Below are 114627 nucleotides of genomic sequence, written 5' to 3' on the forward strand. Positions count from 1 at the left end.
TGCTGATTTTGTCTAAAGGGATAGATTCCCGTTGATTCTTCGCGCGCGCGCGTATTGTTCAGAAAACTCCTACTCTTCGCGTTTGGCGGCCAGTTTGTTGAGATACTCTTCAATCTCACTGGAAAGCCAGCCGGTAATATTGTCTGAAAGTTTGATAGGCTTAGGAAAATCAGGGCGGTGATGGCGGCTCTTAGGGTTTACCCAATTCCAAACAGTCGCTCGTGAAACGCCCATAACGCGGGCGGTATCGTTTACTCGTAATACAGTGTTATTCATTGGTTGCCTTTCTTATAACGGGTTAGATGACAAGCAAAAGAATAGCCGCCTCTGTGGGCGGCTTGTCCTATATAGGATTGCATAAAACCTAATTAGGTTATTGTGAAAGACGGTCGATACCTTGCTTAATATATTTTGCTAATGTGTCTCCAGTGGGGGGCTTGCCTAGTTTATCGGCTTGTCTTTCCCACTCTTGGATAATAGTTTCTGCTGCCTCGTATGGTTTACTGCAATCGGTTTTTGTATAGATAGCGGAAAGTGCCACAATAATTTCAGCTTGTTTATTTTCAGTGCGTTTGCTGATAGATTTTTGTATCTTCATTTTTTCGCTCAATACTTCTTTTAGCTCATTAAAACTCTTACTTGTAAGGCGTAAGGTATCAGTAGTAACCGTTATACTCCATTTATTACTCTCTAAAAAATCTCTATCTGGGTATCTAGGTCGAAACCGATAGTCTTCTACTCTAGTAAAATCGGCTAATGCCTCATTTGGAATGTATTGAAAAAACCAGCCCTCAGTTTTCAAGTCTGTAATGTATGGTAACCCTGCTATTTGTCCGTAATTTTCATTTTCTACATCAATTACTTCCTGTGGTGTTTTACATTCTATCAGTTTTGTTCCAGAAGCTAGTTTGGGGATTCTTACAGTATAGTTTTCAAAAGCCGGATTAATGCCAAGATGCTGTAAACCCTCTGGGGCTGCCTCAATATGCTCCCCATTAATGTCTAATAGATATGGGCATACGCTAACTTTAGCTGATTTTTTAATTTCAATTTCTTGCATTGTGGTGCTGTGAATTGGTGCGAAATAACCTTTAAATAAATAACATTCAATAATTAAGGGATTATCAATATTTGGGAAATAACGTTCTGCCAAGCTCCTTTTAAAAAATCTCATTGTAGATGCTTGTATGCAAAATTCAGTTAATCCGATAGCCCCATAATGGATAATATCATTAACTTCAAAGCTATCATTAAGCTGTTTACTTAATTCATTAGCTGCATCTTTTAAGGTGTAATATGCTCGCCATGCCATTTTTACGGTCTCCTGCATAAATACAAATATTGGTAACCAGTGGTAACCAGTTGGTAACCAGTAAATTTACGTTAACTGGTTACCGCTTTTTCTTTGTATTTATATTTATATTCATATAGTTATATTTGTAAAGTTTTGTGGTAACCAGAGTAACCAGTATATTTACTCACGCGCATAGGGAATTTTTAACCCGTCTTGTCTTTTTGAATCATCTGTAATGCCTGGTTGTATCGCTCCCGTAAATAGTCGCTATACCATTGCATAAACTCGATACGCTGGGGCATATAATCGGCTTGGTAGGCGTATGAATCCTTTATCTTGTTTTCTTCAACGTGGGCAAGCTGTGTTTCAATCGCGCCGCCGTTGAAGTTGTTTTCATAAAGCAAACTACTTGCTACTGCTCTGAAGCCGTGTGGCGTGGCCTTGCCTTTATAGCCTAGTTTCTCGTTAATGATTTTTCCTAGTGTGTTCTCACTGATATGGCGGTTTACGTTGGTTCTACTTGGAAACATAAACCGGCTATGCCCTGTCAGCGTGTGTAACTCTTGAAGTAGCTCTATTGCCCAATCAGAAAGAGGCACACATAAAGCGGGCTTTGGCTTCATCTTTTCGTGCTTCATTCTTTCGGCGGGAATAATCCAACGCTTGTTTTTAAAGTCCACTTCTTCCCACTGGCCGCCGCGTAATTCGTTATTTCTCACAAACACCAGCATGATCAGCATGATGGCAATTTTGTTTTGCCGCTCTATATTGTTTGCCAGTATCAGGCGGCGGTAAAACTCCGGCAATTCTTCACGGGGCAGGGCGGGTTTGTGTTTGGTGGGTAAGTTGGGAATGTGATTTTTCAACAGGCGGGCGGGGTTGTTTTCTGATATTTCCAGCATGGCGGAATAGTCAAAAACTGCTCCTATCCAGCCCCTGATTTTGTCGGCGGTATCAGTAACGCCCCTTGCCATAATGTCATCAAGCAAGTTTTTGATATGGGTTACCTTGATTTCATTAACGGGGATTTCTCCAATGACTGGGAAAACGTCATTTTTCAAATAACGCATGATCCGCTCGGCGTGATGTTCTTTCCAGCGGGGCAAATTGTCCTCGTACCATTGCTTGGCTAAATGCTCAAAAGTATTTAGCAAGGCGGCTTGTCGGGCTGCTTTGGCTTCTTGCTTGGCTTTGTTGGGGTCTTGCCCTTGTGCAATCATGCGGCGGGCGTTTTCGGCGGCTTGGCGGGCTTCTACCAGTGAAACGGTAGGATATTTCCCGATAGTTAAATCTTTCTCTTTGCCATCTATACGGTATCTCATGCGGAATATTTTTCCGCCCGCTGGTGTAACTTCAAGATACAGGCTATTTCCGTCAAATAACTTGATTTTCTTTCCAGTGTCAGCCGGTTTGGCGGCTTTGATTTGGCGGTCGTTTAGTGGCATTTGTGGGTATGCTTTACAGTGGTTTTGGCTGTCCCCTGAATCATACCCACATTTTGTGCTTTACTCAATTAAATGGTATTGGGGGTATTTAGACACTTGGCAAGGGGTATATTGGCCTGAAAGCCTTGCCAGTATTGAATCTTGATTACTATGTTAGATTTGATTAGACGAAAAAAAAGCCCCTAAAAGGGGTTGGGTGGTGCGGACGGAGAGACTCGAACTCTCACACCTCGCGGCGCCAGAACCTAAATCTGGTGCGTCTACCAATTTCGCCACGTCCGCACTAATTTGAACCGTGGATTATACACAAGATTAATGGGGGCGCAAAGTCTTGTTTGCTTGAATTTTTCGGTTTATCCCTTATATAATGATTTATTCCGGCCGTCTGAAAGCAGGGTTTGTTTTCAGACGGCCTCAACTTTACTATTGGTGAGGAAGGGCAGATGCCTGCTTTATTGATTAAAGATTTTTTGCAGACGCAAGGTTTGAAGTTGCCTGCGGATGAGATACATGTTGCTTATTTGACTGCCCAGGCTGTGATTAAAATGGGCAATGCTTCTGTTGAGCGTTCGATTTTGTGGCCGTCTGAAGACGGTTGGCAGTTGGCAGATTATGTTGATGCCGAACATGAATTGTTGCTGAAACAGATTTTTATGGCTTTGGATTCGGTTGCCGAGCGCACCGAGCATTTGAAAAGTGCAGCGGTTTATACAGCGTTTCCGAAAGATGGCGCGTTGTCGCTGGTTCGACTGAGCCGTTGGGGCGTACCGTTGGAAAATGTGATTCCAATCGACGAGCAGGCCGGACAGGCTTTTTTGGCTGTGCGTACGGCGCAAAGCGGTTGGATGAATGTTTGTCAGAATGTGGAGTATTGGCAGGAAATTGGTGAATTGTCGGCCGAACGCAATCATCCCGGCTTGAGCCAGATTTCAGTTCCTGTCTGTATGCCCAGCGGTGCGGTTTTGGGTGTAGTGCATGCCGAGTTTGATGTCAAAGACGGTGCGCCTGATGAAGTATTGGTGTCTTGGATTGCCCTTGCATTAGCCTTGGCGGAACCTTTGAAAAACCTCTTGGGCGTGGCTGAAAACGAGGAAGCGGAAAATGAGTAACGCGTTGAAGTTTGTCGCGTCATGCCGTTTGCCTACGGAATGGGGCGAATTTACCATGCACGGTTTTGAAGAAGAGAGTGGTCAGGAGCATGTCGCATTGACGATGGGCAATGTTTCAGACGGCCTGCCTGTGTTGTCGCGTATTCATTCCGAGTGCTTAACCGGCGATGCTTTATTTTCGGTAAAATGTGATTGCGGTCCTCAGCTTCAAGCAGCGATGCAAGCCATTCAGAAAGAAGGGCGTGGCGTTATCGTATATTTGCGCCAAGAAGGCAGGGGCATTGGTTTGATAAACAAAATCCGTGCTTATCGTCTGCAAGATCAGGGCTTGGATACGGTTGAAGCCAATGTAGCGCTCGGCCTTCCTGTTGATGCGCGCGACTTCACTTTAGCCAAGCAGATTTATGATTATCTGCATATTCGTGAGGTCAGATTGTTGACCAATAATCCTGAAAAAATCCAAACGTTGAAAGATTCCGGTATTAATGTGGTCGAACGGATTGCATTGCATGTCGGCGAAAATGTGGAAAATGAGCGTTATCTGCATACTAAAGCGGATAAATTGGGACATTTGATTTTCGATTGATGGATAGGCATAACGGTAATTTTTGCGGTTAAATAAAATATTCTATATTCTTTCAATGGGATATATTTTTATTTAAATAAAAACCTTGCGCATGGCCTAATTTTTTGATTTAATGACGGCTTATCGGGTGATTAGCTCAGTTGGTAGAGCGTCTGCCTTACAAGCAGAATGTCGGCGGTTCGACTCCGTCATCACCCACCAAGTTTCTTTTTCATTGTCTTTGACAGTGGATGCGCGGTGGTAGCTCAGTTGGTTAGAGTACCGGCCTGTCACGCCGGGGGTCGCGGGTTCGAGCCCCGTCCGCCGCGCCATTATTTAAAAAGCGCTGATTATATCAGTGCTTTTTTATTTGTCTTAAAGACACAATTAAGTTGTGAAAATAGAAACAGGTAAGTAACAGGATATTGAAATACTGTTTAATCTTAATTTCTGATGATTTTAAAAAAGGCCGTTTGAAATTTTTAAAGTTTCAGACGGCCTTTAGTCTATTGAAACAATAGATTAGATATCCAATTCTGCCGTATCGCCCTCTTTTTCCATCCATGCGCGGCGGGCGGCGGCTTCGCCTTTGCCCATCAGTTTGACGAAGATGTCGCGTGTTTCGTCATCCGCGCCTTCGGGGATTTGTACCTGCAACAGGCGGCGGGTGTCGGGGTGCATGGTGGTGTCTTTGAGCTGGTCGGGGTTCATCTCGCCCAAGCCTTTGAAACGGCTGATGGAATAAGCAGTTTCTTTAACACCTTCTTTTTGTAATCGCTCCAAAATGCTGTCGAGTTCGTTTTGGTCGAGGGCGTAGAATTTGCGGGCAGGTTTGCTTTTGCCTTGTGCGTTGACATCGACGCGGAACAGCGGCGGCTGGGCGACGTAGATGTGTCCGTCGTCGACCAGTTTCGGGAAGTGGCGGTAGAACAGGGTCAGCAGCAAAACTTGAATATGAGAGCCGTCCACGTCGGCATCGGACAAGATGGCGATTTTGCCGTAGCGCAGGCCGCTTAAATCGGGATTGTCGTTGATGCCGTGCGGATCGACGCCGATGGCGACGGAAATGTCGTGGATTTCGGCGTTGCCGAAAAGCTGGTCGGGGTGGACTTCGAAGCTGTTGAGCACTTTGCCACGCAGGGGCAGGATGGCCTGCGTGGCTTTGTCGCGGGCGAGTTTGGCGGAGCCGCCGGCGGAATCGCCTTCAACGAGGAAGAGTTCGTTTTCGCGGATGTCTTCGCTTTCGCAGTCGGTCAGTTTGCCGGGCAGGACGGCGACGCCGCTGCCTTTTTTCTTTTCGATTTTCTTAACCGAACGCATCCGCGCCTGTGCCTGACGGATGGCGAGTTCGGCGATTTTTTTGCCGAAGTCCACGTTTTGGTTCAGCCACAATTCCAAAGGGTCGCCCGATACGGCGGCAACGAGTTTCAACGCGTCGCGGTTGGTCAGTTTGTCTTTGGTCTGACCTTGGAACTGCGGGTCGAGGACACGGGCGGAGAGGACGAAGGCGGTTTTGCCGAACACGTCGTCGCTTTGTATTTTTACGCCGCGCGGTAGGAGGTTGTGCAGATTGATGAAATTGTTGACGGCGTTGAACACGGCTTGTTTCAAGCCTGCTTCGTGCGTGCCGCCTAGCGGGGTGGGAATGAGGTTGACATAGCTTTCGTTGGCACACGAGCCTTCTTCCAGCCAAGTCAGGGCAAACGCAGCACCTTCGCCGATACTGAAATCGCCGTTGTGGCCGTCTGAAATGTAGTTTTCGCAAGAGAAGATAGGCACAGCTTCTTGCGCATCGGCAATCAGGTCGGTCAGATAGCTTTTCAGGCCGTCCGGGTAGTGCCAAGTTTGGGTGTATGCTTCGTCTTCGCCTTTAACCGGACGGGTTAGGGAAACGCGTACACCTGGCAATAAGACGGCTTTGGCGCGCAGCAGGCGTTCGAGTTCGGGAATGCTGTAATTCGGACTTTCAAAATATTTGCCGTCCGGCCATACGCGCACTTCGGTGCCGCTGTCTTTGACGGCGCATTTGCCCACTTCAGTCAATGGCTCAATGACGTCGCCACCGGAAAAGACGATGCGGTGGACTTTGCCTTCGCGTTTGACCGTTACTTCAAGGCGGGTGGAAAGGGCGTTAGTAACAGATACGCCGACACCGTGCAGACCACCTGAAAAGGCATAGGCGCTGCCGCCGTCTTTTTTGTTGAACTTGCCGCCTGCGTGCAGACGGGTAAACACGAGTTCGACTACGGGTACGCCTTCTTCGGGGTGCAGGCCGACGGGAATGCCGCGGCCGTTATCACGGACGGAAAGCGAACCGTCTTCATGAATTTGTACGTCAATTTCAGTAGCGAAACCACCCAACGCCTCGTCCGCCGCGTTATCAATCACTTCCTGACAGATATGGGTCGGGCTGTCGGTACGGGTGTACATGCCGGGACGTTCTTTGACCGGCTCCAAGCCTTTGAGGACGGTAATGCTGGATTCGCTGTATTGATTGTTTTTAGCCATAGGAATAATGTAAAGGCCGTCTGAAAGGATGAAAAACAACGCTTTCAGACGGCCTGAAAGCGTTTGGGTTATAGGTTTTCTATTGGATTGCGCCGGATAAAGTCTTCATAGCTTTCTATGCCGCGCAAGAAACGGGAGAGTTCGGTCAATGCATCCAAATACACGCCGCGCTTGAAATCGATGACTTCGTCAACCGGAGCCCAGTATTGGTGCCAGCGCCAGCCGTCAAATTCAGGATGATGGCAGGCGCGGAGGTTGACGTCGCTGTCGCGGCCGACCAAACGCAAAAGATACCAAATCTGTTTTTGTCCGCGATACGAACCGCGCCATTCGCGGCGCACCCAGTGGCTGGGAACGTCATAACGCAACCAGTCGCGCGTACGGCCAACGATTTTGATGTGTTGCGGCAACAGGCCGACTTCTTCGTACAATTCGCGGTACATGGCGGTCTCAGGGCTTTCGCCCGGCTTGATGCCGCCTTGCGGAAACTGCCATGAATGTTCGCGTACGCGTTTGCCCCAAAAGACTTCGTTACGCTCGTTAATCAGGATAATACCGACATTGGGGCGATAGCCTTCTCTGTCTAACACGGTGTCGCCCTTCATTAAATTCAATCGTGCAATTTTCCCACAAATTGGGCGGTTTTGACAAATCTTGAGGCCGTCTGAATAAGCCCACAGTTTTTTCCAGACGGCATGAAACCGTTTCTGAAAAAATGTTGTTTATGAATAAAACCATAGCTTCAGGCCGTCTGAAAAGGGAGAATTTTTTCTGCTTTAAGGTCTTGCATTCAAAAGCTTTTTGCCGTTTAATGCAAACCTTGCTGAATCAAGGGCAAAGGACACATGCCGGCCGCCCCCACAGTTTCCCTTTTGTAAGTGGCATCTGCCACCGCTGCAATATTTTTACCCCCCGAACAAAAGGTCTGAAACCATGAAAAAATCTTTGATGGCGGCGGCAATCTTGAGCCTCGTCTTGACTGCGTGTAGCGGCGGACAAGGAACCGCCGCAGAATCTTCCGCATCTCAAACTTCCTCTTCCCAAACCGATAAACTCAATATCTACAACTGGTCGGATTATGTCGATCCTGCCACGTTGTCTGCGTTTGAAAAAAATACGAATATCAACGTCCGCTACGATTACTACGATAGCAACGAAGCGCTGGAAGCCAAGCTGCTGACCGGCAAGTCGGGTTATGACCTGGTTGCGCCTTCTATTGCCAATGTCGGTCGTCAGATTAAAGCCGGCGCGTATCAAAAAATCGACAAATCGCAAATTCCCAATTACGCCAATATCGATCCCGATTTGTTGAAAATGATGGAAACCGTCGATCCGGGCAACGAATATGCCGTCCCTTATTTCTGGGGCATCAATACGCTGGCGATCAACAAACAGCAGGTTCAAAAGGCTTTGGGTACGGATAAGCTGCCTGAAAACGAATGGGATTTGGTGTTTAACCCTGAATACACCCAAAAATTGAAATCCTGCGGCATCAGCTATTTCGACAGCGCCATCGAGCAGATTCCTTTGGCTTTGCATTATTTGGGCAAAGATCCGAACAGCGAAAACCCTGACGACATCAAAGCCGCCGTCGATATGATGAAAAAAGTGCGTCCCGACATCAAACGCTTTACCTCGTCGGGCTATATCGACGATATGGCTGCCGGTAATCTTTGTGTATCGGTAGGCTACGGCGGCGACCTCAATATTGCCAAAACCCGTGCCAAAGAAGCCGGAAACGGCGTCGAAGTCGAAGTATTGGCGCCGAAAAGCGGCGTCGGTATTTGGGTGGATTCGCTGATGATTCCGCGTGATGCGCAAAATGTGGCCAATGCACACAAATACATCAATCACACGCTCAATCCGGAAACAGCGGCCAAAAACGGCAACTATGTGACTTATGCTCCGGCCAGCCGTCCGGCGCGTGATTTGATGGATGAAAAATATACCTCTGACGAATCGATTTTCCCAAGTAAAGAATTGATGGAAAAAAGTTTCATTGTCTCTCCCAAATCAACCGATGCGAGCAAACTCAGCGTTCGCCTGTGGCAGGCTTTAAAAGCAGGGCGATAATTAAAATTGAAATTTGAATACTCAGGCCGTCTGAAACAGTTTTTCAGACGGCCTGAGTGTTATAATTGTCAACACTTTTCAAATATCCTATGAGGAGAAACAGCGTTATGAACAATTCAGTCATCACCGTCATCGGTAAAGACCGTGTGGGCATTGTGTACGACGTTTCCAAAATTTTAGCGGAAAACCAAATCAATATTCTCAACATCAGCCAACAGCTGATGGATGATTTTTTTACCATGATTATTTTGGTGGATACTTCAAAATGCACCAAATCGCGTCAAGAGGTTTTGGATTTGTTTGCGGAAGAGAGCAAAAAACTTGCGCTTGATATCCGTATGCAAAACGAAGAAATTTTCCAAGCCATGCACCGTATTTAAGTCGGAGGAAGAGCCATGAGTATTCAATCCGGCGAGATTTTAGAAACCGTCAAAATGGTGGCCGACCAGAATTTTGACGTGCGCACCATTACCATCGGCATTGATTTGCACGACTGCATCAGCAGCGATATCAATGTATTGAACCAAAACATTTACAACAAAATTACCACAGTCGGCAAAGACTTGGTGGCAACGGCAAAATATCTGTCTGCCAAATACGGTGTACCGATTGTGAATCAGCGCATTTCCGTTACGCCGATTGCCCAAATCGCCGCGGCCACCCATGCTGATTCTTACGTCAGCGTGGCGCAAACTTTGGATAAGGCTGCCAAAGCGATAGGCGTGTCTTTTATTGGCGGCTTTTCCGCGTTGGTGCAAAAAGGTATGTCGCCTTCGGATGAGGTGTTGATTCGTTCCATTCCCGAAGCGATGAAGACTACCGATATCGTGTGCAGCTCCATCAATATCGGCAGCACGCGTGCCGGTATCAATATGGATGCAGTTAAGCTGGCAGGCGAAACCATCAAACGCACGGCTGAAATCACGCCCGAAGGTTTCGGCTGCGCCAAAATCGTCGTGTTCTGCAATGCAGTGGAAGACAACCCATTTATGGCGGGCGCGTTTCACGGTTCGGGCGAAGCGGATGCCGTTATCAATGTCGGCGTTTCCGGCCCGGGTGTCGTAAAAGCCGCGTTGGAAAATTCAGATGCAACGACGTTGACCGAAGTTGCGGAAGTAGTGAAGAAAACTGCTTTCAAAATTACCCGCGTGGGCGAACTTATCGGCCGCGAAGCCTCAAAAATGCTGAATATCCCGTTTGGTATTCTCGATTTATCGTTGGCACCAACCCCCGCCGTCGGCGACTCGGTGGCACGCATTCTTGAAGAGATGGGTTTGAGCGTCTGCGGTACGCACGGTACGACAGCGGCATTGGCCTTGCTGAATGATGCCGTGAAAAAAGGCGGCATGATGGCTTCCAGTGCGGTCGGCGGTTTGAGCGGTGCGTTTATCCCTGTTTCGGAAGACGAGGGCATGATTGCGGCTGCTGAAGCCGGTGTGCTGACACTGGACAAACTCGAAGCCATGACCGCTGTCTGCTCCGTTGGTTTGGACATGATTGCCGTTCCCGGCGATACGCCTGCTCATACCATTTCCGGCATCATTGCTGACGAAGCCGCCATCGGCATGATCAACAGCAAAACCACTGCCGTGCGCATTATTCCGGTAACCGGCAAAACCGTCGGCGACAGCGTCGAGTTCGGCGGCTTGTTGGGCTACGCGCCTGTTATGCCGGTCAAAGAAGGTTCGTGCGAAGTGTTCGTCAACCGAGGCGGCAGAATCCCGGCTCCGGTTCAATCGATGAAAAACTGATTGGATTGATGAATAAAAAGGCCGTCTGAAATTGATTTTCAGACGGCCTTTTATTTATAGCTATTTGGTAAAACGTTTTTAGAAAATAATATCTTGATTATTTCCCTTTTTTCAAAATACCGGATTCTGCAATTTTTTTGGCAATGTCTTTAGCTGATCTTTTCAGAACATCTTTGCTATTTCCTCCAAATACTCCCATTGCCAACATACCGTCAGTTTGAATATTACCGACAATTTTTCCGCTTTCTTTATCAACCAGTGTTGTAACGATTTTTGACGTTGCTTTGCCTGCGCCAAAGCCCACCCAATAACGCAGAGCACGGTTTCCTTCATTAAAGTTTTCGATATTGATATTAATATCTAAGTCGTCACCTACGGTATAACCGAGAGCGGTTAATTCATTGTTCAAGTATTGGATAAAAAGTGCGCGTGTTTCGGATGGGATATGATCTTGAGAAAGATCACGAATAGTGTAGCTATGGTAGCTTTTTTCTTTTTGTCCGAAATCAACAGTGCTGGTTGTTGAACAAGCAGATAAAGCAAAGGCTAATGCCGTTAGTGTGAGTAGTTTTTTCATGGTAAAAAGTTCTCTTTTTTAATTGATAAAATGCTTAAGTTTAAGCAAATCGAATTATCAATCATTTTTACTTTTCTTTCAATTTATTATGCTTATATATTAAGGTAATTCAAAGTTTAGCTTTATATAAACAACAAAAGGCCGTCTGAAATTTCAGACGGCCTTTTATGTTTGCAGGCTGATTATTTAAACATATTTTTAATAATGCCCATTACGCTGCGAGAAATGGCGTTGGTAACTTGGCGGTTGATTTGGCTGCCGATGGCGTCGGCAACGTTGTAGCCCAAACCTTGGCCGGATTTTTTACGTCCGCCGCTCAAGCCGCCGATCAGTCCGCCGAGAATGCCGGGATCGGCATTGGCAGCTTCTTTTTCTGCGGTTTTTTGTGCTTTTTCCTGCTCTTTTGCCGCAGCAGCTGCTTCTTTCTCAGCGGCTGCTTGGCTGTCTGCTTCTGTCAGTGCTTCAAAAGCGGAGTAGTTGTCCACCATGTCTTTGTAGGTTGGATACAAATCGTCTTTTTGGAACAGGCGGTTGCGCTCTTCTGCGGCAAGCGGGGTCAAGGAAGATTGCGGCGGCAGGATGAGGGCGCGTTCTACCGGCTCGGGCATACCTTTTTCATCAAGGAAGGAAACGAGGGCTTCGCCGACGCCGAGTTCGGCAATCGCTTCGGCAACTTTGATGTTGGGGTTGCTACGGAAGGTTTCGGCAGCGGCTTTGACTGCTTTTTGGTCGCGCGGTGTAAAGGCACGCAGGGCGTGTTGTACGCGGTTACCCAGTTGGCCGAGAATGGTATCGGGCAAGTCGAGCGGGTTTTGGGTAACAAAATATACGCCCACGCCTTTGGAACGGATCAGGCGCACGACTTGTTCGATTTGTTCGACCAACGCATTGGCGGCATTGTCGAACATTAAATGTGCTTCGTCGAAGAACATCACGAATTTTGGTTTGTCCAAGTCGCCGACTTCGGGCAGGGTTTCAAACAACTCTGCCAGCATCCACAGCAAAAACGCGCTGTACATACGCGGCGAGCGCATCAGTTTTTCGGAATTAAGGATGTTGATGATGCCTTTGCCGTTGTCGGTTTGCATCCAGTCTTGCAGATTGAGGGAAGGTTCGCCGAAGAATTTTTCTGCACCTTCGTTTTCCAAAGTCAGCAGTTGGCGTTGAATCGCGCCGATACTGGCGGCAGAAACGTTGCCGTATTGCGTGCGGTATTCCGAAGCATGGTCGGAAACGTGTTTCAACATGCTGCGCAGGTCTTTCAAGTCCAGAATGTGCCAGCCTCTGTCATCAGCAACTTTGAACACGAGGTTGAGCAGACCTTCTTGCGTGTCGTTCAGATTCATCAGGCGCGCCAAAAGCATAGGGCCCATTTCTGAAACGGTTACGCGTACGGGAATACCGGTTTCGCCGTAAACATCCCAAAAGCGCACGGGGAAATTTTGCAGCCATTGTTCGCCCAAACCAAACTCGGCGATGCGTTCGCCCACTTTGCCGCTGTTTGCACCGGCCTGCGCGATGCCCGACAAATCGCCTTTGACATCGACCAAGAATACAGGGACGCCTTCGCTGCTGAAGGCTTCCGCCATGCGGCGCAGGGTAACGGTTTTACCCGTACCGGTCGCGCCGGCGATCAAGCCGTGGCGGTTGGCCATTTTGCCTTGGATTTCGAGCGTTTTCCCGTCGGCACGCGCAATTTGAAATGTAGTCATGATTATTCCTTAGAATCCGTGATGTGAAACAATTTGTTGTCTTAAAAAACAAGCATTTTAACGTTTGCGGCGAGGGGATTCAACCAAGCAAAGTTTCAGACGGCCTTAAGTTTTGCAAAGGTTTTTTTGCAGTGATTGGACAAGGTTGAAATCTGCTATAATTCCATCCAATCCGCAACCGTCTGACAAGGCGGTTGTTTTCTTTGTTTTTTGAATATTCTTTACGAAAGCGAAAGTCGGAATGACTGCACAACAAGCCCCTTTGGGCGAAAAAACCATGGCCGTGCTGATGGCGATGTTGGTCGCGCTGATGCCGTTTTCTGTCGATGCCTATCTGCCTGCGATTCCCGAAATGGCGAAGTCGCTGGGTTCGGACATTCACCGCATCGAGCAAAGCCTGAGCTTTTTTATGTTTGGTGTGGCGTTTGGTCAGGTGGTCGGCGGTTCGATTTCGGATATTAAAGGCCGCAAACCTGTCGCCTTGGTGGGCTTGAGCATTTACTTCGCCGCCGTTATCGGTTTGACGATGGTGAATAATGTCGAGCAGCTGCTGAACTTGCGTGCCGTGCAGGCGTTTGGCGCGGGGATGACCGTGGTGATTTCCGGCGCGATGGTGCGTGATTATTATTCCGGACGCAAAGCCGCGCAGATGTTTGCCTTAATCGGCATCATTCTGATGATTGTGCCGCTGATGGCACCGATGATTGGTGCAGGCTTGCAGAATTTGGGCGGCTGGCGCATGATTTTCGGCTTTCTGGCCTGCTATTCGCTGCTGCTTTGGGGTTTGATGTGGTATTTCCTGCCCAAGCCGCATCAAAAAGGCAAAATCAGCATGGACGTGTTCGGTGTGGTGGCAGGCAGGTTTAAACGCGTTTTGAGAACGCGTGCCGCGATGGGCTATTTGTTTTTTCAAGCTTTCAGTTTTGGTTCGATGTTTGCCTTTTTGACCGAATCGTCGTTTGTGTACCAACACCTGTATCATGTTTCACCAAACCAATATGCTTGGATATTTGCGCTCAATATCATTACCATGATGTCGTTTAACCGCGTTACCGCATGGCGTTTGAAAACCGGTACGCATCCGCAAAACATCCTCAAATGGGGCATTATCGTCCAATTTGCCGCCAATCTGCTGATGACGGTTTTGATATTGTCGCTGTCTCTGCCGCCTTTGTGGGCTTTGGTGCTGTGCGTGATGTTTTCAGTCGGTACGCAAGGTTTGGTCGGAGCGAACACTCAGGCCTGTTTTATGAGCTATTTCAGTGCAGAGGGCGGCAGTGCAAATGCCGTTTTAGGCGTGTTCCAATCCCTTATCGGCGCATCGGTCGGCATGGCAACGACTTGGCTGCACAATGGTTCCGCCTTGGTGATGGCCGGTATGATGTTGAGCTCGACCGTGTGCGGTATCGTGCTGTTGTGGATTTGCTCGCATCAGGCTTGGATGGAAAACGATAAAAAAGAATATGTTTAACCTTCAGGCCGTCTGAAAACGGTTTCAGACGGCCTCAACACTATATTGAAGAAATTAACCATGAGTACCAGCAAACAACGCCCCATCGGCGTATTCGATTCCGGCGTCGGCGGCTTGACCAACGTCCGCGCCCTGATGGAACGCCTGCCGATGGAAAACATCATCTATTTCGGCGATACCGCACGCGTTCCCTACGGCACCAAATCCCGCGCTACCATCGAAACTTTCGCCATGCAGATTGTCGATTTCCTGCTGGAAAACGATGTCAAAGCACTCGTCATCGCGTGCAACACCATCGCCGCCGTTGCCGGACAAAAAATCCGCCAAAAAGCAGGCAATATGCCCGTATTGGACGTTATCTCAGCCGGTGCGGAAGCCGCTTTGCAAACCACCAAAAACAACCGAATCGGCATTATCGCGACCAATACCACCGTCAACAGCAATGCCTACGCGCGCGCTATCCATTCGAAAAACAACGACACGCTGGTGCGCACACAAGCCGCGCCCCTGCTTGTGCCATTGGTAGAAGAGGGCTGGCTCGATCACGAAGTCACCCGCCTGACCGTGCGTGAATACCTGAAGCCGCTCTTGGCCGACGACATCGACACGCTGGTGTTGGGTTGTACCCATTTCCCACTGCTCAAACCGCTTATCGGCCGCGAAGCGCAAAACGTCACCTTGGTCGATTCCGCCATCACCACCGCCGAAGCCACCGCCAAAGCCTTAGCGCAAGCAGGTTTGCTGAATACAGAAAACGACAACCCGGATTACCGCTTCTACGTCAGCGACATCCCACTGCGTTTCCGCACCATAGGCGAACGCTTTTTGGGTAGAAGTATGGAACAGATTGAGATGGTAACATTGGGTTGATGGGTGATATTAAAGGCCGTCTGAAAACCTGATTCAGGTTTTCAGACGGCCTTTTTACTTCCTTAGAATTTTATCTGCCCGACTGTTCCCACACGTTTTGCAAGTAGGCGTAGGTCAGCTCGGCGGTGCCGGAGACCAGCTCGATGTCGCTGCCCAAGTCTTCGGCTTTGCCCACGCCGATGGGCAAGGCACCGGCGGCTTTGATGGCGGCGATGCCGGCGGCGGCGTCTTCGATACCGATGCAGTGGCGGATGTCCGTGCCCACGCCCTCGGCTGCGGCGAGGAAGATGTCGGGGGCGGGTTTGGAATGCGCGACGGCGGCAGGGTCGGCAATGGCGTCGAAGAAGTGGGTCAGTCCCATGCGTTCTAGCAGGAAGGGGCCGTTTTTACTGGCGGACGCGAGGGCGATTTTTTTGCCGTTTACTTTCAATGCTTCCAGCAGGGGCAAAATGCCGGGATACACGTCTTCGGGTTTGACTGCCTGAATCATCTCGACGTAGTTGTTGTTTTTACGGCGGGTCAGTTCGGCGAACTCGGCTTCGCTGACGGTTTTGCCGCCGTGTGCGAGGATGCGTTTGAGCGAATCGTCGCGCGACACGCCTTTGAGCTGCTCGTTAAACTTGCGGTCAATACTGATGCCCAGTTCTTCGGCGAGCTTTTTCCATGCGCGGTAGTGGTATTCGGCGGTGTCGGTGATGACGCCGTCGAGGTCAAAGAGCACTGCGGTAAAAGTCATTTTGCGCCCTCCTTATTTTTCCAATGCAACGGTGTGGCTGCCGTTGAGCGTGATGTCTTTGCCGTACACCTGCAAATCGAGCGGTTCGCCTTTGAGTAGGGTGAAGACGACGTTTTCTTTACCGACGGCGACTTTAATCAGACGGCCGCGGTAGTTGATGTGGAAGGCGTAGCCTGTCCACGCATTCGGCAGGAACGGTGCGAAGCTGAGTTTGCCGCCCCAAGTTTTCATTTGGGCGAAACCTTGGACGATGGCGAGCCACGAGCCGGTCATGGAGGTGATGTGCAGGCCATCTTCGGTGTCGTTGTTGTAGTTGTCCAAGTCCAGACGGGCGGTGCGCTGGTACATTTCCACGGCTTTTTCTTCTTTGCCCAGTTCGGCGGCGAGAATAGCGTGGATACAAGGCGACAACGAGCTTTCATGCACGGTCATCGGTTCGTAGAAGTCGAAGTTGCGGCGTTTTTCGTCCATGTTGAAACGGTCGCCGAAGAAGTAGATGCCTTGCAAGACGTCCGCCTGTTTGATGAAGGGCGAACGCAGGATTTTGTCCCACGACCATTTCTGGTTGAGCGGCAAATCGTCGGGTGAAAGCGCGGACACGGGGCGGATGTCTTTGTCGAGGAAGCCGTCGTGCTGCACGAATACGCCGAGTTCTCCGTCATGCGGACGGTACATATTCGCGCTGATGTCCGCCCATTTTTCCAACTCGGCGGCGCTCACGTTCAAATCCGGACGCGGGTATTTCGCCAGGGCTTCACGGGTGTAATCCAATACCCATGCGGCGAGGGTATTGGTGTACCAGTTGTTGTTGATGTTGTTTTCGTATTCGTTCGGGCCGGTTACGCCGTGAATCATGTATTTGCCGTTGCGTTTGGAGAAGTGGACACGGTCCGCCCAGAAGCGGGACACTTCGACCAAGACTTCCAAGCCTTCTTTGGCAAGATAGCTTTCATCGCCGGTGTAGTTGGTGTAGTTGTAGATGGCGTAAGGAATTGCGCCGTTGCGGTGGATTTCCTCGAAGGTGATTTCCCATTCGTTGTGGCACTCGATGCCCGTAAACGTTACCATCGGATAGAGCGCGCCCGCCAAGCCCTGTTCGCGCGCGTTGTGCTGCGCATGCGGCAGTTGGTTGCGGCGGTATTGCAGCAGGTTGCGGGTAACTTCGGGTTCCGCTAGTGCGAGGTAGAGCGGCACGGCGTAGGCTTCGGTGTCCCAATAGGTCGCGCCGCCGTATTTTTCGCCGGTAAAGCCTTTCGGACCGATGTTCAGGCGCGCGTCTTCGCCGTAGTAGGTGGAGAACAGTTGGAACAGGTTGAAACGGATGCCTTGCTGCGCTTCGTCGCTGCCTTCAATGACCACGTCGGCGATTTCCCAACGGTGCAGCCAGCCTACTTTGTGCGCGTCCAGCAAGGTTTCAAACGCAACGCCTGCGATTTTTTCCGACAAGGCGTGGCCGGCGGCTTTCACTGCTTCCAAGCCCTGATAATCGCGGCTGGTGGTAATAATCACACGTTTTTCAAAGGTTTCGGGCGTACCGCCGACTTCGGCTTCGAAAGAATTGGAGACCTGCCAGTCGGTTTGGCTGCCGCCGAGGGCTTTGAAGCTGCCGGCGAAGATTTGCTCGGCGTTGACGATGAATTGTTCCACGCCGAAGGGATTGGCAACGGTTTGGGTGGCAATGTAGGAGTGGTCGTCTGAAACGCCTTTGTCTAATACCTGCCAGAATTTTTCTTCGTAGTTGGAGTCTTCGTTTTTCACGTCGGCATCGATGATGGAATCGATGCGGACTTGGTGGGTTTTGCCGTCAACGGATACGGCTTCCCAGCGGATGAGCGCCAGCTCTTTTTGCGCGACGGACAGGAATTTGCACACATTGAAACGCACGCCGAATACGGTGAACGAGCGGCGCAATACGCCGTGCTGCATATCGAGTTCGACGGAGAAGCCGGCAACGTCGTTTTTCGCCAAGTCCACCTCTTGTCCATCAACAAAGATTTTGACTTTGCTGAAATTGAGCGCGTTGATGGCTTTGCCGAAATATTTTGGGTAACCGTTTTTCCACCAGCCGACGCGGGTTTTGTCGGGGAACCACACGCCGGCGATGTAGGTACCCAAGTGGCTGTCGGAGGAGTAGGTTTCTTCAAAGTTGCCGCGCATACCCATATAGCCGTTGCCCAAGCTGGTCAGGCTCTCTTGCAGCCGTTTGTGTTCTTTTTCCAGTTTTGCCGAACGCAGCGTCCAAGGGCTGATTTCCATGATTCTTGTGTACATCGTAAAGCTCCTGTTATTAAAATTGTAAGTTCGGCAAAGGTTTCAGACGGCCTTTGCCGATGGTATGGATGGATTATTCGCCGTGGGTCTCTTTAATCAGACATACTGAGAAGGCTCCCAGCAGCAAGACTGCGCCTGCAACCAAGAACATGGTTGCCTGATGGCTGCCCAGCATAGGGAAGAGGATAAAGCTCAGCAGCGAAGCGACGATTTGAGGCATACAGATAGAGCCGTTAAACAGGCCTAAATAAGTACCCATGTGTTTGCCTGAGAGGGCATTGGTCACAATCGTCAAAGGATAGGTAATGATACCGGCCCACGCAATACCGATTAAGGTATAAGACAACACTAGCGCGTATTGATTGCTGATGAAGAAAACGGAGAAGAAACCAAGTGCACCCAAAGCCAAGCAACCGAAATAACCGGCTTTATGGTATTTATTCGGTACTTTTGCCAGAATAAACGAGCAGATAACGGCAGCAATGGATTGTACCGCCGCCAAAACGCCGTACCAGTTGCCTGCTTCTTGGTAGCCCACGGAGGAGGCATCGGTTGTCTGCCAAACGTTTTCTGCAATCGCGCCTGCCGAGTAAGTCCACATATATTGGAAAGCGAACCAGCAGAAGAATTGCACTAAAGTGACCGTCCAAAACGCTTTAGGTGCAGTTTTTAAGAGTTCGAACCAGTTGGCTTTTTCCTGATTCGCGGCGACATCGATGCCGTGGTAGCGGGCGTAGGTTTCCGGATCATACTCTTTGACTTTGAAGATGGTGAACGCACTGGTAATAATCAGTAAGGCTGCGCCCACATAGAATGCTACGACCACGGTCTGCGGCACGACGCCTTTTTCGGCCGTGTTCGCCAAACCGATATACGCAAACACAAACGGCAGAATCGCCGCCACAACCGCGCCCGTATTCGCTAAGAAACTTTGAATCCCGTAGGCGTAGCTTTTCTGCTCCTCGTTGACCATGTCGCCGACCATCATTTTAAACGGCTGCATTGCCATATTGGAGGATACGTCCAACAGCGCAATCATCAGCGCGCCAAACGACAAAGCCGCCAAAGAAGCGTAGCCAAAACCGAAGCTGCCCGAGTTCGGCATCAGAATCATCACGATGACCGCAATCAGTGTGCCGTAAAGCAGATAGGGCAGACGACGACCGCCCAGGCGCGGCATCCAAGTGCGGTCTGAGTAGTAGCCCACAATCGGCTGAACCAACATACCGGCTAGCGGCGGCAGAATGAAAAACCAGCCCAAATTATGCGGGTCGGCGCCTAAAGTTTGAAAAATTCGGCTCATTTGTGAGCTTTGCAGGGTAAAGGCCGTCTGAACGCCGAGATAGCCGAAGCTCAGCATCCAAATCGTACTTTTTGCCAGTGACGGCAAACCTTGTTTTGCTGTTTTTTGCGTATTTTCCGACATGAGGTAAATCCTTTTTTTAAAAAGTATTTTTATTGAGAAATCTGAAAGGTTCCTTGGTGTGGTGTTCTCTGTCGTTATTGTTTGTGTGCGTACTTTCAAGGATATAGGTGCATTTTATGAAGCGCGCCGGATATTGGCAATGCCAGTTCAAGGATAAACTGGCTTAAATCAAATTTTTTGCGGTTTGGCATTGATACCGTCGGGCAATGAGGGTATTGGTTCGGCTCGGTGTATATTTTGATGCTTATTTCTATTTTCAGACGGCATTTGAACAAGCAAGTATTGGGGCAATAGGTTAAAATGGGCCGTCTGAAATTTGTTTGACGGAAACGAGAAAACTATGTCCCAACAATACGTCTATTCTATGCTGCGCGTGAGCAAGGTTGTGCCGCCGCAAAAAACCATCATTAAAGATATTTCCCTTTCCTTCTTCCCCGGCGCGAAAATCGGTTTGCTCGGTTTGAACGGTGCGGGTAAATCTACTGTACTGCGGATTATGGCGGGCGTGGATAAGGAATTTGAGGGCGAAGCCGTGCCAATGGGCGGCATCAAAATCGGCTATCTGCCGCAAGAGCCTGAGCTTGATCCTGAGAAAACCGTGCGTGAGGAAGTGGAAAGCGGTTTGGGCGAAGTGGCTGCCGCACAAAAACGTTTGGAAGAAGTGTATGCCGAGTACGCCAATCCCGATGCGGATTTTGACGCGCTGGCAGAAGAGCAGGGCCGCTTGGAAGCGATTATTGCGGCGGGTTCGTCTACCGGCGGCGGTGCAGAGCATGAATTGGAAATCGCTGCCGACGCGCTGCGCCTGCCTGATTGGGATGCAAAAATCGGCAATTTGTCCGGCGGTGAAAAACGCCGTGTGGCTTTGTGCAAACTCTTGTTGAGCAAGCCCGATATGCTTTTGCTTGACGAGCCGACCAACCACTTGGACGCGGAATCTGTCGAATGGCTGGAGCAATTCTTGGTCCGCTTCCCCGGTACAGTCGTTGCCGTAACACACGACCGCTACTTCTTGGACAACGCCGCCGAATGGATTTTGGAACTTGACCGCGGACACGGCATTCCGTGGAAAGGCAATTACTCGTCTTGGCTGGAGCAGAAAGAAAAACGCTTGGAAAACGAGGCGAAATCCGAAGCTGCGCGCGTGAAAGCGATGAAGCAGGAGTTGGAATGGGTGCGCCAAAATGCCAAAGGCCGCCAAGCCAAGTCTAAAGCGCGTTTGGCGCGTTTTGAAGAAATGAGCAACTACGAATACCAAAAACGCAATGAAACGCAGGAAATCTTTATCCCTGTTGCCGAGCGTTTGGGTAATGAAGTGATTGAATTTGTGAACGTTTCCAAATCGTTCGGCGATAAAGTGCTGATTGACGATTTGAGCTTCAAAGTGCCTGCGGGCGCGATTGTCGGCATCATTGGTCCGAACGGCGCGGGTAAATCTACGCTGTTTAAAATGATTTCAGGCAAAGAGCAGCCCGATTCCGGCGAAGTGAAAATCGGGCAAACCGTGAAAATGAGCCTGATTGACCAAAGCCGCGAAGGTTTGCAAAACGACAAAACTGTGTTTGACAACATTGCCGAAGGTCGCGACATTTTGCAGGTCGGACAGTTTGAAATCCCCGCCCGCCAATATTTGGGTCGCTTCAACTTCAAAGGCAGCGACCAAAGCAAAATTGCGGGGCAGCTTTCCGGCGGCGAACGCGGACGTTTACACTTGGCAAAAACCTTGTTGAGCGGCGGCAATGTGTTGCTGCTGGACGAACCGTCCAACGACCTCGACGTAGAAACCCTGCGCGCGCTGGAAGACGCATTGCTGGAATTTGCCGGCAGCGTGATGGTGATTTCGCACGACCGCTGGTTCCTCGACCGCATCGCCACGCATATCTTGGCTTGCGAAGGCGATTCGAAATGGGTGTTCTTCGACGGCAACTATCAGGAATACGAAGCCGATAAGAAACGCCGTTTGGGTGAAGAGGGTGCGAAACCGAAACGGATTAAATATAAACCGGTAACGCGTTGATAGGAAAATGATAGGAAAATAAGAAGAAAACGTCGTCTGAAAACTTGAAAAATGGGTTTCAGACGACGTTTTTGTTAAGCAGGGATTGTTCGGACGTTGCTTGTCTATCGGGTTGATTCATAATATATAACGCCTGTTGAAACAAGGAATGGGTCGTCTGAAAACGTGTGGTGCTTGTTTTCAGACGACCTTTTGTGTACGGTCCGTTATTTTTGCTTACGCAGTTGCGGGTGGTTTTTCAGATTGTCCAAGAGGATGTCAATCATGCGCGGTGCGGTTTGGGCAAGATCGAAACTTTTGTCGGACGAGAGCCAACGCCAAATCAGACCGTCCAGCATCGATTTGATGAAGATAACCGCCATGTCGGTATCCAAATCTTCGGATAAGGCATGTTGGGCAATGGATTTGGTCAGGACTTCGGTAATTTTCTCGCGCCAAATCGCTTGATGTTTATCCGCAATGTCGATGACGGCAGCGTTCTGCTCGGTGTGTTCGCATTTTAAAAACAGAATGCTGTGGAATTTATAGTGGATGTCGTTGGTTTGCAGGCGCGTGAAAAAGTGCATCAAGGTGCGGCGGAAAAGCGACCATTCTTGTTCATCGCTATCGGCCGCGTCCTGATGCATACAGTTTTCGATGTCGTCGCAAATGCGCTGGAAGAGGGCGTCGAACAAGTCTTCTTTGTTTTTGAAATGCCAGTACAACGCGCCGCGCGTCACGCCGGCGGCCTGGGCGATTTCGTTGAGCGAAGTGCGCGCGATGCCTTTTTGGTAGAAGGTTTCCAGCGCGGCGAGCATGAGATGTTCTTTGGTTTTAAGGGCTTCGGTTTTGGTTTTCCGCATGATGCCTGTTTCAAGTTAAGTGGAATGTTGGGGATTATAAAAAATACTTTGTATCCATGCAATCATGTATGTATAATGGCACTCGTAATTGAGATTGGCTCTCAAGTATAAAATAAATTTTCAGACGACCTGCTCCGGATATTGAGGCAGGTTATTGTTGTTTCGGAACCAAAAATCGGCTCTGATGACAAAGTATAGGGTAAAACCTCATAACAATTATATAGATAGGAAAAGTAATGGCTTCTTATGCTTCTAAGGTGATGCGCATGGCGGCAATCGCTGCCGCTACTGCGTTGGCTCTTTCAGCGTGTAACAAAGGCACCGATGCGACGCAAGGTGCAAAAGATGGAAAAGGGCAGCAGGCAGCTGCACAAAAAGAAGCTCCGCCCCCTGTGGTCGGTGTCGTTACCGTCCATCCTGAAACCGTCGCGCTGACGACCGAGCTGCCGGGCCGTTTGGAGTCGCTGCGTACGGCGGATGTCCGCGCCCAAGTAGGCGGCATCATCCAAAAACGCCTGTTCCAAGAGGGCAGCTATGTCCGCGCCGGGCAGCCGCTTTACCAAATCGACAGCTCCACCTATGAAGCAAATCTGGAAAGCTCGCGCGCCCAGTTGGCAAGTGCGCAGGCGACCCTTGCCAAAGCCAATGCCGACTTGGCGCGTTACAAGCCGCTGGTTGCCGCCGATGCCATCAGTAAGCAGGATTACGATGCGGCGGTAACGGCGAAACGCTCTGCCGAAGCAAGCGTCAAAGCGGCTCAGGCGGCAATTAAATCTGCCGGTATCAATCTGAACAGGGCGCGTATTACCGCGCCGATTTCAGGTTTTATCGGTCAGTCTAAAGTATCCGAAGGTACGCTGTTGAACGCGGGTGATACGACCGTTCTGGCAACCATCCGCCAAACCAATCCTATGTATGTGAACATCACTCAATCTGCGACCGAAGTAATGAAGCTGCGCCAACAGGTTGCCGAGGGCAAATTGTCGGGCGTGGACGGCGCGATTGAAGTGGGCATCAAGTTCGACAACGGCGAAGTTTATCCGCATAAAGGCCGTTTGCTGTTCTCCGATCCGTCTGTTAACGAAACGACCGGTCAAATTACTTTGCGCGCTGCCATTCCTAATGACAGAAATATCTTGATGCCGGGCTTGTATGTGCGCGTATTGATGGAACAAGTTGCTGTGGATAATGCATTTGTAGTGCCGCAACAAGCAGTTACCCGCGGTTCGCAAGATACGGTGATGGTGGTGAATGACAAGAGCGAAATGGAAGCGCGTGTCGTGACCGTTGCCCAACAGCAAGGTAGCAATTGGGTGATTACAGACGGCCTGAAAGACGGCGACAAAGTGATTGTTGAAGGCATCAGCATTGCCGGTATGTCGGGTGCTAAAAAGGTAACGCCGAAAGAATGGACACCGCCTGCAAGCGCTGCGGCAGCAACACCGGCAGTTTCAGACGGCCAAGCTGCATCCGATGCCAAGCCTGAAGCTAAAGCTGCATCTGAAGCCAAATAAGGAACGCATGAATGTCTAAGTTTTTTATTGACCGCCCCATTTTTGCATGGGTTATTGCGATTTTTATCATCGCAGCGGGTATTTTCGGCATTCAAAAACTGCCGATTTCCCAATATCCGTCCGTTGGAGCGCCGACCATTACTTTGCGCGCTACTTATCCAGGCGCTTCTGCCCAAGTAATGGAAGACAGCGTACTAGCCGTTATCGAACGTAATATGTACGGTGTGGAAGGTTTGGACTATATGACGACTTCTGCCGACTCCAGCGGCAGCGGCAGCGTCAGTCTGACGTTTACACCGGAAACCAATGAAGATTTGGCACAAGTAGACGTACAGAACAAACTGTCTGAAGTATTGTCCACATTGCCCTCTACCGTACAGCAATATGGTGTAACCGTATCTAAAGCGCGTTCCAACTTCTTGCAAGTGGTCATGCTTTCTTCTGAAAAGCAATCCATTGAGGAAATGAACGATTACGCCCAGCGCAATATCATTCCTGAACTGCAGCGTATCGACGGGGTAGGGCAGGTACAATTGTTTGGTGCGCAACGCGCCATGCGTATTTGGGTTGATCCGAAAAAACTGCAAAACTACAACCTGTCTTTTGCAACGGTAACCAACGCACTGGCTACTCAAAATATCCAAATTTCTGCAGGCTCTATCGGTTCTTTGCCGGCGGCTGCAGGTCAGACCATTTCGGCGACCGTTACTGCGGAAGGGCAATTAAGAACGGCTGAAGAGTTCGGCAACATCATTTTGGTATCAAATACCGACGGCTCTAATGTCTATCTGAAAGATGTGGCAAAAGTCGGCTTGGGTATGGAAGACTATTCCTCTTCCACCCGTTTGAACGGCGTCAACACTACCGGTATGGCAGTGATGCTGTCCAACAGCGGTAACGCTTTGGCAACGGCGACTGCCGTAAAAGAAAAAATGGCGGTTTTGCAGAAGTATTTCCCAGACGGTATGAGCTGGAAAGTTCCTTACGATACTTCCAAATTTGTGGAAATTTCGATTGAGAAAGTGATCCATACGCTTTTGGAAGCCATTGTTTTGGTATTCTTGGTGATGTATCTCTTCCTGCAAAACATCCGCTATACGCTGATTCCGACCATTGTTGTACCGATTTCCCTGTTGGGCGGTTTTGCCTTTATCTCATACATGGGTATGTCGATTAACGTATTGACCATGTTTGCGATGGTGCTGGTGATCGGTATTGTGGTCGATGACGCAATTGTGGTCGTTGAAAACGTTGAGCGTATTATGGCGAGCGAAGGTTTGTCGCCTAAGGCTGCCACCAAAAAAGCGATGGGTCAGATTTCCGGCGCGGTTATCGGTATTACTGCCGTGTTGATGTCCGTATTTGTTCCGCTGGCAATGTTTAGCGGTGCAACCGGTAACATTTACAAACAGTTTGCCTTGACCATGGCGGCATCGATTGCATTCTCCGCATTCCTTGCCTTGACGCTGACTCCGGCATTGTGTGCCACCATGCTCAAACCGATTCAGAAGGGTCATCACGAAGAGAAAAAAGGTTTCTTCGGTTGGTTTAACAAAAAATTCGACAGCTGGACGCACGGCTACGAAGGTTGGGTTGCCAAAGTCTTGCGTAAGACTTTGCGCATGATGGTTGTCTATATTGGTCTGACTGTTGTGGGCGTATTCTTGTTTATGCGTCTGCCGACTTCCTTCTTGCCGTCTGAAGACCAAGGTAACTTGATGTTGAGCGTACAGCTGCCTGCCGGCGCGACCAAAGAGCGTACCGATGCAACTTTGGCTCAAATCACTCAACTGGCGAAATCTGTACCTGAGATCGAGAACATTATTACCGTTTCCGGCTTTAGTTTTAGCGGTTCCGGCCAAAACATGGCTTTGGGCTTTGTCATTCTGAAAGACTGGAGCGAACGTACTGCTCCGGGCAGCGATGCGACTTCTATTTCCGGTAAGTTGACCGGCATGATGATGGCTACGCTGAAAGACGGTTTTGGTTTGGCGATTGTGCCTCCTGCCATTATGGAATTGGGTACAGGCTCCGGCTTGACGATTTACCTGCAAGACCGTAACAACAGCGGCCATGCCGCATTATTGGCCAAGCGCAATGAGTTGATTGACAAAATGCGCAAAAGCGGTTTGTTTAACCCAAGTACCGTCCGTGCGAGCGGTTTGGAAGATGCGCCGCAGTTGAAAATCGACATCAATCGTTCCGCCGCAGCCGCACAAGGTATTTCGTTCTCTGATATCCGTACTGCTTTGGCTTCTTCTTTGGGTTCGTCTTATGTCAACGACTTTCCGAATCAAGGCCGTCTGCAACGTGTAATGGTACAAGCTGATGCGAGTGCCCGTATGCAGCCTGCCGATATTCTGAACCTGACTGTACCGAACAAATCCGGCGTTGCCGTACCGCTTTCTACCATTGCTACTGTTTCTTGGGAAAACGGTATGGAACAAAGCGTCCGCTTCAATGGTTATCCGGCAATGGAGCTTTCCGGCTCGCCTGTTAATGGCGTATCTTCCGGTCAGGCCATGGCTGCGGTGCAGCAAATGGTTGATGAAATGGGCGGCGGTTACAGTCTGGAATGGGGCGGTCAGTCTCGTGAAGAGGCTAAAGGCGGCTCGCAAACTGTCGTATTGTACGCATTGGCCGCTGCTGCTGTATTCTTGGTATTGGCTGCTTTGTACGAAAGCTGGTCTATCCCGTTGGCGGTTATCCTCGTGATTCCGTTGGGCTTGATTGGTGCTGCATTGGGCGTAACCGGCCGCAACATGTTTGAAGCACTGCTGGGCAGTATTCCGGCATACGCCAACGATATCTACTTCCAAGTCGGTTTCGTTACGGTGATGGGTTTGAGTGCGAAAAACGCGATTTTGATTATCGAGTTTGCCAAAGACCTGCAAGCGCAAGGTAAGAGCGCGCTTGAAGCTGCGCTTGCCGCCGCACACCTGCGTTTCCGTCCGATTATCATGACTTCGTTCGCCTTCATCTTGGGCGTGGTACCGCTCTATGTTGCCAGCGGTGCCAGCTCCGCCAGCCAACGTGCGATTGGTACGACCGTGTTCTGGGGTATGTTGATCGGTACGATTCTGTCTGTGTTCCTTGTGCCTTTGTTCTATGTGGTTGTGCGCAAATTCTTTAAAGAAACTGCACACGAGCATGAGATGGCCGCCAAACACGCCGCTGAAGCCGGCATGATTGAAGACGGTAAACACGATTCAGACAAGCACTAAAGCAAAGGCCGTCTGAAAAATTTTCAGACGGCCTCAAAATGCTAAAGGATTCTAAAATGAAGAAGATTACATTCAAACCTGTACTGACCGCTGTTGCCGCAGCTGTGGCTTTGTCGGCCTGTACCATGATGCCGAAATATGAGCAGCCTCAAGTTGCCGTTGCCGATACGTTTAAATACGACACTGTTGACGACGGTATCCGTGCCGCTGAATTGGGTTGGCAAGATTACTTTGCCGATCCGCGCCTTCACCGCCTGATCGACATCGCATTGGAACGCAATACCGATTTGCGTACGGCCGCGCTGAATGCGGAAATCTACCGCAAGCAATATATGATTGCGCGTAATAATTTGTTGCCAACCGTCAATGCCAGCGGTACAGGTTCGCGTCAAGGCAGCTTGAGCGGCGGAAGCGTCAGCAGCCAATACAGCGTGGGTTTGGGCGCGGCCTCTTATGAACTCGACCTTTTCGGTCGTGTCCGCAGCACCAGCGAAGCCGCGTTGCAAGGTTATTTCAATGTGGCCGCCAACCGCGATGCAGCGCATCTGACCTTGATTTCTACCGTTGCCAAAGCCTACTTTAACGAACGCTACGCCGAAGAAACCATGGCATTGGCACAACGCGTATTGCAAACCCGTGAAGCGACTTACAAGCTTTCGCAATTACGCCATAAGGCCGGTGTGATTTCCGCCGTTGATTTGCGCCAACAGGAAGCCCTGATTGAATCAGCCAAAGCCGATTACGCATCCGCGGTGAAAAACCGCGAGCAAGCGCGCAATTCTTTGGCCATGCTGATTAATCAACCTTTGCCTGAAGATTTGCCTGCCGGTCTACCTTTGAGCAAGCAGTTCAAATTGACCAAACTGCCTGCCGGTTTGAGTTCGGACGTGTTGCTCAACCGTCCGGATATCCGTGCGGCCGAACACGCGCTCAAACAAGCCAATGCCAATATCGGTGCGGCACGTGCGGCGTTTTTCCCACGCATCAGCCTGACCGGTTCGGTCGGTACCGCTTCCGGCGAGTTGAGCGGCCTGTTTAAGAGCGGCACGGGTATTTGGGCTTTTGCACCGTCAATCACTCTTCCTATCTTTGACTGGGGCACAAACAAAGCCAATCTTGACGTAGCCAAACTGCGCCAACAGGCACAAATCGTTGCTTATGAAGCCGCCGTTCAATCTGCATTCAAAGACGTTTCTAATGCTTTGGTTGCCCGCGAACAGCTGGATAAAAGCTATGCCGCTTTGAGCAAACAAAGCCGTGCCTACAACGACAGCCTGCGCCTCATCAGCCTGCGCTACAAACATGGCGTATCCAGTGCATTGGATTTGCTGGACGCCGAGCGCAGCAGTTACGGCGCAGAAACTGCTCTTTTGGCTAATCAGCTGACCCGTTTGGAAAACCTTGCCGACTTGTATAAAGCACTTGGCGGCGGTTTGAAACGCGAAACCAAAGCTTCTGAATAAATATTTGCCTGCTAAGCTTAAAAGGCCGTCTGAAACATTTGGGTTTCAGACGGCCTTTTTGTTATGCGGCAATTCTAAGCTTTTAATTTCTCGCTTAAAGTGGCGACATAGGCTGCGCGTTCGTTACGGCTGGCTTCGGGCTGGTGTGTATTGAGCGAAGACCATTTGCGGTTGCTGCGCGCTTTGTTGAGTTCGCTTGGCAGTTTGGCTGCATTCCATGGCGCTTTGCGTTCTTTTAGCTCGATATGAGATTGAGCCGCATGGCCGCGCGTTTGCAAGACGTGCAACAAATCCAGTGCGCGTGCGGCGAGCAGGGTAAGGGTTTCCGGATCGGTATGCAGGGTTTGTCGGCCGTTGATTTTGTCGGTGATGTCTTGGGCATTGGGCAAAATGCCGCCCAACAGTCCGCCGATGGCGGTACCCAAACCAAGCGAGCCGCCAAGCGTGGCAATGTCTAAGCCTAAGCCGATGAGCGCGCCTGCGGTTGCGCCGGTACCGGTACGGATGCCGTAATGTTTGAGCAACTCGCTGTCAAACGGATCTTGTTTGAAGGCTTTGGGCATCCATGTGCTGTCGCTGCCGACTTCGTCGTGATAGAAGCGGTAAAGTGTGAACAGGCGTTGTTGCATTTGCCGCTCAAGTTGGCGGATTTCCGATTGCATGACTTCCAAAGTCGGGGCAGGGTCGTCGTTTTCGGCAATTTCTTGGGTGAATGCGGCGGCATCCAGCAGAAAATCAGCAATTTCACGGCGCGCTTCCGTATCCAGCCGTTGCCACTCGCGACGGCGCATATTGATGAGGCGGTCGAGGATGTCGCGCTTAGGTAACATGGTGGCAAGGTTGTCCCACAATCGGATTTCGCCTTCAAAGTCGAAGGCAACGGTATCGAAACCGGCGTAAACATGCAGGTTTCTGCGGGCGAGCATATTGGTCCAAGCGGTCAGGTCTTGATTTTGGGTGAAGTTGAACACGGGCATGATGGGCTTGGCGCACCAAGACAAAATAGTCAGCTCGTCTTTGTATTTGTCGAGGACGGGTTCCCGCGCATCGATGACGTACATGGCCATATCGCTTTGCATGACTTGGCGCAGCACTTTGGCCTCTTGGTTGAATTCGTGATGCGCTTCATGATTGCTGAGGAATTGCTGAATGCGCTCAATACCGTCATCGCGTGCGGATGTGTGGGTTTCCAGCCAGTCCAACACGCCGCCGGCATCTTCAAGGCCGGGGGTGTCGTAGAGATAAACCAAGCTGTCGTCGCCGTCGTTGATGAGGGCTTCTTCGACATGGCGTGTGGTAGAGGGCGCGTTTTTTACTTCACCGAAGGTGCTGTCGCGCAAAAGCGTACGTAAGAGCGAGGTTTTGCCTGTGTTGGTATGGCCGACGACGGCAAGGGAAAGTGGGGTGGTCATGGTCTTTGGGTTGGGTTGATATGGACTATGAATGTGTGAGTATGGAGCCGTTTATCTTTAGTGGCAATATATGTTTCAGACGGCCCTAAATTCTTTTTATATATGGGCGAAAATAGCAAGAAAAATAGGGGGATAGCGACTTTGTTGTTTTTTAGCAAAATACTTGAAAATAGATGGGGAAACAGTTGACAGGAGGGTAGAAGACAAGGATAATTCGCGCCGTTGAGTTGCTTGATGCAGCTTGATTTTTCTCCTCTATTTCTCCTTTGTAGACTTGGCGCATATCGAAACGGTATGCGCATTTTTTTATCTGCATTGAAACATGATTACATTTAAAATCTGTTAATTGAATAATTAAGAAACTTTACAAGAAAAATACTTGCGCGGTTGAATATCTTGTTGCATAATTCGTTTCGTTAGCTGGTTCGAGTAGTCAGTTAATAGTTTCTCCTCTATTTCTCCTTTGTAGACTTGGCACACATTCTGTCGGATGTGTGCATTTTTTTGCTCATTTAAAATAAAGGCCGTCTGAATGTTGTAATCTTTCAGACGGCCTTTGTGTGTTGAATAGAATTAGATGTCTAATACTACTTCTTCTTTGACTTCTTCCATGACAACATAGCTGCGGCTTTCGGACGCAGCCGGCAGTTGCAGCAGGATATTGCCGAGCATATCGCGATAGGCGGACATATTGGGCAGGCGGACTTTGATAAGGTAGTCGTATTCGCCGGAGACTAAGTGGCATTCCAGAATTTGCGGAATCTTCAGCACTTCGCGTTTGAAGTCTTCAAAAATATTGCCGGATTTGGAACGCAGTTTTAGCTCGACAAAGACCAGGAGGCTTTGGCCTAAAGCATGAGGATTCAGATGGGCGTGATAGCCGGTAATAAGGTTGTCGCGTTCCAAGCGGCGGACGCGTTCGGTTACCGGCGTGGTGGAGAGGCCGACTTTTTCAGCCAATTCGGTCATGGGGATACGTGCGTTTTGTTGTAGGAGCTTGAGAATTTTTAAGTCGGTTTTGTCGAGTTCTTTCATGGCCTTGATGTCTGTCGTTTTCATTTGGATTGAATCATAACCTTAAAACAGGCTGAGAAGAAGCATAAATGCCTAAAGGCGCGCATGATTTCTAGATTATGAATAGATTAATCTTGTGTATTTCATGGAATCCTGTGTAGTTTTTGACCTATAATATTTACTTCAAAGTAATAGGGCAGGCCGTCTGAAACGGAATGCCAATAAGAGGAATACATTATGCGTCCGCTCAATGCGCAAATCCGTTTGGATAATTTACGTCAAAATTATCGTTTTCTCAAAGAGTTGCATGGCAATAAATTACTGGCTGTGATTAAGGCCGATGCTTACGGGCATGGTGCGGTCAGATGTGCACACGCGTTGGCGGATATTGCCGACGGCTTTGCGGTGGCAACGGTAGATGAAGGCGTGGAATTGCGTCAAAACGGCATTAAAAATCCGATTGTTTTGTTGGAAGGCGTGTTTGAGGCTGCGGAATATGCGGATGTTGACCGTTATGATTTGTGGCCGGCAATCGGTAGCCAATGGCAGTTGGAGACATTTGTGCATCATGAGTGGCAACGTCCGACAACCGTATGGCTGAAAATGGACTCAGGTATGCACCGTGCCGGTTTCTTTCCTCACAATTATGCCGCCGCCTATACTGCATTGAAACAATCCGAATCGGTTGAAAACATTGTGAAATTCAGCCATTTTGCCTGCGCGGACGAGCCGGAAAACGGTATGACCGAAATGCAGCTTGAAGCGTTTGATTTGGCGTGTGAGGGTTTGGAAGGCGAAGAGAGCTTGGCCAATTCCGCCGCGATTTTGAACGTGCCTGAAGCGCGCCGCGATTGGGGTCGTGCCGGTCTGGCCTTATATGGTATTTCGCCTTTCGGCGGTGTGGATGAGCGTTTGAAACCTGTTATGCGTCTGACTTCCCGCGTTTTCGGCGAGCGTGTGTTGCAACCGCATTCTCCGATTGGTTACGGCGCAACGTTCTACACCAGCAAATCTACCCGTGTCGGTTTGATTGCCTGCGGCTATGCCGACGGCTATCCGCGTCGCGCTTCCACTAATTCCCCTGTGGCGGTGGATGGCAAACGCAGCCGTATTATCGGCAGGGTATCTATGGATATGATTACGGTTGAGCTGGAAGCCTCGAAAGAGGGCTTGGGCGCGGAAGTCGAGCTTTGGGGCGATGTGATTAATATCAATGAAGTTTCCGAAGTTGCCGGTATGATTCCGTACGAAATCCTTTGCAATATCAAACGTGCGAAGTTCACTTATATCGAGTAAGCAGTCAAAGATCAGGCCGTCTGAAATGTGTTTTCAGACGGCCTTTTTGTTATCTGCAATTAAAACGATTCGTCAGCGCGTAAATAACGCCATTTGCCCGGCGGCAGTCTACCGAGTTTGACTTTGCCCATGCGGATGCGTTTCAAACCGACGACGCGCAGGCCGACCAGTTCGCACATGCGGCGGATTTGGCGTTTTTTGCCTTGTCGCAAAATAAAGCGTAACTGGTCTTCGTTTTGCCATTCGACTTTGGCGGGGCGCAATTTTTCTCCGTCCAAACTCAAGCCGTGGTTGAGCAGGGCAAGGCCTTTGTCGTCCAGTTTGCCACGGACGCGGACGAGGTATTCTTTTTCGCTGCTGCTGTTTTCGCCAATCAGCTGTTTGGCAATGCGGCCGTCCTGGGTGAGCACCAACAATCCGACGGAGTCAATGTCCAAGCGGCCGGCAGGGGCTAAGCCGAATTTGTGCTTTTCGCTGAAAGGGATACGACTGTCGTCGCCTTCCCAGTGGTTTTCGGCGGTAATGAGTTCGGCGGCGGATTTATAGCCTTTTTCTGCCTGCGCGCTGACGTAGCCGACGGGTTTGTTCAGAAGGATGGTTACGCGCGCGGCTTGTTTTTCATGGGCTTGTTTGTTGAGGTCGATACGGTCGCGATCGGTGACTTTTTGACCGAGTACGGCGGTTTGGCCGTTGACTTTGACCCAGCCTTGCTCGATATAGCTGTCTGCCTCGCGGCGCGAGCATAAGCCTAATTGCGCCATGCGTTTGGAGAGGCGCATGGTTTCGGAATCGTTGTTTTGCATGGTACGGCAATATAGAGAAATAGGAATGTCGGATTATAGCATTGACCGTTTGTCAGGCCGTCTGAAAACTGAATATTTGGTTTTTCAGACGGCCTTTCGTTTGTTATATGTTAAGGAATATTTAGTTTTGAAGTAAAAAATGAAGGGTATATTGTCTGTTTGTGTTAACCTTACGGACGAACTAATCATTTTGTTTTCAGTCGAATTGGGGTTGAAATGACATTTCACTCATGAAATCATGAAGACTATAATGACTGGTCTTTCTGAAGCGCATTAAGGCAGTTTGTCGCTAAAGCAAGCCTTGGTGCATCACGTTTTAAGGATAAATCAATGAAATCGCTCAAATCATTTTTGATCTGGGGCATTGTGGTTTTGGTAGGCTTGGCCTCCTTTACTACTTTAGCTCTCAGCCGTGGCGAGCAAGTCAGTGCGATTTGGATGGTTACGGCCGCCATTTCGGTATACTGCATTGCCTACCGTTTCTACAGTCTTTACATTGCCAACCGTGTGATGCAGCTTGATCCTAACCGTCTGACTCCGGCAGAACGCCACAATGACGGCTTGGACTATGTTCCCACACATAAAGGCGTACTGTTCGGCCACCACTTTGCCGCTATTGCCGGCGCAGGCCCTCTGGTTGGTCCTGTATTGGCAGCGCAAATGGGTTATCTGCCCGGTACTTTGTGGATTATCTTCGGCGTGGTATTTGCCGGTGCCGTACAGGATATGATGGTACTGTTTGTTTCTATGCGCCGTGACGGTAAGTCTTTGGGCGATATCGTGAAACAAGAACTCGGTACCGTCCCCGGCGTGATTGCATCCATCGGTATTTTGATGATTATGGTCATCATTATGGCGGTGTTGGCGTTGATTGTTGTGAAAGCATTGGTTCACAGCCCTTGGGGTACGTTCACCATTGCAGCGACTATGCCGATTGCCCTGTTTATGGGTATCTACACTCGTTATATCCGTCCGGGCAAAATTGGCGAGATTTCCATCGTCGGCTTCATTTTGCTGATGTTGGCCGTGATTTACGGTGAAGATGTTGCTCACAGCTCCTTTGGTCACTGGTTCGACCTTGACGGCATTCAGCTGACTTGGGCGATTATGATTTACGGTTTCGTGGCTTCCGTATTGCCGGTTTGGCTCTTGCTGACTCCGCGCGACTATCTGTCTACCTTCCTGAAAATCGGTACGATTGCAGCTTTGGCTTTGGGTATTGTTATTGTTAACCCGACTCTGCAAATGCCTGCAGTTACCCACTTTATCGATGGTTCAGGCCCGGTATTCTCCGGTGCATTGTTCCCATTCTTGTTTATTACCATTGCTTGTGGTGCGGTTTCAGGCTTCCATGCGCTGATTTCTTCCGGTACCACCCCAAAAATGGTGGAAAACGAAACTCACGTCCGCATGATCGGTTACGGCGGCATGATTATGGAAAGCTTTGTGGCCATTATGGCGCTGGCTGCCGCCGCTTCGCTTGAGCCAGGCGTGTACTTCGCGATGAACAGCCCGGCTGCGCTGATTGGTACAGATGCCAACACTGCTGCCGAAGTCATTACCACTAAACTGAACTTCTCTATCGATGCCGCAACCTTGTTGCACACTGCTAAAGAAGTGGGCGAAAACACCATTCTGTCTCGTGCAGGCGGTGCGCCAACTCTTGCAGTCGGTATGGCACATATCATGAGCCGTCTGATTCCGGGCGAAGCCATGATGGCGTTCTGGTATCACTTTGCCTTGCTGTTTGAAGCCTTGTTTATTTTGACCGCGGTTGACGCCGGTACACGCGTTGCCCGTTTCATGATTCAAGACTTGGGCAGTATCTTCTACAAACCATTCGGTAACACCGACTCTATCCCTGCCAACTTGGTTGCAACATTCTTTGCCGTGGCATTGTGGGGTTACTTCCTCTATACCGGCGTAACCGACCCTCTGGGCGGTATTAACTCGCTCTGGCCGTTGTTTGGTATCGCCAACCAAATGCTTGCAGGCGTAGCGTTGATTATGTGTACTGTTGTATTGGTGAAAATGAAACGCGACCGCTATGTTTGGGTAACTTTGGTTCCTGCTGTCGGCGTCTTGTTTGTGACCTGCTATGCCGGTTTGCAAAAACTGTTCCACAGCGATCCGCGCGTCAGCTTCTTGGCGCACGCAGGCAAATACCGCGATGCCTTGGCTTCAGGCGAAGTCCTTGCTCCTGCTAAAGACATTGGCGAAATGTCACAAATCATCTTCAACGACCAAATCAATGCCGGTCTGACCGCTTTGTTCTTGGCAGTTGTCGTGATTGTCGCCGTGTACGGTTTCCGTACCGCCATGAAAGCCCGTAAAGTTGGCTGGCCAACTGCTAAAGAAATTCCAGCAGTGTACCGCGACGGTAAACAGCCGGAGGCTCAAAGTGAAGCATAAGCTTGCCTCTTGGTGGAAAACCATCAAGTTGACAGCGAACTTGATGGCCGGTGTCCCGGATTATGAAAACTACGTTGCCCGTCAGCGCAAACATAATCCTAACGCGCCGGTCATGACCGAGCTGCAATTCCAAGATTACTGCCGCAAACGCCGTTGCGGCGGCAACGGCGGGCGCTGTTGTTAATGAAGGCATAAAAAGGCCGTCTGAAAATATTTTCAGACGGCCTTTCATTATGGAATATCAATAAAAATCAAAAACTTTGTCTTGTCATCAATATTTAATCGAACAACTTGCCAATATTTACTCTTCTTCGAGCAGTACCAGCGGACGCTGTATTTTTCTGAGCTCTTCCACCTCGTCCAACAGCCGCATAATCAGCCCCAATGCAGGAATGCCGGCCTCAAAATCACGGCTTAAGCGTTGTGCGCGACGGATGCGGGCAAGATGAAAACCACTGAAGGTGCTTTTTTCGGGCACTCCATCTATGCTGATGATGTCTTCTGCTATAAGTTCCAACAGCCAATCACGACGGCAGCGGCTGGCGGCAACGATTTCTTCAAAAGTAAGGGTAACATCGGAGGACTGAATCATAATTTATCCTTTCTCTTATGCTTGTTTCGCGGCAAAGTGTTCGGCCAATTTTTCCCATGCGGCACGGTCGGCTTCGCTCTCTACTGGCGGAACATTAATGCGGATATTGAGATAAAGGTCTCCGGCTTCTTTTGCAGGAATACCTTTGCCTTTGAGGCGGATGCTTTTACCGCTTTGGCTGTTGGCAGGCAGATTGACCTGCAAGCGGCCTGATGCGGTAGGGACGATGATTTTGCCGCCCAATACGGCTTCCCAAGGTTTGACATCTATTGTTTGATATACGTCTTTCCTATTTTTGACGTATAAATCAGGTTGGTCGTGGAACTTGATTTTTAAGTACAAGTCACCGTTTTCACCGCCGTTATATCCCGGCAAACCTTGGCCGGCTAAACGGATTTGTTGGCCTTCTGCAATGCCTTTGGGGATTTTGACGTTGAGGGTTTTATTTTGATAAACCGCACGTCCGTATTCGTCTAGGGTCGGCACATTCAAAGTCATGCTACGTTCTGCGCCAACATACGCTGCGTAAATATCAATACTCAATTCAGCATGTTGATCCTCGCCTTTTATTGGGCCGCGGGGTTGCTCGGAACGAGTGTGGGATTGGCGGAATGATGAAAACAGATCTTCAAAATTGAAATCTCCCGCTCCGAACGGCTCGCCTTCATGACGTTCATAGCGGAAGCCGCCGCCGTTAAATCCATTGCCAAACGGATTGCCGCCTTGACCGAACGGATTGCCTCCGGCGCTGCGTCCGTAAGGATTAGCCAACATTTCATCGTATTCGGCCCGCTTTTCTTTGTCGGAAAGCGTTTCGTAGGCACGGTTGATTTCTACCGTACGTTCGGCTGCGTCAGGTTCTTTGCTGACATCGGGGTGGTATTTGCGCACCAGTTTTCGGTAGGCTTTTTTGATTTCGGCCTCATCCGCATCTTTGGCAACGCCCAGTATTTCATAATAGTTTTTTTCTGCCATGTTATTCCTTTGACTGCTCATATACAAAATTCTTATGGTTTTAATAATTGAGGGTGGATATTCTAAAATCAAGGGCGTTGGAAATAAAATTCTCTATTTCTGACAATGATTAATGGATAATTTATTTCTTTGTTTCTAGAGAAATAGAAAATATAAAGGCCGTCTGAAATACTGCTATTTCAGACGGCCTTTATCAAATTGGGGTTTTATTTGTCTTGAGCATTTTTTTGTTCGCGGACCACCCATTGGGCAATATCTGAACCCAATACTTTAGAAGTGCGGTTCAAGACGGCGCAAGAGCTTTTATAAGCGCCAAACATGCCGCCGGAAGAGTTGCGGGTAAAGGTTTTTTTGCCGACTTGTTTACCGTCAACATACAAAGTAGCAGAAACAGCCATCCCTTTGGCATGGCCGATAAAGGCATTGCCTGCACTCATGGCGGAAGTAATGGCGATATCTGCGTATGTACCTTGTTTTTTACCGTCACGGACAACCGTTACATCGCTTTTGGCTGCGGTTTCTTGCAAAGATTTGGACATGATGCTGCCCACTTCTAAACACTCGGAAACAATACGGGTATCGATTTCTTCTTTATCGCGGTAAGGAATGCTTTCATCAATATGGACATCCGCGCTGGCAAATGCAGATGCAAACAAGAATGCGGTTGCAAGGATACGGTTAGGAGACATAGTAGAACACCTGAAATGGAATGTTAAAAAGAGTTGTTATTGTATAACGGCGTTTACACTCAATCAACATAAGTTAAATAGGAAAAGATTTTGTTGAAATAGCTGTTATAGCAAGATAATCAAAAGGCCGTCTGAAATAACAGTATTTCAGACGGCCTTTTGATTGGGACATTAATTTGTTCTGGTCAAATAAGGCAGGGGATCGACTGCTTTGCCGTTTAGACGAACTTCAAAATGCAGCTTGACGCTGTCTGTATCGCTGCTGCCCATGGTGGCGATAACTTGGCCGGCTTGGACTTTTTGATCTTTTTGTACTAAAAGCGTGTCGTTGTGGGCATAGGCGGTAATGGTGTAGTCGTTGTGGCTGATTAAAATTAGCTTGCCGTAGCCGCGGACTTCTTCGCCAACGTAGATAACGGTACCGGCTCCGGCGGAACGGATTTGTTGGCCTTGTGTGCCTGCAATATCTATGCCTTTGCTGGTTGTGCCGTTGTATCGTTGGATAATGGAAGATGAGGCGTTATCGGTCGGCCATTGCAAACTTAACCGATTGATCGGGGTAACGGCGGTTGCTTGGCGTTGCTGCGTAGCAGTATTGCGGGAGGCAACATGACGGCGGACGCGCAATACTTGGCCGACTTCGATTTGTGAGGCGTTGGGAAGGTTGTTCCATGCAACCAATGTATTGACGTTTTGTCCGTACCGTTTGGCGATTTGGGTCAGGGTATCGCCGGGACGGACTTTGTAGTAGCCGTCGGGTACGGCGCGGTTGGAAGAAGTGTTGTTGCCGGCGCAGGCTGCTAAGACGGCAATGGTGCTGATGAGTGCCAGACGTTTTAAGGCCGTCTGAAAGGTGGAAATAAAATTTGTATTCATGAGTTGTTTCTAAAGGTATCGTTATACTGTATATGATAGATAGGAAGAGTGAAAAAAGGTTCACTCAAAAGGCATGGGATAAAATGCGGAAAGGCAATATAGTACCATTGAGAATTTGTAGATAAGGCTGAATATTTCTATATCTTTTTGATGCAAGGGGACTTTTTTGAAAAGGTAAAAGAACGTGAAAGTTCTTTCAGACGGCATTGAATAAGGCAATAAAAATCCCCTGCCGAGATAGATGGGCAGGGGATTTTGGTCTCATCGAACTTATTTGTTCAATTCGTTAGCCAAATACAGCCAAGTTTCAATCACGGTATCAGGGTTGAGCGATACGCTTTCGATACCTTCTTGAACCAGCCATTTGGCAAAGTCCGGATGGTCTGACGGGCCTTGACCGCAAATGCCGACGTATTTGTTTTGTTTGCGGCAGGCAGAGATTGCCAAGTGCAACATCACTTTAACGGCAGGATTGCGTTCGTCGAAGGATTCGGATACCAAACCGCTGTCACGGTCGAGGCCGAGGGTCAGCTGGGTCATGTCGTTAGAGCCGATGGAGAAGCCGTCGAAGTATTGCAGGAATTGTTCTGCCAATACAGCGTTGCTTGGCAACTCGCACATCATGATCAGGCGCAGGCCGTTTTTGCCGCGTTCCAAACCGTTTTCTTTCAGGGCTTTGACAACAGCTTCGGCTTCACCCAAAGTGCGGACGAATGGAATCATGATTTCGACGTTGGTCAAACCCATTTCGTCACGGACACGTTTCAAGGCTTTGCACTCGAGTGCGAAGCAGTCTTTGAAGCTGTCAGCAACATAACGCGCTGCACCACGGAAGCCCAACATTGGGTTTTCTTCGTGCGGTTCGTAGATGCTGCCACCTACCAAGTTAGCGTACTCGTTGGATTTGAAGTCAGACATACGGACGATGGTTTTGCGTGGATAAACCGAAGCAGCCAAAGTTGCCACACCTTCTGCGATTTTATCGACATAGAAGTCGACAGGAGAAGCGTAGCCAGCGATGCGGCGGGTAATTTCCGCTTTCAATTCGTCGTCTTGTTTGTCAAATTCCAACAAGGCTTTAGGATGGATACCGATTTGACGGTTGATGATGAATTCCATACGTGCCAAGCCGATGCCTTCGCTAGGCAGGTTGGCGAAGCTGAATGCCAATTCAGGGTTACCAACGTTCATCATCACTTTGACAGGGGCTTTAGGCATGTTGTCCAAAGCAACATCGGTAACTTGTACGTCCAGCAGGCCGGAGTAGATGAAGCCGGTATCGCCTTCGGCACAAGATACGGTAACTTCTTGGCCGTCTGAAAGCAGGTCGGTAGCATCGCCACAACCTACAACAGCCGGAATACCCAATTCACGCGCGATAATCGCTGCGTGGCAGGTACGGCCACCACGGTTGGTAACAATGGCAGAAGCACGTTTCATTACCGGTTCCCAATCCGGGTCGGTCATGTCGGTAACGAGTACGTCGCCTGCTTCAACGGAATCCATCTCTGAAGCATCTTTCACCAAGCGAACTTTACCTTGGCCAACTTTTTGACCGATAGCTCGGCCTTCGCACAAGACAACTTTTTCGCCGTTGATAGAGAAGCGGCGCAGGTTGCGGCTGCCGTCTTCTTGAGATTTTACAGTTTCAGGGCGTGCTTGCAGGATGTAGAGTTTGCCATCCAAACCATCGCGCCCCCATTCGATGTCCATTGGGCGGCCGTAGTGTTTTTCGATGGTCAGCGCGTAATGAGCCAACTCGGTTACTTCGGCGTCGGTAATGGAGAAGCGTTGACGGTCTTCTGCAGGTACATCAACGTTGGTTACAGATTTACCGGCTTCGGCTTTGTCGGTAAAAATCATTTTGATTTGTTTCGAACCCATGGTTTTGCGCAGGATAGCCGGTTTGCCTGCTTTCAAAGTAGGTTTGAATACATAGAATTCGTCAGGGTTTACCGCGCCTTGTACGACGTTTTCGCCCAGGCCGTAAGAAGAGGTAACGAAAACGACTTGGTCGTAACCGGATTCGGTATCGATGGTGAACATCACACCGGAGGCACCGCTGTCAGAGCGCACCATGCGTTGTACGCCGGCAGAAAGGGCAACGATGTCGTGTTCGAAGCCTTTGTGGACACGGTAAGAAATGGCACGGTCGTTGTACAGGGAAGCGAATACATGGTGCATCGCTTCTTTAACGTTATCCAAGCCATTGATATTCAGGAAGGTTTCTTGTTGGCCGGCGAAAGAAGCGTCCGGCAAGTCTTCTGCTGTTGCAGAAGAACGTACGGCAACGGAGATGTCCGCACCGCCGGCATCGGCAACCATTTTGTTCCAAGCTGTTTCGATTTCAGCATCCAGTTGCTCAGGGAACGGGGTATCCAAAATCCATTGACGGATTTCTTTACCCACGCGTGCCAATTCAGCAACGTCTTCAACATCCAGTTGTTTCAGGGCTTCGGAAATACGCTCGCTCAGACCATTGTGAGCCAGGAAAGCACGATAAGCTTCGGCTGTGGTTGCAAAACCGCCGGGAACGCGCACGCCTTTTTCAGTCAGTTGGCTGATCATTTCGCCCAAAGAGGCATTTTTACCGCCCACTCGCTCAACGTCAGTCATACGCAGGTTTTCAAACCAAATAACGTAGTTTTCGGCCATTTGTGTGTCCAATCCAATCCAAAAAATGTTAAAAAAGAAACAAATCCGCCTGCTTATTGTAGCCATTCGTTTGATGGCTGTCATGTGTTTTATCTTTTTAAAAATCACAAATTCGTCTGTGATATTGTGCTTTTCAGGCGTGTAGCCTTCTGAAATATGAATATTAGATTCATGTTTTTACGTGTTATCTTCTTGTTAAATATGGAAAACAAAATAAGTTAATAAATTTGATAAATAAGATTTATTTTGCAATTTTAGAATAAAATTCTACAAAATAGCAAAAAATAAAATTTTGTGCCAATTTTAAAATTGTTCAAATTTGTTGTAATCCTGTGTAATCTGACGGGAGTCGCTTTATTGCAAAGGCTGTAACTGCTATGATTGCCGTCTGAAACGTTACCCTCAAGAGGATTCATTATGACTGATCCACGCCAAGTCTTCTATATTTCCGACCGAACCGGCCTGACTGCTGAAAATATTGGTGAAGCCTTGCTGAACCAATTTGGCAATGTTGAGTTCAAACGCCATACCTATCCGTTTATCGATACGCCTGAAAAAGCGCGTGCTGTTGTAGACAAAGTCAACCAGTCAGCTGAAAAATTCGGCGTGCGCCCGATTGCTTTTGTCAGTGTGGTCAATGACGAAATCCGTGAAATCATCAAGAAAGCCAATGCGTTCCATATTAATTTCTTTGAAACCTTTCTTGGTCTTTTGGAAAAGGAACTCAATACGGAGGCGGTTGCCGCCCGGCAGGGGCACCACAGTATCGGCAATACCCAACGCTATGATGCGCGTATGGAGGCGGTCAATTTTTCACTGAATCATGATGACGGCGTCAGCGATAAAAACCTGCAGGAAGCGGATGTGATTTTGATGGGCGTGTCCCGTTCGGGCAAAACGCCGACCTGTCTCTATCTGGCCCTGCAATACGGTATCCGCGCTGCAAACTATCCATTGATTCCCGATGATTTGGAATCGACCGATTTGCCGCGTATGGTCAAACCTTATAAAGACAAGCTGTTTGGTTTGACCATTCAGCCTGAACGCTTGCAGGCAATCCGTCAGGAGCGCCGTCCTAATTCGACTTATGCCAAAATCGATACTTGCCGCAGCGAGATTGCCGATGCGCAAAATATGTTCAAACGCCACGGTGTGCCGTTTACCAATACAACCGATAAATCTGTGGAAGAACTCGCCGTTCATATCTTGCAGGCTTGTAAGTTGAAACGCCGTTTCTAAATAAAATAACAAAAGGCCGTCTGAAACTTCAGACGGCCTTTTGTTATTTTGTATATTAGGTCTTGGGCAGGGTAACACCTGTTTGTCCCATGTATTTGCCGTTGCGATCTTTGTATGAAGTTTCGCAGACTTCATCGCTTTCAAAGAACAAGACTTGGGCCACGCCTTCGCCGGCATAGATTTTGGCAGGCAGGGGGGTGGTGTTGGAAAACTCAAGCGTAACGTAGCCTTCCCATTCAGGCTCGAACGGGGTAACGTTGACGATAATGCCGCAGCGAGCATAGGTGGATTTGCCCAAGCAGACGGTTAGGACGTTGCGCGGGATGCGGAAATATTCGACTGTGCGCGCCAGTGCAAAGGAGTTGGGCGGAATGATGCAACAGTCGTCTTCGACTGTAACGAAGTTTTTTGGGTCGAAGTTTTTTGGATCAACGATGGTGCTGTTGATATTGGTGAAGATTTTAAATTCATTAGCACAACGGATGTCGTAGCCGTAGCTGGATGTGCCGTAGGAAATGATGCGTTGGCCGTTGTCCTCTTTGATTTGGTTGGGCTCGAACGGCTCAATCATGCCGTGTTCTTCGGCCATGCGGCGTATCCATTTGTCGGATTTAATGCTCATGGTGGTTGTCCTGGGGTAAGGGTTGTTTGGAAATTCTTTAAAATCAACACAACAGCCTTTAGGCGGGCTTGTTCATTGATGTTTCAGACGGCCTAAAAGCTGGATAAGGCCGTCTGAAAGGCTGTTTATTTGGTTTTGGAAGCAGATTTCTTAGGCAGTTTGACTTCTTTAATCATACCGTCTTCGCATTTCATGATGAAGACTGGTGTGCCGTTTTGGGAGGCGGTAAAGTTTCCGTGCGCCCTGCCTTTTTTGAACATGCCCTCCAGCGTCATATTGCGTAATTTGGCGCTGTTGGAGGAGAAAGGTTCGATAAAGGTCTCGCTGTTGCTGGAAACGGTATATACGCCTTTGCCGTCAAATTTTCCGTCTTTAAAGGCTCCGACATAGCTGCGGCCGTCTTGGCATTTCCATGTACCTTTGCCGGATGGTTTACCATCTTTGCCGACATCGCCATCATAAGCGCAACCTTTTTCCTGATAAGGATTGATGGTTTCAGCAATGGCAGGCGTACCCAGCATGAAGGCGATAGGGACTAGGGCGAGGTATTTCATCATTCATTCCTTTTTGCAGGCAGTTTCAGACGGCCTGATATTGGGATTCAAAAGTCAGCAGGGTTTCAGCAATACGGCGTGGCAATATGGCTAAAGCGTGTTCGCGCATAGATGTAGGGATACCATAGCAGGCTTCGGCAATACTGCCGGTAATGGCCGCCAAGGTATCACTGTCTCCGCCCAAGGAAACTGCCAGTCGGATGGCGTGTTCAAAATCATCGCTTTCAAGAAAGGCGGTAACCGCTTGAGGTACGGTTTCCTGACAGCTTTCGTTGAAATGATAATGCGGGCGGATTTGGTCGCAACTTTGGCTCAAGTCGTAGCCGAATTGTCGTGTAATGTTTTCTTTGATTTGCGCTTTGCCTATACCGATACGCGCCCAAAAAATGGCGGCAGCTACGGCTTGCGCGCCTTTAATACCTTCCGGGTGGTTGTGCGTTACGGCGGCGGATTGTTCGGCAAAATGCAGGGTTTCTTCCAATGTGGCAAATGCCCAACCAACGGCAGAAACACGCATGGCCGAGCCGTTGCCCCAGCTATTATAAGGTGCAGGATCTTTCCATTCTATCCATTGTGAGAAGCGGCCGCCATATGCGCCTTTGGGGCAGGGATATGCCCTACACCAGCCTTGTAAAATAGAGGCCAAATGATCGTTGCAGCCTTGTAAAACCCAATCGGCAATGGCAACAGTGCAAATCGTGTCATCGGTAAAGTCGCTGTCGGGGCTGAAAATATCGAAATCGATGTGACGGTAGTTGTCAAACTCAAATCTTGATCCGGCAATATCGCCAATGACTGCGCCCAACATCATGACATCCTTTCTGATACTTCTATTTATATTTCAGACGGCCTTTGATATTCCCAATCGAAAGGCCGTCTGAAAAATTACTCTTGCCAGCCGCCTAAATAAGAAACCAGTTCTTCCAACATGGTGCTGATGGCTTCGGTCATCAGGATTTGTGAGGCAAAGGCGAGGCTGGCTGCATCGTCGCCGTTGCTTTCGGCTTCTTCTTGCAAAACGTCCAGATACTGGATGCGTTTGAGCGTAAAGTCTTGGGTGAGGATGAACGCGATTTGTTCGCGCCATACCAAGCCCAGCTGGGTAACGGTTTTGCCATTTTTGACGTGTTGTACCACTTCATCGGCGGTCAGGTCTTGTTTGGAAACTTTGACGACCGGAACAACATCGCCTACGCCTTTGAGTTCGCAGTCGCTGTCTAATTCAAAACCGCCTTCGCAATGGCCTTGCAGCAGCCAGCTGGTCATCAGGGAGGAGGGCGATTTTTTGGTGTTGGGCAGGGCTGCTTCCAAACCGCCCAAGGCTTCGCGCAGTTTGGTCAGGATGTTTTCCGCTTTGGCAGATGCGGCATTGTTGACCAAAAGGTACCCGTGGCGCGTATCGAAAATCGCCTGTGTGCGGCTGCTGCGCGTAAAAGCACGGGGCAGCAGGTCGTCGGTAATCTGCTCTTTCAGCTCTTGTTTTTCCTTACGGCCGACATTGCGCGCTTCGTTGTTTTGGATTTCCAAAACCTTTTCATCCAAAATATCGCGGATCACGCCGGCAGGCAGGACTTTTTCTTCTTTTTTCAGGGCAACGCGCCAAGTGTAATCGGCAGGGAAAACCAGCTCGGGCGAAAAGGAAACCGGCGTGGCAAAGCCTTCGCTAAACCAGTCCAAACCCTGACAATGGGCAAATTCGGATTGCGCCAATTTGTCGGCAAGGACTTCCAATTCGGGCAATTTGTCTTTGTTTAGCGGATAAAAACTGATTTGCTTAAACCACATGGCGAGTTTTCCTTTTTATTAAAACCGGCATTATACAGGGAAAATAACATACGGAAATCGGCAGCATCTTTAAAAAAGCAGTAAAAGCGTTGACAGAAGAAAAGGCTTTCTGTATAGTTCGCGCTTCGGTTACGCGCCCATCGTCTAGAGGCCTAGGACACTGCCCTTTCACGGCGGCAACCGGGGTTCGAATCCCCGTGGGCGTGCCAGAATTCTTAAAAACGCTCCTGCTTTTGCAGGGGCGTTTTTTGTTCTCAGACGGCCTATCGCTGTGAAAATATCTTTAAATTGGTTTACAATAATGCCATTCTGAATCTTAACGAGAGAAAACAATGTTAGACATCCAATTGCTCCGCAGCAATACCGCCGCAGTTGCCGAACGTTTGGCTGCACGCGGTTACGAGTTTGATACCGCGCGTTTCAACGCTTTGGAAGAGCAACGCAAAGCCGTTCAAGTGAAAACAGAAGAGTTGCAGGCTTCGCGCAACAGTATTTCCAAGCAGATCGGCGCGTTGAAAGGCCAAGGCAAACATGAAGAGGCTCAAGCTGCGATGGATCAGGTTGCTCAAATCAAGGCGGATTTGGAGCAGGCTGCCGCCGATTTGGATGCCGTTCAGAAGGAATTGGATGCTTGGCTGCTGAGCATTCCGAACCTGCCGCACGAAAGCGTGCCCGTCGGTAAAGACGAAACTGAAAACGTTGAAGTCCGCAAAGTCGGCACGCCGCGCGAATTTGACTTTGAAATCAAAGACCATGTTGATTTGGGCGAGCCTTTGGGCTTGGATTTCGAAGGCGGTGCGAAACTGTCCGGCGCGCGCTTTACCGTGATGAAAGGTCAAATCGCCCGTCTGCACCGCGCACTGGCGCAATTCATGCTGGACACGCACACGCTGCAACACGGCTATACCGAGCATTACACGCCTTACATTGTGGATGACCTGACCCTGCAAGGTACGGGTCAACTGCCTAAATTTGCAGAAGATTTGTTCCACGTTACCCGCGGCGGCGACGAGAGCAAAAAAACGCAATATCTGATTCCGACCGCCGAAGTAACGCTGACGAATACTGTTGCCGACAGCATCGTGGCCGGCAGTGATTTGCCGTTGAAATTAACTGCGCATTCCCCATGTTTCCGCTCCGAAGCGGGCGCATACGGTAAAGACGTGCGCGGTTTGATTCGCCAGCACCAATTCGACAAAGTGGAAATGGTGCAAATCGTTCACCCGGAAAAATCATACGAAGCGCTGGAAGAAATGGTCGGCCACGCTGAAAATATTTTGAAAGCGTTGGAACTGCCATACCGCGTGATCACTTTGTGTACCGGCGACATGGGTTTCGGCGCAACTAAAACCTACGACTTGGAAGTTTGGGTTCCGGCGCAAAATACTTATCGTGAGATTTCCAGCTGCTCCAACTGCGAAGATTTCCAAGCTCGCCGCATGAAAGCGCGTTTCAAAGATGAAAACGGTAAAAACCGTTTGGTACATACTTTGAACGGCTCAGGCTTGGCTGTCGGCCGTACTTTGGTGGCGGTATTGGAAAACCATCAAAATGCCGACGGCAGCATTAATGTTCCTGCTGCGTTGCAACCGTATATGGGTGGCGTGACCAAATTGGAAGTAAAATAATCGCTGTTTAAAAGAAAAGGCCGTCTGAAACTTGGGTTCAGACGGCCTTTTCTATGATTGAGTAATTATTTGTTGTGTTGACGGAAATATTCCCATTCTTCAACGACTTTACCATCAGGCAAGTGGCACACGCCGTATTCGTTGCCGTCTTTGTCTCTTTTGATTTCGGATTTGCCGCCTTGTTTGACGCAGAATTCGGAAGCCGGATTGGCTGCGCCGAGGTTAGGAGATTCTTGTTTTTCAGAAGCGGAGCAGGCGGCCAAAGCGGTTGCGGCAGCGAGGCTGAGGATGATGGGTTTGATCATGGTGTGTCTTTCATTTGAAAGATAAAAACAAGCGGATTATAGGGGACGCTTGCGTTTAATGGCGTTAACCAGATTAAAGGCCGTCTGAAAAGTTTTCAGACGGCCTTTAGTTTAAGAAGTCAAACCGGATTATTTGGCTGCTTCGGTTTTTTCGCCTTCTTTAGCAAAGTATTTGGCGTAAATTTTATCGTATTCGCCGCTTTCGCGTACTTTTTTCAGCGCATCGTTCAACATTTTGATGGTTGCTTCGTCGCCTTTGCGTGCAGCGATACCGTAGTTTTCGATGGTGAAGTCAGGCAGGGAGATGAAATCCAAGCCTTTAGTCGGGTTGTTTTTCACATAGTTGGCAATAACCGCGCTGTCGCTGACGACGGAATCCAAACCGCCGTTTTCCAATTCTTTGATAATCAGGGGAACGCTTTCAAAGCGGGCGATTTTCGGATTGTCGTTGCCCAAGAGTTTGGAAACGGAGAAGTCGCCGGTGTAGCCGGTTACCACGCCGACTTTGGCCATGTTTTTCAGGTCTTCGGAAGAAGCCACTTTTTTGCCTTTTGGAACGAGGACAACTTGAGTGATTTCAAAGTATGGATCGCTGAAGAGCATGCTTTGTTTGCGGTCGTCAGTGATGGTTACGCCGGACATAACGATGTCCACGTCGCCGTTGTTCAGAGAAGGGAAGAGGCTTTCCCATGGCTGGTGTTTGAATTCGACTTTGAAGTTGCCGGCTTTGGCCATGGCATTCATCAAATCTACGTCAAAACCTTCCACTTTGCCGGCAGAATCCAAAGATTCAAATGGGGCAAACTCGGCGTTGGAGCCGACACGGTACACTTTATCGGCAGGAGCAGAGGCATTGTTGCTTTGACCGCCGCAGGCAGTCAGGGCAAGGGCGGAACAAGCGAGGGCAGTGGCCAGCCATTTTTTCATGTTCATGATATGTGCTTTCTTAATAAAATGTTAACGGATAAAATCTTAGTTTAGCATAATTTTGTGAACAAACTAGCCGAAATCAGTGGTCTTTTTCTCGGAAAAATGCGTAGGTTACGTCATGGAAGAGGTCGGTGTGCGGACTGTCTTCATAGCTCAATTCCGCCAACGCGTCTTCAAAGGCAAGCTGGATGGATTCTACGGCATCGTTGGCCATGTCGGAGGGCAGGGAGCGGATAAGGCCTTTCAGCGCGGTAGCGAGGACGTGGTTTTGCATACGCAAAGCGTCGTTGGCCTCTTCCAGATATTCGAGGCGTTGTTCGATGCTGCTCATGATGTATCCTTGAGTATTAAATAAAATAGTGATTATATAGCGAATTAATATTAAAATGTGACGCTTGCGCCGGCTTGCCGGATATGTCCAACCATTGGCCGTATTTCAAGTAATTTTAGGTTTGAAATACGGTTCACAATAAAAATGAAAAAACGAGATTATGGAAAACAACCGTCTTGACCCCACAGCCCTCGAGGAAGAAGACCTGAATTGGGAAAAACGCCTGGAAAGATTGCGTCAGGCACGACAATTTAATACCGCGCCGACTCATGCGCCATTGGTTAAAAAATCGGACGACGCTGTAGAAGCTGCTCCTAAAACCGCGCCTAAAAAAGAATATAAACTGGATGCTGACAATCGTGAAAAAGTATTGGAAGAGTATTTGTATCGTTGGCAGCTGGAACACAATACTGCTTTGGCTGACGATGGCGAAGCAGTGGAAACCGATGCAATGGTGGTTTTGCAGGATAACTGGTTGAGCGCGCAATCGGCATTGCAGGCCGCGGCTTCAGAGCGTCATATCGAATCGACCCGCACCGTCAGACTGAATCCGAAATCAGGTGCCGTAGATTTTGATGTGCCTGAAGTGGAAGAAACTGAAAAACCGGAAAATGATGATACGGAAGCGGCTGAAGAGGCGGTTTCAGACGGACTTGAAAAAGAACCGGCCATTAATGTCCATATCAATGTATTGAACCCGCAGGCGATTGGCCGTCGGGAAGTATTCTGCGTTTCTGAAAAAGATTTGACCGAGCGTCTGATTAAGCGTTTGCGCCCCCATGTGGCCGATGCAGTCAACGGCATGATTCGGATTGCCGTGCAAAAACAAATGGCCTTGTTCACTTACCAGTTGCAGCAAATGCTGAACGAGCAGGCGCCGGGCTTGGTGGAGGATGTATTGGAACACAACGTCAAACGTATTTTGGACGATATGAAGACTGAAATGAAATACCGCCGTTGAGTATCTGGGCCGTCTGAAAAGTTTCAGACGGCCTTTGGCATAAATTTCCCTTAAAATTTTGCGAAGCGTGTATAATGGCGGCTCACGTTTTCGTGATAAATATCCTTTCTAAATAGTTGATATGCCCGATGCAGAATCGGGCATTTTTTTTGAGATTGTTATGAATAAAAATAAAATCATTGTATTGCTGATTGCTTTGGTTGCCGTATTTGCCTATAACAAAATGCAAAACAAGCAGCCGGTACAATCGCAGAATCAGCAGAAAATAGAAGCTGTTCAAAAACAAAATAATGCGGGTAAAAAGAATGCCGATACGGCTCAGCAGCAAATCGGTTCAGGCAAAGAATCAGCCGAAGCGGTTTTGAAACAGGCGTTTGAAAACGAGCAAAGCGATATTCAGGTTGAGGGCGAGGGTACGGTATGGAAAACCCTCCCGGATGACAACAAAGGCACGCGCCATCAACGCTTTATCTTGAAGCTTTCCAGCGGTCAAACGCTTTTGGTGGCGCATAATATCGATTTGGCCGATAAAATCAAAGGCTTGAAAAAAGGTGATAAAGTAGCGTTTTACGGTGAATATGAATGGTCGGAGCAGGGCGGCGTTATCCATTGGACGCATCATGATCCGGCAGGCCGGCATACTGACGGCTGGTTGAAACACGATGGCCGCCTTTATCAGTAAAAACGGTTTTCCTGTTTTTTCAGACGGCCCGAAACACGGCCTTCGGCTTGAAAGATGGTAGAAATCGGCGCAAAATGTTAACAAGTTAAACAGACGGAAAATATTGTTTCGTCCATTGGAATACACAGTAGATTGGAGAATAAATGAACAAAAAACTTCATCCGCAAACGCTGGCCATCCGGGGCGGCAAAGAGCAGACCGAATATCGCGAACACAATCAGGCGCTGTTTTTGACCAGCAGCTTCATGTGGGAAAGCGCGCAACATGCGGCAGATTTGTTTTCCAAAAAAATTAAAGGTTTTACCTATACCCGTACAGCCAATCCGACTACTGCCGCTTTTGAAAAACGCATTGCCGCATTGGAAGGCGCAGAGCGTGCGGTAGCCACTTCGACCGGTATGTCCGCGATTCAGGCAGCGTTTTTTACCTTCTTGCAAGCCGGTGATCATGTTATTTCCAGCCGCAGCCTGTTTGGTACAACTGTCGGTTTCATCAATAACATCGTTACCAAGTTCGGCATCGAAGTCAGCCATGTATCGCCGGTTGATGTAGATGAATGGAAAGCTGCCATCAAGCCCAATACCAAACTGTTTTTCTTGGAAACTCCGTCCAATCCATTGGGCGAAGTTGCCGATTTGGAAGTGCTGGCTGAACTGGCGCACAGCATCGGCGCGCTTTTGGTGGTGGACAATAGCCTCTTATCGCCCGTCGGTTCTCAGCCTTTGAAACACGGTGCGGATATTTCCGTTTCTTCCGCAACCAAAGCCATCGACGGCCACGGCCGCGTGATGGGTGGCGTGTTGGCCGGTTCGGAAGAATTGATGACGCAAGTTGCCATGTATTGCAACTCTTGCGGTTTGGCAATGTCTCCGTTTAACGCATGGCAGTTGTTGAGCGGTGTAGAAACCTTATCGCTGCGTATGGAAAAACAGTTCGACAATGCATTAAAAATCGCCCAATGGCTGCAACAACAGCCGCAAGTCCAAGCCGTATATTACACCGGTTTGCCCGACCATCCGCAGGCAGAGCTTATCCGCAAGCAACAAAACGGTGGCGGCATCGTCATCGGCTTTGAAGTCGCCGACCAAGAATCCGCATGGAAAGTCGTGGACGGCGTGGAGCTTTTCTCCCGTACTGCCAACCTCGGCGATGTGCGTTCAACCATCACCCATCCGTGGACAACCACGCACGGCCGGATGCAGCCTGAAGAAAAACTCGCCGCCAATATCCGCCCGGGCTTGATCCGTCTCTCTGTCGGTTTGGAACACATCGACGATTTGATTGATGATTTGCAACAAGCATTGAACAAATAATCTAAAAACAAATTTCAGACGGCCTTAAATTTTAATAGGCCGTCTGAAAGCAATTAAACACACATCTTAAGAATAAAAGGAAAAAAATAATGTCTGAAGCAGAATTCGCCTCATGGGCAATGAAAATCCTCCTCACCGGCCTGATTATCTTTTTGGGCTTTATCGTTTGGAACTTGGGTAAAGAATCCAAAGCCGGCAAATTCGGCATTGCCATGCTCTTCTTGGTTTTGGGCTTGGGTGTGTTTGGATTCGTATTTAAAGAATTGCTGATTAGCTTTTTGGTATTGCCGAAGTAAGCATTACCTTGCTGGAAAACGTACAAGGCCGTCTGAAAATGTTCAGACGGCCTTTTGATTTGATGGTTTAAATGACGCCCAATTCTTGCAAGCCGCGCAGTACGCCGTCTTCATCGATACTTGGGCAGACGAATTGTGCGGCAGCTTTGGCTGCTTCTTCGCCATTGCCCATGGCAACGCCAAAGCCGACGGTTGACAGCATTTCCAAGTCGTTGAAGCTGTCGCCGAATGCCATTACTTTGCTCATATCAATGCCCAGTTTTTCCACTGCGTGGGCGATGCCCCGTGCTTTTGAACCTTCTTTGCGCAGCAGGTCCACAGCATATTCATGCCAGCGGACGGATTTGAAGCCGTGTTGTTGGGTCAGGGGTTGCAGGATTTTTTCTTCTTCCTTATCCACAAAGACCAACATTTGATAAACAGGCTGTTTGCGGAAATATTCTTTGTCCGTCAGGAAGTTGGGCAGGATATGCGATAAGCCTTCGACAACGCGCGGCGAATGGGAGGAAACGGCAATTTCTTGGTTGTTGACGAATGCGTAGTCTATTTTGTGTTGTTCAAGCAGGTTGATGGCGGTTTCTATGTCGGCAATGTCCAATGGGTAGCTTTGCAGGGGTTTGCCGCGAAAGGAAATATATTGGCCGTTGATGGTAACGAGCATGTCGATACCGCATTCTTGAATCAAGGCTTTGACTTTGGCGGGAATGGCGGCTTCCGGACGGCCGGTGGCAATGGCAGTTAAAATGCCTTTGGCTTTTAATGCGCGCATGGCTTGGGCAACCGAAGGACGTAAGGTATCCGTGTATTTTCGGTAGAGGGTGTCGTCGATGTCAAAGAAGATGATTTCAGGGTTGTTCATGGTTTACTCGTTGGGCTGGGTATACACAGCTTTCATTGAAAATTGTGTGAACAGCTTGTGTATAAATTGGTTTAGTATTTGATTGCTATTATAAAAATAAGTTCTGATTAAATTTTAGGCAGATTTTTATTTTGAGAATAAAGTGGAAAGTTATTCACAATAGGCCGTCTGAAGATTTGGTTTTCAGACGGCCTTGTTTTAAGCAATCAAACGGATATTTTCCTTGTCTTGCCTGAATTTGTTTTTAATCACAAGAGGCAGACTGCTGTCGAAATACCAGCTTCCATCAGGCAATGCCAACGCGCCGCCGGCGCAGAGCAGAGTAATGCTGTTTCCGGTCAGGGGATCGGTTTCGGTAATTTCAATTTCGTGCGCTTTGCCCCAATCGGTTACGGGGAGTAGGGCGGCCAGCTCGGTAATGCGTTGATTTTGATGTTTGATGCCGTTTGACTGGCGGCAGTTACCATTGCATTTTCCGACGGCCTCGACAGGGCAGGGTTCGCCTTTTGCGTAGCTGGTCGGCAAAATATTGAGCGAATCCGGGCAGAGTCTGTGTTCTTGCGACCATTGCGTCAAAGCGCGTTTGGCTGCTTTTTTGTGGGCAAACAAACCGTAAGGGCGCCAATTTCTGGTGCCGCTGTTTAACAAGACAATGCGTGCTTGAAGGCTGCCGTGTTCGTCAGCGATAAAGCGGACGGTAGAAAACGATGTGGACTTTTCAGACGGCATCAGTTGGTATTCCTGCATGGTCTGGGCTTTGAGCCATAATGTATGGAGCTGTCCGACTGCAGGAATAAAACGGATGGAGGTTGCGGCTTTGATGTGCGGCGGCAGTTTTTTGCTGTGCAGCAGGGTAGCGGTTTCACTGTATGCGCGTTCATGTGCTTCAATGGCTTGGGCTTTGCCGAAATGGTCAAACCAAACCAATACGCCGTAACTGTCGGGCAGGGCATAGAGCTGTTGGGCAAGCGAATCAGGCAGCCAAGTGGGCAACATTTTCGGATTCATCAATACACGGACGTGTTCGTCCCATTGTTGATGATTTTTTTCTGCCAGACTTAATTCGAGATAATCACACAATGCGGTAACATCGGTCATGGCGCGGTGGCGGTTGGCCGTCTGAATGCCGGTGCGTTCGATAATGCTGTCGAGGCTGTGTTTGTAAAACTCAGGATACAGGCGGCGCGACAGTTGAACTGTACAGAGCGAGGGTGCGGCAAAGTCAGTATGGATACGGGCAAACTCGTGGCGCAGGAAGGTGTAGTCAAAGCGGCTGTTGTGTGCAACAACCACTGCACCTTGCAACAGCGGCAACAAATCGGCTGCAATATCGGCAAAGACAGGCGCGTTTTTCACCGTTTCATCATGAATTCCGGTCAGTCTGGCAACAAATTCGGGAATGCTGCGGCAAGGATTGACCAATTGCTCGTAATGTGTGGCGCGTCCTTGCTCAAAACGAACAAGGGCGACTTCCGTTATCCTGTCTTGATAGAAATTTCCACCGGTCGTCTCCAAATCCACCACGACCACAGGTCGTCCCAAACGGGAAAATGCTTCGGATAAGAGCGGCCAGCGTGCGAAATCTGACATTTTATTCTCTGTAAATTCAATAGCAAATGCGCATTTTACACGCTGTCTGCAAGTTTTCCAAATTAAACGCTTGACAGTAAACAGCCCTCTCTTTATAATTCAAATCTTTCTTGATGCACCCGTAGCTCAGTTGGATAGAGTATCTGGCTACGAACCAGAGGGTCGGGCGTTCGAATCGCTCCGGGTGCGCCACAGAGAATCTCCGCGCCCATCGTCTAGCGGTTAGGACATCGCCCTTTCACGGCGGTAACCGGGGTTCGATTCCCCGTGGGCGTGCCAGTTTATAAAAAAGCGCAATCTGTTTCGGATTGCGCTTTTTTGCGTCTATCAGTTTTGAAATGATTTGAACCTCTCTTTTTATCAGTTAACGCTGGTTGGTATTTGTCATAATATACTAAAAGCATTTATTATTACATATCTAATAATCATAATTTAAGGGAAAACGTTCATGGCGTGGTGGTTTGTGTTGCCTGCTTGGGTGGTTGGGGTAGTGCTTTCGTTTGCGTTGCCGTTTGTGCCGCCATGGTGGGTTTGGTTGGCTGTAATTATTGGCGCGCTTGCGTTGTGTCGAAGATTTGCTGTGGCTTGGTTGGTGCTGGCTGTTTGCGTGGGCATGGCGTTTGGTGTGTGGCGGACTGGGCTGGTTTTGGCTGGTCAATGGCCTGTGGGGGAGGCTGCGGCTAAAGTTTTGATGGTTGAAGTGGCGGATATGCCGCGTGATGATGGTCGGCGCGTGCAGTTTGCGGCAAGGGCTTGGGATGAGCGTGGGCAGGTTTTTGATTTGATGTTGTCGGATTATCAGCGGCGCGATTGGGTGGTGGGCAGCAGGTGGTCTGTATCGGCTCGGGTAAGGCCGGTAATCGGTGAAGTGAATGTGCGCGGTTTGAACCGTGAAACATGGGCTTTGGCCAATGGTATCGATGGCATGGGTACTTTGGGGCGCGACAGGAAACTCGTGCGGCAAGGTGGTGGTTTTGGTTTGGCTGATATGCGTGATGCGGTAAGCCGGAGTTGGCAGAGAACGGCGGACAAATATCCTGAGTTTTCAGACGGCATAGGGCTGATGCGTGCTTTGAGTATTGGCGAGCAATCGGCGTTGCGGCCGCCTTTGTGGCAGGCATTCCGTCCTTTGGGGTTGACGCACTTGGTCAGCATTTCGGGCTTGCATGTGACGATGGTGGCGGTATTGTTTGCCTGGCTGATTAAGCGAATTTTCCGTTATTTGCTGTGGATTCCGGCAAAACCGCGTGTGTGGATATTGGCTGGCGGTTTTGCTGGTGCTTTGTTTTATGCGCTTTTGGCCGGTTTTTCTGTACCGACGCAACGCAGTGTGTTGATGTTGGCTGCGTTTGCGTGGGCATGGTGGCGCGGCAGTGGCGGCTCGGGCTGGACGGCGTGGTGGCAGGCCTTGGCCGTTGTTTTGCTGTTGGACCCGTTGGCAGTATTGGGCGTGGGAACTTGGTTGTCTTTCGGCTTGGTTGCTGCTTTGATTTGGGCTTCATCAGGTCGTCTGAAAGAGTCGGGCTGGCGTTTGGCTGTACGGGGGCAATGGGCGGCAACGGTGTTGTCGGTGGTATTGCTGGGCTATTTGTTTGCTTCGTTACCTTTGCTCAGTCCGTTGGTTAATGCGCTGGCTATTCCTTGGTTTTCTTGGGTGTTGACGCCGTTGGCTTTGCTGGGTTCGGTTTTTCCGTTTGAACTTGTTCAGTTGGTAGCGGCATTTTTGGCGGAATATACTTTACGCGGTTTGGTATGGCTGGCTACGGTATCGCCTGAATTTGCCGTCGCAGCGGCGCCTGTGCCTTCGCTGGTGTTGGCGATGATGGCGGCTTTGCTGTTATTGCTGCCCAAAGGAATGGGCTTGAAACCTTGGGCATGTCTGGTTTTATTGGGTTTTGTGTTTTACCGTCCTGCCAAGCTGGAGGAAGGGATGGCAAGAGTTACGGTGATGGATGCAGGACAAGGTTTGTCGGTGTTGGTGCAAACGCGCAACCGCAATCTTTTGTTTGATACAGGAACGGAGCAAGTGGCGCAAACAGGTATTGTGCCGAGTTTGAATGCTATGGGTGTGCGCCGTTTGGACAGCCTGATTTTGTCGCACCATGATATTGATCATGACGGTGGTTTTCAAAGTGTAGCGGCTGTCGGTACCGATAAATTGCTTGCCGGACAACCTGAGTTTTATCCGAATGCAGAGTTTTGCCAAGAAGACAAATGGCAATGGGACGGCGTAGATTTTGAGTTGCTCAGGCCGTCTGAAAATACGGGCAAGGAAGATAACGACCAAAGCTGCGTATTGCGTGTCGTGGCAAACGGCAAAGCCTTGTTGATAACCGGCGATTTAGGCGTGAAGGGCGAGGCCGGTTTGATTGAGAAATACGGCAATGCGCTGTATAGCCAAGTGTTGGTATTGGGCCATCACGGCAGCAGCACGGCTTCGTCGGGCAGCTTTCTGCATACGGTTTCGCCGCAATATGCCGTGGCATCCAGCGGCTATGCCAATGCCTACAAACATCCGACCGTTGCCGTACAAAATCGTGTCCGCGCGCACGGCATTACTTTGTTGAGAACGGATTTGTCAGGCGCGTTGGTGTTTGCTTTGGGACAGGGCGATATATTTCAAGGCCGTTTGAAAAAGGATAAGTTTTATTGGCAGAAGAAACCGTTTGAGTAAAAAGGATAAAAGGCCGTCTGAAAGACTTTTCAGACGGCCTTAATATTTTTTATTGACGGGCGTTATCCAAATTTTGTGTGAATCCAATTGTGGATAGGTTGGTTTGATATTTGATAATAAAGAATAAATTAATCGTGATGAAAAAATAGGCAGTTTAGAAATAGGGGAATAATCACAAAGTTATTAGTAATATCGGCTGATGGTTGTTTTAAAGTTTAAGGCCGTCTGAACCTGATATTTCATGTTCAGACGGCCTTAAACTTTGTGTTTGTTAACTATATAATATCCGACCCATCTGTTTAAAAAGGCAATCCCCATGAACACCATACGCACCAAAATTTGCGGTATTACCCGACCTGAAGACGCGCTGGCCGCGGCCGAATTGGGCGCGGATGCCATCGGGCTGGTGTTTTACGCCAAGAGCAAACGGGCAGTGAATATTGAGCAGGCGCAGGCGGTTGTGAAAAACCTGCCGCCGTTTGTATCGGTGGTGGCCTTGTTTGTGAATGAAAACGAGCAAACCATCCGTAAGATTTTGTGTCAGGTGCCGATAGATGTGATTCAGTTTCACGGCGATGAAGACGATGATTTTTGCCGTCGGTTTGACCGCCCGTATTTGAAGGCCGTGCGTGTACAGTCAGCTGCCGATATTCAGACGGCCTGTGCCAAATTTCCGAATGCCCGCGCCTTGCTGTTTGATGCTTATCATCCGACCGAATACGGCGGTACGGGACAAAGTTTCGATTGGACCATGTTGCACGGCAATATCGGCAAACCGTGGATACTTGCCGGAGGATTGACTGCGGAAAACGTTGCCGAAGCGGTAAAAATCAGTGGCGCTGCGGCGGTAGATGTGTCCGGCGGCGTAGAAATCTCCGGTGGGGTTAAGAGCAGGGATAAAATGGCGGCGTTTATTCAGGCAGTAAAGGCCGTCTGAAATTTTGTTTGAATGAAAAACAACCGGAATACAGATATGCAAGAGCCAATCGTCGAGTCCCACCCCTTTGCAGCCTTGTTGCCACCGCAGGCAACAGTCATGATGATGGGGACGTTTCCGCCTAAAGAAGAAAAACACGCGATGCAGTTTCATTATCCGAATTTTCAAAACGATATGTGGCGTGTGTATGGGTTGGTGTTTTTTGGTGATGCGACGCATTTTCAAAAGCAGGGCGAAAAGGCGTTTGATGCCGATAAAATCAAAGCGTTTTTGAGTGAGAAGGGGATTGCATCCTGTCCGACCGTGTTGAAGGCAATACGCGAACATGGTAATGCTTCGGATAAGTTTTTAAAAGTGATAGAAACCGTCGATTTAGCGGCAGTATTGGCACAAATGCCCGAGTGCCGCCATCTTTGCACCACTGGCGGCAAGGCAACCGAAGTTTTGTTGGAGATTCAAGGCAGCGGCATGAAAATGCCGAAGACCGGTGAAACAGTACTGTTCCCCTATGCTGGACGTGAGTTAACCCTGACGCGCCTGCCCTCGACTTCGCGTGCCTATCCTTTGAGTTTGGCGAAAAAAGCGGCGGCGTATCGGGCTTTTTTTGAAACGGCTGGATTGACTGTTTTTCAGGAGTAAGGCGATGGACCGTTATGAAATTTCTTTAATGACGTTTATGGCTTTGTGGTGGCTTTTTAATGTCGTCTCAGTGTGGCTGAAGGCCAAACAATGGCATATCAAGGTATTGTTGGGCGGAACGCTTTTGTATGTGATACAAATATCTGCAGTCATTATGTCTGTTAACGGCCTTAATTGGATATTTTTGAACGTAAGCACTATAAATACCAATGAGTTGATTATTGCTTTGCTTGTGCTTAACTTTTTGGGTTGTTGGTTGCTGGCGCTGTGGCTGGGGATGTTGGTATTAAAACTATGCATGAGAAACAAAAACAAAGAAAAATATATTGCGCCGCCGTTGGGTACGGCATTGATTGCAACATCGAGCTGTACGCTGTTGTTCCTATTTTGTCTGCTGATATTATTATTCAATTAGTTGCCGACAAGATGAATGGAAAACAGCTATAATTGCTGACAATTTTTACTTTCAGACGGCCTTTTACTGAATCAGGCCGTCTGAAACCATAAAACGAACAAGGAAAAATCCCATGAAAAATTATCACGCTCCCGACGAGAACGGCTTTTTCGGCGAACACGGCGGCCTGTACGTTTCCGAAACCCTGATTCCTGCTTTGCAAGAATTGGCAGAAGCCTATAAAGCAGCGAAAGAAGATCCTTCATTTTGGGAAGAGTTCCGCCATGATTTGAAACACTATGTCGGCCGACCCAGCCCTGTTTACCATGCCGCGCGATTGTCCGAGCATTTGGGCGGCGCGCAAATCTGGCTGAAGCGTGAAGATTTGAACCACACCGGCGCACACAAAGTGAACAACACCATCGGTCAGGCATTGCTCGCCCGCCGCATGGGTAAAAAACGCGTGATTGCCGAAACCGGCGCGGGTCAGCACGGCGTGGCTTCTGCCACCGTCGCCGCACGCTTCGGCATGACTTGCGATGTGTACATGGGCGCGGACGATATCCAACGTCAAATGCCCAATGTGTTCCGTATGAAGCTGCTTGGTGCGAACGTGGTCAGTGTTGACAGCGGCAGCCGTACATTGAAAGACGCGATGAACGAAGCCATGCGCGAATGGGTGGCGCGTGTGGATGATACGTTCTACATCATCGGCACTGCCGCAGGCCCTGCGCCGTATCCTGAAATGGTACGCGATTTCCAATGCGTGATCGGCAATGAAGCCAAAGAGCAAATGTTGGAAGCCATCGGCCGCCAACCTGATGTTGCCGTTGCCTGCGTAGGCGGCGGCTCGAACGCCATCGGTTTGTTCCATCCCTATATCGAAGAAGAAAACGTACGTTTGGTCGGCGTAGAAGCAGGCGGTTTGGGTGTGGATACGCCCGATCACGCCGCACCGATTACCAGCAAAGCCCCTATCGGCGTATTGCACGGTTTCCGCAGCTATTTGATGCAGGACGAAAACGGCCAAGTTTTGGGTACGCACTCTGTTTCCGCAGGATTGGACTACCCAGGCATCGGCCCGGAACACAGCCATTTGAACGACATCAACCGTGTGGAATACACCGTTGCCAAAGACGACGAAGCACTTGAAGCCTTTGATTTGCTCTGCCGTTTTGAGGGCATTATTCCTGCGCTGGAGTCCAGCCATGCCGTTGCTTGGGCGGTGAAAAACGCGCCTAAAATGAGCAAAGACCAAGTGATTTTGGTCAACCTCTCTGGTCGTGGCGATAAAGACATTAATACCGTGGCGAAACTCAAAGGCATTGAGTTGTAAGCCTTATTGATTGAGCAGCAAAGGCCGTCTGAAAAAGCTGGATTTCAGTCTTTCAGACGGCCTTTGTTTCCGTAATGATTAGCGTAGTATTTTATCCGCGCAAACTCTATTAAGTATCGGCGGCTAAGGAAATTTATCCTTCCAAACCGAGCTTGTACGCTTTCTAAACCGATTATTCAAGTTATCCATCACCATGAAACATTTAGCAATCCATCTAAAACTATTGGGCATGGCGGCGTTTTGGGGCGCATCTTGGCCGATGGGGCGGATGCTGGGACAGGCGTTGCCGCCTTTAACGGGCGGTATGCTGCGCTTTTTGACGGCGGCAATCTTGCTTTTGGGCTGGCTGTTTGCACGGTATCGATTGCGTACTTTGGCAGTTTTGTCGCGCAAACAATGGCTTGGATTGGCACTGGCGGCGGCATTCGGCGTATTTGGTTTTACTGTGTTGTCTATGCTGGGTTTGCAGCGGATTCCTGCTTCAAGGGCGACGGTGTTGGTCACGTTCAATCCTGTGTTGACGATGTTTTTTGCGGCTTTGCTGTTTGGCGAGAAGCTCAACGGCAAGATTGTGTCGGGCATGTTGTTGGCAGTGGCAGGTTCGATATGGGCGGTCACGCATGGCGAGATTGCGGCATTTTTGTCGGGCGGCGGCATAGGGTGGGGCGAAGTGCTGGTGTTTTTCAGCCTTTGCTGCTTGGTTACTTATACGATGATAGGTAGGGCGGTGTTGCAGGGGATTGATGCGCTGACGGTCACCGTGGCTACCGCTTGGCTGGGTGCAATGATGTTGCTGCCGCCTGCGCTGATTTCAGACGGCCTGCCGTTTGGTATGCTTGCCGAAATGGACGGCAGGGGCTGGTTTGCTTTGATTGGGTTGTCTGTCGGGGCAACGGTCTTGAGCTATGCGTGGTATTTTGAAGGCGTGAAGACTTTGGGTGCCGGCAGCGCGGCGGCGTACATCACTTTGGTGCCGGTATTCGGCATTTTGTGTTCCGCTTGGTTTTTGGGCGAGGCATTGCATGTTTCCTTGGTTGTCGGCTGTTTGGCGGCGGTGAGCGGATTGGCGTTGATGCAGTACGGAAGACGTGCCGTCTGAAAAGGTAAATATGTTATATAATAATGAAACTGATCAAACCATTGTTTTCAACATGTCTGAACATTCCTCCCTGCTCGATTTCGACCGTACCCATCTGCTCCATCCCTATACTTCCATGACCGACCCATTGCCTGTTTATCCGGTGCGCCGAGCGGAAGGTGTACACATCGAATTGGCGGACGGCACGCGGCTGATTGACGGGATGTCGTCTTGGTGGTGTGCGATACACGGCTACAATCATCCCGTTTTGAATCAGGCGGTTGAGGCGCAGATTAAGCAGATGTCGCATGTGATGTTCGGCGGTTTGACGCATGAGCCTGCGGTGGAGCTAGGCAAATTGTTGGTCGGGATTTTGCCGCAGGGGCTGGACCGTATTTTTTATGCGGATTCGGGTTCGGTTTCGGTGGAAGTCGCGTTGAAGATGGCAGTGCAATACCAGCAGGCGCGGGGTTTGACCGCGAAGCAGAATATTACGACGGTACGGCGCGGGTATCACGGCGATACTTGGAACGCGATGTCGGTCTGCGATCCGGAAACGGGGATGCACCATATTTTCGGCAGCGCTCTGCCGCAGCGTTATTTTGTCGATAATCCGAAAAGCCGTTTCGACGATGAATGGGACGGGGCGGATTTGCAGCCTGTCCGCGCCTTGTTTGAAGCACATCATGCGGATATTGCCGCCTTTATTTTGGAACCGGTCGTGCAGGGCGCGGGCGGCATGTATTTTTATCATCCGCAATATCTTCGCGGATTGCGCGATTTATGCGACGAATTTGATATCGTGTTGATTTTTGACGAAATTGCCACCGGATTCGGGCGCACGGGCAAGATGTTTGCCTGCGAACACGCGGAGGTCGTGCCGGATATTATGTGTATCGGCAAGGGCTTGAGCGGCGGCTATATGACGCTGGCGGCGGCAATCACTTCGCAAAAAGTTACCGAAACAATTTCGCGCGGCGAAGCGGGTGTGTTCATGCACGGCCCGACATTTATGGCAAACCCGCTGGCGTGTGCCGTTGCCTGCGCTTCGGTCAAACTGCTTTTGTCCCAAGATTGGCAGGCAAATATCCGCCGCATCGAAAGCATCTTAAAAGGCCGTTTGAAAGCTGCATGGGACATTCGCGGCGTGAAAGACGTGCGCGTTTTGGGTGCTATCGGGGTGATCGAGCTGGAAAAAGGTGTGGATATGGCGCGTTTTCAAGCGGATTGCGTGATGCAGGGCATTTGGGTGCGTCCATTCGGCAGGCTGGTGTACCTCATGCCGCCTTACATTATTTCAGACGGCCTCTTAACCGAACTTGCCGACAAAACCGTGCACATTTTGAAGGAACACAACAAATGAAAGGCGTTTACTTCGTCAGCGGCATTGATACGGACATTGGCAAAACCGTCGCCACCGGCATGTTGGCAAAACAATTATTGCAGCAAGGCAAAAGCGTAATCACGCAAAAGCCTGTGCAAACTGGTTGCCAAGACATCGCTGAAGACATCGCCGTCCACCGTAAAATCATGGGCATACCCATGCAGGAAGCCGACAAGCAAGGGCTGACCATGCCCGAAATCTTCAGCTATCCCGCCTCGCCCCATCTCGCCGCCCGTCTTGGCGGCAGGGCTTTGGATTTGGACAAAATCCGTACCACCACTCAAGAGTTGGCGACGCAATACGAAATCGTCTTGGTCGAAGGCGCGGGTGGATTGATGGTTCCGCTGACGGAAAATCTATTAACCATTGATTATATTCAGCAACAAGATTATCCCGTCATCCTCGTTACCAGCGGACGGCTCGGCAGTATCAACCACACCCTGCTCAGCTTCACCGCGCTCAAACAATACGGCATCAGCCTGTACAGCCTGATTTTCAACCATATTCACGACAGCAAAGATGAAACCGTTGCCGGCGATACTTTGGAATATCTTAAAGGCCGTCTGAAAGATGAGTTTCCCGAAGCCAAATGGCAGGAGTTGGCCAAGACAGGGGTGTCAGATGGAGCTTGATATACCGCGTGGCACGCTTTGTTCACATGCCGAAGCTTCAAGTCTTTTGCCGTCTAAGGCCGAACATCTACTGACTGTTTCTTCGCTAACCGCCGCTCTGCGCGCATCAGGCAAGGATTTTTCAGTCGAGCCCGTGTATTTGGGTTTGACGAAGGGAGCAGAAAACGGAGACGAAATCTTTGTGCGCGATGTTTTGCTGAAACTGGACGGCGAAACAGTGATACAAGCTAGAAGCGCGTGCAGACCGGATAGCCGTCTATGGACAGAATTATTGGATTGCGGAACGCAGCCTTTGGGCGAGCGCCTGTTTGACGGTACATTGCCGTTGAAACGTTCGGATTTTGAGTTTCTTCGTTTTGAAGATTCCGACCATCCATCTTTCAGACGGCCTGTTACCGCGCGCCGCTCGTATTTCGATTGGAACGGCGAAACATTGGAATTAACAGAATATTTCTTATTGAAATTAATGGATTTATACCGATAAGGCTGTCTGAAAATAAAACCGATTACCGATGTTTGTCATAATTCTGTTATAATACAATAAATTAAATTGTTAAGATTTGTTTGATTTTAGACGGCAATAAATTATAATAAGAGCTAAGGCTCTAAAATGCCTTTCATTCAGCATCAATACATATACAACGACACATTACACCAATGAACATACGGCGCTTTTTCCTACAATTTTTACCGCGTTACGCTGTCGGACGGATGGTGATATACGCCAAACTGATGCGCATCGACAAACCCATCGGCACCCTGCTTTTGCTGTGGCCGACTTATTGGGCATTGTGGATTGCGTCTAAAGGTGTTCCCGACGCGGATATTTTTATTGCCTTTACCGCAGGTACATTTCTGATGCGCAGCGCAGGTTGCGTCGTGAATGACTTTGCCGACCGCAATTTTGACGGTGCAGTAGAGCGCACCAAAAACCGCCCGTTTGCCAAAGGCTTGGTTTCCAAAACTGAAGCGCTGCTTTTGACTGTCATGCTGTGTCTGATGGCCGCTTTATGCTTGGTACCGCTCAACCGTTTTACTTGGCTGATGAGCCTTCCGGCCTTGTTCCTGGCCGTTACATATCCTTTTACCAAACGCTTTTTCCCATTGCCGCAGTTTTATTTGGGGCTGGCATTTTCGTTCGGCATTCCCATGGCCTTTGCCGCCGTGCAAGGCCGAGTGCCTCCCGAAGCATGGCTGATGTTTACCGCCAATGCCTTATGGACGCTGGCTTACGACACGATTTATGCCATGGCGGACAAAGAAGATGATTTGAAAATCGGCATTAAAACTTCGGCAATCACATTTGGCGAACACGACATTAGCGCAACCATGCTTTGCCATTTTTGGTTTACGGTATTGATGGTAGTGTTGGGTATCAAAATCGGCGCAACTTGGCCGTATTGGCTGGTATTGCCGATAACCGCGTATTGGCAGTGCCAACAATATGCGGCCATCCGTACGCGCGACCGTCAGTTGTGCTTCCAAACGTTTTTGGCCAACAACCGCATCGGCTTGGCGTGGTTTTGCGGATTGGTCTGCCATTATTTCTGGTTGTTTTTGGTTTCCAAATTGTTTTAAAAAACTAGGTTGAGGCCGTCTGAAAAGGAAGGGAAAAGGGGTATGCCGGACATACCCCTTTTTATTTGAATCATAGTTTGTCTAATGATAGAATTTTTACTTTAAATTCAATATAAGCAAACAGTTGGATTATTTTTAGCTCGTTAAAAAATATCAAAAACAACATGGAAAATGTTAGCAGGGCGAGTGTAAATTACGCCTTCAGGATTGAGATTTGCACCGACAATCGGTACAATCCCATTGTTTTGCGACATTTAAAAGAGATACACATGAGCCTGATCGGCGAAATTTTACCTTTGTCCCATATCGTTTTGGATTTGGAAGTCAGCAGCAAAAAGCGTCTGTTTGAAGAGGCTGCACAGCTGCTGGAGAATGAAGCAGAATTACCGAATACCAATGTGTTCGACTGCCTGTTTGCCCGTGAAAAACTTGGTTCGACCGGTTTGGGGCAGGGGGTGGCGATTCCTCACGGTCGTCACGCATGCGTGAAAAAAGCCACCGGTGCGTTTATCCGCACCAAAGAGCCGGTTGCCTTTGATGCGCCTGACGGTAAACCCGTTTCCCTGATTTTCATTCTGCTTGTGCCTGAAAACGCTACCGGCGAACATTTGGAAGTCTTGTCCAAACTGGCCGGCAGATTCTCTCAAAAAGCCATCCGTGAAGCGTTGATGGCCGCGACTTCTGCCGAAGAAGTACGCACACTCCTGAGCGAAGAGTAATTCATGCCCAGCATATCCGTCCGCCGCCTGTTTTCCGACAATCAGCACAAACTCGAACTCGCTTGGGCTGCCGGCAATTCCGGCGCGGACAACCGTATCGGTGTCGAAGCCGATAAACCCGTCTTGGCCTTGGTCGGCCACTTAAACTTTATCCATCCCAACCAAATTCAAGTTGTCGGCGTAGCCGAAGCCGAATATTTACGCCGTCTGGAATCGGGCGAACTTAACTATGATTTCGGTGAGCTTTTCGACATCCCCATGTCTTTGGTCATCGTCGCCAACGGTTTGCCGGTTTCGCCCAAATTACGCGATTATTGCCATACCAACAGTATCCCTCTGCTGACTTCCAAACAGGAAAGCCCGCACTTGATGGACGTTTTGCGGATTTATCTGCAACGCACATTGGCGACTTCCACCATCAAGCACGGCGTATTTTTGGATGTATTTGAAGTGGGCGTACTCATTACCGGGCAATCCGGCTTGGGTAAGAGTGAATTGGCATTGGAGCTGATTTCGCGCGGCCACAGCCTGATTGCCGATGATGCAGTCGAACTTTTCCGTACCGGTCCAGAAATGCTGGAAGGTCGTTGCCCGCCGATGCTGCGTGATTTCCTCGAAGTACGTGGCTTGGGCATACTCAATATCCGCCATATTTTTGGCGAAACCTCCATCCGTCCGAAAAAAATCCTCCAGCTGATTATCAATTTGGTTCCGGCCGACGACGGATACATGAAACAACTCGATCGATTGAGCATCCGTACCGAAACTGAATCTATCCTCAACGTCAGCATCCGTTCCGTTACCCTGCCTGTTGCAATCGGTCGAAACTTAGCAGTATTGGTTGAAGCTGCAGTGCGCAATTACATCCTTCAATTGCGCGGTAAGGACAGCACCAAAGAATTCCTCGAACGCCATCAAACACAACTCAAAGAAAACGAACAAAACCATGAAAATCGTCCTGATTAGCGGCTTATCCGGCTCAGGAAAATCCGTAGCCCTCAAGCAGCTTGAAGATTTGGGCTATTACTGTGTCGATAACCTTCCTTTGGAAATGCTTCCGTCGTTGGTCTCGCTCCATATCGAACGTGCCGATGAAACCAAACTCGGTGTCAGCGTTGACATCCGTTCCGGTATCAATATTCAGGAAGCGCAAGAGCAAATCCAATATTTGCGTAATGAAGGGCATCAAGTCGAAGTCCTCTTTATTGAAGCAGAAGAGGGCGTGTTGGTTCGCCGCTTCTCAGAAACCCGCCGCGGCCATCCTTTGTCCGGCCATAATCTGACCTTGTTGGAAAGCCTGCAAAAAGAACGCGAATGGCTCTTTCCGCTTAGAGACATCGCATATTGCATCGATACGTCCAAAATGAACGCACAGCAGCTGCGTTATGCCGTGCAACAATGGCTCAATATTGAACGTGTCGGTTTGCTGGTCATTCTTGAATCCTTTGGTTTCAAATACGGCGTTCCCAACAATGCCGACTTTATGTTTGATATGCGCAGCTTGCCCAATCCGTATTACGATCCGGAATTGCGCCCCTTTACCGGCATGGATAAGCCTATTCAAGATTATTTGGGCCAGCAGCCGTTGGCTCAAGAAATGGTTGATGACATCGACCATTTTATTAGCCGCTGGTTGCCGCGCCTGCAACAAGAGAGCCGCAGTTATGTAACGATTGCCATCGGTTGTACCGGCGGTCAGCACCGCTCCGTTTATGTTGTGGAAAAACTGGCCGAACGCCTCAAAGGCCGTTACGAACTCCTTGTCCGCCATCGTCAGGCACAAAGCTTGGCAGGACGCTAACTTGCCGTTTCAGACGGCCTCAAAGGAAGAAACCATGAAAAAAATCAGTCTGACCGCATTATCTCTGCTTATCTTGACCGCCTGTGCAACAGAGCCTGTTACTGCTTACCGTTGGCACCGTACCGGTGCGAGCGAAGCTGAAGTTTCCCGCCAAATCAATACCTGCAAATCACAAGTTCAAAATGGAACCAAACGTGGCAATACATCCAAAACGTTTGAGCAATGTATGGATGAAGCAGGTTATTACAGCTATGAACATGGCAACCTCTAAATCCTGATTGACCGATTATCCCAATACCGAGGCCGTCTGAAAAACAATGATTTTTCAGACGGCCTCAGATACGAATAGAAAGAATAAAAAGACATGGCTATCCAATGGTTTCCCGGCCACATGAACAAGGCAAAAAAAGCCATCGCCGAACGCATTAAAAGCGTTGATATGGTGATTGAGATGCTGGACGCGCGTATGCCTGCTTCCAGCGAAAACCCTTTGCTTGCCCAGTTGTCCAAAGGCAAGCCCAAACTGAAAATTTTAAACAAGCAAGATCTTGCCGATCCCGAGCGTACCAAAGTTTGGCTCGAACACTACAACAGCCGCCAAGATACCCGTGCCATTGCGCTTGATTCTTCCGAAACCGGCGCACATGGCAAAATTACCCAAGCCTGCCGTGCCATGATTCCGCATCGCCAAGGTATCGAGAAGCCGCTGCGTGTCCTGATTTGCGGTATCCCCAACGTTGGCAAATCCACCTTGATTAACGGCATGATCGGCAAAAAATCTGCCAAAACCGGCAACGAACCCGGTATTACCAAAGCCGAACAGCGCCTTTTCCTTGCCGACGATTTCTGGCTGTACGATACCCCCGGTATGTTGTGGCCGAAAATTATCGTTGAAGAAGGCGGTTACAACCTTGCAGCTGGCGGTGCAGTTGGACGCAACGCGCTGGATGAAGAAGAAGTGGCACTTGAGCTTTTGGATTACCTCCGCCGCCATTATCTGGCCCTGTTGCAAGAGCGCTATCAGGCCGACAAAGATCCAAGCAGCCATTGGGACGATACTTCTTGGCTTGAGTGGATTGCCAAAAAACGCGGTGCGGTTTTGAGCGGCGGACGGGTCAACTACCAAAAGGCCGCTGAAAATATCCTGACTGATTTCCGCGAAGGCAAAATCGGCAGAATCACGCTGGAAACGCCAAATCAATGGGAAACTTGGCTGAAAAAAGCCAGACAGAAAGAGGCCGAACTTAAAGCCATTCGCGAAGCCAGAAAGGCGGAAAGAAAAGGGCAGTAGCCTTCAGCCGATTAATATAAAAGGCCGTCTGAAATCTATTTTCAGACGGCCTTTTGTTGGAATAGACAATTTAGAGGGCGGTACGGCTGAAGCTGTCCAGAGCTTTATCGGTTTGGATTTGGTTGAACTGCATGATGGTTTTGTCGCCTTGTTTTTCGTCCAATTCGATTTTTCGTACTAGCGTATCGCCGTTGATTTCGATACGGTTGAAGATTTGGCGGGTAATGGCGGTTTTCGGGGTCAGGGTCAACGTCCATTTTTTCTCGTTGCCGTTTAATTTCAAATCAAATTGTTTTTCCAAACCTTGGGTATTGCCGCCCAAAAGGTCGAGGAAGAGTTTGATTTGGCGGCTTTGGCCGTTGAGCTTGCTGGCATTTGGGTTGACCCATTGGCTGCCGTTCCATTGCATGATGCCGTCTGAACGAACGCGCAGGGTAGTTTCAAATGGTTTTTGCATTTTCCAGAGCAGGCCTTTTTGTGGCACAAGGGTAAAGCTGCCGCTGGTGGTCATGGGTTTGCTGAGGGATTTGAGCTGGCGTTGTTGGACAAAATTGCCTTGCACGTTTTGCGGTTTTTGCAGGGTTTGTGCCAATTCGGCAGGGGAAAATGCCCATAAAGCCGGAGCGCTGATGAGGAGAGTAAGAGAAAGAATGGTTTTTTTCATTGTGTTTCCATAAGGTTTGAGGCCGTCTGAAAGTTCAGACGGCCTTTAATTGCTTTAATTATAAGGCTGACAAGGCCTGATTAAAGGTTGCGCTCGGACGCATTGCTTGTGCAGCTTTTTCAGGATTGGCTGCGTAGTAGCCGCCGATGTCGACCGCTTTGCCTTGTACGGCAGAGAGTTCTTCAACGATTTTGGCTTCGTCGGCAGTCAAAGCGGCTGCCAATGGCGCAAATGCGGCTTTCAGTTCGGCATCTTTGTCTTGCGCTGCCAATTCTTGCGCCCAGTAGAGGGTAAGGTAGAAATGGCTGCCGCGGTTGTCGAGTTCGCCTGCTTTGCGTTTAGGCGATTTGTCGTTCAACAGCAGTTTTTCGGTGGCTGCATCCAAAGTGTCGGCGAGGACTTGGGCTTTGGTATTGCCGGTTTTTTGCGCCAGATGTTCAAACGATACGGCGAGTGCGAGGAATTCGCCCAAAGAGTCCCAACGTAAGTGGTTTTCTTCGAGGAATTGTTGAACATGTTTCGGTGCAGAACCACCCGCGCCGGTTTCAAACATACCGCCGCCATTCATCAATGGAACGATAGACAGCATTTTCGCACTGGTACCCAGTTCCAAAATTGGGAACAAGTCGGTCAGGTAGTCACGCAGGACGTTACCGGTTACGGAGATGGTGTCTTCGCCGTTTTTCAGACGGCCTAAGCTGAATTTAGCGGCTTCTTCAGGAGCGAGGACGCGGATGTCGAGGCCGTTTGTATCCAGTTCGGCAAGGTAAGCTTTAACCTTGGCGAGCAGGCTCTTGTCGTGTGGACGGTTTTCATCGAGCCAGAACACGGCTGGTGTATTGCTCAGACGGGCGCGGTTGACGGCGAGTTGTACCCAGTCTTTAACTGGAGCGTCTTTGGTTTGGCACATACGCCAGATGTCGCCGGCTTCAACGTCGTGTTGCATCAGGACATTACCTGCTGCATCAATGACTTGAACTTGGCCGTCAGCTTCGATTTCGAAAGTTTTGTTGTGCGAACCGTATTCTTCGGCTGCTTGCGCCATCAGGCCGACGTTAGGAACGGTACCCATGGTTGTCGGGTCAAACGCGCCGTGTTCGCGGCAGAAGTCGATGGTTGCTTGGTAAACACCAGCATAGCTGCTGTCAGGAATGACGGCTTTGGTGTCTTGCGCTTTGCCGTCTTTATCCCACATACGACCGGAATTACGAATCATCGCAGGCATAGAAGCATCGACGATGACATCGCTAGGAACGTGCAGGTTGGTGATGCCTTTGTCGGAATCAACCATCGCCAAATCAGGGTTGGCTGCGTAAACGGCGGCGATTTCAGCTTCAACGGCTGCGCGGGTGTCCGCATCCAGTTTGTCCAGATTGGCAAGCAGGTTGCCGAAGCCGTTGTTGACGTTGACGCCGGCGGCAGCCAGTTTGTCGCCGAATTTTTCAAATACAGGCGCAAAGAATACTTTGACGGCGTGTCCGAAGATAATCGGGTCGGACACTTTCATCATGGTGGCTTTCATGTGCAGCGAGAACAATACGCCTTTAGCTTTTGCGTCTTTCACTTGTTCGGCAAGGAAGGCGAGCAGGGCTTTTTTGCTCATCACGGTCGCGTCGATGATTTCGCCGGCTTTCAGGACAACAGGCTCGCGCAGCTCTTTTTTGTTGCCTTGTTTGTCGGTGAACACGATGGATACGGAAGTTGCTTCAGGTATGGTAACGGATTGTTCGTTATGGAAAAAGTCGCCGCTTTGCATGGTGGCAACGTGGGTTTTGGAGTCTTTGGTCCATGCGCCCATGCTGTGCGGATGTTTTTTCGCAAAGTTTTTCACTGCTTTAGGCGCGCGACGATCGGAGTTGCCTTCACGCAGGACAGGGTTTACTGCGCTGCCTTTGATGCGGTCGTAGCGTTCGCGTACGGCTTTTTCTTCATTGGTTTGAGGGTCGGCAGGATAGTCGGGAACGGCAAAGCCTTTAGACTGCAATTCTTTAATCGCGGCAGTCAGTTGAGGTACGGATGCGCTGATGTTCGGCAGTTTGATTACGTTTGCATCGGGTTGTTTCACCAGTTCGCCCAATTCGGCAAGCGCATCAGGTACGCGTTGCGCTTCGGTCAGGTATTCTGGAAACGCCGCCAAAATACGGCCGGAGAGAGAGATGTCGCTGGTTTTGACATCAATATCGGCGTGGCGGGTAAACGCCTGCACGATTGGCAACAGGGATTGAGTGGCCAATGCAGGAGCTTCGTCGGTGTAGGTATAGATAATGGTGGATTTAGTCATGGGATTATTCTCTATGTAGGTTAAGTTTTTCTTTTCGGGCACATCGCGAGAAGAAATGTGCTAAGCCTATTATGGCATATTTCGGCGGATTTGGTTGTTGTTTTGATGTTATTGTTTTTTAAGTTGCGGAAAAGAAAAAGGCCGTCTGAAAAGACAGCCTAAATATAAGGACTTATCCGATAATCAAAACGGCATTGCTGCCGCCGAAAGCGAATGATGAGCTGGCGGCAATGCGTTTTTCAGACGACCAGCGGCTGTTTTCGTCGGTCAAAGCAATGTTGGGCAGCTCGGAATCGGGTATGTTGTCCCATTGTTGCGGCGGCAGTTTGCCTTCCGGATTGTATTGGTGGTTGGCCATCAACCAAGCAAACGCGGCTTCAATCGCACCGGCTGCGCCTAAGGTATGACCGGTGGACGGCTTGGTTGAAGTGCAAAGGGTATGGCAACCAAACACTTCGGCAACGGCTCGGCTTTCCATGCTGTCGTTGTGTTGAGTGCCGGTGCCGTGCAGATTGATCCAGCCGATGTCTTCTGCTTTCAAACCGGCTTTATCCAAAGCAGCCTGAAAGGATTGGGCTGCACCCAAACCGTCGGGGCGGGGCGAAGACATATGGTAGGCATCACTGCTTGCACCATAGCCCAACAATTGCATTTCACCGTCAAAATCTGCATCGCGCGTCATCACGAAAAATGCGGCCGCTTCGCCGATATTGATGCCGTTGCGGTTGGCGGAAAAAGGCTTGGCGATGCCGTCTGAAAGTACTTCCAAAGAGGCAAAACCATTAATCGTCAGCGGAGAAAGTGTATCCGCGCCGCCGCAAATTACGACATCACACAATCCCGCACGAAGCAGCCGGGCTGCGCTGATGAGGGCGCGTGCGCCGGAAGTGCAGGCGGTGGAGACGGTATAGCGCAAGCCGTCCAAACCGTACACTTGGGCGATAAATTCGGAGGGCGAAGCCATGGTGTGTTGCAGCTGCTTGAATGGAACATCTGTCCATTCACCGCCTTCGACAACGTGTTGGAACACAGGGATATTTTCATCTGCGCCACTAGTTGACGTACCGGTAACGACAGCAATCCTTTCTTTGCCGTAACGGGCAATGGCCGTCTGAATCAGTCCGTCTATTTGCGAAAGCGCGTGCAGGATAAGCTGGTTGTTGCGGCTGCGATGCGCTTCGGGAATGCTGTCGGGCAGAGGCATCAGGGTTTCTTTGACTGCACCGAAAGCATGCGTTTTGCCTTTTACCCATTGGTCTGAAAAAGTCAGGGGCGTGTTTTCAGACGGCGTGAGTAAGGAATCGGCATGAACTTGCAAGCCGCTGCCCAATGCGCTGGTCAGTGCCGGGCGGCTGAGATAAACAGGAGTATTCATGAATTAGTCTTCTGCAATCGGGCTGACCGTCCAGAAAGTTTGGTCGGGGAAGCCGATGAGGAATTGTTCGGAATGGTGGGCGACACACCACAAATCACGCTCGCGGTAGCTGAACACCGCGCCTTTGCCGTCAGGGCAGAAGCCTTGATGGGTGGCGTTTTGTTGGCGGGCTTCAGGGTAAAGTGTAGTGGCTTGTTCGGCGGCCAAAAGCGGCAACAAGGCGGCAAACAATCGGCGCGAACTGGCATTGGGCATCACAAAACCATCATTTTTCCAGCCTTTGGTGTTGACCGATTGACGCGATACTGGCGCACCCAGTGCATCGGTTTGGACAAAGCGGATGCCGTCTGAATGAGGCTCGACTGCCAAGAGATTGGTTTGAACGGTTTGCCCTGCCGCATTAGTCTGCTCGAGTTTGAACCATTGGCCTTCTTTAGAAAGCGGCAGCAGCGTTTGCGGATGGGGGAGCGAAGTTGCGCATGCGGAAAGCAGCAGTGCGGCAAGCAAAGGGATAAATCGCATAAGGTTTTATCTATCGGTCAAAATATTTAATGGTGTGGATGAAGTTTCAGACGGCCTGTTCTGTTCTCAGGCTTGGCCGTCTGAAAGGCATTCGTCATTATTCTACCTTCAAATCGCCCACCAATGCGGCAAGTGTGGACAAGCGTTGCTCGGATTTTTCCACGAATGGATTGTTCGTGTCCCAAGCGTAGCCTGCCAGAATAGATGAAATCATGCGGCTGATTTCAGGGCTGCGGTTGGGCGCATAGATGGCGTTTTGGAAGCGGAAATCGTACCAGCCGTTTACATAAGTGCGGAATGCGTTCACGCCGATCATCAGTTGGTCGGCAAATTCGGTTTGCCAATCGACGGCTTCGCCTTTGAGCTGTTTGCCCAACAAATCGGCAGCCAGTTTGGCAGAGTGCAGGGCAATGGTTACACCGGAGGAGAAGACTGGGTCGAGGAATTCGGCGGCGTTGCCCAAAAGGGCGAAATGTTTGCCGTATAAGGTTTTTACGTTGGCGGAGTAGCCTTGGATAGAGCGGAATGGGAAGTCGTTTTCCCAAACGGCTTTATCCAAAATTTCCGCCAGCATCGGGCATTCGTACACAAATTTTTTCAACACGGCTTCTGATTCGCCGGCCAGTTTGTCGGGCGTGCCGACAACGCCGATGGAGCAGCGGTTGTCGCCGAAAGGAATCAGCCAAATCCAGACATCGCGATGTTCAGGATGCGTGTTGATCAGGATTTTGTTGCGGTCGAATTTCGGGCTGGTGATGTTGTCGTCGATATGCGTGAAGTGGGCTTGGCGCGGAGGCAGATCGGACGGGCTTTCCAAGCCCAAAAGGCGAGGCAGGACGCGGCCGTAACCGCTGGCATCCAAAACAAATTTGGCGGTCAGTTCATAGTTTTCGCCTGTATCGGTCGCAATGCTCAAACGTGCCACATCGCCGCTGTTGTCAAACGCGGTTACGCCATGTCCGAAGCGGACATCGACGCCTTGTTTTGCTGCTTCATCAATCAGGATTTTGTCGAAGATGCCACGGCGCACTTGATAAATGGTGCCGGGGCCGTCTGAAAATTTTTCAGTAAAGTTGAAATCTGTGTAACGGCTGCCCCATGAAAACGCAGCACCGTCTTTAAATTGAAAGCTGGGTTCGGCATGCACTGCATCGGCAAAACCGGCTTCTTCCAACATTTCCATGCAATGCGGCAACAGGCTTTCGCCGATGACAAAGCGCGGGAAATGTTGTTTTTCCAATACGCAAACTTTAAAGCCTTGTTTGTTCAGCAAAGCGGAAGCAACCGAACCTGAAGGGCCTGCGCCGATAACGGCAACGTCAAATTCTACAGACATTTGAAAATACCTTTGATTTTAATGATAAAAAAATGTTTAAACTAGCGTCTGAAGTTTTTCAGACGGCCTCTTACAACGTGACGATAGAAGTCGAAACAAAATATCGCTTCAATTTCAATCGTCTTCATCTTGTGTCTAATTTTTCAACAATGTGCCTGCCAGCCAAATATTGAATGCCACACCGATGGTAACCGTCATGCCGAACGCGGCAACAGCGGGCGTGCTGCTGATGGCGAGCAGGGCAAAGGAAATGGCTGTTGTCGCAGCGGCAAGCAGCATACCGCCTAATTTTGCCGGCGCGCTGTGATGTGCGGTGGCGGCATAGACGGCATAGTCCACGCCGATGGCGGACACTAGAAGCAGGCCGAACATGGCAAACAGGCTGACGGGAATGCCGGCCAAACCGAGTACGGCAACGGTACAGATGGCGGCGGCCAGCGGCACGGCAAGAATTTTGCTGCCGCGTTTGAAACCAAACATTTTCCACAAAAGCAGCCATGCCAACGCATAGGAAGCCAGTTTCAACCATGCGGTCTGATTGCGCGTGTGGTGGAAAAGCTCGTTTAAGTGGGCGCGCTTGTCTGCCCAATGTACGCCGGAGACGTGTTGCGCCACGGCACGTACGGCGGCTTCATCGGTCATGCCGTTCAAACGCACGACGGCAGCAAAACGGCCTGGTTCTACTTCGCCCAAATACAAGGAACGCCAAGCCTCTGCCAAATCGGTATTCAGGCCGTCTGAAAGCGACAATGATTGCGTATCGGCAGCTTGCAGCAGGGCATCGCGCACGGTTTTGCGCGGAATACCGATTTCTGTGAGCGGTTTCCAGCTATCAGGCAACTTGGTCAATTCGCGCAGGCGGTTTTGGAGTTTTTGCTGTTCCGTTGTCGGCAGGATGAATTGGTCGGGCGATTGGATGCCGGACAGTTTGCCTTGCGCAATTAAGGGTTGCAGGGCGCGGCCGAGTTCGGCAGTTTTCTTCAACAGGGCATCTTCGCTTTGTGCTTCGGCCACCAAATATTTGCCGCCAAAATCCGTGCCGCTCAACTGGCCGATTTGTTGTACCTCGGTCAACATCGCGGTCGGCATATTGACCCATTGACGGATGTCGTCACGCCAGTCGCTGCGCCACAGTCCGACTGCCAGCAAAACTCCGCCCACGATTAACCAGCCGCGTTTGTGCAGGCGATTTTTCAGACGGCCTGACAAGGAATAGAGCTTTTCGGTTAATGCGGCAAAAGGCACGGTTTTGGCACGGTAGTGGCGAAACAGCGGCGGCAGCCATAAAACGGTGGCACCAAACGCGCCAAATAAGGCAAAGCCTGAAAATACCGCGGTTTGGCGCAGTACAGGCAAAGGGGTAAACCACAGCAGCGCGTAGCCCAAGACGGTAATCGTCAGGCTGACGGCAAAACTCGGCAAGACATGTTTCATTGCTGAATCAGCCTGCCAAACGGTCTTTTCAGACGGTCCGAATACCGACGGAGCAAGCCAGTGCAACGGGAAATCCACCAACATACCCACCAGGCTGGTGCCGATGACGATGGTCAGGATATGCACTTCGCCGAACACCAATAAAGCAACTGCCAATCCGGTCAACATACCGGCTGCCAGCGGCAATGACAGCAAAAATACCCGGCCGCTGCGGAAGACCCACAACAGCAGCGCAAAGGTCAGCCCAAGTCCGACTATGCTCATCAGCCGACTTTCTTTTTCTGCGGCTGCTTTGGATACGGCGGCGAACAATGCGCCACCTGCGCTTAAGGTTTCCGCGCCGTTTTCCGAAGCGATTTGACGGCTTTGCGCCATCAGCGGTAAGAGGGCGTCGTTGCCGGAAAATTGATCGCCGCCGGCAAGCCGTCCGCGCAAGAATACCCAAGTTTTGCCTTTGTCTTCGGCAAACAGCATGCCGTTGTCCATGTCCCACTGTAAACGGCTTTGCGGATTGGCCTTGTCGGCAACAAAGCGTCCGAAGCCCAGCCAGTCTTGTTCTAAAGACAAAGGCGAGGGGGCTGCAAACGGATTGGCCGCGGCTTCTGCACGCGCTTGAAAATAGGCTTGCGGCTGCTCAAACAACAGGCGTATTTCGTCTTGGGGCAAAACTGCCAAACTCAGTTTTTGCATATCCACACGTACTTTGTCCAAATTCGGCGTCATGCTGCTATCGACTTGTTCAAATACGCCACTTTTGCGCCATGCATCGGCAATTTGTGAGGCCGTCTGAAAAGCAGTTTCGGCATCGGTACTGCCGGCAAGCAAAATGACTTGCGAATTGAGCTGCGCTTCTGCGGCTTTATCCGCGACCGTCAGTAAGGCATCGTGTTGCTGCTCGCTTGGCAACAATGCGGTCAAGTCGGTTTGGATGCGCGCTTGTGAAGCAAAGGCATAAACCAAAAACAGGGTCAGAAACAGGATAAGGGCAGTATAGAGGCGGTTTAGGAGGCGAAGATTCATCGTTCAGACGGCCTTTTGCAAATGCTGCTGTTGGTGTGTGGAATAAGTAAAAGTGCAGTAAATTAAATCAGATTATTATTATTTTGTCAGTTGTTAGATAGTTTGCCGGTCGGTTAAATCATTGGGTTTGAGCGAACCGAAAAACTGCCATTGCAGAGTGACGGCTTTTTCCTTCCAAACGCAGGAAAGTGCCATCGTATCCGCCAAAATTGCGCTTGTGCCGTGCCAATCGGTTTGCTTTCCAGTGCGTAAACCGACGGGTTGTCCTGAATCGAAAACATAGCCGACCGATTTCATGTCTGACGGGAAATCCAAATTCGCCGCTTTAATCAATGCTTCTTTGAAACACCATAATCGGTAAAACGTTTCAGACGGCCAGTTTACCGTTTCCAAGTAGTCTTGTTCTTCCTGTGTGTAGACCAAAGCCGATAGCGCTTTGAAATCACGCGGGCGGATAAATTCGATATCGACTCCGGCTGTTAAGGGCTGAGGCGCACACAATAAAGCGGCAAAGCCTTGGCTGTGGCTCAGCGATACAGCCGGTAAATCGGTTTTCTGTTTTAATGCGCGGCTGACTTGCCAGTCTTGACGCTGCGCCAGTTGCGGCGTGGCAGCCAAACGTTGTGAATCGGCTGTGTTTAGAGACGCATGGTCGTAGCAGACGGCAAAAGACGGATCGGCCAGTAGGCAGTGAAGGGGTGTTGTATCCATAAAATAGAAAAATGCCAAACTTCATATTGAAGTCCGGCATTTTTGACATTGCTTAGTGGAAGCTGCCTTTCAAAACCACACGGCTGTTGAATGTAGCGATGTGGCATTCGTACTCGTTACCGCCTTTGGTTACTTTGTCAAAGTAGCTAACCAGGTGAACGGATTTGGCTTTTTTACGAAGTGCAGTGCTTTGGAAGCGTTTAACCGCGCTCAGGAATGCGCGTTGGCAGGTTTCATCAGGGGTTTTGCCGACTGAGTTGGAGATTTGACGGGAAGTCAAAGTCGCTCCGGATGTGCTGCCGTAGTGAACACGGATGCTAGGATCTAAAGCGGATTTGGCTTCGGCAGAGTTCAAAGCTACATCGACTTTACACATATAAATGTCGTTTTGACCTTTGCCATTGACTTTATGGCCTTCACCCATGCTGCGGCAGGCAGAGCCGGCGGCAGTTGTTTTTTGAGTAGAAGTTTGAGAGGAGGAAGTAGATGGTTGGGAATCGCCGGATTGTGAGCAAGCGGCAAGCATCAGGGCGGATACGGCAACCAAAGCAGAAAAACGTAACATACGAACTCCTTTGTAATAAGGGGTGTGAAAAAAGGTTTACAGAAAACAGAATCATTTTAACATATATGAAAGAAGTATAAAAATAGGATGATGTAAAAAATATTATATTTTTATTTAAATGATTTCATGGCGTTAAGAAAGTTTGGGGCGGTAATGCTTGACGAGGGAAGGGAGAAAGCGTATATTGCGGTCTTCCTTAGGAGTAATGGCTGAGAGGCTGAAGGCACTTCCCTGCTAAGGAAGCATGTGGGGTCAACCTGCATCGAGGGTTCGAATCCCTCTTACTCCGCCAAATATGAAAGACACCGTTTATACGGTGTCTTTTTTATTATCCGAGATTGCTTGGAATCTAAGGCCGTCTGAAAGTGTGAAATGAACGATTTGATTATCCTAAACAAGCCTTATGGCGTGATTTGCCAGTTTTCTGCACATGAAAAACATCAGTGCCTTAAGGATTTTGTCGAAAAACCGGGATTTTATCCGGCCGGACGTTTGGATACGGACAGCGAGGGTTTGCTGTTGCTGACCAATAATGGCCGTTTGCAGGCGCAGATTGCCGACCCGAAATTCAAGCAGGTCAAAACTTATTGGGCGCAGGTGGAGGGTTCTCCTGATGAAGCCAAATTGGATTTGTTGCGCCGTGGCGTAGATTTGGGCGATTTTGTCACCCGTCCGGCCGAGGTCAGGGTATTGGAAGAAGGCGAAGCGGATGTTTTATGGCAGCGCGTGCCGCCGATTCGTGTGCGTAAGTCTGTACCTGATTTTTGGGTGGAGATCAAAATTTCGGAAGGGAAAAACCGCCAAGTGCGAAGGATGACGGCGAAAGCAGGTTTTCCGTGTTTACGCTTGGTTCGCGTGGCAATAGGCCGTCTGAATCTGTTTGATTTGAATTTGGAATTGGGACAATGGCAGTTTGCGCCGCATCGTCCTTAAATAGGATGAATAAAGGCCGTCTGAAATATTCAGACGGCCTTTCGTTATGGAAAAATCAATGATGTGAATGACCGATTTGGAAAGTCAAAGTAGTGTAGTTCGCCTGTTTTTGGCACACGCTTTGATCGGGGAAATCGGATTTGTGTTCTACGCTGGCTTTCCAGAAACCTTGGCGCAATGGAATGATGCTGACTTCGCCTTTATCATCGGTGGTATCGGAGAAGGCTTGGGCTTCGGTTTTATGGGTTTTGCTGCGGTCGCTGGTGTCGAAGCCGTCAAATGTAGCGGTAACGGTGGCGTTAGGCAGCGGCTCACCATTGAAGAGGACACGGACTTTGAATCGTTCGCCGACGTGGACGTTGGCAGGGTTGTCCAAAGGTACGATTTCTAAATGTTGGCCGACTTGCTTGGTGATGATGGCAGTATCTGCGCTTTCGTGGCCGACATTGACGATGTTTTTGCCGAACATACGGGTTTGTTCGCAATAGCTTGCATCAGGCATTTCTTTGATGCTTGCCTGCTTCCAACCCGCGCTGTTTTTTGACCAGAAAGTCGGTTGGTATTCGGCGGTTACCAAGTAGCTGCCGTCTTTGACCGGCAGTTTGCTACGGTATTGGTAATTGTATGTGCCTTTTTGAATCATGTTTTCTTTGCCTTTTTCAGTTACCAGTTGCATGGGTTTGCTGAAAATGTGCAGGCGGTCTTTAGCGATGGGCTCAAGCTCTGGGAATTCACCATAGCCCAATTCGGCTTCAAGGTATTCGCCACCATGCGTGTGGGCGGTTTCAACCCAAACGCGATGGGCGTGTGCGGCAGTGCTGAACAGGAAGGCGGATGCGATAAGCAAAGCGGTTTTTTTCATGATTTCTCTCCGATTTTCGATGTGTAGAAAAGATAGAATAAAGTCGTTCGTTATAGTATAACAAAATTATTTAAATTTAAAGAGAGGCCGTCTGAAAGTTTTCAGACGGCCTTTTAGCTGATTGTTTTTTGAGTCGGATTATCGAAACGGTTTAATCCCCGTCACGACAAACGTCAATCGCTTCCTGCAAACTGCTGACGCCGTAGATTTTCAGGTTTGGAAACTCTTTGGCATTGCGCGGCATATTGGCTTTGGGAACGATGGCGCGTTTGAAGCCGAGTTTTTCCGCTTCTTTGAGCCGCTCTTGTCCGCGTGCAACAGGGCGGACTTCGCCACTTAAGCCGATTTCGCCGAAAACCACGGTTTTTTCGGGCATGGGGCGGTTGCGGAAGCTGGAGAGCATGGCGAGGATGACAGCAAGGTCGGCGGCGGGTTCGCCGATTTTGACGCCACCGACGGCATTGAGGAACACGTCTTGGTCGAAGCAGGCAATGCCGCCATGGCGGTTGAGGACGGCGAGCAGCATGGCGAGGCGGTTTTGTTCGAGGCCGACGGTGAGTCGTTTGGGGGTAAAACCGTGTGCGTCATCGACCAGTGCCTGAATTTCGACCAAAAGCGGGCGGCTACCTTCCTGTGTGACCAAAACACATGAACCTGGCGTGTCGTCGCGGTAGCTGGCAAGGAAGATAGCGGACGGGTTGGAGACGCCTTTCAAACCATTTTCGGTCATGGCGAATACGCCCAATTCGTTTGCCGCGCCGAAACGGTTTTTGATGGCGCGTATCATGCGGTAGTTGGAGTGTTGGTCGCCCTCGAAATACAGCACGGTATCGACCATATGTTCCAGTACGCGCGGGCCGGCGATCGCACCGTCTTTGGTAACGTGTCCGACCAATATCATGGCGATGCCCATCTGTTTCGCCATACGCGTCAGTTGGGCGGCACATTCGCGCACCTGAGACACGGAGCCTGGGGCGGAAGTGATTTGGTCGGAATACATGGTTTGGATGGAGTCGATGACGACGACTTCGGGCTGATGCTGTTTCAAGGCCGTCTGAATCGCTTCCATACGGATTTCGGCAAGCAGGTTCACGCCTTCGGTAGGTAGTTCTAAACGCTGTGCACGCAGGGCGACTTGTTGGGCGGATTCCTCACCGGAAACGTACAGCACTTTGCGGCTTTGCGCCATTTTGGCGATGGTTTGCAACAGCAACGTAGATTTGCCGATGCCGGGGTCGCCGCCGAGCAGGATGACCGCGCCATCGACCAAACCGCCGCCCAATACGCGATCAAGCTCGCCCATGCCGGTCGGATTGCGCGGCACTTCGGTGGCGGTAACGGCGGAGAGGGATTGGACGGTCGAGGTGTCCGCCGCCCAAGATTGGAAGCGGGCGTTTTTCGGTTCGGGCGCGGCCAGGCTTTCCTGAAGCGTGTTCCACTCGCCGCAATGCGGACATTTGCCTTGCCATTTCGGGGAAGTGCCGCCGCATTCGGTACATTGGTAGATGGTTTTGGGGGCTTTTGCCATGGTGTTTTCCCTGTGGAATATTTGATGTGTGAAAAGGTCGTCTGAAAAGTGAGGAAGGTTTTCAGACGGCCTTGGGATTATGAATACTTTATTTATAATTTCAAGTATTCATCACTTGTTTAATGCAGCGGCATTTGCTGTTTTTTTGCGGCATAATAGGAAAAATTTACATGGAAATTTTAGAAAAATGATTTTATTTCAAAATAACGATGGTAAGCTTGCCTTGCCTTGCCTTGCCTTGCCTTGCCTTGCCTTGCCTTGCCTTGCCTTGCCTTGCCTTGCCTAGTTCTCTATTAAAATCCCTTCAAGGGTTTTTATCAAATCTATGCATAGGAGTGAAATCCTATGCCATCTAAACAAATCGCAAATTTTAATTCTTCTGACAATAAACCCAGAATTCTATCTCTATTTTCAGGATGTGGAGGTTTAGATTTGGGTTTTCACCAAGCTGGTTATGAAACTGTTTGGGCGAACGATTTTTCCCATTGGGCTTGCGAAAGTTTCCGTAAAAATATCGGCGATGTCATCGTAGAAGGTGATATTGAACAAATTGATCCGAATGATCCAACTATTCCCGATTGCGACATCATTTTAGGCGGGTTCCCTTGTCAAGATTTTTCCATGATTTGGAAACAGCCGGGCTTAGAGGGTGAACGCGGCAATCTTTATAAAAGCTTTTTACGTTTTGTAAATGCAAAAAAACCGAAAGTTTTTGTTGCTGAGAATGTGAAAGGTTTGTTGACTGCTAACAAGAAAAAAGCCATCCAGCAAATTATTACCGACTTTGAAAATTGCGGTTATTACGTTCAGGCAAAGCTGTATAACTTTGCTGAATTTGGCGTACCTCAATTTCGTGAACGTGTGCTGATTGTCGGAGTACGTTTGGATACAGGATTTGATTTTCATCATCCAAAACCGACATACAATGAAACTGGCGAAAATGGCTTAAAACCATATGTAACTGCTGGTCAGGCGATATCTAATATTCCACAAAATGTTAGTAATAATGAATTACTAAAAATTAGTGATAAAACACGCCGTATGTTGGAATTAATTCCTGAAGGTGGAAATTTTACTGATATTCCTAAAGATCATCCTTTATATGTGAAAGGTATGATTAGCCACGTTTATCGTCGTATGCATCGTAGCGAGCCATCAAAAACAATTATTGCAGCAGGTGGCGGTGGAACTTGGGGCTATCACTTCCCTGAACCACGTGCTTTTACTAATAGAGAACGAGCAAGGCTTCAAAGTTTTCCTGATGATTTTGAGTTTGTTGGCTCAACGACGGAAGTACGTCGCCAGATTGGCAATGCGGTTCCTCCCCAGGGCGTGGTTGAACTGGCAAAAAGCATTTTACCGATTTTTTCAGGTAACTATGAGAAAGTAGATTTGCATGAGAAATTGGTTGCAGAAAAAGAAGTTTTATTTCATGACCGATTAAGCAAAATTCGAGGAGGGAAACGATGAATACGGTTTTTTCTAATTTCTACCCTGCTCAAATAACACAAAAAAAGCTAAATGATGTTTGGATGGATCTATTTTTAGATGCTGATGAAGTTTTAATGGCAACAGGTTATGTATCCAATGATGCTGTTATTGAATTACAACGTATTTTGGAACAAAAGACAAGTATCAGAACAGTAGAATTATTGGTCGGAATGCACTATTTGGAAGGATTTTCCCAACCACAATACCGTAGTTTGTGCAGATTGAATGCTTTTTTACAAGCTGAGAAACGTGGGCAAGTATACGTTTCGCCATTTGTTAAATTTCACGGAAAAATGTACTCATTCAAGCATCAAGAACAAATTAATGGCTTGATTGGTTCTGCAAATTTAACGTGTTTTTGGGATAACACCGAACGCACTTACGAAACCATGGTGCATTTGGATGATTTTCAGACGGCATCTGATTTACATTCAGGTATCCGACGGATTATCAAGTTTTTAGGGAAACCTATTAATCAGGCAAGTGAACCGACTATTTTTGCACCGCACAATGTTTATTTGGAAAATTGTATTGGTGTGGAGAAAATTGATGCAAATAAAGTTTCTGAACTTTTTAGACAAACAGCGCAATATCATTTTTTAATCCCTGTAAAGACAGAGCCAAAAAGTAATCTAAATTGTTTTTTTGGCAAAGGAAAAAATCCTAAGAAACCATGGCAACTTCGTTCTTGGTATGAAGTTGAATTAATTGTCCCTATTCAAATCGTCCGTCAAGAGGGTTACCCTACAAATAGAACAGTAAAGATTATTACTGATGACGGTTGGTCTTTTTCTTGCTATTCCAGTTCAAAAAATAAGGGTAGTCGATTATCTACGGAAAATCTACGTTCAGAAGATGATCTAAAAACATTGGGTAAATGGATAAAGGGGCGTTTGGAAATTTCAGGATGTCTAAAATCAGGTGAGCCTGTTACGCCTGAAACCTTGCATCAATACGGCAATGATCACGTTGAATTCCGCTCAACCGATGATCCAGATGTTTGGTTGCTTTCATTCAAGGGGAAAAACTAGATGTTGCAAACTTATCTGAACCAATTAACACTGCCTGAGTTGGCTAATTCTGTTAAAAAGACTGTTGATGGTTTTATGGAAAAACTATCTCAAATTGAACAGAAGAACGTCCAAAACATTTTGCTGTTAGGCAATGTCCAAAGTGGTAAAACCGCTCAAGTATTGGGTATATTGAGTGTTTTGGCTGATTGTGATTTTAAGCTGTTTATTTATTTGACAACCGATAGCGTAGATTTACAGCAACAAACATTAAAACGAGCAAAAACATCATTGGATAAATTTATTATATTATCTGAGAATGATGACAGTAGTTTTACGCAGGTAATGAAGGCAAATAATCCTATTTTGGTTGTGATTAAAAAGAATGCCCGTGTATTGAAACGTTGGCGTAATTTGTTTGCCAGTCAAAGTAGCCTGAAAGGCTATCCTTTGGTTATTGTGGACGATGAAGCCGATGCGGCCAGCTTAAATACTAATGCTGATAAGCCAGATAAAGATGTCAGTACTATCAATAAACTGCTAAATGACATTAAGAATTCTTGTTGTCAAAGCCTATTTATTCAGTTGACCGCCACGCCTCAATCGCTTTTATTGCAAAATGAAGAATCTGATTGGCAACCTGAATTTATCCATTTCTTTGAAGCTGGTGAAAAATACATCGGTGGCAACTTTGTCTTTTCTGATCCTCCAAGCTATATTGTTCGCTTCATTGACAGTGAATTGGACGATATGAAAGATGCGAGTGGTGAAATTGCCGAAGGGGTAAAACAGGCATTGCACAGTTTTCTGCTTACTTGTGCAGAGTTTGCTTTATGCGGTAAAACCAATTGTAATTTTGCTTTACATCCAAGTTATAAAATCCAAGATCATCAAGCCTTTTCTCAAAAAATCCAAGCCTTTTTGAATGATTTGGTACAAGCGATTAATAGCGGGGAGAATTTTGCAGACAGCTTTAAAGAAGATTATTTGGATTTGCAAAAGACTAAGCCTGATATTCATCATTTTGAGGAAATTTATGAAAAACTAACAGAACTTTTAGAAAATAAGCAAATTTATACTCTCGTCGTTAACTCGCAGACAGAATCAGATTTTGATTTAGAAAGAGGCTTTAACATTATTATTGGTGGGAATGTGATTGGACGAGGCTTAACTATTCCGAAACTACAAACGGTTTATTATAGTCGTACTGCCAAAAAACCGAATGCAGATACTTTCTGGCAACATTCGCGTATTTTTGGATATGACCGTGATAAATCATTATTACGGCTTTATATTCCGTTTGATGTCTATTACTTCTTTGTACAACTCAATCAAGCAAATAATCTGATTATTGAGCAGGCAAAAAAATCAGATGGCAATATTCAGGTTATTTACCCGAAAAACATCAATCCGACCAGAAAGAATGTATTAAAAGCTGATAGTATCAATCAAATGGTTGGTGGTGTAAATTACTTTCCACTTCGTCCGAATGAGAATAACTTGTTGGCTATAAACGGTATTCTTCCATCTGTTTTGATAGATAAGGTACAATCTGATTTGTATCAAATAGACATAGAAGATCTATTCTTGATTTTAGATAAGCTTGGTAATTATGTACCTGATGACTGGGATAAGGAAAAATTTATTGCTGGTGTAGAAGCATTAAAGGCACAACGTCCAAGTTTTAAAACCTATATTTTGATCAAAACCGGACGTAAACTTTCTCGAGCAACTGGTACAATGCTTTCGGAAGACGACCGTAAATTAGGAGAAAAATATCCTAATGATTTATTCCTTACACTTTATCAAGTAGTAGGAAATAAAGACAAAGGTTGGCAGGGAGAAGATTTTTGGTTGCCTAATATTAAGTTGCCATATAAGGGACTGGTGTATTGGGGAGTGAAATAACATAGAAAAGGTCGTCTGAAAACAATCATATCGTTTTCAGACGACCTTTTTTATTGAGAAATAACAGGTTTATTTTTTGCTGTCTTTATCCGCATCTTTTTTCGGTGCAGGTTTTTTCGCTGCCAAACCTAAAGATTTTTGCCATTCGGCTGGATTTTTCACCAAGTCCAAGGCTTTGCGGAGCTGATCGTCTTTGGCCGGATTTGGAATGCGGCGGCTGGAGATGTCTTCGTCTTTGTCTTTTTTAGACTTGTCTTTATCGGCTTTGGTTTCAGCGTCGGCAGGCGTTTCAGTGCTGCTGTTGACGTCTTGGCCGCCCAACGGATTGCCGATATGGCCGACCAAATCGGCTTCGCGGCTTTCAAAGGCGCGGTCTTTGTCTTTGACTTCAACGTCAGGAACAATGCCTTGTGCTTGAATCGAGCGGTCGTTTGGCGTGTAGTAAAGGGCGGTAGTCAGTTTGACTGCGCTGCCGCCGGAAAGCGGAATCAGGGTTTGCACTGAGCCCTTGCCGAAACTTTGTGTGCCGACGACAACGGCGCGTTTGTGGTCTTGTAATGCGCCGGCAACGATTTCGGAAGCGGAGGCCGAGCCTGCGTTAATCAGGACGGTCATAGGAATGGTTTTCAGCTCGGCAGGCAATCCGGCCAACGGGTCTTTGCCGCTGGTGGTGATGTAGTCTTCGGCAGTTGCTTTGAGCACCATGCCTTCTTTTTTGTTGCGGCCTTTGGTGCTGACAACAGTTACGTCAGGCTGCAGGAAGGCTGCGGATACGCCGACTGCACCGTTGAGCAGGCCGCCCGGGTCGTCGCGCAAGTCGAGGATGATGCCTTTGAGCGGGCCTTTGTTTTCTTTGACAAGGGCTTGTGCGGCTTCGTTAAGCGCGGCAACGGTGCGCTCTTGGAATTGGGAGACGCGGATGTAGCCGTAGTCTTTTTCAAGCAGATGATGGCGCACGCTTTTGACTTTGATGATGGCGCGGGTCAGGTTGACGACGATGGGTTTGTCGGCATTTTTGCGTGAAAGGGTCAGGGTGATTTTGGTACCCGGTTTGCCGCGCATTTTTTTGACGGCTTCGCTGACGGTCAGGCCGCGCGTAGAGGTATTGTCGATTTTGACGATGAAGTCGCCGCTTTTCACGCCGGCGCGCTCTGCGGGTGTGTCTTCAATCGGGGCAACGACTTTGACGAAGCCGTCTTCTTGTCCGATTTCCATGCCCAAGCCACCGAATTCGCCGCTGGTGGACTCTTTCATTTCAGCATAGCCTTTTTTGTCCATATACTCGGAATGCGGATCGAGGTCGGACACCATGCCTTTCATTGCACCTTCAAAGAGCTCGGCGTCTGGTTTGTCTTGGTAATAGTTGGCTTTGATTTGGCCGTACACTTCTGCCATGGTGCGGATGGTTTGCACGGGCAGGGCCTCGTTGTCTTTTTTGTCTTTTTCGGCGGCAAAACTTTGTACACTCAGACTGAGGGCGATGCCGCTAAACGCGCCGAGAGTGTAGATTGCAACTTTTTTCAAAGTGGATTTTGTTGACATTCGTTTGACTTTCTTTTTGTGTACGGTAAGCAAAGTGGTTTTTGTTTTCTCTGAACCCGTTGACTTTATTTGATTTAAACGCTTGGAACAATAAGTTTAAGGTAAAAGTTTGTTGTTTAATGTGCTGAACAGGCGTGAAAATCGTGTTTTATTGTAGTTTATGATGAAAATTCAGACGGCCTGAAAGGGGAAAACTCACTCAGGCCGTCTGAAACATCAGTTAATCCAGGAAAGCGGATTCATGACTTGTCCGTTGTAGCGGACTTCAAGGTAAAGGCCGGTTTCGCCCGACGGCAAAGTGCCGCTGGTGCCAATTTTGCTGCCTGCATTGACGGCGTAGTTTTGGGCGATGTCGATTTCGTTCAGACCGGAGTAAATGCTGACATAGCCGTCGCCGTGGTCGAGAACGACTACTTTGCCGTAGCCTTCAAGTTCGCCGGCAAAAGTAACCGTGCCTGAGGCAATGCTGCTGACCGGAGCAGGAACGGTATTGTAGAACACGCCTTTCCAAACTTCGCCATCGCCGCGGTCTTGACCAAACAGGCCTGCCAGTGTGCCGTTGACCGGTTTTTTCAGACGGCCTTGCATACGGCTGAAGCTGTTGGCGTTGCTGACGGTAAAGCCTTGGGTGTTGGGGGCTTGCAGTTTCATGTCTTCGTCAGTCAGTGTGGACATGGCGGCGCGTTCGGCTTCGGCTTTTTGTTGGGCGGCAGCCTGCTCTTTGCGGGCTTTTTCAGCGGCGGCCAAGCGGGCTTCGGCGGCTTTTTTACGTGCTTCGGCTTCGGCTTTGCGTTGCTCGGCTTTGCGTTTTTCCAAATCTTTCAAGAGATTGTTGAGGCGTTGCTCGTTTTCTCTGTGGTTGATTTTCTTTTGCGCTTCTTTGGCCATTTGCGCGTTTTGACGGCGGCTTTCGGCTTGTTCTGCGGTATTGGTTACGCCTTGTTGACGCAACGAAGCTTGGATATTGGCTTGCAGTTTTTTCAGGTAAGCCAATTCATTGTTGATTTTTTGCTCTTGCGCGGCCAGTTCTTTCTGTTGTTTTTCCAAGTCTCTCATGACTTGGTCGTTGGCGTTGTTGATATAACGCGTGTAACGCAGGAAGCGGGTTTTTTGACCGGCATCGGCGTTTTTCAGGAAGAGGGCAACCGCGTTGGGCTGGCTGTTTTTATAGTTGCCGGACACAAAGCGCGAAATTTGGGCGCGCGTGTTGGAAACTTCGGCTTTCAACTGGTTGGCATCGGCATTGAGCTTTTGAAATTTTTCCCATGCGTCGCGTTGTTTGCGGTTGATGCCGGAGAGGTTGTTGCGTGTTTGTTGCAGCTGTTTGAGCGTGGCATTGACATGGATAATGAAACCCTCGTTGCGTTTGGCAAAGGATTTTTTAGTTTCCATATCGTTGGCGGCGGCAGTTACGGCTGCTTTGAAATCGTTTTCGACTGAAGAAGCGGCTTTAGGCTCAACTTTAGGCTCGGCTTTTTTGTTTTGTTCTTTGGCTTTTGTGTCTTTTTTAGCGTCTTTTTTGTCTTCAATAGTTTTTTTTGCAGGTTCTTTGGCTTCTTTAGCTTCGGCCTTTTTGTCTTCGGCTGCTTTTTTTACGGGCTCTTTGGTTTTTTTGCCGTCTTTTTTATCCTCGGCCGCTTGTTTAGCAGGCTCTTTGACTTTGCTGTCTTTTTTATCTTCAACAGGTTTCTTGTCTTGTTCTTTGGCTTTGCCGGATTTTGCGGCTGCGGCTTTTTTGTCTTTTGCCGTTTCTTTAGACTCTTCGGTTTTGCGGCTGGCCTTTTTATTGTCGGCAACTACTTCGGCGGCTTTAGCCGTTTTGTTTTTGGCTGAAGCGCGTTCGTTGTTGTCGGCGGTTTCCTTCTCTTTGGAGGCTTTGGCTTTAACCGCTTTTTTGTCTTCCTCTTTTTCTTTTGCCGCTTGTTTTTTTGAGGTTTCTTTTTTTACATCTGCCTTGGCGGCTTCTTTTTCTTTTTTCACGGACGCAGCTTTTTTGACGGCGGCCGCTTTTTCTTTCGGCGCGTCTTTGGCAGCATAGGTTGGCAGGGAGAAACTGAGCAACAGGGCGAGAATGAGGGGTTTGTAACGCATGGTTCGATCTTGCTATCAAAGTAGGAACAATAGGACGGATTATACTGTCTGTCAGGCCGTCTGAAAATAATATCGGGTTGCAATATGGACGAACGGTCTTATATAGTAACGATAGAGGAGGCGGACGGGATTTAAGTCTGCCTGGAAATTGACAGTCTGCATCGACGGGATATTATGAAAAAATATTTATTAGTAGTGTTGGGCGCCATGGTTTTGGCGGCTTGCGGTGACAATACCGATAAAATCGGACGTGCCAGTACGGTGTTTCATATGCTGGGTAAAAACGACCGTATTGAAGTGGAAGGTTTTGACGATCCTGATGTGCAGGGGGTTGCCTGTTATATTTCGTACGCGAAAAAAGGCGGTTTGAAAGAAACGGTCAATCTGGAAGAAGATGCCAGCGACGCATCGGTTTCCTGCGTGCAAAGTGCGGAAGTCATCCGTTATAACGAGGCTGCGGTTTTGAAACCGCGACAAGTGTTCAAACGTAGTGCCAGCATAGCATTTAAGAGCCAGCAGATTATCCGCTACTACGATCCGAAACGTAAGTCTTTTGCTTATTTGGTATACAGCGATAAAATCGTTCAAGGTTCGCCGAAGAACTCTTTGAGCGCGGTATCGTGTTTTGCCCATGCGAAAACCGATACGCCGGTACCGGCAGGCGGCGCGGTTTACGGTGCGTGCGTGGTGGACGCGCCGGTTGCCGATGGACAAAAATAATAAAATCAGCTTAATAGATTAAAAGAATATGAATTTAGCCAACCATTTCCTGATTGCCATGCCTCATATGGATGATCCGTTTTTTACGGATACGGTCATTTATGTGTGCGAACACGATGAAGAAGGTGCGCTGGGCATCATCATCAACAAACCTTCGCCGATTACCATGGACATGATTTTCGCCGCCGCCGACCGCAATATCCCGTTGCGTCTGCAACATGAAAACGTGATGATGGGCGGGCCGGTTCAGATTGAGCGCGGCTATGTCGTGCATACGCCGATCGGCCGCTGGCAAAACAGCATGGTGGTAACCGATAACGTCGCGCTAACTTCTTCGCGCGATGTGATTGAAAACCTGTCTAAAGAAGGTGCGGTGGACAAGGCTTTGATCAGTATTGGTTATTCAAAATGGGGCAAAGGGCAGTTGGAGCGCGAGCTGGCAGAAAATGTTTGGTTGACCGTGCCTGCGGACGAGCATATTCTTTTTGATGTGCCTTACGAACTCCGTTATGCCGCCGCTTTTGAAAAATTAGGCATCAATCCGAACGCCTTGGTTTCAGGAGTCGGCCATGCCTGATGCAACAAAAGGCACGGTTTTGGCCTTTGACTTCGGCGAGGCGCGTATCGGCGTGGCGCAGGGGGATGCCGAGTTGGGCATGACCCATCCGCTGGCGACGGTAACCGGCAACAGTAATGATGAAAAATTCGAGGCCATTGCCAAGCTGGTCAAAGAATGGCAGCCCAAGTATTTTGTGGTCGGCCTGCCGACGCATACCGATGGCACGGAGCATGAGCTGACCCGTTTGAGCCGCAAGTTTGGTCGCCGTTTGCACGGACGTTTTAACTTGCCGGTTTATTGGGTGGACGAAAGGATGTCTTCCTTATACGCGGAAAGCCTGCTTGCTGAAGCGCAAGTATTTGGCCGAAAACAAAAATCCGTGCTTGACCAAGTAGCGGCGCAGGCGATTTTGCAAGGTTTTTTTGAAGGTGGCGCGGCCGAGTATTTCAATGGCCGCGAAGAATAGCATTATTCATTATAAAGGCCGTCTGAAACTGGGTTTCAGACGGCCTTTGTTTTGTTACGGCTTTGGGATAAAAGAAGTTTAGTTTGGTTAAGCCTGATTTTTTTCAGTGCAAATTTTGCTACACTCCGTTCTCTTTTTTAGACACAAATACAAGGAAAAAGTCATGGCACTCATGGACAATCTTTTGAATGCGGCTACTCAAATGTTAGGTGGCAACAGCGAAAACGGCGCACAAGGTTCTCTGACCGATATGGCGATGGATTTGGTGAAACAGCAAGGCGGCGTGGGCAACCTGATCAACCAACTGCAACAAGGCGGTTTGGGCGATACCCTGAGCAGCTGGGTTTCCAACCAATCCAGCAATCTGCCTGTGTCCGGCACCGACCTGCAAAATGCTTTGGGCAGCGATACGGTAAACCAAATCGCGCAAAAATTCGGCGTGGATGCCGGTCAAGCAGGCGATTTGTTGGCCAAAGTATTGCCTGATTTGGTAGATAAAGCCACACCTAACGGCACGGCTCAAGATGCGGATGGCTTCGGCTTGGACGACATCGCTTCTATGCTGCTGAAAAACTTTATAAAATAATGAGTTGAATCATTTGATAAGGCCGTCTGAATCCGTCAGACGGCCTTATAACTTTTGGTTCGCGGTAAATAACCAATAAGTCTTTTTCTGATGGAGACGGATGGCTTATTATGCCCACTTCGTTTTATTACAAAAAAGGTCATAAAGATGTCACGTTTAACCATACACACAGTTGAAACCGCTCCTGAAGCTGCTAAACCACGCATTGAAGCCGTATTGAAAAACAATGGCTTTATTCCTAACCTGATCGGCGTTTTGGCCAATGCGCCTGAAGCTTTGGCGTTTTATCAAGAAGTCGGCAAAATGAATGGTGCCAACAGCCTGACTGCCGGCGAAGTCGAAGTTATTCAAATCATTGCCGCCCGTACCAACGAATGCGGCTTCTGTGTTGCCGGCCACACCAAACTGGCTACCCTGAAAAAACTGCTGTCCGAACAATCCATCAAAGCCGCACGCGCATTGGCTGCAGGTGAGTTTGACGATGCCAAACTGAGTGCTTTGGCGACATTCACCCAAGCCGTTATGGCGAAAAAAGGCGCAGTATCCGACGACGAGCTGAAAGCTTTCTTCGATGCCGGTTACAACCAACAGCAAGCCGTTGAAGTAGTTATGGGCGTTGCTTTGGCAACCTTGTGCAACTACGTCAACAACCTTGCCAAAACTGAAATCAACCCTGAATTGCAGGCATTTGCCTAATCTCATCAAAGGCCGTCTGAAAATTCAGACGGCCTTTTAGCAAAAAGCAAGGGATATCCTTGTTGTCAAGAATAATTCATGAGTAGAACCATCTACGCTTCAAACCTTATTCAGAGGAAAAAATCATGACACGCGAAGCTTTACTGAACAATGTTGCCGAACTCGTTAAAAGCAAATTAAAACCATTGGTGGACGACATCGACCGCAAAGGCCTGTACCCGAAAGAATTTATGCTGGAATTGGGCAAAATCGGCGGTTTTGCCGCGACCGGTACGGTTGAAGAAGGCGGTAACGGTTTGGGTTTGGCAACGCAAATCGCCGTATTGCGCGAAATCGGTAAAGAGTGCGGCGCGACTTCGTTCAGCGCATGGTGTCAGGCGGCTTGCGCGTGGTATCTGCACCAATCCCCCAACCAAGCGGTTAAAGACAAATATTTGGCCGATATTCTGCAGGGCAAAGTTTTGGCCGGTACGGGCATGTCCAATACCGTCAAACACCTTGCCGGCATTGAAAAACACAACCTGCAAGCCGAGCGCGTCGAGGGCGGCTATAAAGTCAACGGTGCTTTGCCTTGGGTATCCAATATCGGCGAAGACCATATTTGGGCGAATACCGCCCAAGTCGGCGACAGCTATGTGATGTTTATTACCGGCGGCCAATGGGAAGGCGTTACCCTGCAAGATTGCCCTGAATTCTGTGGTTTGGAAGGCACGCGCACTTACAGCCTGAATTTTAAAGATGTGTTTATTCCCGATGAAGATGTGATTGCTTCACCTGAGCAGTTCCAGTCTTATATCCCGACCATTAAAGCCGGTTTTATTCTGTTGCAAATGGGTATCGGCGCCGGTGTGATTGACGGTGCGCTCGGCATTATCCGCATGGCTAATGTAGTGAACGCGGAAGTGAACGCTTACCTCGAACATAGCTACGATGAGTTGAAAGCTGCGTTGGACGACGCATGGGCGGAAACCGAACGCCTTGCCGATGATGCGTGGAACAATAAACCTGACACGCTGGCAACCTTGAAACTGCGTGAAGCCGCTGCTGTGTTGGCATTGAACGCCACTCAATCTGCCGCATTGCATGCAGGCGCGAAAGGTTATCTGATGCGCAGCCCGGCACAACGCCGCGTCCGCGAGGCCATGTTTGTCGCCATCGTAACACCGGCCATCAAACACCTGCGTAAAGAAATCGCCGCTTTGGAAGCAGCGCAATAAATTCAAAATATCAACAATAAAACACACGAAAGGCCGTCTGAAAATACGGTTTCAGACGGCCTTTCAAAATGGAAGGAACACCAAATGGCTCAATATATGTGCGGCCCTTGCGGCTGGATTTACGATGAAGATGTCGGCGACCCCGAACACGGCCTGCCGGCAGGTACCAAGTTCGAAGACATTCCCGACGACTGGAAATGCCCTGAGTGCGGCGTAGGCAAAGAAGATTTTTATCTGTTGGATTTCGTGATATAACTTGGTCGATTTTAAAAGGCCGTCTGAAATTTCAGACGGCCTTTATTTTATCGGCGGTATAAAGCAACCATGGTTTCAGCTGCTTTGACGCAGCTTTCCACATCGGCAACCAAAGCGATGCGGACGTAGCCTTCGCCCGGATTGCCTTGCTCGGTATCGCGGGCGAGGAAGCGGCCGGGCAACACTTGGATAGCGGCTTTCTGCCACAGGTTGCGCGAGAATGCCAAGTCGTCGCCATCGGGAACTTTCAGCCAAATGTAGAACGACGCGTCAGGCAGTTTGACATCGAATGCCTGTTGCAAAATAGGGATGACGCGGTCGAATTTTTCTTGGTAGAGGCGGCGGTTGTCAATGACGTGTTCTTCATCGTTCCAAGCGGCAATGCTGGCACGTTGGACGGGAATGCTCATCGCGCTGCCGTGGTAGGTGCGGTAGAGCAGGAAGTTTTTGAGCAATTCGGCATCGCCTGCGACAAAGCCGGAACGTAAACCGGGGACATTGGAGCGTTTGGACAGACTGGTGAACATAATAATGTTGCGTGTGCCGCGTCCTAATTGCGCCGCAGCCTGCAAGCCGCCGATTGGTTTGTTGCTGTCAAAATAGATTTCGGAATAGCATTCGTCAGAGGCAATAACGAAGCCGTATTTGTCTTGCAAATCAAAAATTTCTTTCCAGTCTTCTAATTGCAGGACGCTGCCGCTCGGGTTGTTGGGCGAGCAGACAATCAGGACTTTGGTGCGTTGCCATACGTCTTCGGGCAGGCTGCTCCAATCGGGATTGAAGCTGGGCGCAGGACAGTTGGCAAAATGGATTTCGCCGCCGCCCAAAATAGTCGCGCCTTCGTAAATTTGATAGAACGGGTTGGGGCTGATAACGACCGGTTTGGGGCCGTCTGAAGCCGGATTTAAAACGGTTTGGATAAAAGAGAACAAAGCTTCCCGGCTGCCCAATACCGGCAGGATTTCATTGTCGGGATTGAGGCTCAAACCATCATAACGGCGGGCCACCCATTCGGTGCAGGCTTGGCGCAGTTCGGGCAGGCCTGCGGTCAGCGGATATTTTTCCAGTTCGTGTAGGGAGGCGGTCAGCGCGTCGGTGATGACTTTGGGTGTCGGGTGTTTCGGCTCGCCGATTTGCAGATGAATGGGCGTTAGGCCCTCGGGTGCGTCAATGCCTTGCATGGCTTCACGCAGGCGGGCGAAAGGATAGGGTTTGAGGTGGTTTAATAATGGGTTCATGATGTTTCTGCCGATAAATTCAGGCAATAATCTTAGCATTTTTTAGATGGATTGGGATAAAAAGGCCGTCTGAAAACAGGGTTTAAATGTTTTTCAGACGGCCTTTTGAGTGTTGATGCGTTTATTTGGCAGGGACGACAGGCAGGGAACCGTTCAAGAGATAATGAATGGTTTCTTGAACCGTACGGATGGCATTGCCAAACGGCAACGGGTCTTTACCGCGGAAAAACAGGCCTTTATCGACTTCACCGCGGAATGCCGCGGAAAGTTGGATATCGATACAGAATTGACCGGCTTTGGCCAAACCGTCACGCAAACCGCAGCTGGTCAGGCAGTTCAGGCCTTGTGTGCAACGGCGCGGATCGTTTTTGGCATTGGCTTGCAATTTGGCCTCGCGTTTGATGTAGTTGTCAAGGAATTTGGTGCGCACTCCGCGTGCAGGCAAACCGGCAACAGACATGAATTCAACCACTTTTTCGGTTTCCGCACCGGCCAGCGTTTTCTTGAAGTTGATGTGGGCATCGCCTTCTTCGGTTACGGCAAATGCGGTACCGATTTGAACGGCGGACGCGCCCCAGTTTTTCAAGGCTGTTTTGACTTTTTCAAAGTTTGCCATGCCGCCGGCGAGTACCAACGGGATTTTTTCGCTTTCCAAGCCCAAGTTTTTGAATACTTCAAACGTTTCTTCAATAACGCGTTTGAACTCGAATTTGGCATCGTTCACGCCATCAACGGTTGCTGCGCCCAAGTGGCCGGCTGCGTGGGCAGGGTGTTCGATAACGATGGCATCGGGCAAGATGCCTTTTTTCATCCAACGTTTCAAAACGATGTTGATACCGCGTGATTCGGACAAAATAGGGAAAAGGGCGACATCTTTGTGGTAGCCCTCGGCCATTTCCGGCAAATCCAAAGGCAAACCTGCGCCCATCACAATCGCGTCTGCGCCGGATTCGCAGGCTTGACGGACGTAGGCGGCATGGTCTTTTACGGCTTTCATGACGTTGACGGCAATCATGCCTTTGCCTTCTGAATCGGCTTTGGCTTTTTTGATTTCACGGTCAAGCGCGATGCAGTTGAGGCGGGTGTATTTTTCTTCGCTGGAGTCGATTTTTGATTCGGCCAGCAAATCTTCGTGCAAGTGGCGCAAATCGACGCTGGCGATGGTACCTACGCCGTTTTCGCGCGCAACCGCGCTGGAGAGTTTTGATGCGGAAACGCCTACACCCATACCGCCTTGTACAACGGGAATCAGTGATTTGCCACGGATAATCAATGGGTCAAAGTTGTTTTGCATGGATGCTCCTTCATAGATTCTGGATGGTGCCGTCTGAAATCCTATGAAATGGATTGGATAACGGACTGATGTGTATATAAATAAGTGTGTTTTTCGCCGCCGTTTTTCAGACGGCATGAGGCGTATTTTTAAAATTTTAGGAATTATACTCTAAGTTAGTGTAAAAATTAGAGTATTAATACAGTTTTTTTGAAGGAAAAATTGAAAAGTCTTGTTAATAAAGGAATAAATTTTATGATGGATTGGATTGAGGAGGAGAAATTGCAAACAAAATCTATAAAGAAAAAGGCCGTCTGAAATTTCAGACGGCCTTAAGTATGGGAATCGGACAGATGTCGGATTACATTTGTTTTTTAGCGGCATCAATGGCGCGTTGGTCAGGGTTGATCAAGATTTCAACGCGGCGGTTTTGTGCGCGGCCTTCAACAGTAGCGTTGGAAGCGATGGGTTGACGGGAGCCGTAACCGAAAGTGCTCAAACGGGTGCTGCTTACGCCACGGGATTGCAGGAAGGTAGCAACAGATTCGGCGCGGTTGCGAGACAATGGCTCGTTAATGGCGTCGTTACCGGTGTTGTCGGTGTGGCCGTTGATGGTCAAAGTCGTGTCAGGATATTGAACCAAAGTTTGCGCAGCGGCAGACAAGGCGCTTTGAGCATGGCCGCTCAAGGCAGCGCTGCCGGTAGCGAAGGTTACGTTTTCAGGCATAACCAGTTTGATTTGGTTGCCTTGACGTTCAACTTCGATGTTGGTGTTGGCCAGGCTTTGACGCAGTTTTTTCTCTTGGTAGTCCATGTAACCGCCGATACCGGCACCTACTGCACCACAAGCCAATGCGGAGTTACGCGCGCCTTTACCACCATGGGTCAGCGCACCAACGATGCCGCAAACAGCCGCACCGCCCAAACCATACATAGCGGTTTTGCTGGCAGATTGTTGGCCGGTAGCAGGATCGGTCACACAGCCGGTGAGTGCCAAAGGAATTGCAGTAGCAATAACGGTCAGGGGTTTCAAGAATTTCATGTCGTATCCTCTTTTTAGATGACGGCACGGGCCGTCTGAAAAAAATGAATAAAAACCGCGTGGGTCATTACGAATTAATGATACCGAATATCCGAAACGTAAAAGAACGGGTTTAACCCGATATTACGCAAATATTTGCCAGTTAACATAATACTGAAACATTTCTGCATTTTTCTGACCGTTTGGTTGTTTTGCAGTCAGATGAAAAGTAAGTTTCTTTACGATTTTTTCCGGTTTTTCTTTTTACGGCGATACCAGCTGACAAATGCCCATTTCAATCTGACTTTGACATCGTATCCCACCGAGCCTGCACCCAGTATGAACAAAACGGCGGAAACGGGCAGGGCGAAATGATGGCCGACCAAATGATAACCCCATACACCAACCACGCCGCCCAGCAAAAACGACAGCATCAAGCCGCTTAAAAGCCACATTTTCGGTTTGTTGACGCGGACGTGCGGCAGGCGCGGATGATGTTGTTTGGAGTAGTAAAGCGCGCGTGAAATTTCAATGCCCAAGTCGGTCGCCGTGCCGGTCATGTGGGTGGAGCGGATGGCACCGCCGGAAAGAAGCGTGATAACCGTATTGTGCATACCCATGATAAAACACAATAAAAACAATGCCAAAGACGGCATAATAAAATCAGAGCCGCCAAAATCCCATTCCATCGCGGCAATACCGAACCAACCGAATATCAACAGATAAACTGCTTCCAGCCACATGGAAAACCCAAAGCTGCCACGGAAACGCATCTGCTGCGTCCATAAAATCACCCAGCCCGAATGCGCGGCACCGGCAACAAAACACAACACGCTGATTGTGGCAATAATGGCCACACTCCACTCTTGAAGATACAAAACATCTGCCAACAGCGACATTGAGCCGGTAACATGGGAGGTATAACGTGAGAATGCGAAGTAACCGCCGGCATTAATCGCTCCGGCAAGAAAGGCCATGATGTAGCCCAGCCGTCTGAAACGGGCATCGGAAATATTGTGTTCGTGCAGATACGGGCGATCCGCCTGCCAAAACGGCGGCGTGTGTTGCCTGTGGTGGCGCAATCGGTAGGAGTGGGGCGGTTTGTCAGTGTTCATTGAGTGGGTTTGGAGTTAAACATTCATACAGGGTGTATTTTATATGCAACTGTCTGCTACCAAGAACAAATAATATAAAGTGTTCCTAAGTTGCTACACTTGCTCATTGCAAGATGAGGGCGTACATTAATAGAAAGATATAAACATAAGGAAACATCCGATGAATCCTATCCGTCTGACCTTATTGTTTGGCGCCGTTGCATTGCTTGCCGCCTGTGCCACCACGCCTGAGCAAAAAGCTGCACGCGCCCAAGCGCAGAAACGCTATGAACAGGATCTTCAAGTCAATCTTGCTGCCCAATGCGATCAGGAAACTGCCGCACTGATCCGCCGCAAATTTGACGAAGAAGGCAAACCCGGTGTAGCAACCGCGGAACAAAAAGCCTTCCGCCTCAAATATATCGACAAAGTTTCCGACCCGATGTTCCAAGCCTGCTACAAAATGGCATGGCAAAACTATATTTCCCAAGAGCAGCTGCGCGAAGCACGTTACTATCGCTATTACGACGATTGGGGATATCCGTTTGGCCGTTATCCTTGGTGGTGGTAAGGTATTAACAAACTTTAGGGCCGTCTGAAAGCATATATTTATTGGTTTCAGACGGCCTAAGGTTTATTGAAACGGCAATAACGTTTACAATAGCCGCCTATTCAAACACAATACCCACCACCCATGAACATCTGGCTTGGACAGCGACACGCGCCCAAATTTCCGCAAGGAGCCGCCGTAACCATCGGCAACTTCGATGGCGTACACCTCGGGCACAAACACATTCTACAAAAACTCAAACGAGAGGCAGACCAGCGCGGTCTGCCTGTTGTCGTTGTTGTTTTTGAGCCTCAGCCCAAAGAATTTTTTGCGCGCAAAGCCGGGAAAAAGTTGCCTTACCGCATCAGTCCGCTGCGTACCAAATTGCGCCTTTTGCGTGAAACCGGCTGCGTGGATGCCGTTTGGGTTTTGCGCTTTAACCAAACTTTCTCCGAGATGAGCGCGCAAGTGTTTATCGACCGGCTTTTGCGAAAAACGCTCAATACGCGTTATCTGCTGATTGGCGACGATTTCCGTTTCGGTGCGGGTCGGGAAGGCTGTTTTGAACTTTTGGCACAACAGCCCGATATGCAAACCGAGTGCACACCGTCCGTTATCGTTGAAGACATCCGCACCAGCAGTACCGCCGTCCGCCAAGCCCTTTCAGACGGCAAGTTGGAATACGCCAAAAAACTGTTGGGGCACGATTACGTGTTAAGCGGCAAGGTCAAGCACGGGCAAAAGCTCGGCCGCACCATCAACGCGCCTACCGCCAACGTCCAGCTTCCCCCGTATCATTATGCGCTAAGCGGCGTATTTGTCGTTGAGGCAGACGGCACATTCGGTACGCGCCGAGGCGTCGCCAGCTTTGGTTTTAACCCCACTGTCAGCAACAACCGCTCGCAAAAGTTGGAAGTCCACCTGTTCGATTTCAGCGGCGATTTGTACGGACAACGCATCTTCGTCCGCTTCCTGCACAAACTGCGTGACGAGAAAAAATTTGAAAGTATCGAAGCATTGAAAACCCAAATTTTGCAAGATATGGAAGATGCGAGGGTTTGGGAAGCATAGAAACGCTTCTATACGCTTATAAAATCAAGACAATTGGGCTACAATAAGTCCTTTGATTCTTTCAGACGGCCTGTTCTTTTCAAAATGAGCAATCAGGCCGTCTGAAACCGAAATACCGCAACAATAGAGATTAGAAAATGACCGATTACAGTAAAACCGTAAACCTGCTCGAGAGCCCGTTTCCAATGCGCGGTAATCTTGCCAAGCGCGAGCCTGCATGGCTGAAAAGTTGGTACGAGCAAAAACGCTACCAAAAACTGCGCGAAATCGCTAAAGGCCGTCCGAAATTTATTCTGCACGACGGTCCTCCGTATGCCAACGGTGACATCCACATCGGTCATGCCGTCAATAAAATCCTCAAAGACATCATTATCCGCAGCAAAACCCAAGCCGGTTTTGACGCGCCTTATGTACCGGGTTGGGACTGCCACGGTTTGCCTATTGAAGTAATGGTGGAAAAACTGCATGGTAAAGACATGCCTAAAGCCCGTTTCCGCGAATTGTGCCGCGAATATGCCGCCGAACAGATTGCCCGTCAGAAAAAAGACTTTATCCGCTTGGGCGTGTTGGGCGACTGGGATAATCCTTACCTGACCATGGATTTCAAAACCGAAGCCGATACCGTGCGTATGCTCGGTGAAATCTACAAATCCGGCTATCTCTACCGCGGCGCGAAACCAGTTCAATTCTGCTTGGACTGCGGCTCTTCCTTGGCTGAAGCGGAAGTGGAATATAAAGACAAAGTATCGCCTGCGATTGACGTTGCCTATCCGTTTAAAAACACTGCCGCGCTTGCCGCCGCATTCGGTTTGGCAAGTATCGAAGGCAAAGCGTTTGCCGTTATCTGGACAACCACGCCTTGGACTTTGCCTGCGAGCCAAGCTGTGTCAGCTGGCGCAGACGTGGTGTATCAATTGATTGATACGCCTAAAGGCAAATTGGTGTTGGCCAAAGATTTGGCAGAAGACGCGCTTAAACGTTACGGCTTCACTTCAGACGACCTGAAAGTATTGGCAGAAACCACAGGCGACAAGCTGGAAAACCTGCATATGAATCATCCGTTCCTCGAACGCGATATTCCCATGCTCAACGGCGAACATGTGACCACCGATGCCGGTACCGGTTTGGTGCATACTGCGCCTGCGCATGGTCTGGAAGACTACGCTGTCTGCAATAAATACGGCATCGAGCTTTACAACCCTGTCAACGCCGAAGGCAAATACATCAGCGAAACACCTCGTGTCGCTGGTATGCGCGTTTGGGAAGCCAATCCCGTTATCCTGCAATGGTTGGAAGAAACCGGTAACCTCTTGGCAAGCAGCAAAATCGAACACAGCTACGCCCACTGCTGGCGCCACAAAACGCCGTTGATTTACCGTGCGACCGGCCAATGGTTTGTCGGTATGGACAAAGCAGGTGCTGACGGTAAAACCCTGCGCGACAAAGCCATCAAAGCCGTTGATGACACTGAATTCTTCCCGTCATGGGGTCGTGCGCGTTTGGAAGCCATGATTGAAGGCCGTCCTGACTGGGTGGTTTCGCGCCAACGCTACTGGGGCACGCCGATGACTTTCTTTGTTCACAAAGAAACCGGTGAGCTGCATCCGAACTCTGCTGAGCTTTTGGAGAAAGTAGCACAACGCATCGAAGAAAAAGGCATCGAAGCATGGTTCTCTCTTGATAAGAGCGAACTCTTGAGCGCGGAAGATTGCGAAAATTACGACAAACTTTCCGACACGATGGACGTATGGTTCGACTCCGGCTCGACCCATTATTCCGTCTTGAAACAACGCGAAGAATTGGAATGGCCGGCTGACTTGTACCTTGAAGGCAGCGACCAACACCGCGGCTGGTTCCAATCGTCTATGTTGACTGGTTGTGCCTCATCCATGTGTCGTGCGCCATACAAACAGCTGCTGACCCACGGTTTTGTGGTTGACCAAAACGGCCGCAAAATGTCGAAATCCATCGGCAATGTCGTTGCACCACAAGAAGTTTACAACGAATTCGGCGCAGACATCCTGCGTCTGTGGGCGGCATCCACCGATTACAGCGGCGAATTGGCGATTTCCAAAGAAATCCTCAAGCGCGTAACCGAAAGCTACCGCCGTATCCGCAATACCTTGAGCTTCCTGTTTGCCAACCTCAACGACTTCAATCCTATTGAAGATGCCGTGCAACAGGCAGACATGGTGGAAATCGACCGCTACGCCGTGGTATTGGCACGTCAGCTGCAAGAGCGTCTGGCAGGCGATTACTATCCGCGCTACGCCTTCCACTTTGCCGTAAAAGACATTGTTTCTTTCTGCTCGGAAGACTTGGGCGCGTTCTACCTCGATATCCTGAAAGACCGCCTCTACACCACCAAAGCAGACAGCCATGCTCGCCGCAGCGCGCAAACTGCCCTGTATCACATCACACGCAGTTTGGTTCTGCTGATTGCTCCGATTTTGTGCTTTACCGGCGAGGAAGCATGGGACATCATCGGTGGCGGCGAAGAAGACAGCGTCCTCTTCCATACATGGCATGAGTTTCCATCTATCAATGAAAAAGCCGAAGCCGAATTGGTGAAAAAATGGACGGCAATCCGCGAAGCACGCGAAGCAGTAACTGCTGCCATCGAGCCTTTGCGTACGGATAAAACCGTCGGTTCTTCATTGCAAGCCGAAACCGAAATTACGGCTCCGGAAGAAATTGCCGATTATCTGAACACTTTGGGCGAAGAATTGCGTTTTGCTTTGCTGGTGTCTAAAGCAGAAGTGAAAGTAGGTGATGAACTTGCTGTGACCGCTAAAGCCAGCGATGGTGAAAAATGCGAACGCTGCTGGCACTATACCCACGATGTGGGCGCAGTTGCAGGCCATGAAACCATCTGTAAACGTTGTGCCGAAAACGTTGACGGTAAAGGCGAAGAAAGACATTACGCTTAATTGTTTGGTCTAAGATAAAGGCCGTCTGAAAACTTTGGAAATAGGTTTTCAGACGGCCTTTGTTTGACAAAAATGGAGATGAAGATGAAACAGAGGATGTTGCTTTTCGCCATAAGCTTATTGTCTGCCTGAAATAATCAGCAACAACAACCGGTTGAACCGTTACAGGAAACAATCCAGGTTCACAATATTTCGATTAATGTGATTACTCCTCAAAATGGCGTACCGATTGATTTTGAAAAAAAAGAATTTCAAGAAGTAAAAAAATTTTTCGACCAGATTCAGCAAGTAGGGAAGGTTGTGAGGGCATATTATATTTATCCCGAACCATCATGCAATACAGGGGGAAGCGGACGCTACTCTACGAAAGTATGTTCCCTGGGCTTGGTTGAAAAAACATGTTTTTTAGTGAGTATGGAACTACTCAATCCTTCTTTAATAAAACTTCCAAACGAACAGCGGTTATCGGGAAGCCTCAAATATATCGAACATCAGAAAAGAGAACTTAAGAAAAATGCCATGCCTATCGTAACATTCGATATTTTGGATGAAGGGGTAAATTATATTGTCTATGCAAAGAAATTTAGAAAATATGCCCATTCCAAACCAGAAGTTACCGCCAACCTAGCTTTAAACGGATTATTGTTTGAAGGCGTATGTATGAACAACTCTCCCACGGCAAAATTTACCTCTTGGGAAAGTACTGCAACAGTCGATTGGGTACGGGAACTGATAAAAATTAACCAACAATCCCCCAAGCCCGATCAGCCATAAAATTAAAGGCCGTCTGAAAACCTGAAATCCGGGTTTCAAACGGCCTTTAGCTATTCTATTGCTAAGTAGAAATTAGCGGGCAGAGCAAGAAGTTTCTACTTTGTTGCCGTATGGGTCAGTGAAGCCGAAGAATGCTTCGCTGCCTTTTTGATGCCATTCAGCGCCTTTGCCGAACAGACCTTGGTTGGCAACATAGCGTTCGCCTGAACCTGCAACGGCAGAAGACAGGGTGGCAACTTTGTCGTCAAGGCGTAATTCAACTTGATCGGTGCTCAGGTTGCGGATTTGTACAGACAGGCCGTTTTCGCAGCTGAATGATTGAACACGGGCATCATGATCGTGTGCACGGCCGTGGTCATGATTGTGCTCGTGACGGTGACCATGGTCATGTTGATGGGCTTCGGGTGCGGCACAGGCAGCGAGGCTCATGGCGGCGGCAATTGCAAGCAGGGCTTTTACTTTCATTTTTGACTCCTATGGTCAGTGTTGAAGGAAGAATGTAGCGGCATGTTATAAATATCTTTATGGCTCCACAATAGGGATAACCATTATTTACTTTTTCTTCCTGTTTCCGGGAGTATGGCAGGATTCTTTGTAGTTTTGATATGAATGATTAATGCCGTTTGAAAAAAAGCCGCACTTGCGCTAGAGGTAAACGAAAGTGCGGAAAATTCAGAGAGTTACATTGAAATATGGGTTGGGGCGCTTAACGCTGGCGTGCTTTAAAGCGGGGGTTGCTCTTGCAAATGACGTACACTTTGCCTTTTCGGCGGACAATTTGGCAGTCGCGGTGTCGTTTTTTTGCAGTTTTTAGGGATGAGAGGACTTGCATCATTTATCCTTTCTGAAGGAAGACATCATGGATTGGTAACGTTGGTTGAACTTGCTGGCGCGGCCTTCGATATTGACATTGCGTTGTTTGCCTGTGTACACCGGGTGGGACGCGGAAGAAGTATCAAGCGAAAAGAGGGGATACTCTACTCCGTCCTTCCAAACCATGGTTTTTCCGTGGGTATTGGCGCATGAACGGATGAGCCATCCTTGGTCTGCGCCGCTGTCGTAAAACAGGACGGTGCGATAGTTGTCCGGGTGGATATCGGGTTTCATTTCTTTCTCCAGTGAGTGTTATGGTATAACATTATACTCTAAGAAAAAGAGCAGGCAAGTGTTTTTTGTTTTTCTTTATCACGGGATTGCGGCATTTTGATAAAATATGCGGTTTCAGACGGCCTTTTTTTCATGAGGCCGTCTGAATATTTTATTTTCTGATGATAGGGATATGATGTATTTGTATAAGGGGTTCAGATTGGGTGGTGCGGTAAGCAAGGTGATGCCGATTGTCCATGTATTGTCCAAGCTGGGGCTGTTGTTTTCATTACTGTTGGCCGTGCCGACACTGATGTCGTATTTTTATCACGACAGCGCGTTTCTCGTGTTTGCCTATACGGCTTTGACGGTATTGCTGGTATCGTGTGTAACTTGGGTGCTGACGCTGCGTTTCAACCGTGAATTGCGGCCGCGTGACGGATTTACCCTGGTATTGATGCTGTGGCTGGCTTTTGCTGTCGTGGCGGCGATGCCGATTTATTTTTATATGCCGTCCATGAGTTTCACCGATGCGTTTTTTGAGGCGATGTCGGGGCTGACGACAACGGGGGCAACAGTGATTTCCGGTTTGGATACGTTGGCACCATCGGTGAATTTTTGGCGGCACATGCTTAACTGGCTTGGCGGTATGGGTATTATCGTGCTGGCTGTGGCAATTTTGCCGATGTTGGGCGTGGGGGGGACGCAGCTCTTCAAAGCGGAAATTCCGGGTATGGATAAAGAAAGTAAGATGGCGCCCCGCATTTCGCAAGTGGCCAAACGGCTATGGTTTGCCTATGCGCTGACAACTGCTGCGGCTTTTGTATCCTTACATATTGCCGGTATGGGTTGGTTTGATGCCTTGTGCCATGCGATGTCGGCAGTGGCCTTGGGCGGTTTTTCTACACATGATGACAGCGTTGCCTATTTTGATTCCGTAGCAGTCGAATGGACGTTGATGTTTTTTACTGTATGGGGTGGTATCAATTTCGCGAGCCACTTTACTGCGTTGGGCAACCGCTCTTTGCAGGTGTATTGGAAGGATGAAGAATGCCGCACCATGCTGCTGGTTTTGTCGGGCAGTATTTTGATTTCGGCATTGTATCTGTGGCAGCAGGACGTGTACCAAAGCCTTGGCGAAGCTTTGCGCTTTGTCAGCTTCAACTTCGTGTCTATCGGATTGGCAAGCGGTTTCTCCAATGCAGACTTTGCCCAATGGCCGCTGATTGTGTCGTTGTGGATGTTTTTCCTGTCGAACGTATTGGCAAGTTCAGGCTCTATGGGTGGCGGTATTAAAAACGTGCGTGCGTTGGTATTGTTTAAATTCAGCTTGCGCGAAATGTTGATTTTGCTGCATCCGCGTGCGGTTCGTACGGTAAAGGTCAACAATCGCTCCATTCCGGATCGCATGGCGCTGACCGTCATGTCGTTCATCTTTATTTACTTTATGACGGTCATCGTATTCAGCTTTTTACTGATGGCGGCAGGCTTGGACTTTTTATCCGCCTTTACGGCAGTCATTGCCTGTATTACCAATGCAGGGCCGGGTTTGGGTGCAGTTGGTCCGTCGCATAATTACGCCGCGCTGAGCGATGTACAGAAGTGGCTGTGTACGGCTGTGATGTTGTTGGGACGTTTGGAGATTTTTACCGTTTTAATTTTGTTTACTCCGGCATATTGGAAGAAATAAGTGTAGAAAAAAGCCGTCTGAAATTTCAGACGGCCTTTTTATAAATAGCTGAACTTAAGCGTATTGCTTGAGCAATTCTTTAAATTGTTCGCCGGTTTCAGGGTGTTTCAGACCGTAAGCCACAGTCGCTTCAAGGTAACCCAATTTGCTGCCGCAGTCATAGCGCTTGCCTTCAAATGCGTGAGCCAAGACAAACTCATGATCAAGCAGGCGTGCAATACCGTCTGTCAGTTGGATTTCGTTACCGGCACCACGGGGCAGGTTGGTCAACAAGTCAAAAATACGCGGAGTCAGGATGTAGCGGCCGACAACGGCGAGGTTGGAAGGCGCTTCTTCCGGTTTGGGTTTTTCAACGATGTTGGTGATACGTTGATAGTTTTTCAGCTGTTCAACTTCAACGATACCATAAGAGCCTGTTTGGGAAGGATCAACGGTTTCAACGCCTAAAACGCTGTTACCGCTTTGGTTGTACACATCAACCATCTGTTTCAACGCACCTTTAGGTGCATCAATCAAATCGTCTGCCAAAATAACGGCAAAAGGCTCATCGCCAACGGCAGCTTGAGCGCATAACACGGCATGACCCAAACCCAATGCTTCAGTTTGACGTATGTACAAGCAGGTAATATTCGGAGGAAGGATATCGCGAACGTGTGCCAACAGCTTGTCTTTTTGACGCAATTCCAATTCGGTTTCCAACTCGTATGCTTTGTCGAAGTGATCTTCGATGCTGCGTTTGTTACGGCCAGTGATGAACACCATTTCGGTACAGCCGGCTTCAACCGCTTCTTCAACTGCATATTGAATCAGAGGTTTGTCCACAATAGGCAGCATTTCTTTGGGGCTGGCTTTGGTCGCAGGCAAGAAACGGGTGCCCATACCGGCAACGGGGAAGACGCATTTTTTAATGGGTTTCATATTGGTATCCTATTTTGTCTGAGGGATTAGCCCCCGAAAGTGTAATTGTGTGTAACGATAATACCACATGATAAAGTATCAGGCGGCTCGAAAAAGACTGTATATACTGCCTTATCCCAGCAACGACAGCAATTCCTCTTCGCTCAAGATGGCTACGCCCAAAGTTTGAGCTTTTTCCAATTTACTACCTGCAGCTTCTCCGGCGACAACGTAGTCGGTTTTTTTGGATACGCTGCCGGAAACTTTACCGCCAGCAGCCTCAATTATGGCTTGGGCTTGGTCGCGTTTGAGTGTGGGTAAAGTCCCTGTTAATACAAAGGTTTTACCTGACACGGCTTCATTAATGCCGTCTGAAATCGTTTCATCTTGAAGCTTAGACAGTGTTTGAGCAAAGAAAGTTTTCATATTTTCAAGCAGGGCTGCGTTTTGCGGTTTACTGTGCCATGTCTGCCAATCGGCAGGCAACGCTTTATCGCTTTGCAAACCTTCTATGCTTTGTCCGGCAAGCTCCCACAATGCCAGTGCTTTGGTTTCGCTGATTTTAAAATCGGGCAGACGGGCAATCCAGCATTGTGGTTCGGCATGGCGCAACGGCGGGATAGTGACAGCCTGGCTTTGCGGGGCAACACCCACTGCCAGCAGCTCGTCTATCATCGCCTGTTGTGCTTCTTGGGCAAAAAAGTGGGCGATGGAGTGGGCAACTACCGTGCCGATATCGGGCAGGCAGGCGAGGATGGGTTCGGGTGCATGGCGGACGTTTTCCAGTGTGCCGAATGCCTGCGCCAGCGTTTTGGCGGTGCGTTCGCCGACGTGACGGATGCCGAGGGCAAAAAGGAAGCGGGCAAGTTCAGGTGTTTTGCTGGCTTCTATGCCTGCAAGGATGTTTTCCGCCCATTTGGTCGGTTGTTTTTTATTGTTTTTGGCAAGCAGAGTATTGTCGGTCTCGCCTTCAAAGTTTTCAATCTCACCGTTTGATGGTTCTTCTTCATTAGCCGATGCTTTATCCGCTGTTTCCTTCATTTTTTGCAGGGTTGGAATATCGAGGCGGTAGAGGTCGGCGAAATGACGAACCAAATCTTGTGCTACCAGTTGCTCGATTTGTTTTTGTCCAAGTCCGTCGATGTCCATGGCTTTGCGTGAGGCAAAGTGGATTAAACCTTGCGCGCGTTGTGCTTGGCAAAGCATGCCGCCGCTGCATCGGGCAACCGCTTCGCCTTCTTCGCGTTCGATTTCGCTGTGACAGATAGGGCAATGGGTGGGCAGGTGGTAAGGTTTGTGAAGCGGTTCGGAGCGGGTTTCAGAAGGTGTTTCGGCAAACAAATCGTCTTGCAGGCCGTCTGAAACAGCAATGTTGGTATCCTGCATTGGGCGGCGTTCAAAAATTACGCGCACCACCTCGGGAATCACGTCTCCGGCGCGGCGCACAACAACTGTGTCACCAACGCGCACGTCTTTTCGAGATACTTCGTCCTGATTGTGCAGGGTGGCATTGGTGACGGTAACGCCGCCGACGAATACAGGTTGCAGGCGTGCAACGGGGGTTACTGCGCCGGTGCGCCCGATTTGTACATCAATAGCTTCGACAATGGTCAATGCTTCTTCGGCAGGAAATTTGTGGGCAATGGCCCAGCGCGGTGCGCGTGAGATGAAGCCCAGTTTTTCTTGCTGTGCCAGACTGTTGACCTTGACCACCATGCCGTCGATTTCGTAGGGCAGAGTAGGACGTTTTTGCTGCATTTGCTCGTAAAACGCCAATACTTCTTCGATATTTGGGAAACAGCCGAAATTACCATCGGGCAGGCTGAAACCAAGCTCTTTACAGTAGCTCAACTCTTGCAGGTGTTCTTCTGCGATAAAACCGCCTTGTTGTCGGGCGATGGAATAGGGGAAGAAATGCAGTTTGCGCTGTGCCGTAATGCGCGAATCGAGTTGACGCAGACTGCCGGCAGCGGCATTGCGCGGATTGGCGAAAGGTTTTTGTCCGTTTTCAGCCTGTCGTGCGTTTAAGGCGGCAAAATCGGCTTTAAGCATCAGTACTTCGCCGCGTATCTCGATAAGCTCGGGAATGTTTTCTCCATGCAGGCGCAGGGGGATGTTGGATACGGTTTTGACGTTTTGGGTAACGTCTTCGCCTGTGGTGCCGTCGCCACGGGTTGCTGCTTGAGTCAATACGCCGTTGCGGTACAGCAGGCTGATGGCCAGACCGTCAAATTTAGGTTCGATAACGTATTCTGGTTTTTCTCCGTTTAATCCGCCACGAACGCGTTCATCAAAAGCGTACATTTCGGCATGGTCAAACACTCCGTTTTCGTCTTGTGGCGAAAAGGCGTTGGTCAGTGACAGCATAGGCACTTCATGACGCACTTCATCAAAGCCTGCCAAAGGTTCGCCACCGACACGTTGGGTCGGGCTGTCGGGCAGTTTGAACTCGGGGTAGTTTCGCTCCAATGCCTCGAGCTCGCGGAACAATTTGTCGTATTCGGCGTCGGGTACGCTGGGCGCATCTAGGGTGTAGTATTCGTAGGCGTAGCGGTTGAGGAGGTCGGTCAGGTATTTGATACGTTGTGCGGTCGGATTCATGAGCAATCGAAATAGAGTTTTCAGACGGCCTGATGATAGAGAGGCCGTCTGAAAATCGATGAATATTGAAGATGAAGGGATTTTACCTGAAAAAAAGCGGATATGCCGTCATTGCATATCCGCTTTTTGATTGGGGAATTTTAAGAGAACAGGCGCAGGGCTTGTTTGCTGCCGGGTTTGAGGCCGACTTTAAGCATTTCTTCCTGACGGGCCAAAACGTAGTTGCGTACGTCTTTGAGCCATTGGGTGGAAACTTCTTCCATTTGGTCGTTAACCAAATCCAAGCTGAGTTGGCCGGAGAGTTTGACTGCCAAGTCCATAAATTTGTCGAAAGTTTTTTCACCGGCTGGAACATGCGGAATATCCAAAAGCATACTGAAACCGCGGTAGGCTTGGTTGTCCAACAGAGGATTGGTAAACGGTTTGTTGTCCAAAGTATGGATGGAGAACAATTGAGGGTTGTTGTTGTCGCCGAAGTGGAAAGCGCCGTCTTCGCCTAGTTTGAAGCCTGTATCTTCCACGGCGGCACGCAATTCTACGCCGCTGATATTGGAATGGGAAACCAAGTGAATGGCGATGGTTTGGTCAACACGCGCACAGAATTGGTCGAGGGCTTGCGCGACTTCGGTGAATGCATCCAAGTCGGTATGCAAAACTTTGCCATCCATCAGTTGAGCAAAAGCATCAACCTGTTGGTCGAAGTGTTGCAGCTCTTCACGCGCGGCCAAACCATTGCGGCTGACAGCCTGCAGGCCCATGACGAAGCCTTGGTAGTAAACGCCCGGAATCGGCTCGGCAACACGGAAATGGTCGTCCATGGTGCAACCGATGATTTGGAAGCGGTGGGTGCCGGAAAGGCGCGGCAGGGCGTGCAATTCTTGGGCTTGTTTCAGGGAGATGTAGGCCATGTAGTCGAAGCGCGGGTCAAACCAAGGCAGCTCGACTTGAGACAATTCGTCCAAGCTGATTAATGGTACTTGTGCCACAGGTTCGGCTGCGGTTTCTACCGGAGTGGAAGCGGCTTCAGCAGGGCTGACGGTAATTTCGTTGTTCAAGCCGATAACGGTGTGTTGGACTTTTTCTTCTGTGGAGAAGTCGTCTTCCACAGTCAGCTCGACATCGGTTTTAAGTTGGGCAGGGTGAGCCAGTTTGGCTTTTGCTGCGTAGATTTCATCTTGCTCTTGCAGGTTGCGCAATGCCTCTTCGTTTTTTTTGTTTTTCTTGATAAACAAACCTTGGCCGCCGGTTTCTTTGCTGTCGCGGACGTGTTTGGTTTTGCTGGTCAAAAGTGCATCTTTATCGGAATGGCCGAATTGTTCGCGCACTTGTTTGCGGTATTGGTTTTCCTGGTACATGTTGTAACCGATGACCGCCAAAAGAGCGGCGAGGGCTAAGACGATGAAAATCATGGAGTAATCACTTTTTAAAAAGGCAGCATTCCGTCTTTTTCAGGGTGCGGAATCTTGCTGCGCGGGAAGTTCGTTGGAGCCGGACTTTATGCGTCCGAATGAATAGCTGAATTATAACGAAAATAAACGGTTGTGACAGCATTATGTCTGCCAATCATTGTTCAGGCCGTCTGAAAGTTATCCGCGCCGGACGGGGAAACCTGCTTTTTGAAGGCGAGGCCAATCGAAGAAATGACCGGGATCGGTTTTCCTGTCCGGCGCGATGTCCTGATGACCGGTAACGGCCTGAATCGGGTAATGTTCGGAAATGGCGGTCAGCAAGGCTTGCAGGCTGATGTATTGTGCTTCGGTAAAAGGCTCGAAATCGCAGCCTTCCAATTCGATACCGATGGAGAAGGCATTGCATTTTTCTCTGCCTTGAAACGACGATATTCCGGCATGATAGGCCATGTCGTCGCAGGAAACGAATTGGACGGTTTCACCTTTGCGGCTGATGAAAAAATGGCTGGAGACGCGTAAGGTGTGGATGATGCTGAAAAAAGGGTGCTCGTCAGGATTGATTTGGTTGGTAAACAACTTTTCCACTGCACCTGTGTTGTACTCAAAAGGAGGGAGGGAAATATTGTGGAGGACAACCAATGAGATATCTTCATCCGGTTCGCGCGGGCTGAAATTGGGCGAATGGGTTTGGCGTGCATTCAGCCAACGGCCGTTTTGCCAAGTGTTTTTTGAAGGGGAATTCATGGTTTCAGACGGCCTTTCGGGATAGGAAAACATACGTTGGGGAAGGTGGCAGGCGTGGTACGCTTGTTTTCGGTTATACTGTCGCCCGACACGTTCACAAACCAAGAATCCTACCATGCTGAAAAAATTGTTGAAATGGCTGGCCGTATTTTTGACGGCATTTGCCGCCGTGGTTGCCGCATTGTTGTTTGTTCCGAAAGACAACGGCAAACCATACCGTATTACCGTTACCAAAAACCAAGGTATCTCTTCTGTCAGCCGCAAACTGGCTCAAGACGGCATCGTTTATAACCGTTATGTGCTGGTAGCCGCCGCATATGTGATGGGCGTACACAACCAACTCAATGCCGGCTCTTACCGCCTGTCTTCCAAAGTATCGGCTTGGGACATTTTAAAACGCATTAAAAAAGGCCGTCCTGACTCGATCAGCGTGCAAATTTTGGAAGGCGCGCGTTTTGCCCAAATGCGCCGTATTATCGACAATACTGCCGACATTGCCCACGATACGCGCGGTTGGAGCGATGAAAAACTGATGGCCGAAGTAGCACCCGACGCCTTGAGCAGCAATCCTGAAGGACAGTTTTTCCCGGATAGTTACGAAATTGATGCCGGCGGCAGCGATCTTCAAATTTACAAAATCGCCTACCGTAAAATGCGGGAAAACCTGCAAGAAGCATGGGACGACCGTCAAAGCGGCCTGCCTTATAAAAATCCGTATGAAATGCTGATTATGGCGAGTCTGATTGAAAAAGAAACCGCGCACGAAGACGACCGCGCCCATGTGGCCGCCGTATTCGTCAACCGCCTGAATATCGGCATGCGCCTGCAAACCGACCCGACCGTTATTTATGGCATGGGCGATGCGTATAAAGGCAGAATCCGCAAAGCCGACCTGCAACGCGATACGCCTTACAATACTTATACGCGCAGCGGTTTGACGCCGACGCCGATTGCGCTTCCCGGCAAGGCCGCGCTTGAAGCGGCGGGTCATCCGTCTGATGAAAAATATCTGTATTTCGTCTCAAAAATGGATGGTACGGGCTTGAGCGAGTTCAGCCACAATCTTTCTGAACACAACGCTGCCGTACGCAAATATATTTTGAAGAAATAAACCGAATAGGCCGTCTGAAACATTTATAATCCCAGTTTCAGACGGCCTTTAAATTGATAATATCCATATGAAACCCAGATTTATTACCCTTGACGGCATAGACGGCGCCGGAAAATCCACCAACCTCGCTGTAATGAAAGCATGGTTTGAGAAACACCAACTGCCCGTATTGTTTACGCGCGAACCGGGAGGTACACCGGCCGGAGAAGCATTGCG

General features: G+C 49.1%; 105 protein-coding genes and 7 tRNA genes (1 of these 112 cut by a window edge). 60 read left to right on the forward strand and 52 right to left on the reverse strand.

The features are described 5' to 3' along the window. Positions 1–69: 69 nt before the first annotated feature. From DBY95_RS00265 to DBY95_RS00280, 4 genes are all read right to left on the reverse strand, one after another. Positions 70–276, reverse strand: a complete 207-nt coding sequence (locus tag DBY95_RS00265) for a helix-turn-helix transcriptional regulator (RefSeq protein ID WP_107722979.1) — start codon at positions 274–276, stop codon at positions 70–72. Between the two features lie 97 nt (positions 277–373). Beyond that, positions 374–1312 carry a hypothetical protein gene (locus DBY95_RS00270; protein ID WP_107722980.1) on the reverse strand — a complete coding sequence of 313 codons (939 nt, stop codon included), beginning with the start codon at positions 1310–1312 and terminating at the stop codon, positions 374–376. 185 nt (positions 1313–1497) lie between these two features. Beyond that, the gene (locus DBY95_RS00275; RefSeq protein ID WP_107722981.1) at positions 1498–2739 is read right to left on the reverse strand and encodes a tyrosine-type recombinase/integrase; all 1242 of its coding nucleotides are present in this window, start codon (positions 2737–2739) and stop codon (positions 1498–1500) included. 197 nt (positions 2740–2936) lie between these two features. Next, positions 2937–3021: transfer RNA gene (locus DBY95_RS00280), tRNA-Leu, on the reverse strand. A 161-nt stretch (positions 3022–3182) separates the two neighbouring features. Between DBY95_RS00280 and DBY95_RS00285 the strand changes: the two genes are divergently transcribed. From DBY95_RS00285 to DBY95_RS00300, 4 genes are all read left to right on the forward strand, one after another. Further along, positions 3183–3848: a hypothetical protein gene (locus DBY95_RS00285; protein ID WP_199903841.1), complete on the forward strand. Its 666-nt coding sequence runs from the start codon at positions 3183–3185 to the stop codon at positions 3846–3848. After that, positions 3841–4434, forward strand: coding sequence for a GTP cyclohydrolase II (ribA, locus tag DBY95_RS00290; protein ID WP_107722983.1), 594 nt, complete (start codon positions 3841–3843; stop codon positions 4432–4434). The genes DBY95_RS00285 and ribA overlap by 8 nt, the downstream gene beginning before the upstream one ends. 125 nt (positions 4435–4559) lie before the next feature. Continuing rightward, positions 4560–4635, forward strand: a tRNA-Val gene (locus tag DBY95_RS00295). Between the two features lie 33 nt (positions 4636–4668). Continuing rightward, positions 4669–4745: transfer RNA gene (locus DBY95_RS00300), tRNA-Asp, on the forward strand. Between the two features lie 190 nt (positions 4746–4935). Here the strand turns inward: DBY95_RS00300 and parE are convergent. After that, the gene (gene parE / locus DBY95_RS00305) at positions 4936–6921 is read right to left on the reverse strand and encodes a DNA topoisomerase IV subunit B (protein WP_070583358.1); all 1986 of its coding nucleotides are present in this window, start codon (positions 6919–6921) and stop codon (positions 4936–4938) included. Between the two features lie 68 nt (positions 6922–6989). Further along, positions 6990–7526, reverse strand: coding sequence for an RNA pyrophosphohydrolase (locus DBY95_RS00310; protein WP_004520487.1), 537 nt, complete (start codon positions 7524–7526; stop codon positions 6990–6992). A 328-nt stretch (positions 7527–7854) separates the two neighbouring features. Between DBY95_RS00310 and DBY95_RS00320 the strand changes: the two genes are divergently transcribed. The 3 genes from DBY95_RS00320 (at position 7855) to DBY95_RS00330 (ending at position 10745) form a co-directional block, all read left to right on the forward strand. Next, the gene (locus tag DBY95_RS00320; RefSeq protein WP_107722984.1) at positions 7855–8994 is read left to right on the forward strand and encodes a polyamine ABC transporter substrate-binding protein; all 1140 of its coding nucleotides are present in this window, start codon (positions 7855–7857) and stop codon (positions 8992–8994) included. Positions 8995–9101: 107 nt separating this feature from the next. After that, positions 9102–9374 carry an ACT domain-containing protein gene (locus DBY95_RS00325; protein WP_003680574.1) on the forward strand — a complete coding sequence of 91 codons (273 nt, stop codon included), beginning with the start codon at positions 9102–9104 and terminating at the stop codon, positions 9372–9374. 15 nt (positions 9375–9389) lie between these two features. Further along, the gene (locus DBY95_RS00330; RefSeq protein WP_036493871.1) at positions 9390–10745 is read left to right on the forward strand and encodes a PFL family protein; all 1356 of its coding nucleotides are present in this window, start codon (positions 9390–9392) and stop codon (positions 10743–10745) included. Between the two features lie 97 nt (positions 10746–10842). Here DBY95_RS00330 and DBY95_RS00335 read toward each other — a convergent pair whose 3' ends face one another. Then, on the reverse strand, positions 10843–11322 hold the full coding sequence (locus DBY95_RS00335; RefSeq protein ID WP_107722985.1) for a DUF4410 domain-containing protein: 480 nt from the start codon (positions 11320–11322) through the stop codon (positions 10843–10845). Positions 11323–11504: 182 nt separating this feature from the next. Then, the gene (locus tag DBY95_RS00340; protein ID WP_107722986.1) at positions 11505–13034 is read right to left on the reverse strand and encodes a helicase HerA-like domain-containing protein; all 1530 of its coding nucleotides are present in this window, start codon (positions 13032–13034) and stop codon (positions 11505–11507) included. 241 nt (positions 13035–13275) lie between these two features. On the opposite strand from DBY95_RS00340, the gene DBY95_RS00345 reads away from it, so the two are divergent. Both DBY95_RS00345 and murI read left to right on the forward strand, forming a co-directional pair. Then, entirely contained in the window at positions 13276–14505 is a 1230-nt protein-coding gene (locus tag DBY95_RS00345) for a multidrug effflux MFS transporter (RefSeq protein WP_107722987.1), read from the forward strand. A gap of 60 nt (positions 14506–14565) precedes the next feature. Continuing rightward, entirely contained in the window at positions 14566–15375 is an 810-nt protein-coding gene (gene murI / locus DBY95_RS00350) for a glutamate racemase (protein WP_049331752.1), read from the forward strand. A gap of 70 nt (positions 15376–15445) precedes the next feature. On the opposite strand, the gene pgmB is transcribed toward murI, so the two are convergent. From pgmB to DBY95_RS00365, 3 genes are all read right to left on the reverse strand, one after another. After that, the gene (pgmB, locus tag DBY95_RS00355; protein ID WP_070461995.1) at positions 15446–16111 is read right to left on the reverse strand and encodes a beta-phosphoglucomutase; all 666 of its coding nucleotides are present in this window, start codon (positions 16109–16111) and stop codon (positions 15446–15448) included. 12 nt (positions 16112–16123) lie between these two features. Continuing rightward, positions 16124–18382, reverse strand: coding sequence for a glycoside hydrolase family 65 protein (locus tag DBY95_RS00360; RefSeq protein WP_107722988.1), 2259 nt, complete (start codon positions 18380–18382; stop codon positions 16124–16126). A 73-nt stretch (positions 18383–18455) separates the two neighbouring features. Continuing rightward, positions 18456–19808: an SLC45 family MFS transporter gene (locus DBY95_RS00365; protein WP_070588154.1), complete on the reverse strand. Its 1353-nt coding sequence runs from the start codon at positions 19806–19808 to the stop codon at positions 18456–18458. A 340-nt stretch (positions 19809–20148) separates the two neighbouring features. Between DBY95_RS00365 and ettA the strand changes: the two genes are divergently transcribed. Continuing rightward, positions 20149–21825 carry an energy-dependent translational throttle protein EttA gene (ettA, locus tag DBY95_RS00370; RefSeq protein ID WP_025458263.1) on the forward strand — a complete coding sequence of 559 codons (1677 nt, stop codon included), beginning with the start codon at positions 20149–20151 and terminating at the stop codon, positions 21823–21825. A 206-nt stretch (positions 21826–22031) separates the two neighbouring features. On the opposite strand, the gene DBY95_RS00375 is transcribed toward ettA, so the two are convergent. Further along, positions 22032–22667, reverse strand: coding sequence for a TetR family transcriptional regulator (locus DBY95_RS00375; RefSeq protein ID WP_003776435.1), 636 nt, complete (start codon positions 22665–22667; stop codon positions 22032–22034). Positions 22668–22903: 236 nt separating this feature from the next. Here DBY95_RS00375 and DBY95_RS00380 point away from each other — a divergent pair, with 236 nt between their 5' ends. From DBY95_RS00380 to DBY95_RS00390, 3 genes are read left to right on the forward strand one after another with little or no spacing between them, the layout of a single operon-like run. Further along, positions 22904–24181 carry an efflux RND transporter periplasmic adaptor subunit gene (locus tag DBY95_RS00380; RefSeq protein ID WP_107722989.1) on the forward strand — a complete coding sequence of 426 codons (1278 nt, stop codon included), beginning with the start codon at positions 22904–22906 and terminating at the stop codon, positions 24179–24181. A gap of 11 nt (positions 24182–24192) precedes the next feature. Beyond that, the gene (locus tag DBY95_RS00385; protein ID WP_107722990.1) at positions 24193–27405 is read left to right on the forward strand and encodes an efflux RND transporter permease subunit; all 3213 of its coding nucleotides are present in this window, start codon (positions 24193–24195) and stop codon (positions 27403–27405) included. Between the two features lie 56 nt (positions 27406–27461). Then, complete coding sequence (locus tag DBY95_RS00390; RefSeq protein WP_107722991.1) at positions 27462–28868, forward strand: efflux transporter outer membrane subunit; 1407 nt, start codon at positions 27462–27464, stop codon at positions 28866–28868. A 74-nt stretch (positions 28869–28942) separates the two neighbouring features. Here DBY95_RS00390 and DBY95_RS00395 read toward each other — a convergent pair whose 3' ends face one another. Together DBY95_RS00395 and DBY95_RS00400 are read right to left on the reverse strand one after the other, a co-directional pair. Next, positions 28943–30280 carry a GTPase/DUF3482 domain-containing protein gene (locus tag DBY95_RS00395; protein ID WP_107722992.1) on the reverse strand — a complete coding sequence of 446 codons (1338 nt, stop codon included), beginning with the start codon at positions 30278–30280 and terminating at the stop codon, positions 28943–28945. Positions 30281–30853: 573 nt separating this feature from the next. Beyond that, entirely contained in the window at positions 30854–31315 is a 462-nt protein-coding gene (locus DBY95_RS00400) for a winged helix-turn-helix transcriptional regulator (RefSeq protein ID WP_079453694.1), read from the reverse strand. A 216-nt stretch (positions 31316–31531) separates the two neighbouring features. On the opposite strand from DBY95_RS00400, the gene alr reads away from it, so the two are divergent. Beyond that, positions 31532–32590 (forward strand): alanine racemase, encoded by a 1059-nt coding sequence (gene alr, locus DBY95_RS00405; RefSeq protein WP_070748124.1) that lies wholly within the window; start codon positions 31532–31534, stop codon positions 32588–32590. A 59-nt stretch (positions 32591–32649) separates the two neighbouring features. Here alr and DBY95_RS00410 read toward each other — a convergent pair whose 3' ends face one another. Next, positions 32650–33393 (reverse strand): pseudouridine synthase, encoded by a 744-nt coding sequence (locus tag DBY95_RS00410; protein ID WP_107722993.1) that lies wholly within the window; start codon positions 33391–33393, stop codon positions 32650–32652. Positions 33394–33723: 330 nt separating this feature from the next. Here DBY95_RS00410 and DBY95_RS00415 point away from each other — a divergent pair, with 330 nt between their 5' ends. Beyond that, on the forward strand, positions 33724–35805 hold the full coding sequence (locus DBY95_RS00415) for a carbon starvation CstA family protein (RefSeq protein WP_107722994.1): 2082 nt from the start codon (positions 33724–33726) through the stop codon (positions 35803–35805). Beyond that, the gene (locus DBY95_RS00420) at positions 35795–35989 is read left to right on the forward strand and encodes a YbdD/YjiX family protein (RefSeq protein WP_003747442.1); all 195 of its coding nucleotides are present in this window, start codon (positions 35795–35797) and stop codon (positions 35987–35989) included. Before DBY95_RS00415 ends, DBY95_RS00420 begins: the two co-directional genes overlap by 11 nt. A 117-nt stretch (positions 35990–36106) precedes the next feature. Here DBY95_RS00420 and DBY95_RS00425 read toward each other — a convergent pair whose 3' ends face one another. The 5 genes from DBY95_RS00425 to ppsA all read right to left on the reverse strand — a co-directional run bounded on the left by DBY95_RS00425 (position 36107) and on the right by ppsA (position 41592). Further along, positions 36107–36397 (reverse strand): chaperone modulator CbpM, encoded by a 291-nt coding sequence (locus DBY95_RS00425; protein ID WP_049336193.1) that lies wholly within the window; start codon positions 36395–36397, stop codon positions 36107–36109. 15 nt (positions 36398–36412) lie between these two features. Further along, positions 36413–37372, reverse strand: coding sequence for a DnaJ C-terminal domain-containing protein (locus DBY95_RS00430; RefSeq protein WP_039862375.1), 960 nt, complete (start codon positions 37370–37372; stop codon positions 36413–36415). Positions 37373–37578: 206 nt separating this feature from the next. Next, positions 37579–38061 (reverse strand): hypothetical protein, encoded by a 483-nt coding sequence (locus tag DBY95_RS00435; RefSeq protein ID WP_003747439.1) that lies wholly within the window; start codon positions 38059–38061, stop codon positions 37579–37581. A 171-nt stretch (positions 38062–38232) separates the two neighbouring features. Further along, complete coding sequence (locus tag DBY95_RS00440) at positions 38233–38937, reverse strand: peptidoglycan DD-metalloendopeptidase family protein (RefSeq protein ID WP_107722995.1); 705 nt, start codon at positions 38935–38937, stop codon at positions 38233–38235. 270 nt (positions 38938–39207) lie between these two features. Beyond that, the gene (ppsA, locus tag DBY95_RS00445) at positions 39208–41592 is read right to left on the reverse strand and encodes a phosphoenolpyruvate synthase (RefSeq protein WP_107722996.1); all 2385 of its coding nucleotides are present in this window, start codon (positions 41590–41592) and stop codon (positions 39208–39210) included. A 417-nt stretch (positions 41593–42009) separates the two neighbouring features. Here ppsA and ppsR point away from each other — a divergent pair, with 417 nt between their 5' ends. Beyond that, entirely contained in the window at positions 42010–42831 is an 822-nt protein-coding gene (gene ppsR / locus DBY95_RS00450; protein ID WP_036491303.1) for a posphoenolpyruvate synthetase regulatory kinase/phosphorylase PpsR, read from the forward strand. A 55-nt stretch (positions 42832–42886) separates the two neighbouring features. On the opposite strand, the gene dcd is transcribed toward ppsR, so the two are convergent. From dcd to DBY95_RS00470, 4 genes are all read right to left on the reverse strand, one after another. Further along, positions 42887–43453 carry a dCTP deaminase gene (dcd, locus tag DBY95_RS00455; protein ID WP_107722997.1) on the reverse strand — a complete coding sequence of 189 codons (567 nt, stop codon included), beginning with the start codon at positions 43451–43453 and terminating at the stop codon, positions 42887–42889. 125 nt (positions 43454–43578) lie between these two features. Continuing rightward, complete coding sequence (locus tag DBY95_RS00460) at positions 43579–44010, reverse strand: hypothetical protein (RefSeq protein WP_107722998.1); 432 nt, start codon at positions 44008–44010, stop codon at positions 43579–43581. A 22-nt stretch (positions 44011–44032) separates the two neighbouring features. Continuing rightward, the gene (locus DBY95_RS00465) at positions 44033–44815 is read right to left on the reverse strand and encodes an ADP-ribosylglycohydrolase family protein (RefSeq protein ID WP_107722999.1); all 783 of its coding nucleotides are present in this window, start codon (positions 44813–44815) and stop codon (positions 44033–44035) included. Between the two features lie 77 nt (positions 44816–44892). After that, complete coding sequence (locus DBY95_RS00470) at positions 44893–45792, reverse strand: recombination-associated protein RdgC (protein WP_107723000.1); 900 nt, start codon at positions 45790–45792, stop codon at positions 44893–44895. Positions 45793–45925: 133 nt separating this feature from the next. Here DBY95_RS00470 and DBY95_RS00475 point away from each other — a divergent pair. Then, a tRNA-Glu gene (locus DBY95_RS00475) sits at positions 45926–46001 on the forward strand. A gap of 123 nt (positions 46002–46124) precedes the next feature. Next, positions 46125–47420, forward strand: coding sequence for a serine--tRNA ligase (serS, locus tag DBY95_RS00480; RefSeq protein WP_107723001.1), 1296 nt, complete (start codon positions 46125–46127; stop codon positions 47418–47420). A 65-nt stretch (positions 47421–47485) separates the two neighbouring features. Here serS and DBY95_RS00485 read toward each other — a convergent pair whose 3' ends face one another. From DBY95_RS00485 to DBY95_RS00495, 3 genes are all read right to left on the reverse strand, one after another. Then, entirely contained in the window at positions 47486–47725 is a 240-nt protein-coding gene (locus DBY95_RS00485) for a putative hemolysin (protein WP_107723002.1), read from the reverse strand. A 129-nt stretch (positions 47726–47854) separates the two neighbouring features. Continuing rightward, entirely contained in the window at positions 47855–48658 is an 804-nt protein-coding gene (locus DBY95_RS00490) for a basic amino acid ABC transporter substrate-binding protein (RefSeq protein WP_049347925.1), read from the reverse strand. A 76-nt stretch (positions 48659–48734) separates the two neighbouring features. Continuing rightward, a complete protein-coding gene (locus DBY95_RS00495; protein WP_003680526.1) occupies positions 48735–48986 on the reverse strand; it encodes an NGO1151 family protein in 252 nt (83 codons plus the stop codon). 160 nt (positions 48987–49146) lie between these two features. Between DBY95_RS00495 and DBY95_RS00500 the strand changes: the two genes are divergently transcribed. The 4 genes from DBY95_RS00500 to DBY95_RS00515 all read left to right on the forward strand — a co-directional run bounded on the left by DBY95_RS00500 (position 49147) and on the right by DBY95_RS00515 (position 52238). After that, on the forward strand, positions 49147–49947 hold the full coding sequence (locus tag DBY95_RS00500; RefSeq protein ID WP_107723003.1) for a hypothetical protein: 801 nt from the start codon (positions 49147–49149) through the stop codon (positions 49945–49947). Positions 49948–50068: 121 nt separating this feature from the next. Further along, a complete protein-coding gene (locus DBY95_RS00505) occupies positions 50069–50629 on the forward strand; it encodes a DUF3465 domain-containing protein (protein ID WP_107723004.1) in 561 nt (186 codons plus the stop codon). 143 nt (positions 50630–50772) lie between these two features. Then, positions 50773–51942: an O-succinylhomoserine sulfhydrylase gene (metZ, locus tag DBY95_RS00510; protein WP_107723005.1), complete on the forward strand. Its 1170-nt coding sequence runs from the start codon at positions 50773–50775 to the stop codon at positions 51940–51942. Between the two features lie 89 nt (positions 51943–52031). Continuing rightward, complete coding sequence (locus DBY95_RS00515) at positions 52032–52238, forward strand: DUF2788 domain-containing protein (protein ID WP_003747401.1); 207 nt, start codon at positions 52032–52034, stop codon at positions 52236–52238. A 67-nt stretch (positions 52239–52305) separates the two neighbouring features. Here DBY95_RS00515 and DBY95_RS00520 read toward each other — a convergent pair whose 3' ends face one another. Continuing rightward, complete coding sequence (locus tag DBY95_RS00520) at positions 52306–53097, reverse strand: Cof-type HAD-IIB family hydrolase (RefSeq protein ID WP_107723006.1); 792 nt, start codon at positions 53095–53097, stop codon at positions 52306–52308. 198 nt (positions 53098–53295) lie between these two features. Further along, positions 53296–54687, reverse strand: coding sequence for a 3'-5' exonuclease family protein (locus DBY95_RS00525; protein WP_049332047.1), 1392 nt, complete (start codon positions 54685–54687; stop codon positions 53296–53298). A gap of 115 nt (positions 54688–54802) precedes the next feature. Here DBY95_RS00525 and DBY95_RS00530 point away from each other — a divergent pair. From DBY95_RS00530 to ylqF, 17 genes are all read left to right on the forward strand, one after another. Next, a tRNA-Arg gene (locus DBY95_RS00530) sits at positions 54803–54879 on the forward strand. A 12-nt stretch (positions 54880–54891) separates the two neighbouring features. Beyond that, positions 54892–54966, forward strand: a tRNA-Glu gene (locus DBY95_RS00535). 169 nt (positions 54967–55135) lie between these two features. Further along, entirely contained in the window at positions 55136–57361 is a 2226-nt protein-coding gene (locus DBY95_RS00540) for a DNA internalization-related competence protein ComEC/Rec2 (protein ID WP_107723007.1), read from the forward strand. 316 nt (positions 57362–57677) lie between these two features. Further along, positions 57678–58298, forward strand: a complete 621-nt coding sequence (locus DBY95_RS00545; protein WP_107723008.1) for a phosphoribosylanthranilate isomerase — start codon at positions 57678–57680, stop codon at positions 58296–58298. A gap of 36 nt (positions 58299–58334) precedes the next feature. Next, entirely contained in the window at positions 58335–58937 is a 603-nt protein-coding gene (locus DBY95_RS00550; RefSeq protein ID WP_107723652.1) for a DNA glycosylase, read from the forward strand. A gap of 4 nt (positions 58938–58941) precedes the next feature. Beyond that, on the forward strand, positions 58942–59352 hold the full coding sequence (locus tag DBY95_RS00555) for a hypothetical protein (RefSeq protein ID WP_107723009.1): 411 nt from the start codon (positions 58942–58944) through the stop codon (positions 59350–59352). Between the two features lie 112 nt (positions 59353–59464). Beyond that, positions 59465–60667 (forward strand): tryptophan synthase subunit beta, encoded by a 1203-nt coding sequence (gene trpB / locus DBY95_RS00560; RefSeq protein ID WP_049322854.1) that lies wholly within the window; start codon positions 59465–59467, stop codon positions 60665–60667. Positions 60668–60860: 193 nt separating this feature from the next. Next, positions 60861–61766 carry a DMT family transporter gene (locus tag DBY95_RS00565; RefSeq protein WP_107723010.1) on the forward strand — a complete coding sequence of 302 codons (906 nt, stop codon included), beginning with the start codon at positions 60861–60863 and terminating at the stop codon, positions 61764–61766. A gap of 52 nt (positions 61767–61818) precedes the next feature. After that, on the forward strand, positions 61819–63108 hold the full coding sequence (gene bioA, locus DBY95_RS00570; RefSeq protein WP_107723653.1) for an adenosylmethionine--8-amino-7-oxononanoate transaminase: 1290 nt from the start codon (positions 61819–61821) through the stop codon (positions 63106–63108). Next, positions 63105–63761: a dethiobiotin synthase gene (bioD, locus tag DBY95_RS00575; RefSeq protein ID WP_107723011.1), complete on the forward strand. Its 657-nt coding sequence runs from the start codon at positions 63105–63107 to the stop codon at positions 63759–63761. The genes bioA and bioD overlap by 4 nt, the downstream gene beginning before the upstream one ends. Continuing rightward, the gene (locus tag DBY95_RS00580) at positions 63751–64245 is read left to right on the forward strand and encodes a chorismate--pyruvate lyase family protein (RefSeq protein WP_107723012.1); all 495 of its coding nucleotides are present in this window, start codon (positions 63751–63753) and stop codon (positions 64243–64245) included. Before bioD ends, DBY95_RS00580 begins: the two co-directional genes overlap by 11 nt. Positions 64246–64418: 173 nt before the next feature. Beyond that, positions 64419–65339: a 4-hydroxybenzoate octaprenyltransferase gene (gene ubiA / locus DBY95_RS00585; protein ID WP_107723013.1), complete on the forward strand. Its 921-nt coding sequence runs from the start codon at positions 64419–64421 to the stop codon at positions 65337–65339. Between the two features lie 269 nt (positions 65340–65608). After that, positions 65609–66058: a PTS IIA-like nitrogen regulatory protein PtsN gene (gene ptsN / locus DBY95_RS00590; RefSeq protein WP_003680500.1), complete on the forward strand. Its 450-nt coding sequence runs from the start codon at positions 65609–65611 to the stop codon at positions 66056–66058. Between the two features lie 3 nt (positions 66059–66061). Next, positions 66062–67024 (forward strand): HPr(Ser) kinase/phosphatase, encoded by a 963-nt coding sequence (hprK, locus tag DBY95_RS00595; RefSeq protein WP_004520066.1) that lies wholly within the window; start codon positions 66062–66064, stop codon positions 67022–67024. Then, positions 67005–67859, forward strand: coding sequence for an RNase adapter RapZ (gene rapZ / locus DBY95_RS00600; RefSeq protein WP_063068857.1), 855 nt, complete (start codon positions 67005–67007; stop codon positions 67857–67859). The genes hprK and rapZ overlap by 20 nt, the downstream gene beginning before the upstream one ends. 34 nt (positions 67860–67893) lie before the next feature. Beyond that, positions 67894–68130, forward strand: a complete 237-nt coding sequence (locus tag DBY95_RS00605; protein ID WP_003684875.1) for a lipoprotein — start codon at positions 67894–67896, stop codon at positions 68128–68130. Between the two features lie 93 nt (positions 68131–68223). Next, positions 68224–69150, forward strand: coding sequence for a ribosome biogenesis GTPase YlqF (ylqF, locus tag DBY95_RS00610; RefSeq protein ID WP_107723014.1), 927 nt, complete (start codon positions 68224–68226; stop codon positions 69148–69150). Between the two features lie 70 nt (positions 69151–69220). Here the strand turns inward: ylqF and DBY95_RS00615 are convergent, their stop codons facing one another. The 8 genes from DBY95_RS00615 to DBY95_RS00650 form a co-directional block, all read right to left on the reverse strand. Continuing rightward, complete coding sequence (locus DBY95_RS00615; RefSeq protein ID WP_004520070.1) at positions 69221–69814, reverse strand: LolA family protein; 594 nt, start codon at positions 69812–69814, stop codon at positions 69221–69223. A 58-nt stretch (positions 69815–69872) separates the two neighbouring features. Further along, on the reverse strand, positions 69873–72095 hold the full coding sequence (locus DBY95_RS00620) for an NADP-dependent isocitrate dehydrogenase (RefSeq protein WP_107723015.1): 2223 nt from the start codon (positions 72093–72095) through the stop codon (positions 69873–69875). Between the two features lie 172 nt (positions 72096–72267). Further along, positions 72268–73470, reverse strand: a complete 1203-nt coding sequence (locus DBY95_RS00625) for a beta-ketoacyl-ACP synthase (RefSeq protein ID WP_107723016.1) — start codon at positions 73468–73470, stop codon at positions 72268–72270. 3 nt (positions 73471–73473) lie between these two features. Next, on the reverse strand, positions 73474–73992 hold the full coding sequence (locus DBY95_RS00630) for a hypothetical protein (protein WP_107723017.1): 519 nt from the start codon (positions 73990–73992) through the stop codon (positions 73474–73476). A 97-nt stretch (positions 73993–74089) separates the two neighbouring features. Then, entirely contained in the window at positions 74090–75328 is a 1239-nt protein-coding gene (locus tag DBY95_RS00635) for an NAD(P)/FAD-dependent oxidoreductase (RefSeq protein ID WP_107723018.1), read from the reverse strand. A gap of 135 nt (positions 75329–75463) precedes the next feature. Then, positions 75464–77782, reverse strand: a complete 2319-nt coding sequence (locus DBY95_RS00640; RefSeq protein WP_107723019.1) for an MMPL family transporter — start codon at positions 77780–77782, stop codon at positions 75464–75466. A 93-nt stretch (positions 77783–77875) separates the two neighbouring features. Further along, positions 77876–78493 (reverse strand): 4'-phosphopantetheinyl transferase family protein, encoded by a 618-nt coding sequence (locus DBY95_RS00645; RefSeq protein WP_107723020.1) that lies wholly within the window; start codon positions 78491–78493, stop codon positions 77876–77878. A 52-nt stretch (positions 78494–78545) separates the two neighbouring features. Next, complete coding sequence (locus DBY95_RS00650) at positions 78546–79058, reverse strand: hypothetical protein (protein WP_234394562.1); 513 nt, start codon at positions 79056–79058, stop codon at positions 78546–78548. Positions 79059–79257: 199 nt separating this feature from the next. Between DBY95_RS00650 and DBY95_RS00655 the strand changes: the two genes are divergently transcribed. Further along, positions 79258–79350: transfer RNA gene (locus tag DBY95_RS00655), tRNA-Ser, on the forward strand. 80 nt (positions 79351–79430) lie between these two features. Beyond that, on the forward strand, positions 79431–79991 hold the full coding sequence (locus DBY95_RS00660; protein WP_107723021.1) for a pseudouridine synthase: 561 nt from the start codon (positions 79431–79433) through the stop codon (positions 79989–79991). A 55-nt stretch (positions 79992–80046) separates the two neighbouring features. On the opposite strand, the gene DBY95_RS00665 is transcribed toward DBY95_RS00660, so the two are convergent. Together DBY95_RS00665 and radA are read right to left on the reverse strand one after the other, a co-directional pair. Then, positions 80047–80853, reverse strand: coding sequence for a DUF4198 domain-containing protein (locus tag DBY95_RS00665; RefSeq protein WP_107723022.1), 807 nt, complete (start codon positions 80851–80853; stop codon positions 80047–80049). Positions 80854–81004: 151 nt separating this feature from the next. Next, positions 81005–82381 (reverse strand): DNA repair protein RadA, encoded by a 1377-nt coding sequence (gene radA, locus DBY95_RS00670; RefSeq protein WP_070646766.1) that lies wholly within the window; start codon positions 82379–82381, stop codon positions 81005–81007. A gap of 79 nt (positions 82382–82460) precedes the next feature. On the opposite strand from radA, the gene DBY95_RS00675 reads away from it, so the two are divergent. The 4 genes from DBY95_RS00675 to DBY95_RS00690 are packed head-to-tail and all read left to right on the forward strand — an operon-like array spanning position 82461 to position 86790. Further along, a complete protein-coding gene (locus tag DBY95_RS00675) occupies positions 82461–82667 on the forward strand; it encodes a hypothetical protein (RefSeq protein WP_107723023.1) in 207 nt (68 codons plus the stop codon). A 59-nt stretch (positions 82668–82726) separates the two neighbouring features. Then, positions 82727–83851 (forward strand): DNA cytosine methyltransferase, encoded by a 1125-nt coding sequence (locus DBY95_RS00680; protein WP_107723024.1) that lies wholly within the window; start codon positions 82727–82729, stop codon positions 83849–83851. Beyond that, a complete protein-coding gene (locus DBY95_RS00685; RefSeq protein WP_070461612.1) occupies positions 83848–84903 on the forward strand; it encodes a restriction endonuclease PLD domain-containing protein in 1056 nt (351 codons plus the stop codon). Before DBY95_RS00680 ends, DBY95_RS00685 begins: the two co-directional genes overlap by 4 nt. Then, positions 84904–86790, forward strand: coding sequence for a Z1 domain-containing protein (locus DBY95_RS00690; protein ID WP_107723025.1), 1887 nt, complete (start codon positions 84904–84906; stop codon positions 86788–86790). Positions 86791–86859: 69 nt separating this feature from the next. Here DBY95_RS00690 and DBY95_RS00695 read toward each other — a convergent pair whose 3' ends face one another. Together DBY95_RS00695 and DBY95_RS00700 are read right to left on the reverse strand one after the other, a co-directional pair. Next, positions 86860–88332: a S41 family peptidase gene (locus tag DBY95_RS00695; protein WP_063075383.1), complete on the reverse strand. Its 1473-nt coding sequence runs from the start codon at positions 88330–88332 to the stop codon at positions 86860–86862. A 216-nt stretch (positions 88333–88548) separates the two neighbouring features. Beyond that, positions 88549–90423 carry a murein hydrolase activator EnvC family protein gene (locus DBY95_RS00700; RefSeq protein ID WP_107723026.1) on the reverse strand — a complete coding sequence of 625 codons (1875 nt, stop codon included), beginning with the start codon at positions 90421–90423 and terminating at the stop codon, positions 88549–88551. Between the two features lie 174 nt (positions 90424–90597). Here DBY95_RS00700 and DBY95_RS00705 point away from each other — a divergent pair, with 174 nt between their 5' ends. The 7 genes from DBY95_RS00705 (at position 90598) to DBY95_RS00735 (ending at position 94922) form a co-directional block, all read left to right on the forward strand. Further along, positions 90598–91143: a CreA family protein gene (locus DBY95_RS00705; RefSeq protein ID WP_049328632.1), complete on the forward strand. Its 546-nt coding sequence runs from the start codon at positions 90598–90600 to the stop codon at positions 91141–91143. A 28-nt stretch (positions 91144–91171) separates the two neighbouring features. Further along, positions 91172–91720: a YqgE/AlgH family protein gene (locus DBY95_RS00710; protein WP_004520085.1), complete on the forward strand. Its 549-nt coding sequence runs from the start codon at positions 91172–91174 to the stop codon at positions 91718–91720. Then, the gene (gene ruvX, locus DBY95_RS00715) at positions 91713–92168 is read left to right on the forward strand and encodes a Holliday junction resolvase RuvX (RefSeq protein ID WP_107723027.1); all 456 of its coding nucleotides are present in this window, start codon (positions 91713–91715) and stop codon (positions 92166–92168) included. The genes DBY95_RS00710 and ruvX overlap by 8 nt, the downstream gene beginning before the upstream one ends. A gap of 163 nt (positions 92169–92331) precedes the next feature. Further along, a complete protein-coding gene (locus tag DBY95_RS00720; protein ID WP_107723028.1) occupies positions 92332–92754 on the forward strand; it encodes a YidB family protein in 423 nt (140 codons plus the stop codon). A 147-nt stretch (positions 92755–92901) separates the two neighbouring features. Beyond that, positions 92902–93450: a carboxymuconolactone decarboxylase family protein gene (locus tag DBY95_RS00725; protein WP_063068843.1), complete on the forward strand. Its 549-nt coding sequence runs from the start codon at positions 92902–92904 to the stop codon at positions 93448–93450. Between the two features lie 125 nt (positions 93451–93575). After that, a complete protein-coding gene (locus tag DBY95_RS00730; protein ID WP_107723029.1) occupies positions 93576–94667 on the forward strand; it encodes an acyl-CoA dehydrogenase family protein in 1092 nt (363 codons plus the stop codon). 84 nt (positions 94668–94751) lie between these two features. Further along, positions 94752–94922 carry a rubredoxin gene (locus DBY95_RS00735; RefSeq protein ID WP_070748201.1) on the forward strand — a complete coding sequence of 57 codons (171 nt, stop codon included), beginning with the start codon at positions 94752–94754 and terminating at the stop codon, positions 94920–94922. Between the two features lie 47 nt (positions 94923–94969). Here the strand turns inward: DBY95_RS00735 and dapC are convergent, their stop codons facing one another. The 4 genes from dapC to DBY95_RS00755 all read right to left on the reverse strand — a co-directional run bounded on the left by dapC (position 94970) and on the right by DBY95_RS00755 (position 99569). Then, positions 94970–96160, reverse strand: coding sequence for a succinyldiaminopimelate transaminase (gene dapC, locus DBY95_RS00740; RefSeq protein WP_107723030.1), 1191 nt, complete (start codon positions 96158–96160; stop codon positions 94970–94972). A gap of 121 nt (positions 96161–96281) precedes the next feature. Next, entirely contained in the window at positions 96282–97454 is a 1173-nt protein-coding gene (locus tag DBY95_RS00745; RefSeq protein ID WP_004520097.1) for an NAD(P)H-dependent flavin oxidoreductase, read from the reverse strand. A gap of 340 nt (positions 97455–97794) precedes the next feature. Further along, the gene (locus DBY95_RS00750; protein ID WP_049328625.1) at positions 97795–98475 is read right to left on the reverse strand and encodes an OmpA family protein; all 681 of its coding nucleotides are present in this window, start codon (positions 98473–98475) and stop codon (positions 97795–97797) included. Positions 98476–98693: 218 nt separating this feature from the next. Further along, positions 98694–99569: a YoaK family protein gene (locus tag DBY95_RS00755; RefSeq protein WP_107723031.1), complete on the reverse strand. Its 876-nt coding sequence runs from the start codon at positions 99567–99569 to the stop codon at positions 98694–98696. A 160-nt stretch (positions 99570–99729) separates the two neighbouring features. Here DBY95_RS00755 and DBY95_RS00760 point away from each other — a divergent pair, with 160 nt between their 5' ends. The 4 genes from DBY95_RS00760 (at position 99730) to DBY95_RS00775 (ending at position 104873) form a co-directional block, all read left to right on the forward strand. Next, entirely contained in the window at positions 99730–100119 is a 390-nt protein-coding gene (locus DBY95_RS00760; protein ID WP_004520101.1) for a hypothetical protein, read from the forward strand. Positions 100120–100242: 123 nt separating this feature from the next. Beyond that, positions 100243–101169: a bifunctional riboflavin kinase/FAD synthetase gene (gene ribF / locus DBY95_RS00765; protein ID WP_107723032.1), complete on the forward strand. Its 927-nt coding sequence runs from the start codon at positions 100243–100245 to the stop codon at positions 101167–101169. Between the two features lie 137 nt (positions 101170–101306). After that, the gene (ileS, locus tag DBY95_RS00770) at positions 101307–104099 is read left to right on the forward strand and encodes an isoleucine--tRNA ligase (RefSeq protein ID WP_107723033.1); all 2793 of its coding nucleotides are present in this window, start codon (positions 101307–101309) and stop codon (positions 104097–104099) included. Positions 104100–104300: 201 nt separating this feature from the next. Further along, positions 104301–104873, forward strand: coding sequence for a hypothetical protein (locus tag DBY95_RS00775; RefSeq protein ID WP_107723034.1), 573 nt, complete (start codon positions 104301–104303; stop codon positions 104871–104873). 72 nt (positions 104874–104945) lie between these two features. On the opposite strand, the gene DBY95_RS00780 is transcribed toward DBY95_RS00775, so the two are convergent. The 3 genes from DBY95_RS00780 to DBY95_RS00790 form a co-directional block, all read right to left on the reverse strand. Next, positions 104946–105338, reverse strand: a complete 393-nt coding sequence (locus DBY95_RS00780) for an MliC family protein (protein WP_070822369.1) — start codon at positions 105336–105338, stop codon at positions 104946–104948. Positions 105339–105579: 241 nt separating this feature from the next. Then, positions 105580–105705: a type B 50S ribosomal protein L36 gene (ykgO, locus tag DBY95_RS00785; protein WP_003685279.1), complete on the reverse strand. Its 126-nt coding sequence runs from the start codon at positions 105703–105705 to the stop codon at positions 105580–105582. Then, positions 105705–105980: a type B 50S ribosomal protein L31 gene (locus DBY95_RS00790; protein ID WP_049328620.1), complete on the reverse strand. Its 276-nt coding sequence runs from the start codon at positions 105978–105980 to the stop codon at positions 105705–105707. Before DBY95_RS00790 ends, ykgO begins: the two co-directional genes overlap by 1 nt. A gap of 172 nt (positions 105981–106152) precedes the next feature. Here DBY95_RS00790 and DBY95_RS00795 point away from each other — a divergent pair, with 172 nt between their 5' ends. Then, the gene (locus DBY95_RS00795) at positions 106153–107649 is read left to right on the forward strand and encodes a TrkH family potassium uptake protein (protein ID WP_107723035.1); all 1497 of its coding nucleotides are present in this window, start codon (positions 106153–106155) and stop codon (positions 107647–107649) included. Positions 107650–107703: 54 nt separating this feature from the next. On the opposite strand, the gene galU is transcribed toward DBY95_RS00795, so the two are convergent. The 4 genes from galU to ampD all read right to left on the reverse strand — a co-directional run bounded on the left by galU (position 107704) and on the right by ampD (position 113300). Continuing rightward, positions 107704–108567 (reverse strand): UTP--glucose-1-phosphate uridylyltransferase GalU, encoded by an 864-nt coding sequence (galU, locus tag DBY95_RS00800; RefSeq protein WP_107723036.1) that lies wholly within the window; start codon positions 108565–108567, stop codon positions 107704–107706. A gap of 111 nt (positions 108568–108678) precedes the next feature. Beyond that, positions 108679–111147, reverse strand: a complete 2469-nt coding sequence (gene ligA, locus DBY95_RS00805; RefSeq protein ID WP_107723037.1) for an NAD-dependent DNA ligase LigA — start codon at positions 111145–111147, stop codon at positions 108679–108681. Between the two features lie 140 nt (positions 111148–111287). Further along, positions 111288–112556: a cell division protein ZipA C-terminal FtsZ-binding domain-containing protein gene (locus DBY95_RS00810; RefSeq protein WP_107723038.1), complete on the reverse strand. Its 1269-nt coding sequence runs from the start codon at positions 112554–112556 to the stop codon at positions 111288–111290. Between the two features lie 177 nt (positions 112557–112733). Continuing rightward, positions 112734–113300, reverse strand: a complete 567-nt coding sequence (gene ampD / locus DBY95_RS00815) for a 1,6-anhydro-N-acetylmuramyl-L-alanine amidase AmpD (RefSeq protein ID WP_107723039.1) — start codon at positions 113298–113300, stop codon at positions 112734–112736. A gap of 115 nt (positions 113301–113415) precedes the next feature. Here ampD and mltG point away from each other — a divergent pair, with 115 nt between their 5' ends. Continuing rightward, positions 113416–114411: an endolytic transglycosylase MltG gene (gene mltG / locus DBY95_RS00820; protein WP_107723040.1), complete on the forward strand. Its 996-nt coding sequence runs from the start codon at positions 113416–113418 to the stop codon at positions 114409–114411. A gap of 67 nt (positions 114412–114478) precedes the next feature. Further along, positions 114479–114627: the start of a dTMP kinase gene (tmk, locus tag DBY95_RS00825; protein ID WP_107723041.1), read on the forward strand. Its footprint extends 478 nt past the window's final position; the window shows 149 of its 627 coding nt (coding positions 1–149); the start codon lies at positions 114479–114481; its stop codon lies off the right edge, out of view.

The sequence above is a fragment of the Neisseria subflava genome, assembly GCF_003044935.1.
In the GTDB taxonomy this organism is placed as follows: Bacteria; Pseudomonadota; Gammaproteobacteria; order Burkholderiales; family Neisseriaceae; genus Neisseria; species Neisseria subflava_E.

Excerpts from the sequence above, each read along its gene's own strand:
- DBY95_RS00640 (WP_107723019.1), bottom strand. The coding sequence starts at position 77,782 with ATGAATCTTCGCCTCCTAAACCGCCTCTATACTGCCCTTATCCTGTTT.
- DBY95_RS00545 (WP_107723008.1), top strand. The coding sequence starts at position 57,678 with ATGAACACCATACGCACCAAAATTTGCGGTATTACCCGACCTGAAGAC.
- DBY95_RS00630 (WP_107723017.1), bottom strand. The coding sequence starts at position 73,992 with ATGCGATTTATCCCTTTGCTTGCCGCACTGCTGCTTTCCGCATGCGCA.
- DBY95_RS00680 (WP_107723024.1), top strand. The coding sequence starts at position 82,727 with ATGCCATCTAAACAAATCGCAAATTTTAATTCTTCTGACAATAAACCC.
- DBY95_RS00650 (WP_234394562.1), bottom strand. The coding sequence starts at position 79,058 with ATGTTACGTTTTTCTGCTTTGGTTGCCGTATCCGCCCTGATGCTTGCC.
- ruvX (WP_107723027.1), top strand. The coding sequence starts at position 91,713 with ATGCCTGATGCAACAAAAGGCACGGTTTTGGCCTTTGACTTCGGCGAG.
- ptsN (WP_003680500.1), top strand. The coding sequence starts at position 65,609 with ATGAGCCTGATCGGCGAAATTTTACCTTTGTCCCATATCGTTTTGGAT.
- DBY95_RS00665 (WP_107723022.1), bottom strand. The coding sequence starts at position 80,853 with ATGAAAAAAACCGCTTTGCTTATCGCATCCGCCTTCCTGTTCAGCACT.
- DBY95_RS00690 (WP_107723025.1), top strand. The coding sequence starts at position 84,904 with ATGTTGCAAACTTATCTGAACCAATTAACACTGCCTGAGTTGGCTAAT.
- DBY95_RS00285 (WP_199903841.1), top strand. The coding sequence starts at position 3,183 with ATGCCTGCTTTATTGATTAAAGATTTTTTGCAGACGCAAGGTTTGAAG.
- ligA (WP_107723037.1), bottom strand. The coding sequence starts at position 111,147 with ATGAATCCGACCGCACAACGTATCAAATACCTGACCGACCTCCTCAAC.
- DBY95_RS00325 (WP_003680574.1), top strand. The coding sequence starts at position 9,102 with ATGAACAATTCAGTCATCACCGTCATCGGTAAAGACCGTGTGGGCATT.
- DBY95_RS00345 (WP_107722987.1), top strand. The coding sequence starts at position 13,276 with ATGACTGCACAACAAGCCCCTTTGGGCGAAAAAACCATGGCCGTGCTG.
- DBY95_RS00615 (WP_004520070.1), bottom strand. The coding sequence starts at position 69,814 with ATGAAAAAAACCATTCTTTCTCTTACTCTCCTCATCAGCGCTCCGGCT.
- ylqF (WP_107723014.1), top strand. The coding sequence starts at position 68,224 with ATGGCTATCCAATGGTTTCCCGGCCACATGAACAAGGCAAAAAAAGCC.
- DBY95_RS00460 (WP_107722998.1), bottom strand. The coding sequence starts at position 44,010 with ATGATGAAATACCTCGCCCTAGTCCCTATCGCCTTCATGCTGGGTACG.
- DBY95_RS00465 (WP_107722999.1), bottom strand. The coding sequence starts at position 44,815 with ATGTTGGGCGCAGTCATTGGCGATATTGCCGGATCAAGATTTGAGTTT.
- ettA (WP_025458263.1), top strand. The coding sequence starts at position 20,149 with ATGTCCCAACAATACGTCTATTCTATGCTGCGCGTGAGCAAGGTTGTG.
- DBY95_RS00580 (WP_107723012.1), top strand. The coding sequence starts at position 63,751 with ATGGAGCTTGATATACCGCGTGGCACGCTTTGTTCACATGCCGAAGCT.
- dcd (WP_107722997.1), bottom strand. The coding sequence starts at position 43,453 with ATGAGCATTAAATCCGACAAATGGATACGCCGCATGGCCGAAGAACAC.
- DBY95_RS00525 (WP_049332047.1), bottom strand. The coding sequence starts at position 54,687 with ATGTCAGATTTCGCACGCTGGCCGCTCTTATCCGAAGCATTTTCCCGT.
- DBY95_RS00745 (WP_004520097.1), bottom strand. The coding sequence starts at position 97,454 with ATGCAAAACAACTTTGACCCATTGATTATCCGTGGCAAATCACTGATT.
- DBY95_RS00435 (WP_003747439.1), bottom strand. The coding sequence starts at position 38,061 with ATGTCTCCTAACCGTATCCTTGCAACCGCATTCTTGTTTGCATCTGCA.
- DBY95_RS00395 (WP_107722992.1), bottom strand. The coding sequence starts at position 30,280 with ATGACCACCCCACTTTCCCTTGCCGTCGTCGGCCATACCAACACAGGC.
- DBY95_RS00375 (WP_003776435.1), bottom strand. The coding sequence starts at position 22,667 with ATGCGGAAAACCAAAACCGAAGCCCTTAAAACCAAAGAACATCTCATG.
- DBY95_RS00310 (WP_004520487.1), bottom strand. The coding sequence starts at position 7,526 with ATGAAGGGCGACACCGTGTTAGACAGAGAAGGCTATCGCCCCAATGTC.
- DBY95_RS00675 (WP_107723023.1), top strand. The coding sequence starts at position 82,461 with ATGAATACTTTATTTATAATTTCAAGTATTCATCACTTGTTTAATGCA.
- DBY95_RS00415 (WP_107722994.1), top strand. The coding sequence starts at position 33,724 with ATGAAATCGCTCAAATCATTTTTGATCTGGGGCATTGTGGTTTTGGTA.
- DBY95_RS00470 (WP_107723000.1), bottom strand. The coding sequence starts at position 45,792 with ATGTGGTTTAAGCAAATCAGTTTTTATCCGCTAAACAAAGACAAATTG.
- DBY95_RS00495 (WP_003680526.1), bottom strand. The coding sequence starts at position 48,986 with ATGAGCAGCATCGAACAACGCCTCGAATATCTGGAAGAGGCCAACGAC.
- mltG (WP_107723040.1), top strand. The coding sequence starts at position 113,416 with ATGCTGAAAAAATTGTTGAAATGGCTGGCCGTATTTTTGACGGCATTT.
- DBY95_RS00780 (WP_070822369.1), bottom strand. The coding sequence starts at position 105,338 with ATGAAAGTAAAAGCCCTGCTTGCAATTGCCGCCGCCATGAGCCTCGCT.
- DBY95_RS00735 (WP_070748201.1), top strand. The coding sequence starts at position 94,752 with ATGGCTCAATATATGTGCGGCCCTTGCGGCTGGATTTACGATGAAGAT.
- ribF (WP_107723032.1), top strand. The coding sequence starts at position 100,243 with ATGAACATCTGGCTTGGACAGCGACACGCGCCCAAATTTCCGCAAGGA.
- DBY95_RS00515 (WP_003747401.1), top strand. The coding sequence starts at position 52,032 with ATGTCTGAAGCAGAATTCGCCTCATGGGCAATGAAAATCCTCCTCACC.
- DBY95_RS00270 (WP_107722980.1), bottom strand. The coding sequence starts at position 1,312 with ATGGCATGGCGAGCATATTACACCTTAAAAGATGCAGCTAATGAATTA.
- DBY95_RS00620 (WP_107723015.1), bottom strand. The coding sequence starts at position 72,095 with ATGACTAAATCCACCATTATCTATACCTACACCGACGAAGCTCCTGCA.
- DBY95_RS00700 (WP_107723026.1), bottom strand. The coding sequence starts at position 90,423 with ATGCGTTACAAACCCCTCATTCTCGCCCTGTTGCTCAGTTTCTCCCTG.
- ribA (WP_107722983.1), top strand. The coding sequence starts at position 3,841 with ATGAGTAACGCGTTGAAGTTTGTCGCGTCATGCCGTTTGCCTACGGAA.
- DBY95_RS00645 (WP_107723020.1), bottom strand. The coding sequence starts at position 78,493 with ATGGATACAACACCCCTTCACTGCCTACTGGCCGATCCGTCTTTTGCC.
- ubiA (WP_107723013.1), top strand. The coding sequence starts at position 64,419 with ATGAACATACGGCGCTTTTTCCTACAATTTTTACCGCGTTACGCTGTC.
- parE (WP_070583358.1), bottom strand. The coding sequence starts at position 6,921 with ATGGCTAAAAACAATCAATACAGCGAATCCAGCATTACCGTCCTCAAA.
- DBY95_RS00275 (WP_107722981.1), bottom strand. The coding sequence starts at position 2,739 with ATGCCACTAAACGACCGCCAAATCAAAGCCGCCAAACCGGCTGACACT.
- DBY95_RS00265 (WP_107722979.1), bottom strand. The coding sequence starts at position 276 with ATGAATAACACTGTATTACGAGTAAACGATACCGCCCGCGTTATGGGC.
- DBY95_RS00635 (WP_107723018.1), bottom strand. The coding sequence starts at position 75,328 with ATGTCTGTAGAATTTGACGTTGCCGTTATCGGCGCAGGCCCTTCAGGT.
- pgmB (WP_070461995.1), bottom strand. The coding sequence starts at position 16,111 with ATGACTTTTACCGCAGTGCTCTTTGACCTCGACGGCGTCATCACCGAC.
- ppsA (WP_107722996.1), bottom strand. The coding sequence starts at position 41,592 with ATGGCCGAAAACTACGTTATTTGGTTTGAAAACCTGCGTATGACTGAC.
- DBY95_RS00440 (WP_107722995.1), bottom strand. The coding sequence starts at position 38,937 with ATGAATACAAATTTTATTTCCACCTTTCAGACGGCCTTAAAACGTCTG.
- DBY95_RS00500 (WP_107723003.1), top strand. The coding sequence starts at position 49,147 with ATGGAAAACAACCGTCTTGACCCCACAGCCCTCGAGGAAGAAGACCTG.
- metZ (WP_107723005.1), top strand. The coding sequence starts at position 50,773 with ATGAACAAAAAACTTCATCCGCAAACGCTGGCCATCCGGGGCGGCAAA.
- DBY95_RS00705 (WP_049328632.1), top strand. The coding sequence starts at position 90,598 with ATGAAAAAATATTTATTAGTAGTGTTGGGCGCCATGGTTTTGGCGGCT.
- DBY95_RS00400 (WP_079453694.1), bottom strand. The coding sequence starts at position 31,315 with ATGAAAGAACTCGACAAAACCGACTTAAAAATTCTCAAGCTCCTACAA.
- DBY95_RS00385 (WP_107722990.1), top strand. The coding sequence starts at position 24,193 with ATGTCTAAGTTTTTTATTGACCGCCCCATTTTTGCATGGGTTATTGCG.
- DBY95_RS00490 (WP_049347925.1), bottom strand. The coding sequence starts at position 48,658 with ATGAACATGAAAAAATGGCTGGCCACTGCCCTCGCTTGTTCCGCCCTT.
- DBY95_RS00425 (WP_049336193.1), bottom strand. The coding sequence starts at position 36,397 with ATGATTCAGTCCTCCGATGTTACCCTTACTTTTGAAGAAATCGTTGCC.
- DBY95_RS00380 (WP_107722989.1), top strand. The coding sequence starts at position 22,904 with ATGGCTTCTTATGCTTCTAAGGTGATGCGCATGGCGGCAATCGCTGCC.
- serS (WP_107723001.1), top strand. The coding sequence starts at position 46,125 with ATGTTAGACATCCAATTGCTCCGCAGCAATACCGCCGCAGTTGCCGAA.
- DBY95_RS00505 (WP_107723004.1), top strand. The coding sequence starts at position 50,069 with ATGCCCGATGCAGAATCGGGCATTTTTTTTGAGATTGTTATGAATAAA.
- DBY95_RS00320 (WP_107722984.1), top strand. The coding sequence starts at position 7,855 with ATGAAAAAATCTTTGATGGCGGCGGCAATCTTGAGCCTCGTCTTGACT.
- DBY95_RS00695 (WP_063075383.1), bottom strand. The coding sequence starts at position 88,332 with ATGTCAACAAAATCCACTTTGAAAAAAGTTGCAATCTACACTCTCGGC.
- DBY95_RS00760 (WP_004520101.1), top strand. The coding sequence starts at position 99,730 with ATGAATCCTATCCGTCTGACCTTATTGTTTGGCGCCGTTGCATTGCTT.
- DBY95_RS00360 (WP_107722988.1), bottom strand. The coding sequence starts at position 18,382 with ATGTACACAAGAATCATGGAAATCAGCCCTTGGACGCTGCGTTCGGCA.
- DBY95_RS00720 (WP_107723028.1), top strand. The coding sequence starts at position 92,332 with ATGGCACTCATGGACAATCTTTTGAATGCGGCTACTCAAATGTTAGGT.
- ampD (WP_107723039.1), bottom strand. The coding sequence starts at position 113,300 with ATGAATTCCCCTTCAAAAAACACTTGGCAAAACGGCCGTTGGCTGAAT.
- radA (WP_070646766.1), bottom strand. The coding sequence starts at position 82,381 with ATGGCAAAAGCCCCCAAAACCATCTACCAATGTACCGAATGCGGCGGC.
- DBY95_RS00520 (WP_107723006.1), bottom strand. The coding sequence starts at position 53,097 with ATGAACAACCCTGAAATCATCTTCTTTGACATCGACGACACCCTCTAC.
- DBY95_RS00725 (WP_063068843.1), top strand. The coding sequence starts at position 92,902 with ATGTCACGTTTAACCATACACACAGTTGAAACCGCTCCTGAAGCTGCT.
- dapC (WP_107723030.1), bottom strand. The coding sequence starts at position 96,160 with ATGAACCCATTATTAAACCACCTCAAACCCTATCCTTTCGCCCGCCTG.
- rapZ (WP_063068857.1), top strand. The coding sequence starts at position 67,005 with ATGAAAATCGTCCTGATTAGCGGCTTATCCGGCTCAGGAAAATCCGTA.
- bioA (WP_107723653.1), top strand. The coding sequence starts at position 61,819 with ATGTCTGAACATTCCTCCCTGCTCGATTTCGACCGTACCCATCTGCTC.
- ileS (WP_107723033.1), top strand. The coding sequence starts at position 101,307 with ATGACCGATTACAGTAAAACCGTAAACCTGCTCGAGAGCCCGTTTCCA.
- trpB (WP_049322854.1), top strand. The coding sequence starts at position 59,465 with ATGAAAAATTATCACGCTCCCGACGAGAACGGCTTTTTCGGCGAACAC.
- DBY95_RS00550 (WP_107723652.1), top strand. The coding sequence starts at position 58,335 with ATGCAAGAGCCAATCGTCGAGTCCCACCCCTTTGCAGCCTTGTTGCCA.
- DBY95_RS00340 (WP_107722986.1), bottom strand. The coding sequence starts at position 13,034 with ATGACTACATTTCAAATTGCGCGTGCCGACGGGAAAACGCTCGAAATC.
- DBY95_RS00605 (WP_003684875.1), top strand. The coding sequence starts at position 67,894 with ATGAAAAAAATCAGTCTGACCGCATTATCTCTGCTTATCTTGACCGCC.
- DBY95_RS00685 (WP_070461612.1), top strand. The coding sequence starts at position 83,848 with ATGAATACGGTTTTTTCTAATTTCTACCCTGCTCAAATAACACAAAAA.
- DBY95_RS00540 (WP_107723007.1), top strand. The coding sequence starts at position 55,136 with ATGGCGTGGTGGTTTGTGTTGCCTGCTTGGGTGGTTGGGGTAGTGCTT.
- DBY95_RS00410 (WP_107722993.1), bottom strand. The coding sequence starts at position 33,393 with ATGCAAAACAACGATTCCGAAACCATGCGCCTCTCCAAACGCATGGCG.
- DBY95_RS00710 (WP_004520085.1), top strand. The coding sequence starts at position 91,172 with ATGAATTTAGCCAACCATTTCCTGATTGCCATGCCTCATATGGATGAT.
- DBY95_RS00565 (WP_107723010.1), top strand. The coding sequence starts at position 60,861 with ATGAAACATTTAGCAATCCATCTAAAACTATTGGGCATGGCGGCGTTT.
- DBY95_RS00790 (WP_049328620.1), bottom strand. The coding sequence starts at position 105,980 with ATGAAACCCGATATCCACCCGGACAACTATCGCACCGTCCTGTTTTAC.
- alr (WP_070748124.1), top strand. The coding sequence starts at position 31,532 with ATGCGTCCGCTCAATGCGCAAATCCGTTTGGATAATTTACGTCAAAAT.
- DBY95_RS00330 (WP_036493871.1), top strand. The coding sequence starts at position 9,390 with ATGAGTATTCAATCCGGCGAGATTTTAGAAACCGTCAAAATGGTGGCC.
- DBY95_RS00730 (WP_107723029.1), top strand. The coding sequence starts at position 93,576 with ATGACACGCGAAGCTTTACTGAACAATGTTGCCGAACTCGTTAAAAGC.
- DBY95_RS00810 (WP_107723038.1), bottom strand. The coding sequence starts at position 112,556 with ATGATTTTCATCGTCTTAGCCCTCGCCGCTCTTTTGGCGGTCATCGGT.
- DBY95_RS00485 (WP_107723002.1), bottom strand. The coding sequence starts at position 47,725 with ATGATCAAACCCATCATCCTCAGCCTCGCTGCCGCAACCGCTTTGGCC.
- ykgO (WP_003685279.1), bottom strand. The coding sequence starts at position 105,705 with ATGCAAGTCCTCTCATCCCTAAAAACTGCAAAAAAACGACACCGCGAC.
- hprK (WP_004520066.1), top strand. The coding sequence starts at position 66,062 with ATGCCCAGCATATCCGTCCGCCGCCTGTTTTCCGACAATCAGCACAAA.
- DBY95_RS00430 (WP_039862375.1), bottom strand. The coding sequence starts at position 37,372 with ATGGCAGAAAAAAACTATTATGAAATACTGGGCGTTGCCAAAGATGCG.
- DBY95_RS00795 (WP_107723035.1), top strand. The coding sequence starts at position 106,153 with ATGATGTATTTGTATAAGGGGTTCAGATTGGGTGGTGCGGTAAGCAAG.
- DBY95_RS00755 (WP_107723031.1), bottom strand. The coding sequence starts at position 99,569 with ATGAACACTGACAAACCGCCCCACTCCTACCGATTGCGCCACCACAGG.
- DBY95_RS00335 (WP_107722985.1), bottom strand. The coding sequence starts at position 11,322 with ATGAAAAAACTACTCACACTAACGGCATTAGCCTTTGCTTTATCTGCT.
- galU (WP_107723036.1), bottom strand. The coding sequence starts at position 108,567 with ATGAAACCCATTAAAAAATGCGTCTTCCCCGTTGCCGGTATGGGCACC.
- DBY95_RS00625 (WP_107723016.1), bottom strand. The coding sequence starts at position 73,470 with ATGAATACTCCTGTTTATCTCAGCCGCCCGGCACTGACCAGCGCATTG.
- DBY95_RS00750 (WP_049328625.1), bottom strand. The coding sequence starts at position 98,475 with ATGAAATTCTTGAAACCCCTGACCGTTATTGCTACTGCAATTCCTTTG.
- DBY95_RS00365 (WP_070588154.1), bottom strand. The coding sequence starts at position 19,808 with ATGTCGGAAAATACGCAAAAAACAGCAAAACAAGGTTTGCCGTCACTG.
- DBY95_RS00555 (WP_107723009.1), top strand. The coding sequence starts at position 58,942 with ATGGACCGTTATGAAATTTCTTTAATGACGTTTATGGCTTTGTGGTGG.
- DBY95_RS00390 (WP_107722991.1), top strand. The coding sequence starts at position 27,462 with ATGAAGAAGATTACATTCAAACCTGTACTGACCGCTGTTGCCGCAGCT.
- ppsR (WP_036491303.1), top strand. The coding sequence starts at position 42,010 with ATGACTGATCCACGCCAAGTCTTCTATATTTCCGACCGAACCGGCCTG.
- DBY95_RS00660 (WP_107723021.1), top strand. The coding sequence starts at position 79,431 with ATGAACGATTTGATTATCCTAAACAAGCCTTATGGCGTGATTTGCCAG.
- murI (WP_049331752.1), top strand. The coding sequence starts at position 14,566 with ATGAGTACCAGCAAACAACGCCCCATCGGCGTATTCGATTCCGGCGTC.
- bioD (WP_107723011.1), top strand. The coding sequence starts at position 63,105 with ATGAAAGGCGTTTACTTCGTCAGCGGCATTGATACGGACATTGGCAAA.